This window comes from Larkinella knui, from assembly GCF_003858645.1.
Classification (GTDB): Bacteria; Bacteroidota; Bacteroidia; order Cytophagales; family Spirosomataceae; genus Larkinella; species Larkinella knui.
Genome location: NZ_RQJP01000001.1, coordinates 519,044 through 634,386, shown reverse-complemented (window position 1 = coordinate 634,386; position 115,343 = coordinate 519,044). Strand labels below are relative to the sequence as shown.

The following is a 115,343-nucleotide window of genomic DNA, read 5'->3' as shown; positions in this document are numbered from 1 at the left end:
ACCGCTTTGGCCGCTTCCTGATTCAGTCGGCGGGCCATTTCGGCGTCGTCGGAATTGATGGAAACCGTCACGCCCGCCCGCGCCATCAGGGCGGCATTGTACGGAATGGCGTCTTTTACTTCCATTTTATAGGCCCACCAATCGGAGAAAGTCGAACCGCCGACGCCATGTTTCGCCATTTTATCGGCCACCTTATAGCCTTCCAGAATGTGCGTAAACGTGTTGACTTTGAAGCCCAGCGAATCCGCCACTTTCATCAGCATGTTGATCTCCGACTGCACGTAACTGTGGCAGGTGATAAACCGCTTTTTGTTCAGGATTTCGGCGAGGGCATCGAGTTCAATATCCCGCCGGGGCGGTGCTGTTTTAGCTTTCTCCTTCGTACTCAGGCCATTATACGTTTTCCGGGCGTTGTCGTATTCCCGGGCGCGAATGAAGTGATCGAAATACAGTTGCTCCACGCCCATCCGGGTTTGCGGAAAACGAATCCGTACCGCATCGCCCCAGTTGGCTTGCTTCACGTTTTCGCCGAGGGCAAATTTGATAAAACCGTCGGCCCCTTTCACCAGCATTTCCTGCGGAGCTTCTCCCCATTTCAGTTTTACAATGGCCGACTGCCCACCGATGGAATTGGCCGAACCGTGGAGCAGCTGCGAGGTCGTGACGCCCCCGGCCAGTTGCCGGTAAATATTGATATCTTCGGAATTGATCACGTCACTCATCCGCACCTCCGCCGTGCTCGACTGCCCGGCTTCGTTGATCGAATACAGCGCAATGTGCGAATGCTCGTCGATGATGCCGTTGGTCAGGTGTTTCCCCGTTCCGTCGATCACCTGCGCCCCCGCCGGTACGGCCAGGTTTTTGCCCACCTGCGCCACTTTGCCGTTTTGCACCAGCACGTCCGCACCGGGCAGAACACCGTCTTTTTCATTGGTCCAAACCGTCGCATTGCGAATCAGCAGCGTTTGCGCTTTGGGCTTTTCGAGGTTGCCCATGCCAACAAACGGATACAGTATTTTCCCAAGCTGCGGAGCGGTTTTCTTCGCGGTATCGGCTTTTGCGGTTAACGAAAATGGCTGCGACGAAACCGCCGACCATTTAACGATTTTTCCATCCGGCAATTCACCTTCGCCTTTCCAAGTGGCTCCGTCGGTCCGATACCCGCTCAACCGCGTCGTTCCGGGCTGTTTTTTATCCAGTTGCACCTGCAACGAGATCAGATCGTTATTCAGGGAAACTTTCGGCGTAATTTTTACGGTATCGGCCTGAATCTGGTAGTCCGGTTTGCCCGGTTTTCCGGTAATGGTCAGCTTCAGATTGCTGCGATCACCGATGGTCAGGTTGTAGGTTCCGCGCCAGTCAGCGGCATTTTTATCGGCGTAGACGTACTGTTTTCCGCGAATCCAGTTTTCCAGAATCACATTATCGGCACTGAACAGATTGTCGGAGGTGATGATAAAATTCGCCAGCAAACCCGGTTTCAGGCTGCCGACTTCGTTGTCGATTTTCAGCAGTTGGGCGGGTGTCGTGGTCAAAGCCGTCAGCGCCTGTTGTTCGGTCAGCCCGTGTTCGATGGCTTTGCGGAGGTTCGCCCAGAAGTCGGTTTTGTTCCGCAGACTGGCGGTGGTGAGCGCAAACGGCACCCCGGCTTTTGCCAGCATCGCCGGATTGGCGGGCGCCATTTCCCAGTGCTTCATTTCCGCCAGCGTGACATTGTCGGCATCCCAGGCATCTTCCACATCAAAAGCCTGCGGAAAATTGAGCGGAACAATCAGCGACGCGCCCGTGGCTTTCACTTCCTCCAGCCGCTGGTATTCGTCCCCGGCACTTTTAATAATATACTGAATACCAAATTCTTCCCCAATTTTATCCGCCCGCAAAACGCCCAGTTTATCGGGTGCTTCAAATACCGCCGGGAGCGTCTGTAACTGGTTGAAGGCGTCGAGCGATGCGTTGGCTTCAACGGTTTTTCCGGCTTTTTTATACCAGTCGGCATCGTAATACGTCTGACGCAGCAGCGCCACCGCGCCCATCGGCGAGTTGGGATAGGTTTGGGTCGAAGTGCCTTTGCTAAATGAATAGTGCGCCGACACCCGATCGCGGATCAGGACGTTGTTTTCGCGGTCGTCGGCCAGCGTCACCAGCGCCGAGTTTCCCCGGGCGATGCCGTCGTGCTGGTGCGTCACCACCGCCCCGAAACCCAGTTTCCGGAGTTCGTTGGCCTGAGCGACATTGGCTTTGAAAACTGTTCCGGCGTCGGTTTCGGGCTGAATGGCCTGATTCCAGTTGAAGGCTCCTTTCTTGTTGGAATCATATTGCGGAGTGCCCCGCCCACCGCCCGGCGCATTCCGCTGGATGGCAGGCATGCCATAATCCGAGTCGATGTCGACCAGAGCCGGGTAGATGCGCTGGCCTTTTAAGTCGGCCACGACCGCCCCTGCCGGAATGCTGACGGTTTTGCCGACGGCTTCAATCCGGCCGTTGCGAATGAGTAACGTCGCTCCTTCAAGGGTGGTTTTTGGATCGACAACAATAGTGGCATTGGTGAAGGCATAGAGCCCCGGTCGTTCGTCGTAGACGCCATTCCGGGGAAAAGTGACCTGCGACCAGCCGATCTGGGCAAAACCCCAGGCCAGCATACCGGTCAGGAAAAGTTTCCGCATGAAGGAAATTAGTTAGGTGATGAGATTGAAGACCATTCTACAAAACTACGAAAGGAGTAACTTCATCAACCCGATAGCTAAATTCTATTTTGCAGATCTACCTGTTTTAGTCAAAAAATACTGTTTTGTTCAAAAACATCTTCAAATTCTTCCGGTAATTCATCCAAATTGCTACTGCCAACTCATAATGGCTTTTTTTCGAAACCGGCTCATCTTTACTCAGGTCGTAACGCGTGAGGTTACGCATCATCAGCAGCGCAGCACTTGTTTAGTACCGGTTTGAATGCCACCTTTCAATACCGCTCTTTCAGCAAATTCATCATGAACACATTGATCTCCCACTGGTTAGCGATGGGCATTTGGGTATACGCCAGCGTTGGCAGGTAGGGTGCCGGGCCAAATTCGGTTGTCACGGTCAGGGCTGTTTTATTTTCGCGGTGCGTTGCCACGACCTGATCCCACCAGTTCAGGTGCGCGTCGAGGGCATCGGCCCATTCCGGTGCGCGCGGATCGTTGACCTGCGGCCCTTCGGGATGCCCCACCCGGCTGTGAATGTGATCGGTATGCTGAATGGCGAGTTGAACGGCTTCGGACTGGTTTTCGAGCAGCGATTCGTGCACATTGCACCAGTGCGAAATGTCGAGCGCGAGCCGGATACCCGGTAGTTTTTGCAGGTAATTTTGGGTGATATGGGCCGCAAACAGCGCTTTCCCCCGGTGCGTTTCGTGCGTAATTCTGACGCCGGTTTCCGCCGTAATCCGGTCGGCCAGCTCGAAAAGCCGCTGGTTTTGTTCGAACGTAAAAAAATCTTTTCCAGTCTGGCAATTGATGAACAACGGCCTGGCTTCGATCAGATGCCGCAGGTATTTTTCGTAGTTAGCCGCGTGTTCGTCCAGATCGGTTTCGTGCGATTGCCAGTATTGTCCGATGAACTCCAGACCATGTTTGGCCAGACTGTCAAGAATGGTGTTTTTTTCATCGACCTCAAACGGCAGCGCCATTTCGACGCCGTCGTAACCGGCCGCTTTCACATTTTGACAGAACCGATCGAACGGCAGCGTATTTCCCCAGGCGGGGGCGTAAAATTTGATGGCCATTTTTTACAGACACGAGAAGTGAGATGAGAGACTCAAGATATTTTTTCTATCTCTTCACCAGAAAATCGGCGGTTTCCGAAATACCGGATTCGGATTCCGTCAGCAAATCACCCTCATAAGGCTCAATGGGCGTATAACTACTTTCGTGAACGTCCTTATACGGTTTGTTACTGGCCAGATTATAAGCGGTGATAATCGACCAGCGGGGCTTGTCAGACAGATTTGCCGCCGAAGCGTGCAGCGTGTTGCAGTGGAAAAAAGCCGTGTCGCCGGGTTCCATTTCGAGGTATTCCAGCGGCATGATTTTCAGGGCTTCGTTCACTTTTTCCAGGTCCGCTCCAACCTGTTCGCCCGAAAAACCGTGTTCGACCCGACCCATTTTGTGCGACCCTTTGATCATCTGCAAACACCCGTTTTCCTGCGTTGCGGGCGTCAGCGAGGTCAGCACCGAAAGCATGTCGGGAAACAGAAACCCGTTGTTTTTGTACCAGTAGCCATAATCCTGATGCCATTCCCAGGCTCCGCCGGTTCGCGGTTCTTTCTGCATCAGTTTGGAATGGTAATGGGCCGGCTGGCCACCCAGAATCTGCTCCACTCCGTTCAGAATGCGCGCCGACCGGGCAAATTTGCTGTAAAGACTGTCGTCCAGGGTATACCACAACGCCAGCCGGGTTTTCAGGCCCGATGCATCGACGCGGTCATAGGTTTTTGTACTCAAAACCGCATCGCCGACGGCAATGTCGTAGAGCCGTTTGACTTCGTCTCTGGAAAACAGATTTCGCACGATGACATAACCGTCGCGCTGGTATGTGTGGAGGTGTTCGCGGGAAAAAGCCATTGTAGTTTAGTCGGTTAAATAAGAAAGAAACGATCGAAAAATCACCCTTACCGTTTTGTCAGGCGGGTTTTATACTGTTGCCAGACGGCCATCGTATGACGCAGGTTCGTGGGTTTGTCGCCCTTCATCGCGTAACACTGCACCCCGATGGGACCCCGAAAGCCGAGATCCTGAATGGCGTAGCGAACCAGTTCATACGTATCGAAACTACCTGTTCCCAACGGCAAAATGTATTGATTCCAGATGCCCGTTGGCCCGTTGTCCATCCCCGCAGCATCCACGTCGTTTGCCCCGCTGATGGTGATCATTTTCAGATGCGGCTTCAGCGTCGTCAGCAGCCCCTTCCAGTCGCTTCGGCTGGCTTTGGGTGTCGTTGCCAGCCAATGGCACAGGTTGAACGTCAGCCCGACGTTGGGCCGGTCCGTTTGCTTCACCAGCCGGAGGGCGTGGTCGACGCGTTCGACGTAAAAACCGACGTGCGGATAAACCGCGACCTGCAAACCGGCCGCTGTGGCCCAGTCACTTAGCTGACGCAGGTGTCGGACAACGATGGAATCGGCCGGGGCCGACGGCGAGGTAAACCGCTTTCCGTCGCTGACGATATAGGGTGCCAGCACGGTTTTGGTGCCTTTCAACGCCCGGATATCGGGTTCGATGCGGGGGTCGGGCGTGGGCGAATCGAGATTAACTTTGATGTAGAAATACGAGCCCGTAAACTGGTGCTTGTCGAGCGCGGCTTTCATGCCATCGAACGAATCCAGCTGGTTGATTTCCACCCCGTCGTAACCGAGGCTTTTGATCAGTTCCACCTGCTGATCGAAGGTTTTATACGTCGAATCGCCCCGGATGGCATTGTGGAGCACGAAAAAATCATTCGAAACTCTGGACACCTGTTGCGCCAGACCAACGCCGGTCAGGAATACCGCCCAGAAAAAGAAAGCCAGTTTTTTCATGTTTCGTTGTTGGACAGGGTCACATCGCCCACTCTTTCCGCGCCAGTGGAGCTGCCAGCAACGCATTGGCGGCATTGTTTCCCACAAACAGTTCTTTTTCTGGATTCCAGTTCAGCTTCCCGCCCACCTGGCAGGCAATCAGACCAATCTGCGAAATCGAAATCGTACGGTGACCTACTTCAATCGGTTCCAGGGTTTTGCGACCGGTTTTGACGGCTTCCACAAAATCGACCTTGTCCCAGAGTGTTTTCGACAAATCCAGCGAGCTGCTTTCGGACGGTTTCGACGTTAACAACGCCGGATTGCTGCAACTGATGATTCCGGGGTAATTATCGACCAGAATCCAGCCTTCCGAACCGGTATATTTGATGCCCGGTTTGCTCGTCGGGCTTTGTTCACACGTCATCTCGACGCCGTTGGCGTACCGATAAGTCACTGTGAAGTTGATCATGGAATTCCACAGGCTTTTCGGAAATTCGCCTTTCCCTTCCACTTCGACCGGCCCCGAATATTCGCTGTTGTTGGCCCACTGCGCCACGTCGAAATAATGGGCACCCCAATTGGCAATCATGCCCTGGGCGTAGGTATCGACCCGCATCCAGTTCGGGCGTTTCTGGAGGTCGAAAGGCGTGTGAACCCGCATGTCGGTATACGGAACATAGGGCGCGGGGCCCAGCCACATGTCATAATCCAGCTCCTTCGGTATGGGCATATCGGCCTGCGACGGCACGGGCGCGGGGTCAGCCGGGAATGCGATCTCGATCTTTTGCAATTTCCCGATTGCGCCATTCCGAACCAGCTCAACGGCTTGATTTTGAGGACGTACCGAACGGAACTCACTATCCGTCCGATTCACAACGCCGTATTTTTTCAAGGCGTCGACCAACGAGCGGCCCTGTTGCACACTCATACTGAGCGGTTTTTCGCAACTGATGTGTTTTTTAGCCTTAGCCGCCAGAATTCCCATCGGAACGTGCCAGTAGTCGGGCGTCGAAATCATGACGGCGTCAATGTCTTTGCGGGCAATAATTTCCCGAAAATCACGGTGCGCCGAACAGCCTTTGTACGTGCCCGAATCGGCTTTTTTGGCGTAATGACTTTCAATGGTCGTTTTGGCCTTGTCCATTCGCCAGCTATCCACGTCGCAAACCGCCACCACCTGAGCGTCGGGCAAATCGAGCAGGCCGGGGATACGCGCTCCAATGGCTTTGAGATCGGAGCCCTGCAAATTCTGCCCGTAGCCCTGACGACCGGTCCCGATCAGCCCGATGGAAATGCGGTTCGAAGGGGCATTTTTGCCGAATACCGATGCCGGTACAATCGTCGGAATGCCAACGGACGATGCGACACTGGCCGCTACGACACTGTTTTTAAGAAAATGACGGCGGTTCATGGGTAGGGTTTAATTTTTATAGTTCGAAACGCAACACTATGGCCGTGATCCTGGAGCAAAATATGGCCTTCTGGAATGTCGGCAAAACCCGTATAGCTCTTGAACTTGCTGTCGGTCACGCCCTGGCGAAACGAATCGGAGGTTCGGTCGGCGGTAAGAACTTTCACCCCATCGAGCCAGTGCTCGATCTGATTCATATTGACAACAATGCGCGACCGATGCCAGACGCCCATTTTCACATCCGGTTTGGATGCGGCCACGACATCATAGATGGATGCGGTTTTGAGATCTTCGGGAAGGTGTTTCCCATTATAAATGTAATCGGCATCATCGATGAGCTGGTATTCATACCCCGCCTGCGAACCCAGAACCGGTTTGGGCAGTCGTTCTTCAATAAAATACTTCACCCCGCTGTTGCCCCCTTTGCCTAACTTCCACTCGAATACCAGCTCGAAATTGCGGTATTTTTTCAGGGTTACAATGTCGCCGGCATCACCCGATTCGGCACCATCCTGAAGTTCACCGCGCAATTCACCGTCTTTTACGACCCACCCTTTGGCGGGAAACCGGTCGGCGTAAGCCCCCCGCCAGCCGGTAGTGGTTTTACCGTCAAAAAGCAGTTGCCAGCCCGCTTTCTGTTCGGCCGGGCTAAGGGTGTTGGCGGGCTGGGCAATACCCATCGACGCCGTCAGGCCAACCCAAAGTGGAATAAGTTTTAGTGCAATCGCGTTCATAGCAGCAAAAATCGGATATTTTCTTTCATTATTTTAACAGACGGTTTGCCAGTTTTATCATTTAATTTGCATCCATTCCCTTTTCCGGGAAACTATGTGCAAATAAAACCGCGAATGCGTTATGCGCCCCGACCGTCTGCTTGTTCCTCAACAGCTCCATCGCTCTTTTGATCTGCGGCATGAGCAGTTGCCGCTCTTTACCAATCCGTGGCATTTTCACCCGGAAATTGAACTGAATTACGTCGTCAATAGTACCGGAATGCGCTTTGTCGGACATAACATGGAGCGGTTTTCGGGCGGAGAAATTGTCTTGCTGGGTTCGAACCTACCGCATTATTGGAAAAACGACCGGGTGCATCCCGAACCGGAGAATACCGCTCCGGCGGAAGCCATCATTGCCCGGTTTTCGCCCCAGTTTGCGGGGGAAGCATTCTGGGAACTGCCCGAAACGAAAGCGATTCAGCGGCTTCTCGCCCGGGCCAGCAGCGGCCTGAAGCTCCTCGATCCGCTGCGCGCCAGTATTGCCGACCAGCTCAGGGACTTACTGCTCAAAGAAGGGCTGGTTCAACTGACCTCCCTGCTGCACATCCTCGACCAGATTGCGGGGTCGGAAAACGTGCGGCCCATTTCGCCGGGGTACGTACCCAATCAGCAGTTGTCCCGGCAAAGCGAGCGGCTCAGCCGCGTGATCGGCCACCTCATGCAACGCGTCGGGGCCCCGGTTTCGCTGCCCGAAATGGCCGAATTAGCCAACATGAATTCCGCGGCCTTCTGCCGGTATTTCAAATCGCAAACGGGCCAAACCCTAACCCAGTTTGTCACCGACCTGCGCATCCGGTACGCCTGCGACCTGTTGACACGAACCGACGAAAGCATCACCGCCATTAGCGAACAGGCTGGTTTTGAGAACATTTCTTATTTTGTGCAGGCTTTTCGAAAAAAACAGGGCGTTACGCCCGCCCGGTATCGGCAACGCCTGCGCGGGGTGTAGATCAGGCTATAAGTAGAGAAACTGTTGGGGCATGAAGGGGGGCATTTTGCCAATTTGCAAGTTTTAGGCGATTCATTTAACATTGCAACTACCAACCTGACCGAGATTATTTCATGAAAACTACTTTCTACCGATCCCGTCCATTCCTCCTGCTGATCTTCCTGCTTGGTGGTTCGGTGGCTGGTGCCCAAACCACGATGCCCAACGTTACGCGTGACCTGCTCAATCAGAGCGGCAGCTTCAGAGTATCGAATTACGACATTACCCCCATTTATACGATGGCCGGGCCGGAAGGCCGCATTCTGGGGTATCCGTATCTGGACACGACCTTTGCAAAAACAAACGTTGTATTTTATCAGAATATCGCAAAACCGGGCGTTAAACCAATTCTGGAGCTTGCCGATGTGCCGGTTCGGTATAACATTACGGCCAATGACCTCGAGTTTCTGGTGGAAAACAAAACCGTAAAAGCCGTCAGCGGAGAGCGGGTGAAACAATTTAAAATGGACCGGAACGGCCAGACCACTACGTTTGTCAATGCCACGGAAGTGGGGGCTCCTGCCGATGTCCGGGGCTTTTTTGAGCAGGTCAACGACGGAAAGCTCAGGCTCCTGATCCGACACCAGATTTACGTTAAAAAGCCAAGCTATAACGTTGCCCTGAACGTTGGCTCGAAAGATACAGAATTGATCAAAGAAGCCATCTGGTATACCAGCGACGGCAAAACCCTCACCAGGTTTTCGCCCGGCCGGAAAGCCCTGCTGGCCGCCATGAAAGACAAAGAGGAGCCCGTCAACGCGTATTTAAAGGACAAAAAACCGGATCTTAAAAATCGCGCGGCCCTGCTGGACGTCTTTACCTTTTATAATTCGCTGTGACGAACTCCCGATCGTAGCTGTTAACTTGCGCTCCATTTCATCTTCATTGACCCATCTTTACTTTTATGAAAAGCCGGCGATCCTTTCTCCGTTTGGGAGCTTTTTTTCCATTGACGCATTTCAGCTTCAACCGCCTTTTGGTTGGTGAAGCAGCAGGCCAACCCCTGGTAGTTTCAACCTGGGACAGTGGCATCATTGCCAACAAAGGAGCCTGGCCGGTTCTCCAACGCGGGGGCAAAGCCATCGATGCCGTTGAACAGGCCGGTATTGCCATCGAAAACGACATCAATTGCTGCGTGGGTTTAGGCGGCAATCCCGACCGTGACGGACGGGTCACCCTCGACTCCTGCATCATGGACGACCGGTTCAACTGCGGTTCCGTTGCGTTTCTGGAACGGATCAAACACCCCGTTTCGGTGGCCCGAAAAATTATGGACACCACCCCCCACGTCATGCTGGTTGGTGAAGGAGCCCAGCAATTTGCGGTAGAAAACGGCTTTGTACTCGAATCCGGCAAGTTGTCTGCCGGGGCTCAAAAGACCTACCGAAAGTGGCTGGAAAAATCTGAGTACAAACCCATTATCAACGTAGAGAACCAAAAACGGCCGGATGCCGGGGGCAAAGGCGTTTTTGCACCCAACAAACTGGACGATGGAACCCCCAATCACGACACGATGGGGACGGTGGCCCTCGATGCCGCCGGCAACCTGTCCGGCATGTGTACGACCAGCGGTATGGGCTTCAAAATGCGGGGGCGCGTCGGTGATTCGCCCATCATTGGCGCCGGTTTATACGTCGATAACGAAGTGGGGGCTGTCACCTGCTCGGGGCAAGGCGAAGAAGTAATCCGGATGTGTGGCTCGCATCTGGTCGTTGAATTCATGCGCCAGGGACTGGCTCCCAAAGAAGCCTGTCGGCGGGCCATCGAGCGAATCGTGAAGCGTGACCCCCTACGGGCCAAAGAGTTTCAGGTGGGGTTCATTGCGCTGAACCGCCAGGGCGAGGTGGGCGCTTTTTCGGTCCAGCCCGGGTTTAGCTACACGATTACATCCGCAACGGTTTCGCACCAAGTGTACAAATCCGAAAGCTATTTTAGTTGATCCTGGCCCACCATCGGCGCACGGAACCAGGCCCCGCCCCTAGACAAACCCGCCGAACTGGTGGAACGGTCGCAATGCGGGTGCGTTTTTTTCGTACCTTTGCGCTTTCAAATTCTGACCCGATTCAAAGTGTCTTCTATACTTCGTATTGCTCTACAAAAGTCCGGGCGACTGAGCGAGGATTCGTACCAGTTGTTCAAAGAGTGTGGCATCCGTTTCGATTACGGCACCGGCAAGTTGAAATCCGTTTCGTCGAATTTCCCCGCCGAATTTCTTTTCCTGCGCGACGATGATATTCCGGGTTACGTCGAGGACGGCGTGGCCGATCTGGGCATCGTCGGTGAAAACGTGGCCGTCGAATCTACGCACCAGATCGAAACCGTTCATCGGCTGGGTTTCTCCAAATGCCGGTTGTCGCTGGCCATTCCGCGCGGTACCGACTGGAACGGTATTCAGGATTTGAACGGCAAAAGTATTGCCACTTCGTATCCGCGCATTCTGGGGAATTACCTCAGCGAGCAGCAGGTTTCGGCCGAGATCCACGAGATTAGTGGTTCGGTCGAAATTGCGCCCGGGATTGGCCTGGCCGAAGCCATTTGCGACATCGTGAGTTCGGGAAGTACGCTGTTGAGCAATGGGTTGAAGGAAGTGGAAACCATTTTCCGCTCCGAAGCCATTCTGATTGCCCGGCCAACGCTGGAGGATGAAAAACAAAGTTTGCTGAACAAACTGTTGTTCCGCATCAAAGCCGTCCAGGCGGCCAAAAACAATAAGTACATTGTGTTGAATGCGCCCAACAACGCCCTCGATCAGATTACGTCGCTGCTACCGGGCATGAAAAGCCCTACCGTTACGCCCCTGGCCACCGAAGGCTGGAGTTCGGTTCATTCGGTGATCAACGAAAACGATTTTTGGGAAAACATCGAAGCCATCCGGTCTGCCGGAGCGCAGGGAATTTTGGTTATTCCCATTGAAAAAATGATTTATTGATTGATCGACAAGAGAGCGTAGACAAGAGAAAAAAGACGTTCAAGCCTTTGTTTTTTGTCTTTCCTCGCTTGTCTATACTCTTTTGTCTTACGTATGAAAATCCTTTCTTTTCCGGACCGCACCGAGTGGCCCGAGCTGCTGGCCCGGCCCGTTCAATCTACGGCAGCGATTGAAAAAGCCGTCGCCCCCATTCTGGAACAGGTTCGCACGAAGGGAGATCAGGCACTGGCGGAACTGTCTCTAAAATTTGATAAAATTGCTTATACCGGTTTGCCTTTTCAGCCTGGCGATCTGGCAGCCGCCGAAAGTCAGCTTTCGGATGAGTTGAAAACCGCCATCCGGCAGGCCTATCAAAACATCCGGACCTTTCACGAAGCGCAGCGACAACCGGTCGAGAAGATTGAAACCATGCCGGGCGTGACCTGCTGGCGTCGCAGCGTGGGCATCGAGAAAGTCGGACTGTACATTCCGGGCGGAACGGCTCCGTTGTTCAGTACGGTTTTGATGCTGGGGATTCCGGCGCAACTCGCCGGTTGTAAGGAAGTCATTCTCTGCACACCGAGCGATCACCCGGCCATTTTGTATGCGGCCCAACTGGTGGGCGTTACCCAGCTTTTCCGGATTGGCGGGGCCCAGGCCATTGCGGCCATGGCTTACGGAACGAAGTCGATCCCGAAAGTATATAAAATATTTGGCCCTGGAAATCAGTACGTTACGGCGGCCAAAATGCTGGTTGCGAAAGAAGGTATGGCAATCGACATGCCCGCCGGACCGTCGGAAGTGGCTATTTATGCCGACGATTCCGCGATTCCGTCTTTCGTTGCTGCCGATTTGCTTTCGCAAGCCGAACACGGGTCTGATAGCCAAGTGTTGCTCGTATCGACCAGCAAGCACATCATCACCACCGTTCACGTAGCCCTGATAAGCCAGCTCGAACGGCTTTCCCGTCGCGACCTGGCCGCCCACGCCATCGAAAACAGCAAGGCGATTCTGGTTGAAACCCAGGACGACGCCATTGATTTACTAAACGATTATGCCGCTGAACACCTGATCCTGAGCGTTGAAAATGCCGAAGCCGTTGCCGAACGGATTGTCAATGCCGGGTCGATTTTCCTGGGTAATTACACCCCCGAATCCGCCGGCGACTACGCATCGGGGACTAATCACACGTTGCCGACCAACGGGTTTGCCCGCGCCTACAGTGGTGTTTCGCTGGACAGTTTCGTCAAAAAAATCACCGTTCAGCACATCACCCGGGAGGGCATTAAAACCCTGGGGCCCACCATTGAAGCCATGGCCGAAGCCGAATCGTTGACGGCGCATAAACACGCCGTGAGTCTGCGGCTGGCGAGTTTGGAATGAGGCTGGCAATGGATTTGTTACAAAGCCTGCTGATTTCAACGACATTCCCGGTCGGCAGGCCATTTCTTTACAGACGATTCCCTACGATTTGATTTATGTTTGATCTCAACACCATTCTCCGCCCCCACATCCTTACGCTGACGCCCTACTCTTCGGCCCGCGACGAATACACCGGAAAGGAAGGTATTTTTCTGGACGCCAACGAAAACGCATTCGGTTCGACGCTCGACGGATCGACGCTCGACGGTTCGACGTCGGAAGATCACTATAACCGGTATCCCGACCCGCACCAGCTGGCGATCAAAGCCCGACTGGCGCCCATAAAAGGCGTCCGGCCCACGCAGATTTTCATCGGCAACGGTTCTGATGAACCCATCGATTTGCTGGTTCGGGCCACCTGCACCCCCGGCTCCGATTCAATCCTTATTCTGCCCCCAACCTACGGAATGTACGAAGTCAGTGCGGCTGTTAACGATGTGCTGTTGATCAAAATCCCGCTGACTCCGGATTTTCAGGTGGATGTTCCGGCGGTTTTAGCGGCCATTCAGCCCCGTACAAAATTGCTTTTCGTCTGTTCGCCCAACAACCCGACCGGTAACCTGATCGACCAGAACGCTATTGTAACGCTGTTAACCAGCTTTTCCGGCTTGGTGGTTGTCGACGAAGCCTATATCGATTTTGCCAATACTCGTTCCTTTACCACTTTTCTGGATCAATATCCCAATCTGGTGGTGCTGCAAACCTTCTCGAAAGCCTGGGGGCTGGCGGCTTTGCGGTCGGGGATGTGTTTTGCTTCCGAAGCATTGATCGAGGTGCTCAACAAAATTAAACCGCCGTATAACGTGAGCGGCCCGACGCAGCACTTGTTGTTAAAGGCGCTGAGTCAGGCTCCGGCCAAAGACGCGATGGTGGCCCGGATTCTGGCCCAACGGGAAGAATTAATTGCGAATCTGCTCAATTTACCGCTGGTTCGTCACGTTTATCCGTCAGACGCCAATTTCATTCTGGTGAAATTTGACGATCCAAAAGCCGTTTTCGATTACCTGATCAACCAGCAAATCATTGTCCGCGACCGGCATCGGGTCAAACTGTGTGAAGGCTGTCTGCGCATCACGGTCGGAACCGAATCGGAAAACGAACAACTGCTGGCGATGCTCAACGCCTATGAAAACCGCTTAACTACAACCGTTTAAGTATTTATCAAGTCTATGAAAAAAACCTTTGCTCTGTTAATTTTATGGTTGGTTGGCTTGGCAACTGCCCGGGAAGCCAACGCCCAGACCAACAATTGGGCCGTCGGTTTTCGCATCGGCGAACCAGCGGGGGTCAACGTCCGGAAATATTTTGGTACTAATCACGCCTTCGATCTGAATGTTGGCACCTATGGCGGTATTTATGGCAACCGACGCAGTTACCGCAAAGGTCTGTACAAAAATGTCGGGTTGAGCGTTCAGGGCCATTACCTCTGGCACGGGTCCATCGGCAAGTCGCAAACGCTCCATTATTACTATGGTTTTGGCGGGCAGTTGAACAGCCGGCGGTATTATTCGGATCGGTTCAGTGTGGTCAACGCTTACGATAAAACCATCTCGGTAGGTGGGTCAGGCGTGGCGGGTCTCGAATATTTTTTACCCAATCGGCCGCTGTCCGTTTTTCTGGAAACCGGGGCTTACGTTGAAGTCATCCCCGCACCTTTTTTTATGGGCATCCAATCGGGCCTGGGCATTCGGCTGAATTTATGAAGTTTTGGATGGGAACACTGATCTAGCGGATTAAACTGATAAAAACGGATTTTAATTTTAATCTGTGAAAATCCGTTCCATCCGTTTCATCCGTGTTCCAATCCAATTATCTTTCCTGTATGTTCAAAATTTTCAGTTCATCGGCAGGATCAGGGAAAACCTATACGCTAACCAAAGAATACCTCAAGCTGGCACTGGGGGACCGCACCGAAACGGGCAAAGGATTTGAGGCCCACCAGTTTAAGACTATTCTGGCGGTGACGTTCACCAATGCGGCCGCCCGGGACATGAAGGATCGGATTTTGGACCAACTCGGCAAAATCACCTCCGGCGAACTGAATTCTCAACTGAGCGAACTGGCCAGCGAATTAAAAATTGACCCTTCCGAACTGCAAAACCGGGCCAGGTTAACGTTCCACGCCATTTTGCACGACTACTCATCTTTTTCAGTTCTGACCATCGACAGCTTTGTGCAGCGGGTGGTGACGGCTTTCACCGATGATCTGGAACTGCCCTACAGTTTCGAGGTGGAAATGGATACGGATGCCGTGCTGCAAACTGCCATCGACCGGCTTATGGAGAAAGTGGGCCAGGAAGACCATGCGTATTTATCGGAAGCCCTGGAAGAATTCTACCTGGACAATGCATCCGATGGCAAAAGCTGGTATGGACTGGCCGGCACGCTCGCCGAATTTTCCAAAGGCCAGTTGGGCGACCGGAATTATGAGTTTGTTCAAAAACTGAACGAACTGAATCCCGATCATTTTCGAACGATCCGGCGCAATCTGCGCGAAAAAAACCGGGAAGTTGAGCAAAGGATCGAACAGTTGGCTCAGGACGGCTACCAACTGATTCAGGATTCCGGTATTCCCGAAAAAGCATTCTATTACGGCGATAAAGGCGTTGGCGCGTATTTCAAAAAGCGGATTTCGCTGACCGCTTTTCCGGAAGATCCGAACTCGTATGTCCGGAAAGCCCTCGATGATGATGTCTGGCATTCCGGCAAGAAAAATCTGACGCCCGAACAGGTACAGATTGAAGCGATAAAAGAACCGTTGCGGGAGTACATTTTGCAGATCGAGCAAATCCGCAAGGATACGCTCCTGCGGTACCGGACTTTCGGCGCCATCGAGCAGCATTTGCAGAAAGTGGCGCTATTGAAACAGATCAAGCAGGAATGTGACGATCTGTTACGCGAACAAAACCGCATTCACATTTCGGAATTCAACCGGCTGATTGTGAAGGTGGTAACGAACGAGCCGGTGCCCTTTATCTACGAGCGACTGGGGGAGAAATACCACCATATCCTGATCGACGAATTTCAGGATACATCGAAACTTCAGTTTGTCAACCTTTTACCCCTACTAGACAACAACTTAGCCTATCAACGGTTTAACCTGGCCGTTGGGGATGCCAAGCAGGCTATATACCGGTTTCGCGGGGGCGATATGGATCAGATTGTGGCCCTCCACAGCGGCAATCTCGATCCGTTGCTTTCCGCCCACGAATCCAGCGAAACGACGCTGGAACGCCTGTCGGGATTGCAACATCATCTGCAACCGGACCGGCTGGCCACCAACTGGCGCAGTGCGGAATCCATCGTGGAGTTCAACAACGGTTTTTTCCGGTTTATGGCTGATTTCTACGCCGATACCGATTTTCAGAAAGTAACCGACGTGTTCGATGCGCAGTTTCGGCAGGCATCCGCCAAAGCCGGGGTGTTGGGTCACGTCCAGCTCGATTTTATCGAAAAACCCGACCGGTATGCGGCCAAAAATACTGATGAAGAGGAGCCGGATTTCAATGCCCAAATGGTGGAGCGGACGCTGAATCTGATTCAGAAAGCCGTGGCGGATGGGTACCGGTATGGTGATGTTGCGGTTTTATGCCGCTTCAAGAAAAATGCCCGGCGAATTGCTGACTACCTGGAAGCCAACGATATACCCCTCACCTCGGAAGATTCCCTGACGCTGCAGTCGTCGGAACGGGTACGGTTTCTGGTTTCGCTGCTGCAACTGCTGCACCAGCCCGAAAACCGGATGGTGCGCTACGACATGCTGTTTCTGTATACCCGCCTGATCAATCCGAACCTGCCCAGCGCGGCCTTGATGGAGTTTATGGACGACATGGCCAAGGCCGAAGATGTACAGCGGATTTTTGACCTCATTTCAAAAATTGATAAAACCCCGCTCGACCCGACGGTTTTGCAGCAACTCAGTATTTATGAAGTATCGGAAAAACTGGCGGATTATTTCGACCTCTACGAAAATGAACGGGATAGCGCGTATTTGTTCCGATTCATGGACGAGGTGCTCACCTACAGCAGTCGCTACAGCAGCCACCTCTCGGATTTTCTGACCTATTGGGAAACGGCTCAGGAAAAAGTGTCGGTCAGCACCCCCGCCGATCAGAATGCCGTAACGATCCAGACCATTCACAAATCAAAGGGTCTGGAGTATCCCGTCGTAATCATTCCGTATGCCGACTGGTCGTTTAAACCCCGAAACAACGAAACGATGTGGGCGGATCTATGGCCCCTGGGCGACGTGGAGGAGTTAAGCATTCCGGGGATAGGCCAGCAGGAAATCCGGCGATTGCAAACCGCGTCGATCACCATCCGGAAAGATCTGGACGAGACGCCCCTGGCCAATCAGTACCAGGATGAGTTGTACCGGACGTTTGTCGAATGCATGAACCTGGTGTATGTGGCCTTTACGCGACCCACCGACCGGCTTTACATCATTGCGGCCAAACAGGATTTTTCGCCCACGGCCAAAGCGGACGGTTTCAAAAATGCCAACGGAATCGACTTCTGGCTGTATACCTATCTGTCTGATCTTCGGGGGAATGCCTGTTGGGAAGACGGAAAATTAAGTTATTGTCTGCACGATTATGTAACCCAACCGACCAAACATTCGTTAACTTTAAGTGACTCCTTTCCGGTATCGGTCGGAAATCGGGAAGGGACACAGCCGCTTCGGCTCCGGCGCATCGAGCGGACCATTGATACGAGCGCCTTCGAAAAAAGCCGGGCGTGGTGGCAGAAAGTTTGTACCGCGCTTTCGATGCTTCAAACCCCGCAGGATTCCGAAAAGGCGATCCGGCGGATGGTGGCCGAGGGGCTTCTACGGGCTTCGGAACAGGAAACCATGTGGTCGGCTTTGCAATCGGTCCTGAACCACCCTGAAATCAGCCCGCTCTTTTCGTCTGCCCGGCGGGGCGACAACAATCGCCGGATTCTGGTCAATAACGGCCTGCATGGAAAACCGCAGCGAAACGGCCCCAACCGGGTCGTGAAATTTCCGGAAAAAGTGGTTCTGGTCAACTACCTGACCGAATTGCCCGACGAAACGGATCAGCGTAAAATGCGGTCTTTTATAAAATTGTATCACCAGATGGGCTATGCCGCGGTGGAAGGCTGGCTGGTAGCCATCAACGACTGTAGTATTTTGAAAATGAATTAATTCGCTCAACGTATGAAGTATTCCATTTGGGTTCTGTCGGTTTTCTTGTCGGTTCAACTTGCTTTTGGGCAGGATTATCCGATTGCGGCAGTACCGCTTGCCAACGTAAAAATTCAACCTGGTTTTTGGTATAACCGCCTGGAAGCCGCCCGGAATGTGACGATTCCACACGCTTTCCACAAAATTGAAGAAACCGGTAAGCTCGACAACTTCGCCGTGGCCGGCGGCTTGAAAAAAGGCACTTTCAACGGGATTCGTTTCGATGAGTCCGACGTGTATAAAGTGGTGGAAGGGGCCGCTTATACCCTCCAGAATCGGTATGATCCCAAATTGGACCATTACCTCGACAGCCTGATTACCCTTTTTGCTGCCGCTCAGGAACCCGACGGCTACCTGTACACCATCCGTACTATTTTCAAGGACAGCACGGGTTTGAAAGACTGGATTGCCGGGCCAAGCCGGTATGCGTTCGAGAATGGTAGCCATGAACTGTATAACGTCGGGCACCTCTACGAAGCGGCTATCGCCCATTTTCAGGCAACTGGCAAACGGTCGTTATTGGATATTGCCATTAAAAATGCCAACCACCTGGTTAAAACGATCGGCCCGAAACCGGGCCAGATGATCGTTGTGCCGGGCCACGAAGAGATCGAAATTGCCCTCGTTAAACTGTATCGCCTAACCAGTGACAAACGCTACCTTGACCTGGCGCGTTTCTTCGTCGACATGCGCGGACGGGCTGACAAACGACCCTTGTTTCAGGATGCTCACAATCTGGGCCCCACTTATTTTCAGGATCTTAAACCGGTTATTCAACAAACCGAAGCCGCCGGGCATGCCGTTCGGGCGCAATATCTGTATGCTGCGATGACCGATCTGGCGGCTATTCAGCAGGACAAACCCATTCTGGATGCCGTGATGAAAATCTGGACTGATGCCACGACCCGCAAACAATACATTACGGGCGGAGTGGGTGCGCGCGAAAACGGCGAAGCGTTCGATGAACCGTATGTGTTGCCCAACGATGCGGCTTATGCTGAAACCTGCGCAGCCACGGCCAACCTGCTCTGGAACCACCGGATGTTTTTGCTGACCGGCGAATCGAAGTATATGGATGTTTTCGAACGGGTGCTGTACAACGGTTTTCTGGGTGGCGTGTCGATAGAAGGGAATTCTTTTTTTTACGTTAATCCCATGTCTTCGAACGGAAAAAAAGACTTTGGCAACGGCGAACCGGCCCGACGCTCGCCCTGGTTCGGCATCAACTGCTGCCCGAGTAATGTGGCCCGGTTTCTGCCTTCTCTCCCCGGCTACATCTACGCACTCCGCAACAACGAGCTGTTTATCAACCTGTTTGCCGACAGCGAGACGAATGTAACCATGAACGGAACACCGGTCAAAATCCAGCAGCAAAGCAAGTATCCGTGGGATGGTGCCATTAACATGACTATATCACCTAAAAAATCCACGGCTTTCCCAATCCTGATTCGCGTTCCGGGGTGGGCAACCAACCAGCCCATGCCGGGGGATCTGTACCGGTATGTTACCCAACAGACTCCGTCGGTTAAATTAACGATCAATGGAAAAGTTACACCGGTTTCGGTTGAGAACGGCTACCTGAAATTGTATCGGACGTGGAAAACGGGCGACGTCGTGACCATGACACTCGACATGCCGGTTCGGGAAGTCGTTGCGAACGAAAAAGTGAAAGCGGATAAAGGCAAAGTCTCGATCGAGCGCGGTCCCATTGTCTACTGCGCCGAGGGAGTGGATAATGGCGGCCAGGCGCTCACCATCACCCAACCAGTCGGTCAGCCATTTACACCCGAGTACCGGCAAAATCTGCTGGGCGGAGTGATGGTTCTGAAATCGACCGGAGCAAAACCAACGACACTAATACCGTATTATGCCTGGAATAACCGGGGAGCTACCGAAATGGCAGTTTGGTTCGGTACAATAGGAAAATAACGTGAATTGAAAAATTACCGGGTTATTTTCCAAAATTTAGATAGCGGACTCCTTAGACGTAATGAAGTTTAAAAAGTAACGCACCATGCGTTACTTTTTTTACGATTTATTTTTTTGCCGAAATTGATCGGCAGAACTATTTCATTCCCAGTTGAATTACTCAGTCTCTATGAAGGTCATTGTTCGAAATCCACCGGATTCACTCCGCTTATTTATTCACAAATTCTGGTATATCTCCGCCGATCGTTTTGATCAGCAGGACATTTGCCTGCCCGTTTTGCAGTACGAATTTATGTTCAATTTTTCGGAACACTTTTCAGTCCGTGATCAGAAAGACGCTTTGATTATTCACGATGAGGAAAACTGGATCAGCGGGTTGTACACACGCCCGCAACGAACCGCAACTTCGGGTCGGCACGAAACCTTCGGCGTGTTTTTAAAACCCTGGGCGATGCAATCCCTCACGGGAATTCCAGCTTCGGAACTGACCAATCGAATCGTTTCGGGGAGTACCGTTTTTCGGCAGTCGATGGATGAAGTCAGCGGACGATTGCGGGAAACGCAGGATCCAAACGCCAAACTGGCACTACTTGAACGTTTTTTGGAAAAGCGGTTTTCGGGCAAGGACCTACCTGCGTATGTGATTTACGCGGCTGATTATTTGCAACACCGTCCCTGGCATCATGGAATCATCAAGGATTTATCCAACGAGCTTCGAATCAGTACGAAATCACTCACCCTGGCCTTTAAAAAACACATCGGTATTTCGCCGGGGCGGTTTTTGCATCTGCGGTTGTTCAACGATGTCGTCACCGATTTGGCCTTGAATCCGCATCAATCCCTGACCGAACTGGCCCATCGCCACCACTTTTTTGATCAGGCTCACCTGAATCACCTGTTCAAATCATTGGCGGATCTGACCCCGGGGGAATACCGCAAACACGTACGGGCAGGACACGTCCAACCCGCAACGCCCTGCTATCTGCAAACGGCGTCGGACTGAATCAGGGTAATTTTTATACAATTTTCCGCTTCTGCCGTCCCGTATTTTTGCCAAAAACACAACAGGATGAGAAAGGTAAAATTGTACATCGCCACCAGTTTAGACGCTTACATTGCCGGGCCGAACGGCGAAATCGACTGGCTATATACAGAAGGCGAATTCGGGTATAACGCGTTTATGGAAACCGTCGACACCACGCTGATGGGCAACGAGACGTACAGATTGATAGAAAGTTTCGGCGATTTTCCGTACAAAACGCTGACCAATTACGTCTTTACCCGCAACCCTGACGCCACCGAAGCGCCGTATGTAAAGTTTATTTCGGGAAACATCGTGGAGTTTGTCCATTCGCTGAAGCAACAGGCCGGAAAAGACATTTTTTTGGTGGGTGGCGGGCAAATTAACGCCGTTCTGCTCGAAGCCGGGTTGATCGATGAACTGCAGGTATTTATTCACCCAATCCTCCTCGGAAAAGGCATTCCGATGGTTCAGCCGACGGAAAAACCGCATGTCTGGCAATTTGTCGGCTGCAAAACGTACGAACGGGGATTGGTGGAACTACACTATACCAGGGTGTAATAACCAGCTGACCGTCAGCCTGCGGGCTGACGGTCAGCTGGTTACTTAAAAATCCGTTTAGCGATCGATGGCCTGTTTCGCTTTTTGCTCGACCACTTTTTCCTCCTTGGCCCCTTCCAGTTTCAGTTTGCGGTTTTGCTGCTCGAAAACTTTAAAGAGAACCATAAAATACGCCAGTAAAAGGGGGCCGATGACCAGGCCGAGAATGCCAAATATGGGAACGCCGAGCACAATACCGGTCAGGGTAACGAACGGATGAACGTCGCCCATGCGTTTGGCCAGCATCACCCGCAGCAGATTGTCGACGTTGATAATCACGATAGCGCCCACTACCAGAATGCCGATACCGTTCCCGGTTTGGCCTTGTGAGATCATCAGAATACCGGCTGGTCCCCAAACAATGGGCGTTCCGAGAATCGGTATGAAAGCAAAGAAGAACGCGACCGTGCCCCAGAAAGCCGCATCCGGCACGCCAAAAATCCAGAGGGTGAGCCCGGTCAGGATCGACTGAACGAATGAAACCAGGGCCTGACCCAGAATGTTGGCGTTCACCATATTTTTCAGATCTTCCCCCAACTCGTCAAGGGTATGGTCTTCAAAAGGCAAATATTTTCGCAGTCCCTTGATGAATTTTTCTTCTTCCATGAAGATAAAATACAGCCCGACATACAGCAAACCCAGCGAGATAACCACGTCCAGCGTGCCGCTCAGCAGCGAAGGAAATTGCTGACTGGCAAAACCGGCGCCCTGCTTCACCAGATTTTTGGTGTTTGCCTGATCCGTGAGCTTGATTCCCGTAGCCGTTTCCAGTTTGTCGATCAATTGCAGAATCTGATCCGTGTGTTGGCTGTAATACTGAATCCGGTTGATGAGCAGCAGACTGAGCGCCAGAAAGGGCATGATGATGACCAATACGGAGAAAAGAATTAGTAAAATGGTGACCAGCAGCCGATTCCAGCCGCGTTCGTGCACCAACTTGGTAAACCAGGGACGAAAAATAACGTAGATAATCCCCGATCCCAGCAAAGCGATGGTGTACTGTCGGAGACCGATCAGGATGAAGCCAGCAATGATGATCAGACTGACAATTAACAGAAAACGTTGTTGCTTGGGGGTGTAGATAGTTGCCATGCACGTAATAAAAATAAACCGTACCTTATAGAATCGGTTTGTTACGCCTTTTGTTTAATCGGCAACCTACATGTATTTCATCAGACGGCCCAATTAACCCTGGGCCGTCTGATTCGGTATTATTCGCTTCTCAGGCTCTTCACCGGATTTAACAAAGCGGCTTTAATGGCCTGGTAGCTAACCGTCAGCAAGGTGATGAGCAACGCCAGGGCCAACACGATTACAAACACACCAAGCTTAATATGGATGCGATACGTATAATCTTGCAGCCAGTGATTCATGGCATACCAGGCAATGGGCGAAGCAATCAAACAGGCAATGAAGACGAGCTGAACAAAGTCTCTGGATAGCAACCCCCAAACGTTTGCTACGCTGGCACCCAGCACTTTACGGATGCCAATTTCTTTGGTCCGCTGCTCCGCCATGAAAGAAGCCAAACCAAACAACCCCAGACAGGAAATGAAGATGGCCAGCAGGCAAACAACGGCCGAAAGATGGCCAATGAGTTCTTCGTAGTAGAATTTTTTGGCGTACTCCGTATCGGCGAACGTATATTCGAACGGATAGGCCGGATTGTATTTACTAAAAATCGGAGCCATTTTTTGAATCGCAACCGAAGAGGACACCGCCGGATTGATGCGCACGTTGATAAAATTAACCCAATCTTTTGCGAAAAGAACCGTCATCGGGGCAACGGCGCGGTAAGCAGACCATTCCACGACGATGTCGGGAATGACCCCAACGACGGTCCATTCTCTGCCCGCCCACCGGAGAATCTCCCCGACGGGGTGTTTCAGCCCCATGCGTTTGACAGCCGCTTCATTCAGCAGAACCCCGGAGGAATCGGTCGGGAAATTCCTCGAAAAATCCCGCCCTTCTTTCAGCCTGATGCCCATCGTTTTGGTGTAATCATAACTCGTAGCCAGGGTTGTAAAAATGACGGATTTATCCTCGGGGGTTGCCCCCTTCCATTCCCAACCGCCATTATTACTCCACCACTGCGTGGGGGGTGCGTTGGTCTTGCAAAGGGACGACACGACGCCCGTTGCCAGTAATTCGGCCTGAAGAGCTTCAAAATGGTCGAGTAAATCTTTCGAGGAATTGACCGAAATGAGTCCTTGCCTGGTAAACCCCAGCGGACGGTTTTTGCCATGCTGGATCTGTTGATAAATGATGATGGTACCAATCATCAGCGCAACGGAAAACGTGAATTGAACCACCACCAGGATCTTCCGGGGCAACGACGCTCCTTTTCCGACGTGAACGACGCCTTTGAGAATTTTCACGGGGTTGAACGACGAAAGATAAAGCGCAGGGTAACTACCGGCCAGTAAACCCGTCAATACGGTAAAAAGCAGCATAATGATCCAGAAAATGGGATTTCCGAAGTCGACGGTCATCTTTTTTTCGGTCAGTGTATTGAAATACGGCAGCGAGATCAGGACCATACCCAGGGCCAGCACCAGCGCCAGACCGGCAATCAGGGTCGATTCACTTAAAAACTGCCCGATGAGTTGCTCCCGCCCCGAGCCAACGGCTTTGCGAACCCCCACTTCTTTGGCCCGTTTTTCGGAACGTGCCGTGGAGAGGTTCATAAAATTGATACAGGCAATAACCAGAATAAACAGCCCGAAAACGCCAAATAACCGGACGTATTTAATAAAACCGCCCGTGTTTTTCCCCTCCACGAACTCCGAATAGAGCCGCCATTTTGCCATGGGGTGCAGGAAAATTTCGGGCTTGATGAGCTTTGTTATATTAGGATCATTGGCCTGATGATTCAACACCACATCTTTTATTTTCGCATTGGTTTGCGCAGGATCGATGCCGTCTTTGAGCTGGACGAACACACCAAAGTCGTTATTCCGCCAATCCGTTTTTGCATGTTTCTCAACCCAGTCAAACATCTTCGCGTGCAAGTGCCAGGGAAGCAAATAATCAAACTGAAGCGTGGCATTAGCCGGCTGTTTGGCAACCACGGCCGTTACTTTTAAATCGACCTTCTTATCCAGTCGGAGGGTCTGCCCGACCGGGTCCTGACGGCCGAAAATAGCCCGGGCGGTTTCATCCGTCAGGACAATCGAATAAGGTTCTTTTAGTGGGTTTTTATCGCCATTCAGGATGTTTAGTGAAAACATGTCGATGGCATCTTCACCAATGAAAATCCCGTTTTTGATGAATTTTTGATTACCGGTTATCAGCGAGCGACCTCCTGCTCCTCGCTCATACATGGCAACCGCCTTGAAATCGGGGTACTTGGACCTTAATTCGTCGCCTGTCGGATACGGCACCGCGTCCTGAGTACCCCGGTGTCCATCGAAGGTTTGGTGCATTTTTACCTGATACAGGGTTTCGTAGTTTCTATGGTGCTTGTTGGCCGATACTTCATCCTGTATCCAAATGCCGATGAGCATCGCTACGGCCATGCCCACGGCCAGCCCGGCTATGTTGATGAATGAATAGCCTTTGTGCCGGGCCAGGTTGCGAAAAGCGAGTTTAAAATAATTGCGGATCATGACAGGGTGAAAAGTTGAAGTGGTCCGGCAGTCCGGTTCAGGATAGCTGTAGTTTTTCGTATTCTTTGAGCTGAAAGCAGGCACGGTTTCGCGTCGCCAGAGCCTGGGATGCAGCAGCAGGAATAAATCCCATATGTACAGGCGCCGGGCTTTGGCATACCCGTAGCGCTGACTTCGTTTGTGGAACAATTCATCCAGGTCGCCCGTGAGTTCTTCCCGCAGATGAGGAGCCGCAATGCGCTCCAGCAGGCGTTGCGCCCATCGGGGTGGTCGGGATGTCGCGCCATCGTTGTGGGGCGGTTGCTTACGCTTCATGATCCACTTCCTCCAAATTTGGTTTGGGGAATACCGGCCCACAGACGGTTCCGGATTCGACGAACTGCCGGCAGTGGGAACGACCGGTGCGTTTGCTCAAATTCCCCTGGTTGAGAACCTTTCATTCGTAGACGAATTTTATCTTCCTCATTTGTATAGCAAATAAGTTGCCAGCTTTACAAATACCCCTTATCGCTGCCTAGAGCGCGTTTTTGGCCTTGATGGCTGTCCGTAAGCGGACAAGTGCTGTTCACCGGCGGACACCCGGCAAGCATGATGCCGACAACTTCGCTGGAGGTGGCGCATGAACGGAATGCTCAAAATCCAGGGACGGATTCGCTCCTTTTTTGATGAAGTTGTTGAAACAAAAAGGCGGTATTCCGAAAACCCGGAATACCGCCTTTTGCTAACCCGCAACGAAATAACCCGTTAACGTCGCCTATCGCCAGGATGATAATTAATTGCCTTTCTAAAACCGGTCCGGACTGCTGCTTAACTGCCTGTTTTCCAGAGTGAAAACGCGGCCATCAACTCAACGCATTCCGGCAGAAGGCCACACATTTCTTCACTTCGGCCACGGCATTTGACCCGGCGGGTATCTGGTATTCCAGTTCGACCACGGCCGGGAACGTATATTTCTGATCCCGCATCAACTTCAGTACCGGAAGCAAAGGCGTGTCGCCCTTGCCCCATTCCAGATTTCCCTTGCCGTGGTCGGCAGTCTGGCGGTCTTTGATGTGCATGCTGGCAATGCGGTCGTGCTTTTGTTTGATGAGCACCAGCGGATCGGGATTACCCGCGGCCACATAATGCCCCAAATCGAAGTTCAGGGCGTTGGCCGGCGACTGGGCCAGGGCCGTATCCCAGAACGTCGGGGTCTGTTGCTCGTGCCCGTGATACCCCACCCGCAGGCCGTGCTTCTCGGCCATTTTCCCCAGTTTGAGCGTATGGGCATCGTTGGCCGGGTGTTCGAGTGTGACCTGATTGGCACCGAGTGCTTTAGCCGCCCGCATGCCGTAGTCGATGTTGGCGTCGGAGCTTTGCATTCCGAACGCATCGGGTTTGAAAGCGTAAATTTTCACCCCCGCCTGGTTGTACATTTTGCGAACCTGCTCAAACTTCGCCATCGGTGCCGAAAGCCGCCATTTCGTCACCTCTTCGCGGTAGGCTTTCATCTGCGCATCAGCTTCTGCCAGCTTTTTCTGTTCCTCTTCGGTGAGGGTCTGATTATCGCGCCGTTTCCGCATCAGGGGAAAAATGGACCGCATATCGACCGAATTTTTGGGCGCTCCCGCAAACGATTCGGCGGGGCCACCCATCAATTCAATGGCACTGATCCCGCTGTCCAGCACATATTGCAGGGTTGCTTCGGCACTTTGGTCGGGCATATCCCGAAATGAATACGTAATGCAACCAATCTGCACCCCGTCGATCAACGAATTTGGTTTATCACCGAGACTGCGAATCAAAGCGGGGGCGCCAAACAGCTTTTGGCTACCCACAACGGCGGTCGAAACGAGAGCAGCCGTGGCTCCCAAAAACTGACGGCGTGTTGAATGATTTTTCATGAATACGACTGTAGATTTGACTGGGGTGTAGGAAAATAATGCTTAATAATACGAAAATAGCAGGAAAAAAGTTGATTTAGCGGCTTTACTATCTTGTTCCGTATGGCTATTTTCGACCATCGATCACATGAAACAATTCTGGCTTAAGAAAAAAAGAGGTCTGCTTCTTTTCTTTCTGATCATGAGTTTGGGAGCTTGCAAGAAAGATGAGGTCAAAGCAACAGGAAGCCTTCAGGTAACATTAGCTTACCCTTTCCAACCGGCAACGAGTATTTATTATGAGCTCTACAGCGAAACCGGTTACAAGAATACGCCACCGCTCCGGACCGGAACGTTTACAACCGCTAATTCGAATACGGTGACCATCGATAATCTTAACCCGGGAAATTATGTGATGGTGATAAACGCCAATCTATTTTCATTACAGGTTACTGCCGGTCGCCAGCGGGCCTACAAATTTCCTTGAAAGGCCCTAGTCAACATTCCGTAGCACTCAGGGCCAGCCCGGCTTCGGACGTTTCCTTGTATTTGGTGGACATGTCGCGCCCGGTGGCTTTCATGACCTTGATGACGGCATCCAGCGAGATTTTTTGGTTGGCGGGCGTTCCGGCGGTGGCCAGCAGAAAGGCGTTATAGGCTTTGACGGCGCCCATCGCATTCCGCTCGATGCACGGAATCTGGACGTATCCGCCAATGGGATCACAGGTCATGCCGAGGTGGTGTTCGATGCCAATTTCGGCAGCAGCTTCGACAGCCCCGATGGAATGCCCGGCGCACTGCGTTAAAAAAGCCGCGCCCATGGCCGACGCCGTGCCGATTTCTCCCATACAACCCATTTCGGCCCCGGAGATGCTGGCGTTGTGTTTCACCAGAAAACCGACAGCCGCAGCGGCCCACATCCCGGCGCGCAACGTGGTTTTGTCGTAATGAAAATGGTGCTTGGCCAGATACGTCAGCCCCGGAATAACGCCCGATGCACCCGAAGTCGGGGCCGTAACAACAATACCGCCAGCCGCGTTTTCTTCCGATGCCGCCAGACAATAGGCGTTCAGGAAGATCAGAAAACTATCCGACGACTGCGCCAGTCCCCGCGCCTGCTGAAACAAAACCGGGGCTTTCCGACGCAGTTTGATCGAGCCCGGCAAGGTGCCCGTATGCCGCAGGCCACGGCGGACGGCTTTGTGCATAAAATCCAGCAGCAGGTCGATGCGCTGGTCGATTTCTTTGGCCGAACGCCCCGTCACGGCAGTTTCATTCGCCAGCATCAATTGTTCCAGTGTCAGTTGATGGTCGTATAACCGGGTCTTCAGTTCCTTCATCGTCTGGTACGGATACGGCAACTGAATCGCTGACGGATCGGCAGCCTCCTCCCCTTTTCGGATAATAAATCCACCGCCGATGGAATAATATTCCTGCTCGAAAAGCGTCTCTCCGGCCGAAACCAGCTTGAAAACCACGGTATTTGCGTAAGGCGACTCGTATTTTTTTCGCTCAAAATGAATGTGCTCCACTCCCAGAGGAATCGTCCGGTTTCCAATCTGCACCGGATAGGTTTTCGCCGGCTCTTTCAGTAACGCCAGCAAAGCCGTCGGGTCGGTCGATTCGGGTTGCCAGCCCAGCAACCCGGCCACAATGGCGCGGTCGGTACCGTGACCTTTGCCGGTTGCACTCAACGAACCGTATAACTGAATATGAACGGAATCGGCAGTTTGCAGGGTGGCTTCGGGCCGTTTCTTCAACCGCTCCAGAAAGTCAAAAGCCGCCTTCATCGGGCCAATTGTGTGCGAACTTGACGGGCCGGGCCCGACCTTGAACAAATCAAAAATCGAGGTACTAATGGGTGAATTATTCATGAAAACTAGTCATGAGTGTTGATCAAGTTGTATATTTCTGAGCCGTTACCCGGTAACTCCCGGCTTTTGTCAGGTCACGAAATTCAAAAAAGGCAAGTACTTTCCTAAATCGAATGAAACGTTTTCTATTTCTTGCGGCTTTCGGGCTGGCGGCTTTGCTATCTGCGGCCCGATTAACCTCCGATACCCCCCAACAAACCCGTGCCGACCGCGAATGGACCGAATACCTCGGTGGCCCCGACCGGAACCACTACTCCCCACTCGATCAGATTAACGCATCTAACGTTAGTAAGTTACAAATTGCGTGGGAATATCATTCCCGGGATTCCGGTCAGGTGCAGTGCAACGCCATTATTGTAGACGGAACGTTGTACGGCATTACGGCTTCCTGTCAGGTTTTTGCGCTGGATGCGGCCACAGGACAGGAAAAATGGCGGTATTCCGAAGCCAGCCGGGGCGGAGTCAACACCACCCGGGGCGTCACCTACTGGCGTGACAACGACGACAAACGCATTCTTTTTGCATCCGGCTCCTCCCTCTGCGCCGTCGATGCCCGAACCGGCGTTTTGATTCCCGGCTTCGGCACCAACGGAAAAGCAAGTCTGAAAGCCGGATTGGGACCGACAGCCGTCGACAAATTTGTGATTTCGAATACGCCCGGTACTATTTTTGGCGACCTGATCATCATGCCACTGCGACTTTCCGAGGGTTCGGATGCGGCCCTGGGGTATGTTCAGGCGTTCAATGTTCGGACGGGAAAAATTGCCTGGGTTTTCCGAACGATTCCCAACCCCGGCGAATTCGGCTACGAAACCTGGCCGAAGGAAACCTATAAAAACACCAACGTCGGCGGAGCCAACAACTGGTCGGGGATGTCGATCGACCGCCAGCGCGGCATCGTCTACGTGCCGACCGGGTCGGCGGCTTTCGACTTCTACGGCGGAAACCGCAAAGGGCAGAACCTGTTCGCCAATTGCCTCCTCGCGCTGGATGCCAAAACCGGCAAACGGATCTGGCATTACCAGTTTGTCCACCACGACATCTGGGATCGTGACCTGCCCGCTCCGCCGAATTTAATCACCGTTCGGAGCCACGGAAAGCTCGTCGATGCGGTGGCGCAGGTGACCAAAACCGGCCATGTATTTGTCTTTGACCGGGTTACCGGAAAACCGCTGTTCCCGATTCGCGAAACGCCATATCCAAAATCATCCTTGCCCGACGAACCCACCTGGCCAACGCAGCCCGTTCCGACCCGGCCCGCGCCATTTGCCCGGCAAACCATCACCGAAGCCGACCTGAGTCCGCTGGCCGAAAACCGGGATTCGTTGCTGGCCACCTTCCGGCGTTCCAAAGTCGGCCCCTATCAACCCCTCGGAAAAACGCCAACGCTCGTGTATCCGGGACTGGACGGTGGGGCCGAATGGGGCGGTGCGGCCGTTGATCCCGACGGCATTATGTACGTAAATGCCAATGAAATGGCATGGGTGCTGAGTCTGCGCGACACGCCGAAAGACGAGGAGCTGGCCCACCTGAGTCCCGGCGAACGGCTGTATACGCTCAACTGCGCGGTTTGCCACCGGCCGGATCGCAAAGGCAACCCGACCAGTGGCTATCCGTCGCTGGTCAACATTGGCCAACGCCGGGAGCGTGAGTTTGTCCATAAACTCATCACCACGGGCAAAGGCATGATGCCCGGTTTCACCCGGTTTTCCGAAACCGAGAAACAGGCGTTGGTATCGTTTCTGTTCGGTGATGAAAAAGTGGAAGCGACCTCGGCGAAACCCGGCAAAAAAGAACCGTATGTTCCCTATAAATTCAATGGGTATACCAAATTCCTCGACAGCAAAGGCTACCCCGGCATTCGCCCGCCCTGGGGAACGCTAACCGCCATCGACCTCAACACCGGCGAACACCTCTGGCAAAAACCGTTCGGCGAACTGAAAGAACTGACCGCCAAAGGCATTCCGCCAACCGGGGCCGAAAGCTACGGTGGCCCGGTCGTCACGGCCAGCGGTTTGCTCTTTATTGCCGCCAGCAAAGACGGTATGTTCCGGGTGATCGATAAGAAAACCGGTGCGGTATTGTGGCAAACCGAACTGCCGGCTGCCGGATACGCCACGCCCAGTACGTACGAAGTCAACGGCAAACAATACATCGTCATCGCCTGCGGGGGCACCAAGCTGGGGACTAAAAAAGGCGACAGTTACGTCGCGTTTGCGCTGCCATGAGGTTCATTCAGAAAAAACGGCCGCATAATCCCGGACAAAATTCCTGAAATCGCGGGGCGTTTTTCCGGTTACATCCTGAATGGCGGAAGAAACCGCCGAAGCTTCACCGCGCGCATAATGGGCGTAGTCTTCGATCAATCCGTCGGCCTGCCATTCGGGAAAGCCGACCGAGCGCAACGCCTGCCGCAGGTCGGCATCCGATACGTTAATGTAGAAAACCGGTTTGCCGAGCCCTTCGGAAAGATAAGCCGCCATCTGCTGATGGGTGATTGCTTCAGGACCCGTCAGATCATAATTCTTGCCTTCATGACCGGGGGCGGTCAAGGCTTCGGCGGCTACGGCGGCAATGTCCCGACTGTCCACCAGGCTAATTTTAGCGTCACCCGCCGTGGCAAAGAATTTACCCTGCTTCACGATCGGATCGCGAAAACCGAACAAACCCTGCATGAATAAATTCGGGCGCAGGAAGGTATAGGCCAGACCGGATTCCCGGATTTTTTGCTCGACGGCGGCATGATACCGCAGAAACCGCACGGGCGAATCGAGGTCGGCGGCAAACTGAGAAAGTTTCACAAGGTGCTTTACGCCCGCACGCTGAGCCATTTCGACAAAAGTAGCCTGCAGATTTTCAGCCTGTTCCGACGAGTTGGTGAGCAGAAAAGCCCGGTCAATACCGTCAAGCGCCCGCCGTAGGCTGTCGGCATCGCTCAAGTCACCCACGACGAGTTCGGCACCGTCGAGTGCCGCCAGTGTTTGGGTGTTTTCTAACGAGCGAACCAGGGCGCGGAAGGAAACGCCCTGGGCCGCTAATTGCGTAGCGAGTTCAGAACCGATGGTGCCGGTAGCTCCGGTAATCAGAATCGAAGGTGTTTTTGAATTTGTCATGGTTGTGTTTTTTTGATACGACAAAGTTCACCCTGCTTACTGACCGGAAATTGTAAGAAAACGAAATGGGCGGTCCTTTGCTAAAGTCCGCCCATCGGGTACGTGCCTGCGGTTTGCTTTATTTTGCCAACCGCGCCCGGATTTCACCCAGAGTCTGCTCTTTCAACAAATAACCGTCTTTGAAAACCGTTTCCAGCAAACCCGTCCCTTCCTGTTCCCAGCTCACCTGATCTTCCATGCAGATCGCCCCCGTTTTGTCGTTTACCAGCCGGATGAGTCCTTTCGCGCTTTTTTTCGTTCCGTCATCGGTTTTGGGATCTTTGAAAATCGCGCGGCCCTCGCCGTTTACTTCGCCATACGTAGCTTTGACGGCAAAGCCGAAGGTGTCGCGGGTGACGTATTGATAGGTGTAACTTCCAATGCCCAGCACGACGTTGGTCGAGGCAAATCCTTTCCGATGCAACCCTTCACAAATGGCCTTGCAGCGGTCGAGGTTGATGCTGTCGCCGTAAATCAATCCAATGTGCGAATCCAGCACGTTGAACCCTTTGGCGGTTCTAGTGCCACCAAAAATCTCCCACAGACATTCAATGGCACCTTTAAATGCGGGCGATCCTTCGGGCGCATCCGGATCTCCGCAGATGATTTTGATCGGATCACCACTGTCGGGCCGGATCACGACTTTGCCCTCACGCGCCAGAATGAGCGGTTTTAGTTCGGGCAAATACCCGGTAATGACCTGCCAGAAATCCCAGGTATCCGACACAATACTGACGACGCCCTTCGGATACACATCCTGAATCAGCCGCCGGAAGGTTTCAATTTCGCCGTCCTGCATGCCCATACACATCACGGAATGTTCCGTCGCCGGCACGCTTCCGCCGATCAGTTCGGTATCGGAATTGGCGCCGTAATACTGTTCCAGAAAATCAAACGCGGGAATGGTGTCGGTACCCGTAAAGCTCAGTAAATGAGCGGCTCCACTCAACAGAGCGGCTTCCAGACCGCCCATGCCCCGGAAACTGAAATCGTGGCCCTGCCAGGGTACAAACGCCGGATCACCACCGGTTTTTTCGGCAAACTCGTCCAATATTTTCCGGTATTCAAAAGCCGTGGTGGCGCTCGTACAGGGCAGCCACAAAATGCAGGACAGGATGGTTTCCAGAAAGTTGGTTAGCCAGAATTCTTCCGGCCGGGTATTTTTAAACGTGAACATCGGCATCCGCATTGGCACCCGTGTTCCTTCCGGTACGGCTTTGATTTCGAGCGGCAAATACCCCAGATCATGTAACGTTTCGATGTGATCGTAGGTGATGGCACCGGGTCCGAGGTAGCTTTCAATCCGGCGTTTGTACTCGGCCACGACGGTTTCTTTCGGGCGACCGAAGAAGTTCTGGTTGTAATCTTCGATCAAATACTTTTTGATAAAGTACTGTAAGCCAAAGAAAACCACCCGATCCACCTGCTCCAGGCGGCTTTTGCGGGGTGTCCAGTTTGAATAGACGAGTTCCGTTCCGGTGGGGTATTGACGACGGTGATCTACTTTGTAACCGTCGGAAAGATTGAGGGTGGTCATGCGTTTATGAGGTGGGGTAAAAAGAGAGAAAAAGAGAGTTGCGTGAGGTTGGGATGCGTGATCGCACGAATGGAATCGGTGGTAAAAACCCGTTTGAACGGAACCGCCAGGGGTTCGATGCCGCGGCTGAAAATCCCGTGGCTGACAACCAGGTACAAGTCACCGGCACCGTGTTGCTTCAGTTCTTCGGCCAGGCCAACAAAGGTTGCTCCACCATCGCAGATATCGTCTACAATGACGCAGGTTGCCCCTTGTAAATCCGGCCCCGACACGAGAAAGCCCGATAGCGCACCGGTTTTTACGTCGCGCCGTTTGCGGCACTCGACCACGTCGATACCGCCCAAGACTTCGGACAATTGATAGATTTTTTTCAAGGCTCCCCCGTCCGGCGCAATCAGTTTACAATCGCCGATCTGGGCCAGGCACTGCGCAACAAACTGGTGATTATCAACGACCTGCACCTTGTTTAATAAAGCGGGCGTTACGTCCGAATGCGGATCAAAAATGGTGATCTGGTGGTAGTGTTGCGCGTTGAGCAACTCGGCGTAAACTTTCACCGTCAGTGGTTCACCCGGAATCATCACCCGATCCTGGCGGGCTCCGGGAAAATAAGGAACAAAGAGGCTGATGCGTTCAGCTCCGGCCCGGCGCAGGGCGTCAGTTGCCACCAGCAGCAGGCCAACATCCTGAAAACTGTTCAGGCGGCTGGTTATCAGAACATCGGTTTCGGGCAATGGCCCGCTCAATTTGAGGTGTGGTTCTCCCCCATTGAAAACGAACGCCTGAAACGGAACCGATGGGCCGTAAGGTTCGAAACCGGGAGAAAGATGGAGATAAATCATTTTGCGTATTTTTTACGCAAATTAAATACACAAACGACTTCTCAACCAAATTTCAGTCCCTTTTATTTGCCAACAATTGTGTGAACGGTAAAAGAGTGTTGCTCAAAGCTCGAAGTAAAAGCCCTGATTTTTCATCTTAAAATACTGATCCTCATTAAATTGAAATAAATTAGCCGGACGGCCTTTTCCATCCGAACGCTTTTCGTCGAGTTCAGTCAGGATTCCGAAACTCATCACTTTTTTCCGGAAATTGCGCCGGTCGATGGGCTTATTCAGTAGGGTTGAGTAGAGCTTTTCGAAGTCAGAGAACAGGAATTTTTCACTGAGTAAACCGAATCCAACCGGCTCATACGTCAGTTTATTCCGAAGACGCCGGAGGGCGTGCCGGATGATTTCGGCATGATCGAACGCCAGTTCCGGCAGGGCGTTGATATCGAACCAGCGCACATCGTCGGCATCGGTGGAAGCGGCAATCTCAAAAGCATCCGGTTTGACCAGCGCATAATACGCGACGGCGATGGCCCGAAAACGCGGATCACGCTCGGGTGCGCCGAAGGTATAGAGCTGCTCCAGGTAGTTGATCGTCACGTTGGTTTCTTCACGCAATTCGCGCTGAACGGCCGCTTCCAGACTTTCGTTGTCCAACACAAAACCGCCCGGCAATGCCCAGCCGCCCTCATAGGGTTGTAGTTTCCGCTGGATCAACAGAAGGTGTAACGCCTGGTTTCGATACCCGAAAACAACGGCATCGACGGCTACTTTTATGGTTTGGGAAATCGTCATAGCGTATTCAAGTTAAACCGCCAGTGCCCGCCGGTACATCCCCGGCGTTTGCCCCGTTCGCTGTTTGAAAACCTTGTTGAAATGCGAGAGGTTGTTAAAACCGCTTTCGTAACAGACATCGCCGATGCTTCGGTCGCCGGTCAACAGTTTCCGGGCCTGCGCAATCCGGAATTCGTTGACGAAATCGGTAAACGTCATCTGCGTCATTTTTTTAAAATACCGGCAAAAGGCCGGAACAGTCATGCTCGCCAACGAGGCTACCTGCTGAATATCAACTGGTTGTGCATAGTTCGTTTCAACAAAGCCGTAAATTCGGTTGATCCGCTCCTGCTCCCGGCCATTCAGATCCAGACTAATACTTTCGGCGTTCAGAATCTCGTAGTCGGACGAAACCGCCAGTTGCTGAAAGATGTTCAGCAGCGCCAGCAGGCGTTCAAACGGCGGCAGAGTCACCAGCGCGGCCACCTGCCGCCCCACCTGCCGCTTGGTTTCGCCATTGAAGGACATGCCCTGGTGCGCCCGGTCGAATAACCGCCGAATGGCCTCCATTTCCGGTCGTTGCAGGAAGTCTTTCCCCAGAAAATCCTCGCGCAGCTGAACCACGATCTCCTCAAAATCGCCCACCACGCCATGCCCGAAATTCAGGTGCGGCAGGTTGGGGCCCAAAAATACCAGTTCACCGTCCGAATAGGTGGATACATGGTGACCAATGTGCCGCTTTCCGTTCCCGCGCGGAATGTAGACAATCTCGTATTCGGGGTGATAATGCCAGTAAACCCAGCAGCTATCCGGTTCGGTATGGTGAATCAGCCGGAATGAACTGCCAAATCCCGGTTCTATTTTTTCAAATTGCGGCTTCATTCCTCCCTGTATAGATGCCTAATTAACATTAATTTACTACAATAGCTTAACACAAAATCAATAGAGCATCAAAATTAGATAATTGAACCAAACATTTACCCAACAAACTGCCTTACTTTTGCATCAGATTGATCTAAAATCCAATGGACATCACAGTTGACCAAAAGCCATCGGCCACACCCTCCCTTCTCCGAAGTCTGAAAACGTTCTTTACGAATCCGCAGGCGCGGGCCGTCGGACTCGTTTTCTCCACCGAAAGCCTTTCCCTGGGTGGCTGGGTGGCTCATATTCCCTACGTCAAAAACAAGCTGCATTTGACCGACGCCGGTTTGGGCATGGTGCTTTTTGCCATGCCGCTGGGCTTGCTGATCATGAACCCCCTGTCCGGATGGATCATTGCCCGATTGGGTGCGGCCCGTACCTGCTTCATCAGTGCGTTAATCCTGTGTTTCAGCACTTTATTGCCCATCAATGCACCCAATGTCGCCATTATGGCAATGGGTTTGTTTCTGGTTGGTCTGAGTGCCGCCCTGCTGAATGTGGCCATGAATACCTGCGCAGCCGATGTGGAACGGGAACACAACATTCTGATCATGTCTTCCTGCCACGGAATGTGGAGCCTGGGGGGGATGATCGGTTCGCTGCTGGCCGGCATTCTGATTGCAGTTCACGTTTCGCCGTCGATCCACATGTTCGCCGTGACCCTCGCACTGCTGGTGCTGACGCTTGCCGTGCGTCCCATTCTGGCGACCATACCGGCGCAGCCGCCGACGGAATCCTCGGCGGCTTTTGTGAAACCGAATCTGCTGCTGTTGCTGATGATTTTCATTGGCCTGGCCGTTGCCATGGGCGAAGGGGCCGCCCTCGACTGGAGTGCCGTGTATCTCCATGAAGCAACGGGGGCATCCGGCCAGATTGCCGCGTTAGGCTTCGGCTGTTTCTCGCTGGCCATGACGCTCGGCCGGTTTATGGGCGATGCCATTATTCCGCGGTTCGGAGCCAAACGCATTCTGAGCGCAGGGAGTCTGGTGGCTGCGATGGGGCTGTTGCTGGCCATTGCGGTTCCGGTTCCGCTGGTGGCCTTAGCGGGGTTTGCGCTGCTGGGTGCGGGATGTTCGTTGATTGCACCCATCCTTTACGCGGCATCGATGCGCGTTCCGGGCATTCCGGCAGCCACCGGTCTGGCGACTTTTGCCACCTTCAGTTTTGTCGGTTTTCTGGCAGGACCGCCCGTCATCGGTTTTGTGGCCGAAGCCTACGGACTGGCCTACGGGTTGGGTCTTGTGGTGGTCGTGCTGCTGCTTTCTGCCTACATATCCCGAAAAGTCAACATCTAATGGCGCACTCAATCCAAAACCATCGGCGCGATACGCTGATTTCACCCAATCGCTACTTCACTCATTCACTCAATATCTTTTCATGAAAGCTGCTATTTTTGACATGGACGGCGTAATCGTCGATACCAATCCCCACCACCGCACGGCCTGGCGTAAGTATTTCGAACGGTACGGAAAACCGCTGACGGATGATGATTTTGTCCGCTATGTTTCGGGCAAACACAACACCGACATCCTGACGCATCTGTTTCCCGACCGGCCCCTTTCGGGGGCGGAATCCCGGCAACTGGCCGCCGAAAAGGAGGCCTTGTTTCGGGAATTATACCTTCCGGACATCACGCCCGTTCCGGGTTTGCCCGCGTTTCTTCAGTTGCTGCGAAATGCCGGTATGCTGACCGCCGTTGGAACATCAGCACCGGTAGAAAACCTCGATTTTATCATCGATGCCCTGAATCTGCGCTCCTACTTTGACGTCCTGCTCGACGAAAGTAAGGTAACGCGGCCCAAGCCCGACCCGGCTATTTATCAGAAAGCCATGAAAATGCTCGGCGTCGAACCCCACGAAAGCATCATTTTTGAAGATTCTACGACGGGTATTCGGGCAGCCAAAGCAGCCGGGGCTTACGTGATCGGACTGGCAACGACCGAATCAGCGGAAGAACTGCTCCGCATCGGTGCCGACGAAGTAATCCGCGATTTTACGGAACTGACGCCCGAGCGGTTTCAGGAACTGCGAAGCCGCTCGGTATCGGTCTGACCGGCTGGCAAAACCATTACCGCATCACCCTGTTGAATCGTTCCACCCCTCACCACCCGCGCGGTGAGTCCGCCGTGGCCGCGCATGGCGTTATAACCACCCGGTCCCAGGTTGGTTTCCATGCGCGAACACGGATGACAGTAGCCGGTAATTTCCAGAATCACCCCGTCGCCCAGCTGAATCCGGTGGTCTTTCAGCGCCAGTAGATTCAGGCCGGATACGACAATATTTCGGCGGAGCAAAGCCGGGTCGACAGACTCGTGCCCGGTCAAAGCCGCTACCACCGGCAGGTGTTCGGCCTGAATCAGCGTTACGTGCCGGTTGCCGTTCCGCCCGCTGTAGTGATCGCCCACCAATCCCTGTTGCTCCGAAACCGCTACGCTTTCGACAACCGCAACCGCCCCGTGCTTCACCGGCCGGATGCCTACCCATTCCACCCGACCAGCTCGGGGAAACGTTTCCAGTAAAATCTTCATTTGGTTTTCCACAGATCCTGCTTTTTGCCAGAAGTGAAGGTATCGACTTTTCGGGTAAATAGGTACGACCGACATCGAATACTTCTATTTTACTAAGAATAGGTTTGAATTCACCCCGAAGGAGTTTGCTGTTACCAGATACCAAGGCATCCAGGAGCTACCCGGCGTTTAAGGGGCTTTTTTCTATCAACAGACCGCCCTTCCAGGACTTGTTAGTTAATTCAACCAGCTTGTAAAAAACACCCTGCTTGCTAATTTGTACAATTCGTATACAGTCGATCAACAAAAGACAATTTCTTAATATCGTTATTTCCAAAAAACTAGTTTAAATATTCACTGATAATTTTCTAACTATTAAAGAATCTTAAAAATTAAGTTTTAATCTTAATTTAATATTGCCATAAAATTATTTATTTCGAAATAATCAGTTGAATTTGTTACCTAACCTATTTTTCACCCTCTCTATTAAATTATATGACTAAATGTGTACAACTCACATTTCTCTTACTCCTGTTTTCCTTCCTGAGCCATGCTCAGCAGAAAGCAATTCGCGGTAAGGTGATTACAGCCGAAGAACGGACGGTTTTACCGGGCGTGACGGTGGCCGTCAAAGGGAACCAGCAAGTCGGAACCGTGACCGGTGCCCAGGGAGAATATCAGATCAACGTCCCCGCCGGTGCAACAACCCTCGTTTTTTCTTCCATTGGCTTCCAGACGCAGGAAGTCACCCTTGGTTCCCAAACCACCCTCGATGTTTCTCTCGTTACCGACACCAAGCAGTTGACGGAGGTTGTTGTCACGGCCGTTGGAATTACGCGGGAAAAGAAAGCGTTGGGCTACTCGGTCAGCACCATCAACAGCAGCAAAATTGCCCAGATTTCGGAGCCGGATCCACTGCGGTCATTGTCTGGGAAAGTTGCGGGGGTGAATGTGCAGGGCTCAGGTGGCGCGGCCGGTGGATCCACCAACATCACGATTCGCGGAAACTCCTCGCTCTCCAACAACAACCAGCCCTTGTTTGTCGTCGATGGTGTTCCGTTTGACAACTCCTCTTTCCTGACCGACGGCGGGCAGCAGGGCGGGGCCAGTTTTACCAACCGGGCTTTCGACCTCGATCCCAACAACATCGAATCGATGACGGTCCTGAAAGGTGCCGCTGCGGCTGCTCTCTACGGATCGCGGGCGGCCAATGGCGCAATCATCGTGACGACCAAAAACAACCGGAAGAAGTCAAAAAAGGGGCTGGAAATCGCGTATAACACCTCTTATTCGTACGAAAAACTCGCCAAAGCCCCTGAATATCAAACGACCTATGGTCAGGGAACCGAGTGGGATACGCGCTACGGCGTGTTCGGTACCTGGGGCGCACCCTATTCCCAAATCGACTCCATTTTTCATCCGATTGGCGTTCGGTTGCCCACGGTTTTTCCGGAACTGGCCAACAAAAAGGTAAAATACGAGCCGTTTGGCCAGCAGAATTACGAGAATTTCTACGAGTCGGGTTTCGTGTATGAAAATGCCCTGAGTGTTTCGGGCGGCAACGAAAAAGCCAGCCTGACCGCCGGTTTTTCGAGAACGGCCAACAAAGGAATCGTGCCGTTTAACAAGATCAACCGGACCAGTTTCAACGTGGGGGGCAATGCCCAGCTCGACAACGGATTTTACCTCAACGGGTCGCTGACGTACGTGAACCTCGATCAGACGTCACCCCAGCTCACGTCGAGTATCGGAAACGGACCCTCGGCCATTGAAATCCTGCCCTGGACCCCGAATAGTTACGATCTGACCAATTATCCGAATACAAATCCGCTGACGGGTGGCAGTGTATACGACCGCGTGGGCATCGACAACCCGTACTGGTCGGTAAAAAACAGCCCGGTTACGAGCAAAGTAGACCGGTATTACGGAAAATTCACCCTCGGTTTCGACGCCTTTCCGTGGCTCAACATCCAGTATACGGCGGGTTTCAATGCGTATACAGACCGACGCCGGAGCGTGAACGGGAAGAACGGCGAAGTATACCCGAACGGCAACGTTACGGACGACAACATCTACCGCCAGGAACTAGACGGTAACCTGCTCATTACGGCAACGCGCGATTTTGGCCCCGATTTTAGCCTGCGGGCCATTATTGGCAATAACCTCAATCAGCGGCTGACAGACCGGCAGCTGGTGTTTGGCGACGGCATTATCGTGCCGGGCATCAACGACCTGGACAACACCCGGATTCAGCAAACTTTCGGTGGCAACCTGATTAAACAGCGGTTTATGGCGTTTTTCGGCGACTTCCAGTTGTCATACCGCAACTTTGCCTTCCTGAACGTGGTGGCCCGCAACGACATATCCTCCACGCTTCCCAAAGGCAACCGCAGCTACTTCTATCCCGGCGTCAACGGCTCGTTTGTTTTTTCGGAACTCTTCAAGACGAATACGGCCATTCTGTCATTTGGAAAAATCCGGCTGGGTTACGCGGTGGTCGGAAACGAAGCCAGCCCCTACCAGACCCAGACGGTGTACAACATCAACCCGTCCTTTACGCATCCGGGGCCGGTCGACATTCTGGCCCCTTTCAACGGCATCAACCTGATGACGTACAGCAACCGCTTGGGAAGTGCCGCCTTGAAACCGGAATTTATCCGCGAATTTGAAGCCGGTACGGAACTGCGTTTCCTGAAAGACCGGATCGGAATCGACCTGACGTATTACCGCAAAATCAGTACATCGCAAATCTTTACGGTCGATGTCGCCCCGTCGTCCGGGTACCTGACGCGGGTCGTCAATCTGGGAAAAGTAAAAAACGAAGGAATCGAACTGGGCCTGGACATTACACCCATCAAACTGGCCAACGGTTTCAAATGGAATATTTACACGGCTTTTACCCGCAACCGGAATCTGGTTCTGGATCTGGGCGGAGCAACCGAACTGTTTTATAGTCAGGCCAATGCGACCAACACCATCGGCAGTATGCACATCGTTGGCCGTCCCTACGGTTTGATTCGGGGCAGCTATTACCTGCGCGACGAGGAGGGAAATCTGCTGATCAACCCGGCCACCGGCAAAGCCATTCTGGCCGATCGCCAGGGACCGGTTGGCAATCCGAACCCGAAATTCACGATGGGCGTCACCAATACTTTTACCTACAAAGGCATTACCCTCGGCGCGTTGTTCGACTGGAAACAGGGCGGGGATCTGCTGTCGGTTTCGGTAGCCGAGATGCTCAGCCGCGGGATCACGCGCGATAACGAAGACCGCAACAAGGTGCTCGTACCGGTCGGCGTGTTGGGCGACCCCAATACCAAACTGCCCATTCTGACCGCCGACGGCAAAAAGCAACCCAACAACATTCCGATTTCGGTCAACGAATACTACTTCGGAACGGGAGCGTTCAGCGGTAGCCAGGGCACCGCCGACGAGTTCCGGGTTTTCGATGCCACGGTTTTCCGGCTGCGCGAAGTCTCCCTCGCCTACCAGATTCCGGCGGTATGGCTGGCTAAAACGCCTTTTGGATCGGCATCGATTTCGCTCAGTGGCCGGAATCTGTGGTACAAAGCGCCCAACTTTCCCAAATACATGAACTTCGATCCGGAAGTCAATTCGCTGGGGGCGGGCAATGCGCAGGGCTTCGAACTCGTCGCAATTCCTACGACGAAGCGGTATGGCGTCAACCTGCGCTTTACGTTCTGAGGCTGGTGCCGATTTGCAAATCGGCAGTCGTTCTGTTCGGGATCGCCGGGCGACCCCGTTGTAATCTCAAACCTGCCTACGAAATCATTTACCATTTACCGAAACTTATTCATGAAAAATAGCCTTAAACTGGTCCTCGGAGCTTTTATCGCACTCACATTCAGCAGTTGCAACGATTTTCTGGACATCAACGTCGATCCAAACACCCCGGCGCAGCCGGTGCTGGATCTGCTGCTTCCGGCCACGCAAGTCTCCATCGGCGTTCACATCGGCGGTGGCGCTACCAACCGGATTGCCACAGTGATCATGCAACACGCGACGCAAAATGGCCCCAGCCGCTTCGAGTTGACGGGGTCTACCTTCCAGACGCCCTGGAACGGTATTTATTCGGAAGCCCTCAACGATCTGGAAATCATCATTCGGGAGGGAACGGCCAAAAGCCAGTGGAGCTACGTGGGAATTGCCAAACTGGAAAAAGCGTACACGTATAGCGTGCTGGTCGATCTGTGGGGCGATGTCCCGTTTTCGGAAGCCTCCAAAGGCGACGGCAACCTGAGTCCGAAATTCGATAAAGGGGCGGATATCTACAAGGCGGTTTTCACGCTGATCGACGAAGCCGTTGCCGATCTGAACAAAACGCCGTATGTCTCGCCGGGCAATGCGGACCTCTTTTACAAGGGCGACCGTCTGAGCTGGATTCGCGCGGCCAACAGCCTGAAACTGAAGCTCCTGAATCAGATTCGGCTGGTTCCGGCCGAACAGGCGCGGGTGAAACAGGAAATTAACGCCCTGATTGCGGGCGGCCAGTTGATTCTGACCAACGCCCAGGATTTTACCTTCAAATTTGGGGCTACCGAAACCCCGCAAAACCGCCATCCGATTCACATCAGCGACTACCGCGCCACGAAAGATTTCTGGATGGATCAGGGGTTTATGGAACGGCTCTACAATGCCGACGATCCACGGTTGCGGTATTACGTGTATCGCCAGACCAGCAATGCCGGGGTCAATTTTACCCGAACCAGCAACGGGTACGGGGGCCGTTTTACCGGTGACCCGACCGGAGCACCGGCCGACAACGCCGTGCGGGCGACATTTGGCATTTATCCGTACGGGGGGCTCTACGACAACAATCCCATCAGCAATTTACCGGCTACCAACGTCTTTCTGACCAATACCGGCACCAACACCCCGGCCAATTTTCGGGTGGTTACGACGGCGGACGGTACCGGTGCCGGTATTTTCCCGATCGTTACGGCTTCGATGGTTCAGTTTATTCTGGCCGAAGCCGCGCTGACCCTCGGAACGACGGGTGACGCCAAAGAGTATTTCAGGAACGCCATCACGCTGAATCTCAACAGCATCAACAGCTTTGTACAGGCTCCGGGCAACTCGGGCACGCAGCTATCGGCCACAACCATCACCAATTTTGTGAACGACCGGCTGAAGAAGTATGACGACGCCAATGCCGCCGGAAAGCTTTCGGCGGTGATGACCGAGAAATACATTTCGCTCTACGGCAATGGCATCGAGTCGTATAATGACTACCGCCGGACGGGAATTCCGACGCTGATGGCCCCGATTTCGCCCCTGAATCCGTTTCCGTTGCGGTTTACGTATTCCCAACGCGAATTGAACACCAACACGGCCGCTCCGGCTCAGAACAATTTTGTAACCCCGGTTTTCTGGGATTTATAGACGGTATTTGGTATTCAGTATTCGGTTTACGGTGGCTGACGCGTGCTGCTACGAATGCGTCAGCCACCGTAAACCATAAACCGAATACCGTAAACCATAAAACTATTTAAGAACAAAAACACGGTTTCAAAACCGTCCTGACCATATGAAATCAATCGCTTATTTAGCCTTGTTTATGACCGCTCTGGTCATTTCGGACGCTTGCCAAACCAAAGATCCCATTCCGCTGGCCCCCGCCGGAGCCGTGGCCGTGGCGAAGGTCAATCCCGCTAAAGCCTATTTCGATGTAACGAATCTGGCCACCACCGACTTTGAGTTTCAGTTGAGTGGTGAAGATTTCGGGCAGGGTGTCGGGGTAAAAGCCATCGAAGTCTGGATCGGACTGAACAGCCCTAAGATCGCACTGGCCGCTTCGATGACTTCCTGTGGCAACGGCGTCGGCTGTCTGTATCCAAGCGGTGCGCTGGGACCGCTTCCCAGTCGTCTGGCCGCTACCGATAAATTATGGAAGACTTTCTCGACCCTGCCAGCAACCGTTTCCATCAAAGCCAGCGAAGCGGCTACGACGGTGGGCGTTTTGCCAACGAGCCTGCTCCTGAACGATACCTTTCAGTTAAAATTTGTCGTACAAACCAACGACGGTCGGCGTTTCGATGCCTTCCACGACGGAATTTGCGATGAAACACGGGGGCAGGTCGGCGATTGCCGTCTGGTGATTCGGGTCGACAATAAGAAAGCGTTGTACCAACCTTTGAAATAATCAAGTACCTTCATCAGCGAAAATGAAGCGCCGTGCTGGTTCATTCCGGCACGGCGTCTTCTCATGCATTTTACCCCATTCATCATGCGAAACAAAACACTTTCCCGACTGCTTGTGCTTGGACTGGGTTTGTTCCCCACGGTTCTGCACGCCCAGGCGACATTGACGAAAGAACAACAGGACGTTTTGAAAGGACTGGACAGTAAATCGGCGCATTACGGCGAGCTTTCCAGACAAATCTGGGACTGGGCCGAAGTGGGGTATCAGGAACAGAAAAGCTCGGCCTTGTTGCAGGACGAACTGACCAAAGAAGGTTTTTCGGTGAAAGTCGGGATTGCGGGCATTCCGACGGCTTTCGTGGCCACGTTCGGCAGCGGAAAACCGGTGATCGGCATTCTGGCGGAATACGACGCTCTGCCGGGAATCACACAGGATGCCACGCCGGAACGGAAACCGATTGACACGAAAAAAGCCGGACATGCCTGCGGACACAATTTATTCGGGCCCGGTTCGGTGGCCTCGGCAATTGCAGTGAAAAACTGGTTGCAGAAATCCGGCAAAAGCGGCACCATCCGGCTCTACGGAACACCGGCGGAAGAAGGCGGTTCGGGGAAAGTATACATGGTTCGGGAAGGGTTGTTCAACGACACCGACGTGGTCTTGCACTGGCATCCCGCCGACCGCAACGGTGCCGATCCCTCCACTTCCCTGGCCAACATCACCGCCAAATTTCGCTTTCGGGGCATCGCGGCCCACGCAGCCGCATCGCCCGAGCGCGGACGGTCTGCTCTGGATGGCGTGGAGTCGATGAACTATATGATCAACATGATGCGCGAGCATATACCGTCGGATACGCGGATTCATTACGTGATCACCAAAGGCGGTGAAGCTCCGAACGTCGTCCCGGATTTTGCGGAAGTCTATTATTACGTTCGGCACAAAAACCGCCAGATATTAGTGGACATCTGGAAGCGGATGGTGAAAGCCGCCGAAGGGGCCGGGCTGGGAACGGAAACAAAAATGGAATACGAAATCATCGGTGGCGTTTACAACCTGTTGCCGGTGGAATCGTTGTCCCAGCTCATGCACAAAAACCTCAGTCTGGTGGGTGGCGTGTCCTATACAGCGGAGGAAACCAGGTTTGCCGAGAAACTGGGCGAATCGTTTGGTACCAATTTCGGCGCGATCCGAAAACCGGGTGAAGCCGCAACGGTTTCGCCGTTTGCCAACAAAAACGACCTGCTGAGCAGTGCATCAACGGACGTGGGCGATGTGAGCTGGGTGGTTCCGACCGTCGGTTTGTCGGCCGCCACCTGGGTTCCGGGAACGGCGGCCCATAGCTGGCAGGCCGTCGCGTCGAGCGGTACAAGCATCGGCGTCAAAGGCATGATGGTGGCGGCTAAATCCTTGTCGCTGACCGCCATCGACTTATTCAAAGATCCGGCCCTGATTCAGAAAGCGAGGGCCGACTGGCAGCAGGCCCGCGGTGCCGACTTCAACTACGAAGCGTTGCTGGGAAACCGCAAACCGGCGCTGGATTACCGAAAATGAGATTTAGTTGTTTCGAGGGTTGTTTCGCGGAGTTGAGCGGAGAAAAAGGGAGTTAAACAGAGGTCTTTTAAATAATTCTCCGCTTAACTCTTTTAACTTCGCTTACCTCCGCGAAACAACCCTCGAAACAACCAAAGTTTACTTCAAATACCGCCTGGCCGGGCGCAAAACCGCCCGTTTTGGATAGGCGACGCCCCGAAAGCTACCCGGCAAATTCGGGTCACCACGCTTGTAGGCTGGCAGTTTGGGATATGGATAGATCGGGCGCTGAAACCGGACGCCATTGCTGGCCAAACCGCCCGTATACGCTGTGGCAATGAATTGATCCGGCGCTTTGCCTTCCTCCACCCACTTCATCAGAGCCGTCATCACATCATGTTCGCTGTCCTGCGGAACCGTGAGCGCCAGGTTCTGGCCGCAGTCGTTCAGACCCGGTCCGCCCCCACAATGCGCCATACCGGGAATCAGAAAGAACCGAAAAAAATCCGCCGTCCGCTTGGTGCTGCCCTGGGCTTCCACTACGCGCTCGTAGTAGCTGACGGCATCCTGATACGGCACGAGCGGATCAGCCGTTCCGGCATACATTAGAATTTTCCCTCCCCGTTTTTTCAGCGCCGATAAATCCGGGTTGTTCGCGTTTAAAATCGGAGCCAGCACTGAATCCATCCGGTCCTGATCGCGGTCAAAGTCAAAAGCTGTGTAATCGAAGTTTGCTCCGAACACCCATTTATATTGATAAAAAAGCGAGGGCGGCCCCTGCTTGGGGTTCTGCTGGTAGTCGAGACCCGCCGACGAATTTTCACTCCCGAGCGGTATGGGCGTATAGATTCGTTCGCCCGTTCGGGGATTGATCGGCCCGGCATAAATCTTTTTCAGGGCCGTGAGCTGGGCACGGGTCAGGCAGGTCCCGTCGTCGGTACCGTCCGGGCATTTGGGCAAGGTTTCGGGATCGAACGAACAGGCGCGGGGGTCGGTCAGGAAATCATCGCCGGGGGCTCCGCCGTCTTTCCCACCACAAGCCTTGACCACCGCGCTGGTGATGAGGGCAATTTTTTCTTTCGGCAGAAAGGCGCTGCCGGGGATCTGGTTGGTCACTTTATAAATCCAGACAAAACCGGTGTGCAGATGCGTCCGGTTGTTGGCGGGCGCTCCGGCCAGAATACCGTCATAATCGTCCGGATACCGTTGTGCTTCCATCAGCGCCTGCTGGCCACCCGTCGAGCAACCCGCGAAATACGCTTTTTGAAACGGTTTCTGGTAGTACGCCTGCGTGATGGCTTTGGCGGTTCTGGTCATCTCGTGCGTTGCCCGGTGACCAAAATCCACCCACCGTTCGGGGTGTCCCACGGCTTCATTGGCCCCCGGCGAGGTTCCCATGTCGGTATTGGTCGTAGCAAATCCGCGTTTTAATCCATTGGCCAGAGCCGAATAACTGATGCTTCCGGCACCACCACCCGTTCCGGTTCCCAAAAACCGCCCGTTCCAGTTGGTTTGCGGCAGCCAGACCTCAATTCGGATGGTTGATTCAGGAGTGGGTTTTAGGGTAGCGGCAACCCGGCAAAAGGCGGGTAGTCCGGTGATGGGCTGACTGCTTCCCGGTGGCGTGAATGTTCCGGCCGTTACACATTCGGCGGTTGTGATGGTTGCGCCGGGAAAGGTCTGTCTGGCAAGTTGCTGGCAGGAACAGGCAGCACTGTCGGTTTGGGCGTTTAGCGGTAGGTAACCACTGAGGGCCAAAAGGAATACGGTAATTTTAAAGGTCATGATGATCGGGCCAAGGTCGTTTTCAAAGGTAAACAGGATACGGTTGTTTCGCGAAGCTGAGCGGAGATAAAGGGAGTTAAGCGGAGTTTTTTTACTTCTATTTTTCTCTGTTTGACTCTAAACAACTCCGCTCAACTCCGCGGAACAACTTTTAAGAAAATAAATCGTATTTTGCGGACTGGATTCTACCTCGGTTTACCGTCCCGGATTCAGTCTATTTATTCTTGAGCAAATCTATTTTTCCCTATTGACTATGAGCGAAGTAGCCACCCGATTTAAGCCCGGCGTTATCACCGGCGAAGGCGTCACCGAAATTTTCCGTCACGCCAACGAAAATGATTATGCGCTTCCGGCGGTCAATGTTGTCGGTACCAACTCCATCAATGCCGTGCTGGAAACGGCCAAGGCCGTTAACTCGCCGGTTATCATCCAGTTTTCGAACGGGGGTGGTATCTTTTTCGCGGGCAAGACCTTGCCAAATACCAATCAGCAGGCGGCAATCGCCGGCTCGATCTCCGGTGCTCTGCACATTCATAACGTCGCCGAATTATACGGTCTACCGGTTATTCTGCATACCGACCACTGCGCCAAGAAACTGCTGCCCTGGATCGATGGGTTGCTGGAAGCGGGTGAAAAGCATTTCGACAAAACCGGCAAACCGTTGTACAGCTCGCACATGCTCGACCTGTCGGAAGAACCGATTGAAGAAAACATTGAAATCTGCGCCAAGTATTTCGAGCGGATGGCCAAAATCGGCATGACGCTGGAGATCGAACTGGGGGTGACGGGTGGCGAAGAAGATGGCGTCGATAATTCGGACGTCGATGATTCGAAGCTCTATACCCAGCCTTCCGAAGTGGCTTTTGCGTACGAAGAGCTGTCGAAAATATCACCGAATTTCACCATTGCTGCGGCTTTTGGAAACGTTCACGGCGTTTACAAACCCGGTAATGTGAAATTGTCGCCCATCATTCTGAAAAACTCCCAGGATTACATTCAGGAGAAATTCCAAACCGGTCCGTTGCCCGTCAACTTCGTTTTCCACGGCGGTTCGGGCTCAAGCCGGGAAGAAATCCGGGAAGCCATTCGCTACGGTGCCATCAAGATGAACATCGATACCGATATTCAGTGGGCCACGTGGGAAGGAATCAAAAATTACTACGAAGCGAATAAAGCCTATTTGCAGGGCCAGCTTGGCAACCCCGCCGGGGCCGATTCGCCGAACAAAAAATACTACGATCCACGCGTCTGGTTGCGCAAGGGTGAAGAAAGTCTGGTAAGCCGTCTGAAAGTGGCGTTCGAAGACTTGAACTGCATCAACCGGCTGGCGTAAGGGAGTAAAGAGTTCCGAGTGAAGAGTTATGGGCCGCCAGGCTTGTAACTCTTTTTTTGTGCCAACTGGTTGCGAAAACGCGTCCCTCCTACCGGGTATACACTCCATTCTACCCGCTGTTCATTTAGGCTGGCGAATTGGCAGCTTTCAATTTACCTTTCATCACCAATCAACGAGGCCGCCGAAAATCGCTGACCCGGATTGGCACTATTCACATCACGTACTCTTACCACGCTCCATAGCGTATCATCATGAAAAAGCAACAAAATAAACTCGGTTTGAAGACGGTTCACCTCATCAAATTGACGAAAAACGAGGCTACCGCTATCGCCGGCGGAGTGGTTCCGGCGTCGAGAAGATGCCTTTTGCCCGCGGTTTAGGAAAGCAGCTGGCCGATTTAAAGCTACCGCTGCGACACCTTATCAGTAAGCACGGGAGCCGCCCAATGAAGGCAACTTACCAAACCGGTACGAATGAAACTTGTCATTCGTACCGGTTTTTCTTTGTCTGTTATATAGCTTAAAAAAGGCATCTTACATTTTAGGCTACTTAGTTGAGTCTTTAAAACTAAGTATTTTTACATTATTGAACAGAAGCAGGATTCTGTTAAAATTAATCAAGAACTTACTGTTTATACGTATTTTTGAATAGCCTCAATACCGGCCTATTATGTATCTTAAGCGTTACAAATAGAAACGTGTTATGAAAGCTATATCTTTATTATCGATGACATTAAATGTCATGTCCATCTCCCGGAAGTTCACCACAACGAAAGAATGCCCGTATTGTGGCCGGGATCAATCGGCTGCCGAGCGAAAACCGCGATCCCTGTTGACCAAAACATTACTTTTTTTTGTACCAAACCGCACCTACCGCTGTCTGGGCTGCCGCAAAACCTTTATCAAAATTGGTAATTCGTAAGGACCAGCAAGCCAACCGGATTTTGCCAGCCCTTACGCTGTATTATTTCTTTGAAAAGAAAGACAGATTTCAAGGTAGTTAAATTGAATGTCGATTATGTCTTCTTTTCACTTATGTGCTAATTAGTACACAACTATATACCAAGTTCACAGCGCATTGATTCAAAAAATTGAAATTACTTTATAATACACATGAATTATTTTCAAGTATCTATCCAGTAAATTTAATAGTCTGGTAAAAGACCACTTCCTGATCCGGAAAATACTTAAAAACCGGCCAGGTTATTTATAAAACGGCTACTCACTTTTAACGTATTCCAGCTCCTTATTTCACATACGGTAACTTCCTTGGAATGGTAAAGATCTCGGTTTGCCGCCCGTCGATGTACCGAAAGCTTGTTCCGTCGAAAAAGCCATCTTCTTCAAGCATGATGCGGACGGTTTTCTTCCACTCCGGAACCTCAATAGCGGCATTGAGCTCGATCGAATAGGCGGTATTGGCAAAAAGCGGGTAATCGCCGGGGCCGGGAACACCATTTTGCTGATCCCACATGCCAATGGTCGGGCCAGCCGCGTGGCCATGAACACCAATCGGGTGCGTGTAGATCGTCCCCCGGATGCCTTCCTTTTTCGCCTGTTCCAGCGCTTCCAGTAACAACTGGTTGCCGGTTTTTCCGGCTTTATACCGCTCCGTGAGAATATCCTGCAACCGGTTTCCCTGTTGAAAAGCTTTGCGGAGCACGTCCGGCACCTCGGTTTCGCCAGGGCGCAGGATATAAGCGTGTTGTTGCTGGTCGGTATTGAGTCGCAGATACGTAATCCCGAAATCGACATGCAGCAAATCGCCGGCCCTGATCACCTGGCCCGAAGCCTTTTTAGAAAACGTTTTGAGGTGATCGAAATCCTGGGGCGAACCGCTGCCCTGAACATCGACGGTCGGATGAAACCAGGTTTCCAGCCCCAGGTCGGTTATCCGCTGGCGAAACCACCACACCACATCGTCGGTCGTTGTCACCCCGGGCTGGATGACCTGCTCCGAAAAACCCTCCTGAATAATCTGGTGCGACAACCGGCAAATGAGCGGATAGATCGCCATTTCCTTTTCCGTCCGCGTTTCCAGCCAGCCGACCGACAGACGCTCCGCCGAAACCAGCCGTTTTTGATAATCGACCGGCAATTTTTCCAGAAATTCGCCGTGTTCCGTAAAAGTCAACCCGTCGGCATGGGCGTAATTTTTGGAGAAGTTCAGACCAATTTTCTTTGGTTTTCGATCCTGAATAATTTTGACCAGCGCTTCCCACTGGTTGGGCCGAACGTCGATGTCCCAGGCGCCTTTGAGCAAATTTCCGACATCATACCGGGCAATCGCCAGTTTTTCCACGCCTTTCTCGGCACCCTGATCGAAAAAAACCATCACGGTTCGGCGTCGCGCCGAGAGCCACGTACTGGGCAGCATGGTTTTCAGAACCGGATCTTCGTTGTATTCCCGCGAAATAATGACCCACATATCGATTCCTTCCCGGCGCATCAATTGGGGCAACAGGTTGTTGAAGCGGTCTTCCAGGATGTCATCGACCACGCGGGAACGCTCGCGTTCGCTCAGAATGGTGGATGGTGACAGCGGTTGGGCCTGTAAACCGCAGGCCGAAAAAAGAAGCAGAAGCAGCAAAAGGAAACGGTATTGCATAGGCGACGAAATTGTTATAATTTGTTAAAAATACGGCTTTTCCAATCGGAGGGGCAACTTTACCGTCGAATTCCGCATCTTGCTACAAAATTGCGGCATTCAACACCGGGACAACTCCTTCATCCGTTACTCTTTCGTTGTACCTGAGTAGCAAAATGGTTAGTTTTCCCGGCGAATTTACAACCTGCACCTTATGAGATACTGGATTACTTGCTTCATCACGTTCTATTTTATGCACTCGGTATCGGCTCAGGGAATCCGCGGGACGATCAAAACCAACAAAGGAGAAGTTTTACCCTACGCGGCCATCGTAGTCAAAGGAACGTCGAGCGGGGCTATCACCAACTCGGAAGGCCGGTATGAAGTGCCGCTGAAACCGGGCAAATACAGCGTGGTTTTTCAATATTTAGGGTTTCAGGCGCAGGAAAAAGCCGTCGAAATTGGCAGCGACTGGCAAACCATCGACGTGACGATGGAGGAGCAGGCATTCCGACTGGAGGAAGTCACCGCGCGCGAGGGAAAAGAAGATCCGGCCTACAGCATCATGCGCCGGGCCATTGCGAAGGCCAAATACCACGAGCTTCAGGTGATGAGCTACACGGCCCGCGCCTATACCAAAACCTCGTTTACGATCACCGACCTGCCGATGCAGTTCATGTACCGGAAGCAGTTGAAAGAAGCCGAAAAAGATGGTTTTAAAATCGGGGTGCCGATGCTTTACGAATCAGTTTCGGAGGTCACTTTCAAACAGCCCAACACATACCGGTACCGGCTGATGGCGACGCGCAATTCGATGGGCGACAACATTTCCGTAAGTGATTACTTTCTGACCAGTTTCTACCGCCCGGAGGTCAACAACGCCGTTTCGCCCCTGTCACCGAAGGCGTTTGCTTATTACAAATTCGAATACCAGGGCACGTTCAGCGAGCGCGGCATCGATGTCAGTAAAATTAAAGTCAACCCGCGAGCCTATGGCGAAGGCGTTTTCCGGGGCTATATTTTCATCATCGAAAACTCGTGGGCGATCCATAGTTTGCAGTTGGAAACCCGCAATCCGCTGGGGTTCGACATCAAGATCCGGCAGGTGTACAGTCCGGTGCAAAACGTGTGGCTGCCGATCAATCAGCGGTATAATCTGGAAGGCAAAATCATGGGAGCCGCCGGGAACGCCCAATTTATTATCAATCAGACCTTTAATAGTCTGCAAGTCAACCCGGCTTTTGTGGAAGATGTAAAAATCGTTGACGAAAAAATAGAAAAGCCGGCGGTTTCCCTGTCCAACAAGGATATTAAAGGGCAAAAATTGCAGGACAAAATTGCCAAACAGAAAGAATACTCGGCCAGGGATTTCAAAAAACTGCTGAAAGAGTATGAAAAACAGGAATACCAGGCCAAAAAAGAGCGCAAGGAAGAAGTGGAAGTTTCGCGCAACGACTCCACCATTGTCGATTCTCTGGCCAACAAACGCAGCAATGCCTTCTGGGATTCGCTGCGAACGGTTCCGCTGACCACGGCCGAAATCAAAAGTTACGTGAAACGCGACAGCCTGAAAATCGTGCGCAAAATTGAGGTGCAGAAAGACAGCACCAAAGCGGAGCGCGATTCTACGAAGAAAATCCGGGCCCGCAAGCGATTCATGCCCGGCCAGCTGGTTTCGGGAAACACCTGGAATTTCAGCAAACGCACGGCGCTGACCTGGGACAGTCCGCTCCAAAAGATCTATTACAATACCGTGGAAGGATACACCTTCGATCTGGGTTTGCGAATGCGGTATTTTCTCCGGCCACAACAACGGGATTCGACGCGCCGTCGGGAAACCTACAAACCAACGCCAACCCTAACCGTTGGCGGAGCGGGCCGGTATGAGTTCGGCATGAAACGGTTTATTGGAACGGGCGGCATCGATTATACGTACAAAGGCACCTCCATTGGCTTGTCGGGCGGACGCTGGGTGAATCAATTTAATCCCAACGAGCCCATCAGTCCGTTCCTCAACTCGCTGACTTCGCTGCTGTTCGAGAAGAATTTCGCCAAGTTCTACCAACGCGATTTCCTGCGTCTGGGCGTGGCGGCCCGGCCTTTCAACAACCGCATTACCGTGAACGGCAGTCTGGAATACGCCGAACGGACGGAACTGATGAATTACAAAGAGAATCTGAAACCGTGGATCGACTGGAATCAATTCAGTTACACCTCCAACCGACCGACCAACGCCGAACTGGGTACGGCGGCTTTCCCGGTCAACCAGGCCCTCATTTTTAACGTGGCGGTTTCGGGAAAACTGGCGGCCACCCGCTACCGGATTCGAAACGGCCGGCGCGTTGCCAGCCGCAACAACAGCCCCGAACTGATGCTGAATTACCGGAAAGGAATTCCCTTACATTCGGGAGCAACGGAAGCCAGCGATGTGGATTATGATTTCGTGCAAGCCGGTTTGAGCCATTCGTTTGAAACGGGAATCCGGAGCCGGTTGAGTTACAACGTGTCAGCGGGCGGTTTTTTGAACGACAAAGCGCTGTTTTTCCCGGATTTCAAGCATTTTCAGGGCAATGAGTTTTTCCTGCAACAGGGCGATCCGACGTCAATTTTCCGGATGCTGCCGTATTACCAATACAGCACCGGAAAGCGGTTTGTCGAAGGCCACGTCCTGATGGAATACCGCAAGTTTCTGATTACGCAATTGACGGTGGTTCGGCTGACGGGCCTGAAAGAAAATCTGTTCGTCCATTACCTGGGCACGCCCAACTCCAAAAATTATACGGAAGTCGGTTATGCCCTCGATGGGCTCATTCCCGGTATTTTTCCCTTTTTCCGGATTGAAGTGATTTCGCAGTGGCAGGATTGGCAATACCAGAAGCTGGGTTTCCGGATTGGAACGACCCTGAAATTCCGCTAACCGGGCGTACAGCTGGTACCAATACGAATCCCGATTTTAATCCGGGGTCACGATGTGTAACCGTATGAACAGGAATCGTTTTAGCGGCCAATGACCTCAAAACCGTTAAAACGGTTCCTGCCCGTACGGCCATCTCCAGAACCCCACGGTTATAACCGTGGGCGGGTTCTGCTACTTTTAACCCTCTTTTAACAATAATTTCATTTGCTTTAAATCTTTCAGGGCGTTGTTTGTGGCAAGAAAAGACAAACAATGGGTCTCCTCCACAACATAACTATAACGGTCAGCCTGATTTGGGCGGTACTTTTCCGGGTCTACCCATCGGTAACCGGAGCTGTATTGCCCTCACATCAAGCCATTCAGACGACCGTTATTCAGGATACCCACCAAACCAATCCGTCGACGGATTCAGCGGTCTACCTGGTTCAGGATGAAGATGAACAACCCTCGCCAACGATCGATCAGGATTTTCTGCCTTCCCTTCCCGTAGCCTGGTTGAGCCTGTTGATGGCCGTGTTGATGCTTCAACCCATCCTGCGGATTGCCATTGCCAAACGGGCGGTTCCATCCCGACCGTATTACCTCTTATTCTGTGCCTTACGAATTCCTTCGGTTTAATTCCCCGGACTGACCAGTCCAACGATTCCTTCCAGGTTTTATAACGCCATTCGGCGAAGTACGCTCTTAAAACACACATCAAAATTCATCATGAAAAGGATTCTTCTTTTCGTGTTTGGGTGGCTTGTCAGTATGCCTACGGTTTCGCTTGCCCAGAGCGATACCCTGCGGCTGACCCTCGCCCAGGCCGAAGCTCAGTTCCGTCAGAACAACCTGCAACTGATGGCTAATAAACTGGGCATCACTGAAAATCAGGCCTACGAATTCCAGGCCAAACTCTGGAATAATCCGAGCATCTACGTCGAGCAGATGCCCTACAATACCCAAACGAAGGAGGTGATGCCGCTGCGCCAGCGGAATTCCGAACAGGTCGTTCAGTTGCAGCAATTGTTGCTGCTGGCCGGCAAACGGAACAAACAGCTGGCCATTGCCCGCACCAATACCGAACTGGCCAGCGACCGGTTTTACGACCTGCTGCGGACCTTGAATTACCAGCTTCGGACAACGTTTTACGACCTCTATTACACGCAGCAGGCGCTTACCGTCTACGAACAGGAAACCGGCACCCTCCGGCAGACCGTCACGTTATTTCAGCAGCAGTACGATAAAGGCAACGTGCCGCTGAAAGACCTGACCCGGCTGAAGGCCTACCTGTTCAACCTGACGTCAGAGCGTCAGCAACTGCTCCGGAAATTGACCGACGACCAGGCCGATCTGGCTGTCTTACTGAATGCCAGCCCTTCTGTCACCCTACAACCCGTGCTGGAAAATACGGAGGCCATTCAGCCTGCCGTCGGTCAACTCAATCTGAATGAGCTTCTAAAGCTGGCGGACGAAAACCGCTACGATCTGAAAGCGTTCCGGGATCAGGCCATTCAGGAGAAACAAAATCTGGCGTTGCAGAAAGCCATGGCCGTGCCGGATCTGTCGGTGCAGGCTACTTACGACCGCAACGCCGGGTATATTCCGAATTACGTGGGCGTCGGCGTGGGAATCAATCTGCCGGTTTTCAACAAAAACCAGGGCAACATCAAAGCCGCCACGATTCGGACCCAAAGCAGCCAGCAAGCCACCGATGCGTATCAGATTCAGGTGGAGAGCGACGTGCAGCGGGCGTATAAAAAGGTGCAGCAAACCGATCAGATTTACCGCACGTTCGACCAGAAATTCAACGGCGACTTTAGCCGGCTGATCGAAGGCGTCACCACCAATTACCGGAAACAGAACATCGACGTGGTCGAATTTCTCGACTTCTTCGACTCCTTCAAATCCAGTCAGATTCAGTATAACCAATTGCAAAACGACCGGATGCAGAGTCTGGAAGAACTCAATTTTGCCGTTGGCACCAACCTATTCACCAAATAAGATCCGGTTGAAAACCGCACAATCATGAAAACGACTCATCTCTTAAAAACATTGAATCTGGTGCTGGTCGGGAACCCCAACTGTCGCGACTTTTTGATTCGCAGCATCCGTACTGATTTTAAATACAAGTTGGCATTCCCCCTTTTTTCAGCTCTCCTGCTTGCTGCCACCCTCTCCGGTTGCCAGTCTTCCGCAACGCCCGAAGACAACGGCGACGAAGCAACGAAACAAAAAGTCAACCTGTTGGCAACTGCCAAACTCGATACGGCGAAATTGCTGCCCGTCAACAACGAATTGAATCTGACGGGTAAAATCACCTTCAATCAGGACAAGGTGGTGAAGGTATTTCCGCTGGTGGGCGGTCATATTGAAGAAGTAAAAACCGATTTGGGCGATTACGTAAAACGCGGACAGGTTCTGGCGGTCATCCGTTCGGGCGACATGGCGGATCTGGCCCAGCAGGCAATTTCGGCCAAAGGTCAGCTGGCGGTGGCCCAGAAAAACCTCCAGGTGACGGAAGACATGTCGAAAGCCGGTTTAAGCGCCCAGAAAGATCTGATTGCGGCTCGCGAACAGATGCAAGCCGCTCAGGGTGAGGTCAATCGGGTAGCAGAGCGGAAAAGCATCCTTGGCGGTTCGGGTTCGATTTACGTCGTAAAAGCGCCGGTAGACGGTTTTGTGGTCGAAAAAAACGCGGCTCAGGGCATGGAACTCCGGTCGGACGATCCCGAAAACCTGTTCACGATCTCGAACCTCGACCAGGTTTGGGTGCTCGCCAACGTCTATGAATCGGATCTGGCGAATGTCAAAGAAGGCTTCGATGCCACGATTACCACGCTTTCGTACCCCGACCGGGTTTTCAAAGGAAAGATCGATAAAATTTTCAACGTACTCGATCCCGAAAGCAAAACCATGAAAGTGCGGGTGACGCTGCTCAATGCGGATTTCACCCTGAAGCCGGAAATGTTCGCCAATGTGCGGGTTGAGTACGCCGGTCATGAGCAACGTATAGGCATACCGGCAAAAGCCATTGTCTTTGATAAAAGCCGCAATTTCGTTGTGGCCGTCAACACCCGGAACCAGCCGGTGGTGCGCGAGGTCGACATTTTCAAAACCATCGGCGACATCACCTACCTCAACAGCGGTTTGAAAGCCGGCGACCGGGTGGTAAAACAGAATCAGTTGCTGATTTACAATGCGTTGGGAAATTAATTGAGTGATTTGTGATTGGGCGATTGAGCGAGCCGCTAGTGTGTGGTTCGTACTCATGACCTTATCACAACGAAGCTTATTCACTCAATCACTCATTCGCTCTTTCACTCATTGAACACATGAACAAGTTCATCAAAAATATAATCTCGTTCTCGCTGAAGAACCGGTTTTTTATCTTCTTCCTGACGGCTCTGGCGGTGGTTGCGGGTTTTGTTAGTTACCAGAACACGCCCATTGAAGCCTTCCCGGACGTCACCAACACCCAGATCACGATTATCACGCAGTGGCCGGGCCGTAGTGCGGAAGAAATCGAGAAGTTTGTGACGATTCCAATTGAAATTGGACTGAATTCCGTTCAGAAAAAAACCGACATCCGCTCCACCACCCTGTTTGGCCTGTCGGTGGTCAAAATTATGTTCGAAGACGGCGTCGATGATGCCTTTGCCCGTCAGCAGGTGAACAATTTGCTGGGGAGCATCGACATTCCGGAGGGCGTCAAACCGGATGTACAGCCCCCCTACGGCCCGACCGGTGAGATTTTCCGCTACACGCTCAAAAGCAGCACCCGCACCAGCCGCGAATTGAAAACCATGCAGGACTGGTTGATCGACCGCCAACTGAAAAGCGTGCCGGGCGTGGCCGATGTGGTTAGTTTCGGGGGCGAAGCGAAGACGTACGAAATTTCGGTCGATCCGCGCCGGCTGCTCGATTACGGCATTACGCCCTTGCAACTCTATCAGGCCGTGGCCAATTCCAACGTCAACGTCGGGGGCGATGTGATCGAGAAAAACTCGGAAGCCTACGTGGTGCGCGGCATCGGTTTGCTCAAAAACAGCCAGGACATTGGCAATGTCATCATCAAAAACGCCAATGGAACGCCGATTATGGTTCGGAACGTGGCCCAGGTTTCGGAGTCGGCCTTGCCGCGACTGGGTCAGGCGGGTCGCGACAATCAGAACGATGTGGTGGAATGCATCGTCGTCATGCGCAAGGGAGAAAATCCAAGCGAGGTGATTGAAAACGTTAAGGCAAAAATCAACGAACTGAATACCAGTATTTTGCCGTCGGACGTACAAATCGATACGTTCTACAACCGCGAAACGCTGATCCATTTTGCCACGCACACGGTGACGCACAACCTGATCGAAGGACTCGTGTTCGTGACGGTGATTGTGTTCCTGTTCATGGCCGACTGGCGCACCACCGTCATCGTGTCGATCGTCATTCCGCTGGCGCTGCTCTTCGCGTTCATCTGTCTGCGGCTGAAAGGAATGTCGGCCAATTTGCTGTCGATGGGCGCGATTGATTTCGGGATCATTGTGGACGGCGCGGTGGTGATGGTGGAAGGAATTTTTGTCACGCTCGACGAAATGGCGCTGCACAACGGGATGCCGAAATTCAATAAGCTCGCCAAACTGAGCGTGTTACGCAAAACCGGCACGGAGATGGGAAAGGCGATTTTCTTCTCCAAACTCATCATCATCACCTGCCTGATTCCGATCTTTTCGTTTCAGAAAGTGGAAGGCAAGATGTTCTCTCCGCTGGCCTGGACACTGGGTTTTGCCTTGTTGGGGGCCCTGATATTCACGCTGACGCTGGTGCCGGTACTGGCCAGTTTTCTGCTGAATAAGAACGTTCGGGAAAAACACAATCCGGTCGTCAACGTCATCACGAAATACGCCACCAAAACGTTCGGGTTCACGTTTGCGCACAAAAAACTGAGCTTACTGGTTGCTCTATTTCTGGTGGTGGTGGGACTTTCCGGTTTTAAATTGCTCGGAACGGAGTTTCTTCCCGAGCTCGATGAAGGTTCGATTTACGTGCGGGCCAGCATGCCGATGAGCATTTCGCTGCCGGAATCGGTGAAATTGACAACCCAGATGCGGCATGTTTTCGAGCAGTTTCCGGAAGTAAAGGGCGTGATTTCGCAAACCGGCCGGCCCAACGACGGCACCGACCCCACCGGTTTTTACAACATCGAATTTCTGGTCAGTATTTTTCCGAAAGAAGAATGGAAATCCGGAATAACGAAAGCGCAACTGATCAATCAAATGCAGAAAAAGCTGGCGGTATTTCCGGGGGTCGATTTCGGATTTTCGCAACCCATCATGGATAATGTGGCCGAAGCGGTTTCGGGGGTCAAAGGCTCGATTGCCGTTAAAGTGTACGGCCCGGACCTCTATACGCTGGAACGCAAATCCACCGAAATTCAGAAACAACTGGCCACCGTCAACGGAATCACCGACCTCGGCGTGATCCGCAACATTGGACAGCCCGAACTGCGTATTGAGCTGGACGAACAGAAGTTAGCCCTCTACGGCGTCGATAAAGCCAATGCCCAAACCGTGGTGGAAATGGCCATCGGTGGAAAAGCCGCTACCCAGATTTACGAGGGTGAACGGAAGTTCGATTTGCGGATTCGGTACGACCAGCCGTTCCGTTCCAACGAAGCCGAAATTGGCAATCTGATGGTTCCGACTAACAACGGCTCGCAGATTCCGATCAAGGAAATTGCGAAAATTTATACGCAAACCGGCCCGATCCTGATCTACCGCGAAGGCAATCAACGGTACGGCGCGGTCAAATTCTCAGTTCGCGGACGCGATATGGGGGGCGCCGTGGCCGAAGCCCAGCAGAAAGTGACGGCCAACGTCAAACTGCCACAGGGGTACACGATCAAATGGGCGGGCGACTTCGAAAATCAGCAACGGGCCACCGCCCGGCTGACCCAGGTCGTTCCGCTCAGCCTGCTCGGTATTTTCTTCATCCTGTTTGTGTTGTTTGGTAACGTCAAAGATGCCGGACTGGTGTTGTTCAACGTGCCGTTCGCCATCATCGGCGGTATTGCGGCTTTGCTCATTACCCACGTCAATTTTAGCATTTCGGCGGGAATCGGGTTCATTGCCTTGTTCGGGATCTGTATCCAGAATGGGGTGATTCTGATCTCGGTTTTCAAGAAAAACCTGCATAACCGGCTCAGTCTCAACGATTCTATCCGACAGGGTGTAATTTCGCGGGTGCGTCCGGTGGTGATGACAGCCATGATGGCCGCCATCGGGTTGATACCGGCCGCGATTTCAACCGGTATTGGCTCGGAAACATCAAAACCGCTCGCAATCGTGGTCATTGGCGGTCTCATAACGGCCACATTTCTAACTCTTTTCATCTTTCCTTTGGTGTTTTATGTCTTCTATCGTCCGAAAACACTCGCGCCCGTTTAAAAAAATAATGACAATGTTTTAAGAGAATCGGTACAGACCCGCCAACTTTGGCGGGTTTTGTCTTGACAGTATGAAAACAGTACTGATATATAGCGGGCTGATTTGGCTGGGATTAACGGCAGGTGTTGCGCAAACGGTTGCGGAAAAACCACCTGTGGATTCTCTGGCGAAATCACAGACAGCTACGACTCAGCATTATCCGGTGCGCTGGACGGTCAACCTCGATTTTCGGGATTCGTTTGTCAACCGCCATCACGTCAATGTCTGGGGCGTCAACACCGGTTTGGTCTTCGGGCCCAAGCGGCATCAGATTACCATTGGGTATTACTGGCTGACGTACAACTCATATCTTCACCTGATCGATTTGCACCGGAATGCGGCCAAACGCCTGAATCTGGCCTATTATACCAAAACCGACATGGCGTTTGGAAGTGTCATGCTGTGGCATAATTTCATCAATAACCGGCGGTGGATGTTCAGCATTCCGGTGGAACTCGGGGCAGGAAGAGCAACGGCGGTTTCTACGGACACCAAAACGGATTCCGCTACCGGGCGTTCACGCTGGGATTTTTTCATGCCGGTTCAGGTTGGCGTCTACGGCCAATGGAAAGCCTCCCGCTGGATTGGTCTGAGCAGCCAGATCGGTTACCGGATTTCGATCTTTCAAACCAATGTCAATCAGCACTATAACGGATCGTACTACAGCGTCGGCACGGTCATTTACCCGGAATTTTTTAAAGATATCTGGGCTTTTATCCGACGGAAACCAAAAGCGGGTTCGAAAGAATCAGGTTGACGACCATGGGCATTCATGCGGAACGATCGCTGGAAGAGTGTGAGGAGAAAGACAAATCCCCGATGAATACCGGGGACTGTTCAAAATAAAACCAATTATTACAAAACAATAAAGCGCATACCGCTTTAAACCATCCAAGGTAAGGCGTTTTGGAAATTCTCCCCTGCATAATCGCCGAATGACCGTTTCATCTAGACGAATAGCCTTTTTAGCACGGTGAGCTCTTTCGGTATTTCTTAAATATTCTTAAATCCATTTGACATTGTAAAAGGAATTTCCCTCTTTTGTGGTGTATTAGTTTATTAGTACACTATAACCATGATCGAGCTAACAAACCTGACTTTTGGGTACACTCCGAAGAAAACGATGTTTCGGAATTTGAATCTTTCGATTCAACCGGGTAGTATTTATGGTTTATTGGGCAAAAACGGCGCGGGCAAATCGAGCCTTCTGCGGCTGATGGGCGGAATGCTGTTTCCAACGGCGGGAGCGGTACAGGTTGCGGGCTTTACGCCCCGCAAGCGGGAACCGGCTTTTTTTCAGGAACTGTATTTCATTCCGGAAGAAATCTACCTGCCGTCGGTATCGCTCAATCGCTACATCGATACGATGGGGCCATTTTATCCAAAATTCAACGAGTCGCAGTTCCGGAAATACCTGTCGGAGTTTGACGTTCCGCCCGACCAGAAACTCACGGCGATGTCGTATGGCCAGAAAAAGAAAATTATCATCAGTTTTGGTCTGGCAACCAACACGCGGGTTCTGATTATGGACGAGCCCACCAACGGGCTGGATATTCCGTCGAAAAGCCAGTTCCGCAAAATCGTCTCTTCGTCTCTGACATCCGACCGGCTGATGCTCATTTCAACCCACCAGGTCCGGGATCTGGACAACCTGATCGACGGCATTGTGATCATCGACGAAAACGAAATTCTGATGAACCATTCCCTAACCGACATTGAAGAGCGACTGATGTTCAGCACGTTGAGTGCCGTAACGGAAACCGACCGGGTTTTGTACGCCGAACCATCCCTGCGGGGCTATTCGGTGGTGATGGAAAACGTCGGGCAGGAAGACACCAAAGTCGATCTGGAGCGGCTTTTCAACGCCGTCGTCACCAACCGTTCAGGCATCAAAACCCTTTTTCGCTAACGTACCCGCGGACTTCAGTCCGTGTTTAAACCAAGCACCCGATCATGAGCCTCTTCCCGATTATCCAGATTTTGCTGACCGCCCTCTTATCTGATCTTCCGGCCCCGCTGTTGTCTGTTGTCTCAACTCTCACTTCTGTTGTCTAACCCCATGAACCAAACGTTCAGTTTACACCGTTTTGGCCTGGTGCTGAAACTCCACTTATCCGAACACCTCAAATCGTATTTATTGGGAACCGGCGTACTGGCTGGCGTCCTGTTGCTCCTGCTTTCTCCGGATGCCGCCCGGCTTTCGGTTTTCCACGAATCCATTTACCGGAAACACGGCATCTTTTTTGGCTTCATTTTCTGCGGTGCCGGGGCCTGGTTCGCCAGCGAAGCTTTCCGGGTGGTGAGTACGCCCGTTCGGGGCATTCCGCACCTGGCTTTACCGGCTTCCCAACTGGAAAAGTTTTTAGCGGTATTCCTGATGGTGCTGCTATTTGTGCCGGTTTATCTGGGCGTTTTTTATACCATCGAAGGCATTACTTTTTCAATCATTAATGCCCGTCTGCCAGCTGGAAGTCCGCGGTATGAACTGCTCGATATAACCGGCGAATACCTGGATTCGGAAATGCGTTATCTGACCTTTCTTACGCCTTCTTTCTTTTTGGTCGGCTCCATTTACTTCTCAAAAGTACCCTTTGTTAAAACGGCGGTTATTGCCTTTGTTTTGTTTTTTATAACCTCCTTATTTCTGAATGAATTTATTATCCGTCAGCTGTTTCCGCACCGGGAACATTACGGCAATACCTTGTTCCAGGAAGTTAGTTTTATCGAAAACCGGCGGTGGTACCGACTCGAACTAAGCGGCCAATCCCGGATAATCGTCAATTCCATTCTGGTCTTGATCATTCCTTTCCTCTGGTTCATTGCCTACATACGTTTCAAAGAGAAAGAACTCTAATATGGATTTTCAGGATAAAAAAGCCATTTATCTTCAGATCGCCGACTACGTCTGCGAGAAGATTCTCCTCGGTCAATGGCCACCGGGGGAGCGAATTCCGTCGGTGCGGGATCTGGGCGTCGAGTTGGAAGTCAACCCGAATACCGTGATGCGGACCTACGATTTTTTGCAGCAGAAGGACATTATTTATAACAAACGGGGCATCGGTTTTTTTGCGGCTGATGCCGCAACGGATCGTATAAAATCATACCGCAAGGAGCAGTTTCTGGAAACGGAACTGCCCCAGTTTTTCCGAACGATCTACCTGCTGGATCTCAGCCTGGAAGAAATTGAAAAACGGTATAAAGCCTTCGTCGAAATCGAATTTAACGCGAATAAAGTGGAGTAGAAAATAAGCCATAAAGCCGTATGAAAACCAGCAATAAACTCCTCATCGCCTTTTTTACCATCGGTTTACTGACGCTGATCGGTGCCAACGTGGCGTTGCGAAAAGAATACGATAAAATCAATTTCAGTGACCCATTTTACGGGCTTACCTCCGTCAGTATAAAGCCGTTCCGGGTCTTGAAACTGGAAGGAAATTCGGCGGGGCTGGTCAGTGTGCAGACCGGAAAAGTTTCTGAAATCCGACTTCCGGATAAAGACCGCGATTTGTTTAGTTACCGGCTAAATGGCGACACCCTGGTGTTCAGTTACAAGCCAAAATCGGTTCCCTGGCAATCCAAGGCGAATCAATATTTTGATGCGGCTCCCGCAGCGGTTATTCTGACTCCCAAACTTGAAACACTCCTGACGACCAGGGTAAGCTGCAATCTGAACCAGCTAACTGCCGATCAGCTCCAGATTGTTCAGGACAATTCGGGCATCCTGCTGACGAACAGCTCGATTGGTAAACTGACCGTACTTGATCAAAAAGGCAGTGAGCTTCACACCAAACCAACCAACCGCGTGGGCAACGCCACCGTTGTGTCCCGGGACAGTTCAGTTTTCATGGTTGAACGTGACATTTTCGGATCTTTGACGTTGGAAACGGACAGCCTCGGAAAAGTGACTATACCGGGTGGGCTGCTGAAAAAGTTGAAACCGTAGCGAACCCGTTGACTCAGCTAACCAATTCATTAGCAATGTTTTAAGTCGTACTGATCGAACTAGCAAACAGCCCTGGAAGGGCGGTCTGTCAATAGAAAAATCGGCCAGTCAGTGCCTGGTAGCTCCGGAGGAGCGGTCTTGGAAAAATCCTCAGGCCGCTCCTCCGGAGCTATTGAGCAGGAACCACTTTTGACCTATAAACAGAATAGGCCTCCGGCCTAAACGCTGTCGGTTTTCAAGAAAGGCACCACGAAACCGTCTACGGTTCCAAAACCGTCCGCTTTTCCGTTACTGATTTCACTTTTTCTTTGGAGAAATAAACCGGAAAATAGTCGTTCTTCTCCCAAATCGGAAACAGATCCCGGTAATGCGGACTGGCCGGGTCGCCGGACTGGCCGGGGTTGTTGATCCCCAGCGTTTTATCCCAGTCGCCGGTATCGACCAGGATTCTGAACGAGGCTCCCTGTTCCTGATTCAAGGCATTGCCGGTACTGTTGACGGTCTCGCCGTATCCACCGCGCGCAGCCGGGCCAATGGCATAGTCGGACGCCTGCTGTGGGCTCATGAGGTTGCCGAGGGGGTGAGTCATGAAAATGTGTTTGTTAGCGGGTTGACCATACCACCAGTGCGTCCGGTCGTAACCCAGGCGTTTGGTCAAATCGGCAATGGCATTTTCAAGGCAGGTGAGCACCAAATCATCGCGGTCTATCGTTTTTAAAGGCCCCCGCAAATCGGATGTCAGCCAGCTTACAAACCGCTCCGTCGGGATTCCGCTCACATAGTTCCAGGCTTTTTCCGGCACGGCCAATTGATAGACAGCCTGTTGCAACTGCGTTTCCCAGGCCACATATACCGCGGCCGTTATGGAACCCGGTTCCAGTTTGAAATCCCAATCCAACAGTTGTTGACGCGCCCATTCCACCGGCTCATCTCCGGTTTGCAAACCGTTCAGCAACGGGACCAGTTTCCGGGCCGTTATCGATAGGTAATCGGCTTGCAGGGTTTTGAAATCAGGTAATGAATGCTTCGGTTTACTTTTCAAAACTTCCGCAATCCGGTGCGCCCGCGCGGGTGACGCCCACTCCCAGGCGACGGCGTTCCGGTGCGGGAAGTGGGTCGGAATCAGGTTGTTGTTGGCCGTGGCGAGGAAACCTTCCGGCGGGTTGGCTTTGTTGGGAAGCTGTTGAATCGGAAGAAAACCGCCCCATTCAAACCGCCCGTCGCCCGGAACCGGGACCAGCCCCGACCAGTTTTTTCCAGAGCGGGACGGCCGGATGGGTGAAATACCGGTTGCCTGCCAGCCAATCGATCCTGTTGGGTTGGAGGCTGGCCGACCCCCGGAATGCCGGCCCCCGGATGGCCGGCCCCCGGAATGCCGCCCAGCCCAAACCATGTTTTCACCCGGGACCCGGCTGTAGGTGCAGGCCTGACGAAATTCGGTCCAGTTTTTCGACTGGTTCATCCGCAAACTGGCCAGATAAGGCGCACAACCCGGCTCAAGCCAGGCCGCCCGAACGGCATACAGGGTATGTTTTTTTGCATCTTCAAAAACCACCGGCCCATGCCGCGTATACTTCAGCTGGACCGGAACCGGTTGTTGGTCTTTTACCCGAATGGTATCGAAAATCGTTTTTACCGATTCCCATTTTCCCCGGTATTTGTACTGACTGGCGTTTTCGGGATTGGCTTCGTAAACGTACAAATCTTCGACATCGGTTTCAAAAATCGTCAATCCCCAGGCCCCAAACTCGTTATGGCCAATGGATACGCCCGGCAATGTGGGTTCCCCCGCTCCCACCACATTCCAGTTTGGCGCGTGTAGATGAACCCAATACCGCAGCGAAGGTATGGCCTGCGTCCGGTGCGGATCGTTTGCCAGCATCGGAAAACCGCTCGCTGACCGCTGGCCGCTCACCACCCAATTATTGGAGCCGACCAGCTGTTTTTCCTGCCTGAACCAGACCGCAGCCTCCTCTTCCGTTGCCCCCAAGCCGCGGTCTTTATCCGTAAACCGGATGGGCAACCGAAAGGCTTCGTAGAGCTGCAGGATCGGCTGAAACAGGTCTTCACCGTTCACATGCAGGGTCAGATCAGGCTCCCCGGTTTTGGAAGTGGGCTGAAACCACGCCAATTCACGCACTTTTTCGGGGCCGAGCAAATGCACCAACCGGCCATAATCCAGCTCGGAGCGGACGTTTTCCAGCAAACCCTGATGCCGGCTTATGACAACTTCGGGCGTCCACAAACCGGGTTGGGTTTTCAGTATCTTAAATTCGACCGGAAGTTTGTCGGGCGTCTGATTAATCTGACGGATGTAGGCGTTGATTCCCTCCACAAAAGCTCCCACAATCTGGGGGCCGTTCGGATGGTAGTGTTTGAGTTCCTGTTCCAGATTTCCCCGAAACCGGAACAGACGCGTACCCTGGTCGCGTTTAATTTCGTTGGCACCCAGCAGTTCGGCCACGGTTCCGGTGGCCTGCCGACGCCAGATTTCGAGCTGAAAAAGCCGGTCGGAAGCCGCGTTATAGCCCTGAGCGAAAAACAGATCGTGCTCATTCTGAGCGTAAATATGGGCGATCCCCCATTGATCGCGGAGAACTTCGACCGGCTGCCGTAGCCCCGGAAGTTTCAGTTTTTCGGCGGATTGGGTGCAGGCAAACGGGCTAGTGAAGAGCAGCCAAAGCAGAGCCAACGCTGTCGTTAATCGCATAGGATTCCTGAAAGGCAATACCTCATTTTTTCAAAAACGCCAGCACCTCCCGCGCAAATCCTTCCGATCCCGACGTATTGCCGTGATTGCCCGGTACGGTTTTCAGCGTGGAATTGGGTATCAGTCGGGCCAGATCACCCGCCCGGCCGTTGTCCTCGTCCTGATCGCCGGAAATAATCAAAACTGGTATTTTCACCCGGCTCAATTCCGCCGGACTTGTCGAAGGTTGGGTCTGTTGCTGAAAACCGAGCGCCAGCGTATCCAATCCCCGGGTTTTGGCAGCATTCAACGCGCCCTGAAACTCCGGATGCAGGTGGGCCTTTGCGCTGAAGAGTTCGGCAAAAGCCATTCGGCGTGCCCAGTTTGGATCGGTAAAATCAGCGCCCATACCGCCTAAAACCGCTGCGCGCAGGTTTTTATCCAGTATCAGCAACCGAGCGGTAATGATCGAGCCGCGCGAATAGCCGACGGCATCGTAATTTTTCAGTTTCAGGTGGTTCATCAAGGCCATGATGTCGCGGGCTTCGGCATCGTTGCGGTAGGCTTCAACGGTATGCGGTTTATCGGACAAGCCGTTGCCCCGCAAATCCAGCTGGACCACTTTATAACCAGCATCGAGCAGCGACTGCCGCAACACGGCTTTTTGCCAGGAAGTCCCGTTGCCCATAAATCCATGAACGAGCACCACCGGTTTCCCTTCGCCGGCCACTTCATAGTGGATTTTTGTTCCGTCAAATGAGGTGAACAGCGGTTCGCGGGACGTTTGGGCCGCAGCGCCCATCGGCAGCGTCAGAAGTAGCAGGGCGAGAAGTTTTTTCACGGGAAAGGAAGTTAAGGCCGGTAAGATAACGTGAATACCCCTGTGGGGCAAATCCGTAATTCGTGTTAAGTTAGTAAAAAAACGTTCCCCGCTGGCGTATGTACCCGCTTCCCCAACAGCCGTGAGGCATTCAGGAGCTGGTTTCAACCGGGTTCCGTCGATTCAGGCGGGTAAGTAGACGACAAACGAAGCGCCCTGGCCGGGTTGACTGTAGGCCGTGATGGCTCCACCATGATTGGCGACTACTTTCTCACAAATGGCTAATCCGATGCCCGTACCGGCATATTGACTGGTGCCGTGCAAACGCTGAAAGATCTGAAAAATTCGATTGACATATTTCTCATCGAATCCAATACCGTTGTCCGACACATCGATCCGGTTGTAAACGCCGGTTTTCCGTACCGGTTTCACCGAAAGGGGCAGGTCTGAAGCCGCCACCGTTTGAGCCCTCATCCGAACGACAGGCTTGACGTTCGGGCGTTGAAATTTGATGGCGTTGCTCACTAAATTTTGAAAAAGCTGGGCCAACTGCGAAGGATCACCCTGAACGGTCGGCAATGGATCAACCTCGATGACGGCTTCTGTTTCCTGGATCAATAAACCAATATCATCGAGAACATCCCGGACAACCGCCGTCAGGGAGACAGACGGCAGGAACTTTTGCAGCGTCGAGATGCGGGAAATGGTGAGCAGATCTTTAATCAAAATGGACATTCGGCGGGCCGCCGTTTGCATGCGTTCCAGATAAGAGGCCGCTTCGCCCAGGTCTGCGCCGATCTGAGTTTTCAATAAATCCCCAAACGACTGAATTTTCCGGAGTGGCTCCTGCAAGTCATGCGACGCAATGAAAGCAAACTCAACCAGGTTCTGGTTGGACTTTTTCAGTTGCTCATTCGCTTCGTGCAGGGCCTGGGTTCGTTCGGTAACCCGTTGTTCCAGCACTTCGGCCGCTTGCCGCTGGGCTTCCTGAGCCCGGATTAACTCCGTAACATCAAATACAATTCCGTTAAAGCGAACAATCTGACCCTCTTGATTCAGGATGGTTTTCCCCTTTGCCTGCACCCACCGGTAGTGGCCCTCACCGGTTCTGGTTCGGAAAATAATATTATGTTCCCCATCACTCTGCGGGCTTAAAATCCGGGCGTTGGCCTCCCGAACACGTTCGCGATCGTCCGGATGAACCTGCTCCAGCAACGTAGCTGGCGTCACATTACCATCGGGAGGCAATCCGAAAAGTTGCTTACACAGGGCGGACCACTCGGCGTATCCTGTCACCAGATTGAAATCCCAGGTTCCCACACCGGCCGCTTGTAAAGCCAGTTGCAAACGCTCCACTTCCAGCACATTATCAACATCCGTAGACGAATTCTTACCAGTCATGCCCTCCTTTAATAAACAATCTATCAGTCGTAGCGAAGTTACTGCAAAATGAGCATTCTTTGCCTGATTAGCGGCTTGATTTTGGCTTGGCCGCCACAATGCCTTGATCAGAAAGACAAAGTTCACCAAACCAATTTCTCTGCGGCTGGTTTATAAGACATCTTCCTAACCAAGCACTTACGGCTATGAAACAAAGTATGTTGGCTGAAGACCCCGAACTGATTGGATCGCGGATTCTGCGTATGGACCCCAACCTGTTTGCTAACCAAAGCGGTGCGGCAATCGAGGACGGCGATGAGGACGAGACGGATGAGGATGAACTGGATGATGAGCCTGTTGACGAAGATGGTGATCCAACGGGCGAACACGATCACCATCAGGACGATAATTATGCGCTGGGCGGGAATGTAGCCCGATCGAGCGGTTTATAAAAACAACCTATGGAAAATTACAATCCAGCCGAAGACGAAAACCAGGGCGTTGCCTCGACGATGGCCCGCAATGATGAGGACACCGGCGACGAACTCGAACCCGATCTAAGTCCGTCAGGAAACCTGCCCAGCCCCGACCCGGACCTGGCACAAACGACCTTGTATGAGGAAGAAGATGACGACGGACTAAGCAGTGAAGAATGAAGAATTAAAAGTTAAGAGTTGGCTGACGCACTTAATTCTTCACTTTTAATTCTTCACTCCCTTCTATTCCCACTCGATGGTGGCGGGGGGCTTGGATGAGATATCGTAGACGACGCGGTTGACGCCTTTGACGCGGTTGATGATTTCGTTGGAAATATCGGCCAGAAACTCATAGGGAAGGTGTGCCCAGTCGGCCGTCATGCCATCGACGCTCGTCACGGCGCGTAGAGCCACCACCCGTTCGTAGGTTCGTTCGTCGCCCATCACGCCAACGGATTGGATGGGCAGCAGAATGGCTCCGGCCTGCCAAACCTGGTCGTACAGACCGTATTTTTTCAATCCGTTGATGTATAACGCATCGACTTCCTGCAGAATCTGTACTTTTTCGGGCGTGATATCCCCCAGAATCCGAATCGCCAAACCGGGGCCGGGGAAAGGATGGCGTTTCAGAATGGCATCGGGCAGCCCCAGGGCTTTTCCAACCGTCCGAACTTCATCCTTAAACAGCGTATTCAACGGCTCCACCACTTTAAGTTTCATATAAGCGGGTAAACCGCCGACATTGTGGTGGGATTTGATCGTAGCCGACGGCCCTTTCACCGAAACGGACTCGATCACATCGGGATAAATCGTTCCCTGTCCCAGCCAGTCGACATCTTCGATCAGGTGCGATTCCTGGTCGAACACCTCGATGAATGTTCGGCCAATGGCTTTACGCTTGGCTTCGGGGTCGGTCAGTCCGGCGAGGGCAGAATAGAACTGATCTTTGGAATCGACGCCTTTGATGTTCAGGCCCAAATGCCGGTAGGACTCCAGCACCTGCTCAAATTCGTCTTTCCGCAACAGACCGTTGTCCACAAAAATACAGTACAGATTCTGGCCAATCGCCCGGTGGACGAGTGTTGCCGCCACCGACGAATCGACGCCACCCGAAAGCGCCATGACCACTTTATCATCGCCTATTTTTTCTTTTAAGCCGGCGATCGTCGATTCCACGAACGACTCGGCGGTCCAGTCCTGCGAGCAGCCACAAATATCAACGACAAAGTTTTTCAGTACGGTTTTTCCCTGCGTCGAGTGCGTCACTTCCGGGTGAAACTGAATACCGTACGTTGGTTCGTCCGCAATCTGGAAAGCGGCCACCCGAACGGTTTCTGTCGAGGCAATGAGCTGAAAGTTTTCCGGTACGCTGGTGATCGTATCCGCGTGCGACATCCACACCTGGGTGTTGACTTCCAGCCCTTTCAGCAACGGATTTTCGGTATTGAGCGTACTTAATTTTGCCCGGCCATATTCCCGGATCGAGGAAGGTTTCACTTCGCCCCCGCTGGTGTGGGCCAGGAGCTGGGCCCCGTAGCAAACGCCCAGAATCGGTAATTTATGCCGAAAAGCCGCCAGATGGACCATGGGCGCATCGGCATCGCGAACAGAACACGGGCTACCGGAAAGGATAACGCCCTTTACATCAGGGGTTATCGTTGGAATGTGATTGTAGGGATGAATCTCGCAGTAAACGTTGAGTTCGCGCACCCGGCGGGCAATGAGTTGGGTATATTGCGAACCGAAATCGAGAATCAGGATTTGTTCGGTTGTCATGATACGTTTCTAAAAATCAAAATTAGGGTGTTTTTAGGAAACTGCCAACTTTAACGTTTGAATCCCTCCGGTCGAAATCGTATTTCGGGTCCGCAATCGCAGCAAAACCACCGCGAACCGGTTAAATTTGTTACAGATCCAGGCTCCGGCATACGGTTTTCGGTCCAGCTTGTCGGAAAACAAGCCGGATAAACGAGCCAGGTACGCAACTGACAGCCCTACTACTGTTCTTTTTCGGACTGACATTTTAAGGGTATAGCAGGTATTTTTTACGCATTTCCTTGTACTGGCTCAAGCCCGGTTCCCAGGTTTTCCGGATGGCTTCTTCGGTCAGTCCAAGTTTAAGTTGCAGCGGTAACTGATCGGTTCCGTATAGTTTGTGGATGTAATTGGTAGCCAGAAAAAAATGGTCTTTATCGACGGCCTTTTTGTAAAATTCGATCAGGTATTTGAGGGTCAAACCCTGATGGGTGGCATCGATTCCCGACAAATCCAGGCCGTAACACAGTTTTCCTTCCTGCGGGGGATTGACGGCACCCGGTTTATCGACGGGCGTAAACTGATAGGATCCGAACTTCGGATTACCGGGTCCACCAATTACCTGAAACTGCTTGTCGGTGCCCCGCCCGACACTCACCACGGTTCCTTCAAACAGGCAGAGGGTTGGATAGAGCAGAATGGATTGCTGATTGGGCAAATTCGGCGACGGCGCTACGGGCAACGTATAAGCAAGCTGATGAGTATAATTTTTTACGGGCACCACCGTCAGCGGGCAGAGCAGATCGGTGGAAGCGGTGTCCGGTTTTTTGAGCCATTTTTCACCGTTGATCATCCTCGCCAGTTCACCCACCGTCAGACCGTGAAGTATGGGAACGGGGTGCATACCGACAAACGACCGGAACCGGGCATCTAAAATGGGGCCATCGACGTAGCGCCCGTTTGGATTCGGCCGGTCCAGCACAATGAACGATTTTTTGTTTTCAGCACAGGCTTCCATGGCGTAATGCATGGTGCTGATGTACGTATAAAACCGCGTCCCAACGTCCTGGATGTCGAAAATGACGATATCGAGCGAATCGAGCTGGGCCGCCGTCGGCTTGCGGTTTGCGCCATACAAAGAGATTATCGAAACGCCACTTCGCGGATCGCGGCCGTTACTAACCGTCTCGCCGTCGGTCGCTTGTCCCCGAAAACCGTGTTCGGGCGCAAAAATGGTTTTAATCGTCACACCCCTGGCTAGCAAGCTATCGACCAGGTGGGTTTTACCAATTACGGACGTATGGTTGACGATCATGCCGACCCGTTTTCCGAGTAAAGCGGGCAAGTAGAGGTTCATTTGTTCGGCTCCGGTGCGGATGGCTTCCGACTCTGCCGCAGCGGTCGGTTTCCGGCTGGTTTGTGCCGAACAGCTTCCGGCCATCCCGAATATACCGACCAAGCAGGCGATGAAGAGCAATTTTACGAATGAAGTCATTAGGCGTCTGATCATTTATACTGCAAATCTGTTACATTTATGTGGTATTTTATAGAAAACGTCTCCAGGTTATCCGTTTTTCAGTTAACATTTTACTTGATGAACTGAATCGATTCCCGGATCGCTAACCTTTTTTCGCTTGAACGTTCCGTTTTTTATTGCCCGGCGTATCCGTCACACGCCCACAACGAGTTTTTCGGCCACCGTTACCAAGGTCGGTATTGCCAGTATTGCTATTGGCCTGGCCAGCATCATTATCGCCTTTGCGGTTTTGTTTGGCTATAAACGGGGTATTCAGCAGAAAATCTTTGTTTTTGGTTCACACATAACGGTATCGAAGTTTTCACTCAATAATTCGTACGAAGAAAGCCCGCTCCCACTCCGGACACCGCTCTATAAGCAGGCCAAATCAATCGCGGGCATCCGGCACATTCAGGCCGTTGCCACAAAAGCCGGGATGCTCAAAACCGCCGATGAATTGTCGGGAGCGGTTTTAAAGGGTGTTGGACCGGAATACGACTGGAGTCTGTTTCAAAGTTCGCTGGTGGCCGGTCGCCTGCCGCGGTTTTTTAAAGACAGTGCGCAGTGCAACCCCAATTATTCCTGCCAGATTTTAATTAGCAAGCGGATTTCCGACCGGCTTCAACTCGGTGTTGGCAAAGACGTCATCATGTACTTCATTGGAAACACGCTGCGCCCCCGAAAACTACAGGTCACGGGGATCTATGATACAGGACTCGAAGAAGGAGACAACGTAATGATTATCGGCGACTTACGCCTGATTCAGCAACTCAACAACTGGGGTCCGGATTCGGTGGGCGGGTATGAAATTTTTGTCAACGATTTCAGTCAGTTGAACGATGCCTACCGGGACGTTCGGGAAGCGGCTGCGCCCGACATGAGGCCCGTGCGCGTAACGGATACCTATAAACCGCTGTTCGACTGGATGACGCTGCTTGATCAGAACACCGGTATTTTTCTAGTCCTGATTCTCTTCGTTGCCGGTTTCAACATGGTGGCCATTCTGCTCGTGCTCATGATGGAACGCACGCCCATGATCGGCCTTTTTAAAGCGTTTGGCAGTCAGAATTCGCTGATTCGGCGGGTGTTTTTTTACGTCGGACTGAATATGGTGCTGAAAGGGTTGCTGATTGGAAATCTGATTGGCATCGGCTTGTGTGCCATTCAGTATTATTTTAAACTGATTCCGCTCGATCCTAAAAACTACTACATGGATACGGTTCCGATTGCCTGGGATTTTCCAAGTATCATCCTGGTGAACCTCGCCATCGTCACCCTCATTGCCCTGGTGATGTGGCTTCCTACGCTGGTTGCCACGAAGATCCAGCCGATCAAAGCGTTGGTATTCAAGAAATAGAAGAAAAACCGCATCCCTCTGTTTCCTGAATACCACAGCCTTCTTTGTGCGTCTGTCGATCCACGCTGACGTCTGGAAAGGAAACGCTTAATACCGTTCCACTTCAAAGCGGGACACACCGCCTTCGTAGTGAATGTCTATCTTTTTGGCGCTGCCGGCATAACCCGGCGTTTGGTACACTCCTCCGCCTATTTCTACGAAACCATCGAGTTTTTTGACCGTTAAAGCGCCTTTTGCTTCAACCTGACATCCCGTCGTTTTCGGAATTTTTAAAGTGACCGAAGTCACCCCCGACTCAATCTTTACATCGGACTGGGGCGCCCGATCGCCCAGTTTTAATTCGATATCGGCGGCTCCGGCCCCCAGTTTGACCGACTTGACAGCGTAAGCACTCAAGTCAAAATTGGCTTGCCCGGCGCCAATTCCAAAGTCGAATGACCAGGTTGGTTTCGGATTCAGCCGCAAATCCACCAAATTGACCAGCTCGCCGGATTTCAGTTCAATTTCATCGTCGTCCAGTTTCAGTTCAATATCGGCCGAACGTGCGCCGTCACCGCGATTGACCGACATGCTGTATTTGCTGACACTCATGCGGGTATCGGCCTCGATCAAACTATCCGAGGGTGCGCCAACGTAAAACCGCCCCGCTCCGCTTTCAAATTTCAGCGTAGCCTGCTCGATGATGGGATCCATCGGTTCGGCAATGTGGCTGGTTTGAACTTTGGGCCGGTTTTCGTTCTGATTGTCGTTATCGTCATCCTTGTCATCATCCTCATTGCGATTATGATCCGAATCCTCATTGTCATCATCATCGTTGTTATAATGGTATTCGTACCGGTCATTATCCCAGCGATTCCCGTGAAAGGCACCAACGACGGCCAGCGGCACCGAAACCGCCAGCAGAACGGTAGTGACCAGAGCGGCCGCCGAATTAGACCGCGAAAAGATCAGATTCAAACCCGCCAGAATAATCAGCACCGGCCAGAACCGGGAGAAGAAACTCCAGTCGATGTAAAACCAGCCATAATTATGGGCCATAAACACCACGCCCAGCGTGATCAGGGCAATGCCCCAGAATAATCCTGTTCGCTTCATGGCTGATCAGAGTGGTTGTTGCGGTGGGTTGTTGGAGGCATACGGATCAGTCGTTCCGCTGCTGTAGGGGTCCGAACCGCTCGTATACCGGTCGCTGGAGGGAGGGCCGTCGTTATGACCATTGTTACGGTTCCGGTCTTTAACAATCAACCAGGCACCGATACCAATCAGAATAAGCGGCCACATATCCCCAAAGTCAATATTGAACCACCGGTCGAGCAAAAACAGGAAGCCGATTCCGACCAGAATTGCCCCGCCGACGAGGTTGCCATTGCGTTCATTCGTATTCATGGTTGTGTACAGATTAGTTGAAGGTTCAGTTTTATACGAAGCATAATACCCGGAAACCCGTTCCGGTAATACAATCCACAAGATAACATAAATTATCAGGGACGGGACATGCGGCAGGAAAAAGCCGGCTACGAACAGAACCCGGATCAAAGTCCGGTCGGTATTGAAATAATGGGCCAGTCCGGCGGCTACCCCGCCTAACATGGCTTCGTCACGAAGACGTTCCAATCGTTTAGTCATGAGCGTATTAGTTAAAATACGCTGTAAACCTAGGTTGGTTTCCGGTAGCTTGAAAGGAAGAAAGGAAGAAAGGGCGCGAATTCGGATGAAAGTACGGATTACCTGATAATAGGTAATACATACTACCGGGTAAAACCTAATAACTGATCAGTCATCTGTTTCCAGAGCTTCCAGAAGATCCATCAGTTCGCCAAAATCGCGCGAACCGGGCCGGTCTTCGTCTCCTCCGGTGAGCGCAATACCCCGGATCGGCAGTTCGGTCAAATACGTCTGGATCGATTCCGGAGTAAAGCCCGTGCCAAGTAAGATCGGGTAGCGGGTTGCCAGCCGTTGCAATACCGCTTTCAGATCGTCATCCAGCTTGATGGCTCCGTTGCTTTCGAGCAAATAATAAGCAATCTGATCGGATTGGATGGAGGAAAAGAACGTCTCCAGCTGATCGAGCGTCATCGACGAGAGGTCGGCTTTCAGAATGATGCGGCAATCGAAGGTGGACAAATAAGGCAATAAAGCCGACTCTTCAACTTGCAACACATCGGGTTGATACAACGCCAGCAACCGCTCGATTTCCATCACATCGATCGACGACGTTTCACCGACGATGTGCAGACCAGCTACCCACGACCGGATTTCCTTGAATTTTTCGGGGGCTACGTATTGCTCCGAGTTTTCGTCCATGGAAAAACCCAACAGATCGACGCCCATTCCGGCGCAGTAGCGGGCATCGCTCAGGTTGGTAACATTACTGATTTTAACGAAAGTACGGAGAGCCATTCTACCTGATGTTTACAATTGAATTTTGATTGTGGGCTGAAAAAGGGTTCGGCAAAGGTAAAGCCAGTTTGTGAATAGGAATCAGCCCGGCTCAACTATTATTGACAAGTCCGTCCGGAAAAGAAAGGACAACTTCGCTTATAAACCGTCTTTTGTTAGCAATCCCGGTCGGATGGTAGCCTACCGGTATCCATAATTTTTATGGTAAACGATCATTACAGGCTGGCGTCTTTCACCACAAGATGGGGCTTTTTCAGACCGACTGCAGTAGGCAATCTTCTTGAATCGGTAAAAATGGTTGAAACTTCTGTAATCTGTATACCATTCCTACCAAACGTAAATAAGACCTTTGCCAATGCCCATCCGGTTTGGAAAGGGGTCAGGGTGGTTCGGCAGCGTCTGGTTTTCCGAAAGCCGTCAGGTACTTCTCCTTTAAATTCTTATCTTAACGAAGTAATTCCTACCGCTGTGGCGACATACAATTTAAAAATCAACGGAAAAATCAGGCGGGTGGATACCGATCCAGCCACGCCGATGCTTTGGGTGCTGCGCGACCATCTGGACTTGCAAGGCACCAAATACGGCTGCGGCATCGCGCAGTGCGGGGCCTGTACCGTGCATTTGAATGGAACGGCGGTTCGTTCCTGCCAGTTGCCCGTTTCGGCGGTGGGCAGCCAGCCCGTCACCACGATTGAAGGCTTGTCGGCCAAAGGCGACCATCCCGTCCAGAAGGCGTGGCTGGAACACGACGTGGCGCAGTGTGGCTACTGCCAGGCCGGACAGATCATGAGTGCGGCTTCGCTCCTGAAAACCAACCCGAATCCGAGCGATGCCGACATCGACGCGTCCATGAGTGGCAACATCTGCCGCTGCGGAACGTACCTGCGCATCAAAGAAGCCATCAAATCGGTCGCCAGGAAGTAACCGTAATCCGAACCTTGACCATGAACAACTCAAAAACCACCCAGAACCGGCGTTCGTTCTTAAAAGCCTCGCTGCTTTCGGGCGGAGGGATGATGCTCAGTGTAAGCTGGTTATCAAGCTTCAAGCCAGCCGATAAAATGCAGGCCCTGAACCTGCCCGAGCAGTGGACCCAACTCAATGGCTACATTCAGATTACGGCCGACAATGGGGTGAAACTTCTGTGCCCCAATCCCGAGTTTGGTCAGAATGTGATGACATCGTTGCCCATGATCGTCGCTGAGGAATTGGACGTCGACTGGAAAAACGTGGTGGTTGAAATGGGGCCGTACGACAACACCAAATTAGGTCCCCAGTTTACGGGCGGTAGTAATTCGATTCGCATGTACTGGAAACCACTCCGGGAAGCCGGGGCAGCCGCCCGACACCTGCTGCGGGAAGCAGCCGCCCAAACGTGGAAGGTACCGGTCGGGGAAGTGACGACCCAAGCCGGCGTCTTGCTGCATTCGAGCGGCAAATCGGCGAAATATGGCGAAATGGCCGGTAAAGCGGCTACGCTGGCAGTACCCAAAGACCTGAAACTAAAAGCCCCCAGGGATTTTGCGATTGTCAGAAAATCGAAGAAAAATGTGGAAGGGCAAAAAATAGTCACCGGCAAACCGCTCTTTGGGTTGGACTACCGGGCTGACGGGATGCTCATCGCCATGATTCAGCATCCGCCCGCCTTCGGCCTGAAACTCAAATCGTTCGATGCTGCGCAAGCCCTTAAAATGCCGGGCATCAAGGCTATTTTCAGCCTGAAATTGTACGAAGACGGTTTCGAGCAGGGCGGTTTCGATACCCGGACGTTCAACGATTTGCTGGTTGTGGTGGGCAAAACCACCTGGGAAGTCATGAATGCCCGCAAAAAGCTCCTGGCCCAGTGGGAGCCGATCGGCGATACCAAGGATACCATGGCCGGTCGGGGCGGCAAACGAGAGGTGGTGGTTCCGGGCGGGCTGGAAAGTACGAGCGCCCAGTTGGAAAAAATGCAGGCGTATGCCCAAAAACCGGCGCAGCAACTACGGAAAGACGGCGATCCCGAAACGGCGTTCAAAAATGCGGCTCAGGTGATCGAACGCACCTACAACGCCCCGTTTCTGGCCCATAACTGCATGGAGCCGATGAATTTCTTCGCCCATGTAACGGACGAAAAAGCCCTGCTGGTGGGGCCGTTGCAGGCACCGGGCTGGATTGAGCCGACGCTGTCAAAAATCCTGAACCTTCCGGCCGACAAGATCGACATTCAAATGACGCGGATGGGTGGCGGTTTTGGCCGTCGGGCGTATGGCCATTACCTCACCGAAGCGGCTCTGATCTCCAGACATGCCAAAGCGCCGATCAAACTGATCTACACCCGCGAGGATGACATGACCTACGGCATCTATCGGCCGATGTATACGGCTACGTATCGCGCGGCTTTGGATGCCAACAAAAACCTGATCGGTTTCCACGTGATTGGGGGCGGTATACCGGAACACGCGATTCATGCCAACCGGTTTCCGGCCGGAGCCGTGGAAAACTACCTGGCCGAAGGCTGGCAGATTCCGTCCAATATCACCATTGGGGCCTTTCGGGCTCCGCGCTCCAACTTCAACGCAGCTGCCGAGCAATCCTTTCTGGATGAAGTGGCCGAGGCCATGGGGAAAGATCCCATCGCGTTTAGACTGGAACTCCTGAAACGGGCGAAGGAAAATCCGGTCGGCAAAAACAATGAGTATGACCCCGACCGGTATGCGGGTGTCCTGACGCTGGTGCGCGACAAATCGGGTTGGAACAAACCGGGGAACGAGAAGTACCACCGGGGCGTGGCGGCCTATTTCTGCCACAACTCGTACGCGGCCCACGTGGTCGATATGGTGACGCGGGATGGCCAGCCGTATGTAGATCGGGTTTTCAGTGCGATGGACTGCGGCATTGTCGTGAACCCCGATGCGGCCACGAATATGGTGCAGGGCGCGGTGGTCGACGGGATCGGGAATGCGTTGTATGGTGCCTTGACGCATAAAAACGGCGCGGCCGAGCAAAGCAACTTCCATACTTACCGGATCATTCGTCACAACGAAGCGCCTAAACAGATCGAGGTCCACTTTGTCGAAAATGACCTCGACCCGACCGGTTTGGGAGAACCGCCCTTCCCGCCGGTTTTTGGCGCGGTAGCCAATGCGCTGTATAAAAACAAAGGGAAACGGTTTTACAATCAACCCTTCCAGCCGGAGATGGATAAGCGGATTTGAGGCAAACCTGCTTAGGCCGGTGAAAAATGATCATTACATTCCGGCAAAAACATTCCCAGCCACTTTCTCCGCAGAACATCTTTCCGCGCAGAAGCCCTAATTTGAAGCGGTATTGGTGAATGGATTTTACTAAACTGGTGTTAAACCGTATCTTTGCGTTGGTATACGCTAAATCAATAATACGTAAACAGGTCCAGCAAAAGGCGGTTTTGCCAGATTTGGATAGGCTTAAGCCAATAAGTAACCTGTTGATTTACAGCATATACCATCCAAATAACACCATATAAAACCAGTTATCGCAAGGCTTTGAACCTTGTCAGATACGTCATGAGCAAACACGGACGCATTTTGGTCGCCATGAGTGGCGGCATCGATTCTTCACTGGCAGCGGTATTGCTGCACGAAGAAGGCTACGAAGTCATCGGCATGACCATGAAAACATGGGATTATGCCTCCTCCGGCGGCAGTAAAAAAGAAACCGGCTGTTGCAGCCTCGACTCCATCAACGACGCCCGCAACATTGCGGTCAACCTCGGTTTTCCGCATTATATCCTGGACATTCGGGCCGAATTCGGTGACTCGGTCATCGACCATTTTACGGGCGAATACCTGGAAGGCCGCACGCCCAACCCCTGCGTTCTCTGCAATACCCACATCAAATGGGATGCGCTGCTGCGCCGGGCCGACCGCCTGGATTGCGAGTCGATTGCCACGGGCCATTACGCCAATATTCGGGAAGTGACCGACGGAGGTCCGGCTAACGGGCGGTTTGTCATCTCGCGCGGCATCGACAACCTGAAAGATCAATCCTACGTGCTGTGGGGGGTTTCGCAGGAAAGTCTGAGCCGCACCAAATTACCCTTGGGCCACCTGCGCAAGTCGGAAATCTACGCGATGGCGACGGAGCGCGGTTTTACCGAATTGGTCACCAAATCGGAGTCGTATGAAATCTGCTTCGTGCCCGACAATGATTACCGGGGCTTTCTGAAACGGCGCGTTCCGGGCCTGGAACAGGAAGTGGCGGGCGGGAATTTTATTCTCGAAGATTCATCGACCGGCACCCGAAAAGTGGTAGGCAAACACGAAGGCTATCCGTTTTATACGATCGGACAACGAAAAGGGCTCGGCATTGCTTTCGGCTACCCGGTATTTGTAACCGATATTCGCAAGGATTCCAACGAAGTTATTCTGGGCATCGACAAAGATTTATACCGCGACGGCATGATGGTCAGCCGGTTAAATCTCCAAAAATATACCTCGATCGAAAAGCCGCTCGAAACCGTAACGAAAGTACGGTATAAGGACCCCGGGACACCCGCGGTTATTTCCCAGGATGGCGACAAAATCAAGGTACTGTTTGAACAGGGCGTTTCGGCAATTGCGCCCGGTCAGGCGGCCGTTTTTTACGAAGGCGACGACGTGATTGGGGGCGGTTGGATCATGAAAAGCTTCCGCCAATCCGAAGGCGAACACGTAATGACCGGGCTTGAAATGCCGGCAATCCACTGATTGTCAACCAAATTCCGTGTTGACACAAATTAAAAAACCGTCCTTCATGAAGGACGGTTTTTTAATTTGAATTTTTACCAGTTCAACCGGATATACGCTTCCGCCCGGGTAGCTCCGGGCATCTGCGACTTGGAAAATTTCGTTTTGGTTACATCATTTTCCAAAATCAGTTCTCCTACCTTCGTAACAAGCCCGGTGTTAGGCGATGACTTTTTGACCTGAAACGGGATCGTAAATTCCTTCCCAATTGTCCCGTCCAGTTGCAAATCGGATGCCAGCGGGGCGTGCGTGTCAACTTCAGCATTAAAGTCACTCCCCGACTGCCCCCAGCTAATGAGGTAACCCTTGTTGACCGGAAAATTGGGTTTGTGTATCCGTTTGATGGTCCATTTGGCGTCGATATACCGAAAGGCTCCGTCAGTCTTTACCCACTCTTCATCAGGTATTTTAATGGCAGGGCCATTCTCTACTGCACTGGTTTCGTAAAGCACTTTTCCGCTTTTGCCAATGATCTGAAACTTAACCATCTGAAATTCGCAGGGAATGGGTCGCGTCACCACATCTTTCACCTGGCAGATGTTGGAGAAAATGGTCGCCATTGGAAGGGCAATCCGAACCGCATCGTGCGGAAATACTTCGATGGTGGTTGTTTTGAGTATTTTACCGGGTCCTGGTTTCCCAATGATTTTCTCCGTCCGCCCAATCCGGTATTCAACATGCGTGGCCTTGGCCGACAGGCTTTGGTCGGCCTTGTCGGTAGCTTCGGCATTTTTATTAATCGATAAACGCGTGGTTTGCAGCACCTCGGTTTTGCCGTCTTTTACGCTCAGGACCTGTCGGCGCACGAACCAGTTGCCCACGATGGGTGGTTTCGTCACCGGATTAGCCGGCTTGAAAGTCGAATTAACCAGGACGATTTCCTGGTAGTAAACATTTTTCTGAATATCCACTTTCTTGGGATAGGCAAACGGCGTTGGTGCCGTCATAGTAACAACGCCAACCGGAATGGGTGAACTGACGGTTTGATTCCCAAAACCAATCCAGGTAATGGTAGTCATTCCGGTAAAAGGGGCTTTTGGGGCGGTATCCGGTTTTTTTGCAAACGCAAGCGGACTGATCATCAAAAGCCAGCCATAGAACAATAGTTTCATACGAGACGAACGGGTTTTAGGTAGATTTCTGGCAATAAAGTCCGCCGGTCCTATATACGTTGGCGTTCCACTTATTAAGCGGTCGGTTTATTGAGGATTCGGAAGCAGCCTCTACTTGGCTGAACGAATGGCTTGTTTACAATCCGTTTGCGCATCCTACAGAGCCTGGTTGTGCGCTGCCTGAACCAGCGGCCAAATCGATTGACGTTTCTCAACAAAACAGAGCCCCGGTGGTTAATCAGAGGATACGGTTGAAAGGCCAATCAAAACGCTGGTGGTGAATAGAAATAAAAAACATGCACCTTTGTCAGCGAAACCCCACGGATAGCTGGAACGGGGCCTGTCGTAACTTTTTTATCCCATGCTGTATCTTTTTTGGACGGTACTAAACCTGGTAGTAGCCGTTTACTTTATCGGGCTGTGTTTTCAGGCCACAAGGTTCATTAAAGAACGGATCAGCCTGTATGCTGCCCTTATTTTCGCTTTCGGACTTTTATCTTTTGTCGCTAATTCAGGCCCAAAAAGAGCGGGTTTTAAAGGAAATTCTAATGTAGAAAAGTGGACGTTCATCTCCCGGGACAGCCTTGCGCCGGGTGGATTAAAATTCGCCCGCATCAAAATTGATGAAACCTGGATTTCCGAAATTGACTTGAACGTTTTCTATGGAGTTAAAAAATCGTCCAGCCAGACCATACCGGCAGAAGCCTATTCGGTTTGGTCGGGTTTTATTACGGGGTACGACTGGGAACCGACTTCCATTTCGGTTCGTGCAACAAATGGCCCGAATTATGCGTATTCAGTAGCAGGGCTATTGCGGTGGAAATTGTTGGGCCTACCCCTGTATTCGCAGCCCAAATCGTATGCGGGTTCGATTGAATTAAACTAAGTTTCTGCTTCTCCTTCCGAAGAAAGGGAAGAATGAACCTATAGCCTGAATGAACGTATGAAAAAATCCGTACTGTTTCTGCTTGTTCTGGTCATTAGCGGAGTAGCGGCCCAAGCCCAAAACCGCAAATACCTGATCCTCCTGAAAGATAAAGCCAATACGCCGTATTCCGTGAGCCGGCCGGAGCAATTTCTGTCCCAGCGGGCCATTCAGCGACGTGGTAAACAGGGTATTTCGGTGCTGGAAAAAGATTTACCGGTCAATCCGACCTATGTTGCCGCGATCCGCCAGACCGGCGCCAAAATATGGTTTACGTCGCGCTGGGCTAATGCGGTTTTGGTTGAAACAAGCGAATCGAACCTGGCCACCATTCGGGCGCTGCCGTTCGTGCAGGGCGTTGAAAGCAATCGCTCCATCGGCAACGCCCGGATCGGGTACGCCCAGTTGACGGCCAATCCGCAAAAAAATAAACGGGAACAGATTGATGATCCAACTCTCTACGGCAATTCCAGCGACCAACTGATTCAGATTGGCGTCGATAAAATGCATGCACAGGGTTTTCACGGCGAAGGTATGCTGGTGGCTATTCTGGATGCCGGTTTTCGCAATGCCAATCAGGTTCCGTTCCTGGCCCCGCTTTTCCAGGAAAACCGGGTAGTCGGCACGTATGATTTTGTCCAGAAAGAAACCAGTGTCTACGAGGACGATTCTCACGGGTTAGGTGTCCTGTCGATCATGGCCGGTTATCAGGAAAGACAACTGATCGGCCCCGCCTATAAAGCCTCCTATCTGTTGCTCCGAACCGAAGATGCAGCCAGCGAAACACCCGTTGAAGAAGCCAACTGGCTGCTGGGCGCCGAGTATGCCGACAGTACCGGCGTGGACGTAATCAACTCATCATTAGGCTATACCACCTTTGACGACCCTTCCCAAAATCATACGTACCAGGATCTGAACGGCCAGACTACGCTCATTAGCCGGGCCGCCCGCTGGGCTGCCGAAGCCGGCATGCTGGTGGTGGTTTCTGCCGGAAATGAAGGCAATGATCCCTGGCATTACATCGGGGCTCCGGCGGATGTGCCGACGGTCTTGTCCATTGGCGCCGTCGACCGAAATGGCATCCGGTCGCCGTTCAGTTCGTTTGGCCCCACCGCTGACGGCCGAATCAAACCGGATTTGGTAGCCCTGGGGTCCGGCACAACGTTGGGGTCGCCGGGCGGCACCGTGTCGGCAGGCAACGGCACTTCCTATTCTTCCCCGTTGGTGGCCGCGCTGGCCGCCGGTTTTTGGCAGGCCAACCCGCGTTTGACGGCGCAACAGGTTATTGAGTGTTTACGGCAATCAGGCAGCCAGTTTACCAGGCCCGATGCGGAATTAGGATACGGTATTCCGAACTTCGAGCGGGCATCGGCCATTGCGGCTGAGGCCTATTCCCTGCTGATTTATCCGAATCCGTTTACCAATGCGGACCGGCTGACGGTTCAGTGGAATGAAATACCGCTGAACCAGACCATCGACATGATGGTGACCAATTCGGCGGGACAAGTGGTGTGGCGGCAAAACTATACGTCCGACCGGGTGGCTAATTTTTCACTACAGACGCTGAGTTTGTCGCCCGGCCTTTACTTTCTGACGCTATCGAGCGAAAGTGCCAAACGGACGGTGAAACTGATGAAATACTAACGACTCTACGGATGATTCAGGTTATTCAGGGTGATATTACCAAATGCTCCGTCGATGCCATTGTCAATGCCGCGAATTCGAGTCTGCTGGGCGGTGGCGGTGTCGATGGAGCCATTCATCGGGCTGCCGGACCCGAATTACTGGCCGAATGCCGTACGTTGAATGGCTGTAAAACCGGCGATGCGAAAATAACCAAGGGGTACCGGTTACCCGCTAACTACGTCATTCACACCGTCGGGCCCGTCTGGCAAGGCGGCCAAAACCAGGAGCCGGAATTATTGGCGAGCTGTTACCGCCGGGTGCTGGAAATTGCTACGGAACGCGGCCTCACTTCGATTGCCTTTCCCAATATCAGCACCGGTATTTATGGATTTCCAAAAGACAAAGCCTGCACGATTGCCATCGAAACCGTACAGAACTTTCTGGAACAGCATAAAACCGCTCGCCTGGAAATCCAGTTCGTTTGCTTCGATGAAGTGAACTACCGGCTTTACCAGCAAAAACTAGCAGCCTGACCAACTCGCCTGCACGCGCCTGACAGCGTCGGAAAGTTCACCCTAATTACCCACACTTTCATCGGTTTCGACGCGGGTTGCCATTTCCGGTTTATTCGCAGGCTGGGGTGTAACCATCCGGTTCTGTTGCTTATAATTCCGGTTTGCCAAGGTTGGTTTGGCCGGAATCGAAATGGCCGCATCCCCAAATCCGCCCCGGCGCTGCTGCTCGCGATAAGCGGCAATCGTTTGGGGCTGGCGTCTCCGGATCCGAAATTCAATGCCTGATTCGGGCTCCCACTGCCGGGCTGACGTGGCTTTATTGGGGTGTTTGTAATTGGCAGTCGAATACGTAGGGTCATTCTTTACTTTATCCTGCGCAATTCCCGGCATAGTCAATGCTACCGCCAGCAGACCCAGGCAGGTCTTCATTATCGTCTTCATACTAGCTGTGGTTTTGTTATACTCAGAAAACAGCAATTGTGTTTCCGACGCTAATGTAACACAATAAATAGTACCTGGTTTTATAGTTATTCTATTTTTTCTTTAAATTCATTCGTATTATCGATCCTTCCGCAGTAAATTTTTGAATTTCATTAACAGCTACCCACCGAACCTCTTTCGTCTCCTGTGTTTGAATGAAAGGTTGACGGGGGTCGGCTTCGAGTAAAAACCGGATGTCATAATGCCGGTGTTCAGGTTCGGAACCTCGCGCGGGAATAGCGTGAACATCCACGTCAAAAATCGAAGAGGAGACAACTTTTAAATTTTCCAGACCGGTTTCTTCTTCCGCTTCCCGCAGCGCCACCCCAAGAATATCCGGATCACCGTCGGCGTGTCCGCCGGGCTGAAGCCAGCGGTCAAGTTTGCGATGATGCAGGAGCACCACCTGCTGCCGGTCGGGGCTAACAATCCAGGCAGAACCGGTAACATGGCCGATCGTCAAGTGTCTTTCAAAGCAATCGGGTTGATTCGCCACAAACGCAATGGTTTGCTCCAGCATCAGCCGCTCCTCATCCGTGGCAGGTTGGTGATTTTTCAACAGACTTAACAAAGGTTGACGGTGCATATTCGAAAATGACTCTTGGGTTTAACTGGAAAAAACTGCAATTTCGTCCCGTAATTACTACGACATACAATAATTAAACCATGAAAAAGATTTTTCTCTTAACCACACTGACTCTCGCTGCTCAGGTAGCCATCGCCCAGATTAAATTGCCGCAAGCCAGCCCGGGGGCAACGGTAATGCAAACGGTTGGCACCACCGACTTGACCGTAACCTACTCCCGTCCCAGTTTAAAAGGCCGTACCGCTTTGGGCAACCAGACGCCCCTTGCTCCGCTTGGCCAGCTATGGCGCACGGGTGCCAATGGCGCTACGAATTTCAAAACGACAACCGACGTGATGGTACAGGGACAAAAACTGCCCGCCGGAAGCTACTCGGTTTTTACTATTCCGAATCAGAACGAATGGACGCTGATTTTCAATAAAAACCTGACGGCCACCGCCGAAGAAGGCGCTCCCAATGGATACAAAAAAGAAGAAGATGCCCTCCGGGTTCAGATGAAGTCCGAGAAAACGGCCCGCCCCTACGAAACGTTCACCATTGGCTTCGGCGACCTGACCGACAGTACGGCAAATTTAAACTTTTCCTGGGCGGATACACGGGCTACCGCCAGTTTGAAAGTTGATGTGATCGCAAATGCCCAGGCGAATGTGGAAAAAGCCGTGGCCGACAAACCCGAAGATGCTGGTGTTCTGCAAGCCGCAGCAAACTGGAATCTATCCAAAAACCGCAATCTGGATCAGGCACTGGCGTGGGCCGACAAGTCGATTGGCCTGAAAGAAACCTATATGAATGTCTGGATAAAGGCCCAGATTCTAGCAAAAATGGGCAAAGCTGCTGAAGCGCTACCGCTGGCGCAGAAAGCACTGGCTTTGGGTGACGCATCCAATGATCCGATTTTCAAGTTCTACAAAGAAGGCATCCAGAAAGGGGTTTCTGATTATCAGGCCCTGATACCGGTGGCTTCCAAAGTACTAAAAGGGAAAAAGAAGAAAGCGTAAGTGTTTATGCATCTCAGAAAACCGCCTTCAATTGTTCGTAATTGAAGGCGGTTTTTTATTTATTGGCTAGCCGAAGCTTCATGTTTCGATGGTATAACCTGTTCCAGCAGCCACGCAATTCCAATCAAAAGTACGCAGCCAATTACATTCAACCACAGAAATGCGGTTAATTCGACCTGCCAGCACCAAATCACCAGGCCTTCGGTGATCACAGCCGCCCAAAACGTGGCCTTCCCTCCTATCGATTTAAAATAAAAAGCAACCAGAAAAATCCCCAGAATAACCCCATAAAATAAAGAGCCTAAGATGTTTACGGCTTCGATCATGCTCCCTAATTTGCTGGCGAATTGCGCTACAATAATGCAGAATACGCCCCAAATGATAGTCGAAATTTTGGAAGCCATCAAATAATGTCCATCGGAATAGTTTTTGCAAAATAACCGTTTGTAAATATCCACAACCGTTGTGGAGGCCAGCGAACTATAGGCAGCGGCAATCGATCCCATGGATGCACTAAAAATAACGGCGATCAGCAAACCGATCAGACCGTGGGGAAGAAAATCAAGGACAAAACGGAGAAAAACATAATTTACGTCACTCGTATCACCCACCGGGTTATTCTTTTTAATCAGCTCAACAACCTGACTTTTAACCAATTTAGCTTCTTCATCGGTTTGGACAATTACGGCTTTCGTCGCTTCGACTGAAGCCGTATTTTGTTCGGTAAGCGCCTTATTCAAGGTCAAAACCGCTTTCTGACGCCGGGCCGCAATCGTCTGGTGTTCGGTTTCCAACTGGCGGTATTGATCGGCGTATTTGCTTTTCAAGAGCTGATCGGTTTCGACTTTGTTGAAAAATACCGGTGAAGGATTAAACTGGTAAAATACAAATACCAGCACCCCCACCAGGAGGATTAAAAACTGCATCGGCACTTTCAACATGCCATTGGCTAATAGCCCCAGCCGACTCTGGCCAATCGACTGACCGGTTAAATACCGCCCTACCTGTGACTGGTCGGTTCCGAAGTACGATAATTGCAGAAAAAAACCGCCAATAAGCCCCGACCAGAGATTATAGCGGCTGTTGGGGTCAAATTTAAGATCGATGGTATTGAGTCGTCCGGCCTTCCCGGCCACTTGCAACGCATCCATAAATCCGACATTGGCGGGCAATAAATGAACCGTCATCCAGCCGGCAATAAACATGGCTACCGTCACAATCAGCATCTGCTGCAGATGGGTATACGAAATTGCTTTGGCTCCCCCCGTAACGGTGTATACCAGCACAATACCGCCCATAATGATATTGGTCCAGAAAATGTTCCACCCTAAAATAGTCGATAGAATGATGGAAGGAGCATAAATGGAAAGCCCCGTCGATAAGCCGCGTTGCAGAAGAAACAACAGGGCCGTAAAGACCCGAACGCGGGCGTCGAACCGGGATTCAAGGTATTCGTAGGCCGTAAAGACTTTTAATTTATGAAATATGGGAACGAAGGTAATGGCGAGTACGACCATGGCCAGCGGCAGCCCAAAATAAAACTGTACAAACCGCATTCCATCTGTAAAAGCCTGACCCGGTGTGGAAAGAAACGTAATGGCACTGGCCTGGGTTGCCATAACCGACAGACAAACATGGTACCAGGGCAAGGACTGATCCGCCAGCAGATAATCGTCCATATTGCGACTACCCCGGCTCCGAACCACCCCATAAATAATGATAATGGCCAGCGTCCCGGCCAGGATGAGCCAATCGAGACTGCTCATGAAAAATAACGCATAAACCCGTAAAACAAGACGATTTCAAGCAGTAAGCTACCAATTACAATCAGGTAAAGCTGACGCCAGGAACGGATAAAAGGTGGAAGATCGGTAGGTTTTGGGGTCATAAGTGAACGGTGGCTGGCTCTTTACCTTATTGTATGCAACGAAATTTAAGCACCTCTCGTATGCCGACGATCCGTGCCGGTATCAAAACGATCCAATCTTATTTTTGAAATATTCAATAATAACGATAGTTTGCGATCAGGCTTTCCCCGAAACGTGAAAAAGTCACTGGCAAATATGGCAAATCTACCCGGAAAAGAAGTAGAGAAATCAATTTTTGGTTTGGACGGCAAGGTGGCATTAATCACTGGAGCAAGCAAAGGAATCGGTGAAGATATCGCCCGCATTTTTGCCCGTTTCGGAGCCAGCGTGGTGATCAGTAGCCGCCGGCAGAGTAGCCTCGACGGCGTTGTGGCCGAAATACGGAACGAAGGTGGCGAAGCCAGCGGTATTGCCGCCCATGCCGGCGACCACGACCAACTGCGCCACCTTGTGGATAAGACGGTAGATTTATACGGTGGAATTGACATCCTGGTGAATAACGCGGCTACGAATCCGGTTTTCGGGCCAGCCATTGACTGCGATCTGGCGGCATTCGATAAAATCATGCAAGTGAATGTCAAGGCTCCTTTTGAACTCAGTAAAATGGTGTACCCGCTTATGAAAGCACGGGGCGGTGGCAGCATTATCATGATGAGCAGCATTGCAGGTGAAACGCCCGATCCCGGTTTGGGCATCTACAGCGTCAGTAAAGCGGGATTGAATATGCTCACCAAAGTGCTGGCAAAAGAATGGGGGGCTGACCACATCCGCGTCAATGCCATTTGTCCCGGTCTGATCAAAACCAAGTTTAGTCAGGCCCTGTGGCAGGACGAAACGATTCTGGCCCACTTCACCGACCGTTTGCCCATCGCCCGCATGGGAACCACGGACGAAATCAGCCCTCTGGCGCTGTTTCTGGCCTCCGATGCGTCGGCTTACTGCACCGGCAGTCTATTCCACGCCGATGGCGGAACCCTGATCTGAAAACCGACACGGGTCAAGAACGGGTTTCCTGTACGGATACCGTCATTTTCCGGCCGACTCGGGGGTATTTCGCTGCACCGAAACGATTCTGAATTCCGTTCTCCGGTTTTTCTGGTGTTTACTCTCAGGACAGGCGATGTCGTCGGTACAGCCATTCAGGATTTCGCTTTCGCCCAGTCCCAGAGAATTCAACCGAGCAGGTTCAATCCCCCGGTTGACGAGGTAATCGACAGCGGCCCTGGCCCGGTTTTCGGATAATTGCATATTATACGCATCGCTGGCCCGGCTGTCGGTGTGTGATCGCAGTTCAATTTTCATTTCGGGATATTTCCGCAATAGCGTCGCCAGATGGTCAAGTTCGTGAGCAGCATCCGGCCGGATAAAGAACTTGTTGAGATCGTAATAAATATTTTTCAACTCAAACACATCGCCTTCGCCGTAAATGCCCTGCTGCTTTTCAATCAATTTCGGATTCTTACCGGCTTTCATTTTCGGGATCTGTTCCTGATTGGCCGTGTAGCGGTTTTTCTGAGTCGTAAGCGTGTAGGGAGCACCCGGTTTCATTTCAAATTCATACTTACCATCCTTTCCGGTTACCACCTGCTGCTCCGATTTATCCTTTTCATTCCGCAGCGTTACAGTAACGCCCGGCGCCGGTTCCTGGTTGACCTCGGTTTTTACGGTACCTTTTACCAGTGTATTTTCGCTTTTCTCCAGATAAATTGACACCGTCATGACGGGCCTTTCCGATTGGGTCATGGTCGAAAACCGGATGCTGTTGGGCGAATATCCTTCCTTGATGGCTTTGAACTCATAGTCAATATTGGCATCGACACAGAAACCGGTTTTTCCATCTATTCCCGTAAACCGCAGATCCTGATTGATGCCCGCTTTGATGACCCGAACGTCGGCAACGGCAATGGGTTCATTCGTTTTGGCATCATAGACGAAGATGTTCAACTGTTTACAGGTGCGTCGGAAACTATAAATATTATCGTCACTGACGCCCCTTTTCCGATTGCTGCTGAAGTAGCCGGAAGTGCGGTTTTTCGTGGTGATCAGGCCGAAATCATCTTTTTCAGAATTAATGGGATACCCCATATTTTGTACGCCTTTAAACGCTACGCCTTCGCGCAACTCGGCATAAAACAAGTCCAAACCGCCCAGCCCTTCGTGTCCGTCTGACGAAAAATAAAGGTTGTTATTTTCATCAATGAACGGAAACATTTCGTTGCCTTCCGTATTGATCTCTTTGCCCATATTTACCGGCGACGACCACTGTCCGTCCTTGTATTCTACGACGTAAATATCGGTTCCGCCAAAACCGCCCGGCATATCCGACACAAAATAGAGCTTGGTATCATCGGGCGACAAAGCCGGGTGTCCAACCGAATAATCATTGCTGCAAAACGGAAGTTCTTCAACTTTCTGCCAGCTTCCTTTGGTATTTTCTGCGATGTATAACTTTAGTTTACGAATTCCATCGGTGCTTTTGCCATTTTTCCCTCTGGCCGTGTTATTTCGGGTAAAAATAATCCGGGTTTGGTCTTTGAAAAAAGTCATGGGCCCTTCGTGGTATTTCGTATTCAGTGTCCGGCTGAAGAGTTCGGTTTTTGAAAGGGGCTTGTCTTCCAGGGGCGTAGCCTCTGCAACCTCAGCCGTGGTAGTACTCCCTCCCAACGAAGCCGCCCGGGCCGCGAGTCCGGCATTATTCTGAAGTTCCGCCGTATCGGGATAGAAATACAAATCCAGAAAGGGCGTTTGATTCCAGCCAAAAACCCGCTTCACGGGACCGGTTTCATCCCGGGCTGATACAAAAGCCAGCCCATTCTGGTAATACATCGGACTAAAATCCGCCTGACGCGAGTTGACCGGCAAAAACTCCACCCGATACGAGGATGAGTCCTGATAAAACTTATTCATATCCATGTAGGATACGGTAAATTTCCCACCCCGCAAATCCTCTTCTTGCTTTTCTCCGTACTTGCTGTATATTTTTTGAGAATCCCGGTATTTGCCATTGGCGGCCAGCGCCTGGGCGTAATACAGGTAATTTTTCGAGTCGGTTTCGGGAAACTCTTTCAGCAAATCGGCATAAATCCGTTCCGCATTTTTGGTGTCCTGCAAGGCGCGGTAACTATAGCCCAGTTTGGTATAAGCCTCCTGAACTTCGGCGGGGTCTTTCTTTTTGTCCAACCGCAAAAAATCCTCGTAGGCCCGGACCGCGTTCACATACGCCAGGTTTTCAAACTGTTTGTTAGCCGATTTCAGACGCGCACTTTGCGCCTGAACGGCCAGCGTCATTCCACTCAGAATGGCACTCAGAAATAACAGTCGTACATAGTTCATAGTGAATTGAAAGGGTTGCTCCCTAAAATCATCAAAAGGGATGCCAAAAATTGCTTGTACATCACATTTTAAACAGGAATCCTTGCACACGCGGCAAGCGAGTCGGGCAAATGCAAAATCTTACAGGTCCAGCCGCTCGATTTTTACCATCTTTCTGGTCTGTTCAGTAATCCGAAACCGGTCGTCGGTTCGATAACCGATCAGCCAGGCTATCTTTTCGCCGGATACCACCACCCAGGCAGAACGGCGGTCGGCCAGAGACACTTTCCGGTTGGTCAGAAAATTACCAACGGTCTGATTCCCAGTCATCCCAAGTGGCCGGAAGCGGTCGCCCGTTTGCCAGAGCCGGATGGTCAGAGGCCACTCAAGCCGATCCGCATCCAGGCAGGCGATGTGAGAACTGGTCGGAATCCGGAAATCGTCCGACGGATCGATGACCTTGAATCGCAGCGAGAACTGATCGCAAACAAAAACGTCATCCAGCGGTACTGCATCCAGGACAATCGGCTGAAAACTAGCGGATTGCCGGGTTTCGATTCGTAAAAATTCCCGATCGCGAATTACCTGATGGGAGGCCGAATAAAATTTTTGTCCAAAACCGTCAGCCCGGACGGCTTCGGCCAGCGGACTGATCTGAACATACTGAAACCCAAACGGTTTGAGCCATTCCGACAAGCGGTATTCCCATTCATTCTGGGCGAGTAACTGTTCAATGGAAAGAAGAAAACCGCCCGGACTCGGTATGGCCAGGGTATCCCACGACCGCCGAATTTCCTGGTCGACCAACACGCCGGCTGATTGTATGCGCGCGACCGTGGTTTGCAGGGTTTGCAGCAAATTGGGGTTCATTTCCTTGAGAACCGGAATGAGCTGATGGCGAAGCTGGTTGCGCCGGTAGTGATTCGATGCATTGGAGCTGTCTTCCCGCCATGCCAACCCGTTCTGTGAGATGTATTCGGCAATGGAGTCCCGGTTGGCAAACCACAAGGGCCTGATGATCAACCCATTTTTGATCGGAATTCCCCGCAAACCCGTCAAGCCGGTTCCCCTTACCAGATTCAGCAGAATAGTTTCCAGCACATCATCCTGATGATGGGCCGTCGCAATACCGCTGTAACCGAACTCCCGGGCTACCTGCTCAAACCAGGCATAGCGTAGTTGCCGGGCCGCCATTTGGGTTGAAATGCCCCGCTGGTCGGCTTCTTGTTTTGCCGGTAAGCGGACGGTATGAAACCGGACGCCATGCCGCTCCGCCAACGCTTTCACAAAAGCCTCATCCTGGTCGGAGTCAGTTCCGCGCAATTGAAAATTTACGTGGGCAATCCCGTATCGGAATCCCGCCAATCGAAACAACTCTGCCATGCCGACCGAATCGAGCCCTCCACTAATGGCCAGCAGAATGCAATCAGTTTGGGCAAAAAGTTGTTCTTTGTTAATAAAGCTTAAAAACTGGCGTTCAAGCGCCTGGTTCTGGGCTAAAGCCATAATTTTGTACCCTGGAATGATCTGAAACGCAGTTCCCTGATTAATCGGTCTTGTGGATCGAAATTAAAATCATAATTAATCAAATAATCAGCATAATCCGAGTTCAGGTCGTTTAGAAGATTTTTTTCCATGCATCGCAACCCTTTGAATAAAATTAGCGTCTATACCAACAGAATGATACACAGGCTTCTGGTTGTGCTACTGGTTTTGCTGGCAGGTACAGCAATGGGCCAGATTGGCAATCCATCGGCGGGGGCAGCGAGTGATATTGTGATCCTGAAACGGGCCGACCAACTGGAAGGTCTGCAGTCAGGAACGGAAGAAATTCGAAAACTGACCGGCAATGTCGAGCTACTGCACAAAAATACCCTGATGTATTGCGATCGTGCCGTTCAAAATCTGACTACCAATGTCATCGAAGCCTACGGGAATGTACGATTGGTTCAGGGCGATACGCTGAGCGTCAGGGGGGATACGTTGTTTTATTTCGGCGCCAACCGGCAGGCCAATGTGACAGGCCGTACGGTGGTTTTAAAAGACCGGAAGATGACACTGACTACCCGGCGCCTGGAATACGATCTGGCCAACGGTATTGCACATTATCCAGTCAAAGGTCGAATCGTCGACCGGGAAAACATTCTGACCAGCCGTGAAGGCTATTACAACACCCAGACCAAACTGTTCACATTCCACGAGAACGTCAAACTGGTCAATCCGCAGTATACCCTAACCGCGGATTCGTTGCTTTACAATTCGTTAAGCAAGATAGCAACGTTTCAGGGGCCGACCCGGATCGTGAGCAAGGAAGGTGTTTTGATTGCAAAAGATGGGGATTACAATACCGTATCGCGGTTGTCGAATTTTCAGCGCAGGGCCACCATCGAAACGGAAAAATACACCCTGACCGGGGATACGTTAGTGGGGAACAATGCCAATGATTTTTACACCGCGCGCGGGAATGTAGTGCTCTTGGCCAAAGGGGATAAAACTATTCTGACGGGCGATTTTGGGCGATATAACCGAAAAGCCGGGGTAGCCCGAATGATTGGGCACGCCTTGGTGAAAAGTATTTCAAGTTCGGACACCTTGTTTATGCGGGCGGATACCCTCTGGTCTTTCGAACTACCCAATCCAAAACGACGGAAAGGGAATACCAGTGCGGATTCAACGTATCGCAGGCTGATAGGTCAGAAAAATGTGCTGGTTTTCAAGAATGATTTGCAGAGTAAATGCGACTCGATTGTCTATGAAACGGCCGATTCGACCATCTTCTTTTTTAAGGATCCGATTGTCTGGAGTACGAATTATCAGATGGAAGGCGACTCGATTACCGCTTTAATGAAAAATAACCGCATTCATAAAATGTTACTTCGGGGGCATTCTTTCGTCATATCACAAGATACGCTGCTCAACTTTAACCAGGTGAAAGGCCGGACGCTGACATCGTATTTTACGTATGACAAGAAAAAAGACCGCTCCGACATTGATCATGTCATTGTGGAAGGCAATGGAGAGAGTCTTTATTTTGCCGTTGATGAGAACAATAAAATGGTGGGAATGAACCGGGTCTTATGTAGTAAAATGACCATCCGGTTTGCCGATCGTAAAGTCAACCGGATTAGCTTTTATGGTCAGCCTGATTCTAAACTGGTTCCGCCAAAGGAACTGAAAGAAGCCGATAAACAGCTGGATGGTTTCAATTGGCGCATCGCTGAAAAGCCCACAAAAGCCCGAATTCTGGGGTTGCCCGAGCCGATGCAGACCACCATTTCAAGTGTAAACCCAGGTAAAAATCCCGGAGCTACCCTGCCGGTTGAAGCTTCGGCGACAACGAAACGGGAAGTTCCGGTCAATGAACCCAAGCTCAAGAGTCTGATTCGGAAAAATACAGGTAGTACCGCCGAAAAGACATTCGTTAAAGATGGCGGCCCGGTCAGTAAACCGGCCCCTGTTCCGGCCGTTGAACCTAAAAAACAGGCTGAAATCGGGGGTACTATTCGTACGAAGATAATGGATAGTACAGAAACCGATGCGCTAAGAAGTACAACACCAGACGAAGTAAAGAATGGCCGGAAAGTGACCGAAAAGCCAGTTAACCCGTCTAAAATACCGGTTACAACCGGGAGTGAAAACCGTTTAAAGCCGGTAGACAGCACGGCGGGCGGAGTACTGAAAAGTGTCGGGTCGGTTAGCAAACCCGCCCGTCAGAACACGGCTTCTCCTACGGAGGAGAGCGATCTGGAGAAAGAGCTAAATAAAAAACCGGTTCGAAAACCCGGCAATTAAGCCGCAGTCAAAAAATAGTTAATAAAAAAATGACTCTGTTTTAAACCTTTAGGATACCACAAAGTTCTAAGTGAGAAAAAAGAGTTGATATAGCAATTTTTTGAGGAGCCGGTCGTTGACTTTCTCGTTTTTTTAAATATGTTTGTGATGGGGTATTGTATCCACCCAGTTTATTGCATGAAAGTATATGAAACAACCTGTACGTTTATATGCCTGGTTAACCGGACTGGCGCTGTTGGTATCACAGAGTCTACTGGCTCAAACCGATAGCAGCAAGCCCAAAAGCCGGTTGGAGTTAGGGCAAAAACCCGCGCCGACAAGCCGGGTTATCCATTCCCGAAACTTCCCTTTCCTGAAACATCCGAGTGTTTCCAGCTTAGATCGCGGGGTGACCGTTCATAAAAATACGGCGATCAACCAGTTTTACCGCAATCAGCTTTTGAATACGACCGCAAACAAAACGCAGGTTCGTCCGGTCAGCTCGGATTCCGGCAATCTGGTGGTGCCCGAAGCGCGTCAATCTGCGGAAGAAGCCCGGAAAGTCGATGACCGGATGTATGCCAGTGAACGGATTACGGTTTCGAACATTTATCCTAATCCAGCCAATGAAAGTGCGGAGATCGATTACCAGATTACCGGTGGAGTAAAAGATGCCAAGCTCGTCTTTTACAATGTGCTGGGTGCCCAGGTCGGCGAATATGTTCTGGATCGGAACGAACGAAAAATTCGAATCGCAACCAGTGAAATGAATTCCGGCATGTATTTTTATCAATTATCACTGGAAGGGAAAAAGATCGCTACCAAAAAATTAATGGTAAGCCATCAATGACTATAGACAATTTTACGATAGGCAGTAGGCAGATTCCCTGTTTACTGCTTATTTTTTTGCCTACTACGGACCTCAACCCCAGCACTATTTAACTTGAGTATTCGTTAATCTTACGTAGATTTTTATTAATTTTGCAACTTATGCAGCATTATTTGAAAACAGGTATAGTAGCGGTTGTGTTGTTGGTGTTTTTTACGTCATGCAGCCCATTTCAAAAATTACAGAAAACGGGTACGGACGATCAAAAGTACCAGGCCGCTGTAACGTATTTCAAAAAAGGGGAGTTTTACCGGGCGGGGCTTCTGTTTGAGGAATTGATTCCAATTCTGAAAGGAAGCACAGAATCGGAAATGGCCCAGTTTTACCGGGCGCACTGCGAATACCAGCAACAAAATTACCAGCTGTCGTCATTCCATTTCAAGCAATTTTATGAAACGTTCGCGCGAAGCGATTATGCTCATGAAGCCATGTATTTTTATGCGCTTTCTCTGTATAAGGATTCGCCGAACTACAACCTGGATCAGTCCAATACCCTGACGGCCATGGCTGCCCTTCAGGACTTTATCAATGCCCATCCGCAGAGTCCTTTTCGTCAGGAATGTACGCAGTACATTGCCGTTTTGCGGGATAAGCTGGAATTGAAAGCGTATGATAAGGCCAAGCAGTACTATAAAACCAGTGCGGCCAATATCGCCAATTATCGTTCGTCCGTTGTGTCGATTACCAATTTTCTCCGCGAATATCCGGATTCTAAGTACAATGAAGAACTGGCTTATCTGCGGGTCGATGCCCAATACCATCTGGCAAAAAATAGTTTCGCCGACAAATGGAAAGAACGGCATCAGGAAGTTGTTAACTACTACCTGGCCCTGGTAGACAAGTTTCCCAAAAGCCCGGATATTAAAAAGGCGGAGCGTATGTATGAAGACAGCCGCAAGGAACTGGAAACTATTGCGAATCAGGAAAAAGAAAAATTGAACCAGCAACAGAAACCCGCCAAAGTCACCGCGACTACGGCCTCTAATTAAATAACCCGGAAACGTTTACAGCCGATGCTGTGACTGAATCCAGCTACGTGAAAACAAAAAAGCTATGGCAAATAATCCTTCTATCATCACCCGCGATACTGATAAGATTGCGGCAGCGACTGGTAATCTGTATGAATCAGTATCGATCATCTCAAAACGGGCGCGGCAGATTTCAAGCAAAATGAAAGAAGAACTCAGTAACAAACTTTCGGAATTTGCGTCGGCGGTCGACAACCTGGAAGAAGTGTTCGAAAACCGTGAGCAGATCGAAATTTCTAAATATTACGAGCGTCTGCCAAAACCGACAACCGTGGCAACGGACGAGTTTCTGGAGGGCAAACTGCAATGGCGTACCGTTGAAGAAGATACGACGAACTCGTTGTAATTTTTGATTTAAGTACAAAACGAAGCGGGGCATTACAGAGATCACGGAGAAAATCGCACTGGCGACCTGTCTCTATGCTCTCCGTAATGCCCCGCTTCGTTTTGCGGTTTTAAAAGCAACACGATGGCCAATCTGACCGGAAAAAAAATTCTTTTAGGGGTAACGGGGAGCATCGCGGCTTACAAATCAGCCCTGCTCATCCGGCTTTTGGTTAAGTTGGGGGCTGACGTGCAAGTTGTGATGACTTCGGCGGCAAAGGACTTTATTACCCCGCTGACGCTGGCGACCTTATCAAAACGCCCGGTTTTATCGGAATTTATAAACCAATCTTCCGGTGGTCAGGGTGATGGCCAATGGAACAACCATGTCGAGCTGGCCCTTTGGGCTGATCTGTTGGTTATTGCGCCGGTTTCGGCCCATACGCTCGCGAAGTTGGCACACGGTTTTTGTGACGATTTGTTATCGGCGGTTTACCTGTCGGCCAAATGTCCGGTTTTTCTGGCTCCGGCCATGGACCTGGATATGTACCGTCATCCGACAACGCTGGAAAATCTACGTCGGCTCCAATCGTTTGGCAATCGGCTCATTCAGGCGGAACATGGCGAGCTGGCGAGCGGCTTAGTGGGCGAAGGACGGCTCGCCGAGCCGGAACATATTGTGACGGAACTGGAACGGCATTTTGCGCATCGCCCGATTTTCAGACACAAGCAGGTTTTGATAACGGCAGGTCCAACCCAGGAAGCCATCGACCCGGTTCGGTTCATCAGCAACCATTCGAGCGGAAAAATGGGATACGCCATTGCCCGCGCTTTTGCCCGCGCCGGAGCCGATGTTACCCTGATTAGTGGCCCAACCGTGCAGCCCCTCCCCGACCCCACCATCCGGCGATTATCCGTTCGATCAGCGCAGGAAATGTTTGAAGCCGCCCGGGACGAATTTCCCAAAGCTCACATTATTATTCTGGCAGCTGCCGTTGCCGACTATACTCCACTGAGGCCCGCGGAGCAAAAAATAAAGAAAAAAGAAACGGTTTTTGACTTGGAGTTAACCAGGACCGTCGATATTGCCGCCACTTTGGGCCAACAGAAACGACCGGATCAAATTACGGTTGGGTTTGCGCTGGAAACCAATGATGAACTTGCCAACGCACGGAATAAACTGCGGGCAAAAAACTTCGATTTCATTGTCCTCAATTCTTTGCGTGATCAGGGCGCGGGGTTTGGGCACGATACCAACAAAATTACCGTTATTGACAAAGAAGAACGGATGTATACTTTTGATCTTAAATCGAAGGACAAAGTGGCCGAAGATTTGCTCAATCTCGTTCAGGAACAGGTATCGATGCTATGAAATTTCAATCAATACGTTTAGTTATGGCGGTTTTGATCGGCCTGGCGACCGGAATCGCTCAGGCACAGGAACTCAACTGCCAGGTGACGGTGAATTTTAACCAGGCGCAATCTACGCAGGTCACCGATCGTCAGATTTTCCCGCAACTTCAGGGATTTATTACCGATTTTATGAATAACCGGCGTTGGACCACCGATGCCTTTAATCCGGAAGAACGCATCAACTGTAAATTGATCATCGATATTCTGAAAGTTCCCGCCCAGAATTACTACGAAGGACGTGCTCAGGTCATTGTTACCCGACCGGTTTACGGCAGTAATTACGAGACGGTTACGCTCCGGTATATCGATAATTCCTTCAATTTTCCGTATCGCTTGAATGATGCGATGTATTTTAATGAAAATGCCTATTCGAGCGAACTGACGTCATTACTTGCCTTTCATGCGTTGATCATGCTGGGGGTTGATTATGATTCTTTTGGCAAACAGGGAGGAAAACTGTTCTTTCAACGTGCTTATAACGTTATGACGCAGGCTAGCCAGAGTGTTGGCGGGGGTGCCTGGGGCGCGCAGGGTGATACGCGAAACCGGTATTGGCTGATTGAAAATCTGCAAAGTCAGCAGTTTATTCCGTACCACGAAGCCATTTATACGTACCATCGCCAGGCCCTGGATAACTTTACAGCCAATCCGGTGGGTTCAAGACTCCAGGTGTTGGAGGTGTTATCGATCATCCGGCAGGTCAGCCAGCAACGACCCAATTCCATCGTGATCAACACATTTTTCGACGCCAAGGGCGAAGAACTGTTTAACATCATGAATGAGGGTAGCCGAGACGAGCGGCAAAAGGCATTTACCTTGCTGTCGACACTCGATCCGGCCAAAACAGAAGTTTACCGAAAGTTACTCAGATAATTCATGGGTAAACGTTTAATTCGCATTCGGGCTACGGAGCTTCTCAACAACTGGACATCCGAAACCGCCAACCGACTGATCAATGCAGAAGTAAATGTGGTTTTCCTTGACGGACGCACATTACACGGTCGGCTGCTAAACGTTCAGAACTTTGAACTGTCGGTCCGTGACAATGTGGGTCACGGTCATCTTGTTCCTATTCAAACCGTTGACGAAGTCATCCTGGACGAAAAAGCGCCTTTTTAGAATATTGCCATGCTTTCGCATTTATTGATAAAAAACTACGCCCTGATTGAACATCTGGAAATGGATCCCGACAAGTCGCTGAACACGATTACGGGAGAAACCGGGGCGGGAAAATCCATCATGCTCGGTGCCATCGGCCTGTTGATGGGAAATCGTGCGGATTCCAAAGCACTTTTTAACCCGGACGAAAAATGTGTAATCGAAGGGTTTTTCGATGTTTCAGGGTATGTTATTGAGCATTTATTTGAGGAAGAAGACCTCGACTACGATGTCACGTGTGTCGTTCGGCGAGAAATCAGCCCCAGCGGAAAATCCCGGGCTTTCGTAAACGATACGCCTGTAAACCTCGAAATTCTCCGCCGGGTAACCAGCCAGTTAATGGATATTCACTCGCAACACGATTCGATTCTGCTCGGGTCGAATGAATACCAGTTGCAGATTGTGGATACTTATGCTCAAAATGAGCCCCTGTTGCGTCAATACCGCACTGACTACCGCACGTATCGACTTAAACAGGAAGCTTACGAACATTTGCTGAACGAGACGGCAATGATGAAGAAGGAGTTCGATTACAATAACTTTTTGTATGAAGAACTTCAAAAACTGGAGCTACAAGCCGATGAGCAGGAATTGCTGGAGCAGGAACTGACCATTCTGGAAAATGCGGAAGATATTAAAGAACGGTTGCAACTGTCGGCCGATTACCTCGACAATGCCGAGCAATCGGTGGTAGTTTACCTGAAAAATGTAGTCAATAATCTCAATTATGTCTCCCGATTGACCGATCGGTTTAGCCAGATTCGGGATCGTGCGCAAAGTTCACTGATCGAATTACGCGATTTGGCGAATGAAATCAGTACCGAAGAAGACCATATTGAGACCAATGATTCGCGCGTGGAAACCATTCGGGAGCGGTTGAATTTGGTCTATCAGCTGCAAACCAAACATGCCGTGAAGACGGTTTCGGAATTGCTGTCGATTCAGGCAGACCTCGGAAAAAAGGTCAGCAAAATTCTGAATTCGGACGAGGAACTGGCGGTAGCCAAATCGGAGAATGAAGCCGCTTTGCAACAACTCATGACGAGTGCCAACGCCTTGTCGGTTTCGCGCCGGGAAGTGAATCCGCAGATTGAAAAACACGTTGGCAGTTTGCTGGCCGATCTGGGTATGCCCAATGCTTCCTTGAAAATTAACATGGAAACCGGCAAGCCAACCAATAATGGCATCGATACGATTTCGTTCCTGTTCAGTGCCAACAAAGGGGTAAAGCCGCAGCAGTTGAAGAATGTCGCGTCGGGGGGTGAGTTTTCGCGGTTGATGATGACCATCAAGTATATTCTGGCCAGTAAACGTTCGCTGCCGACCATTATATTTGATGAAATCGATACGGGTGTTTCCGGCGAAATTGCAATCAAAATGGGAAATATGATGCGTGACATGGCCCATAGTCACCAGATTATTGCCATCACGCACCTGCACCAGATTGCGGCCCAGGGAAAAGCCCACTATTTTGTATATAAAGATAATTCGGGAAACCGGACTGTAAGTCGGGTAAAAAAGCTCAATTTCAACGAGCGGGTTCAGGAAATTGCCCAAATGATCGGCGGTAATAACCCATCGCCCAGTGTCCTTAAAAACGCGAAAGAACTCTTGTCCCCCAAAGCGTCGTCGTAACGGATCAAAATGAATTAATCGATAACTTGTACATGAAAAAATTACTAGTCTGCCTTGTTACTCTGGTGGGTTGTCAGCAATCCGGCGATAAAAAAAACGTTGAACAGGTTCATACTCAGGTCATGGCGATCCACGATGAAGTGATGCCGCGTAGTGAGGAGTTGGAAGATTTGAAAGAAGCAATCAGCCACCACATCGACAGTTTATCCAAAATCAAGCCCGTTCCTGGCAATTTTCAAGCCCGGCAACAAGAAGGCATTCTGATCAACAAAGCCTTGACTGAAGCCGATAGTCTGATGTATGACTGGATGAACAACTACAAAGCTGATAGCATCAAAGCCATGGACGAAGCGCAGGCCAAAGCCTATCTGGAACTTGAATTGAAGAAAATAACCACCGTAAAAGAAAAAATAAATGGTGGAATCAGGCAGGCCGAGAAATTCTTGGGTAACTAAAATCAGCCGCTGGATGTTGAATCAGTATACGCATTTTTCAAGCCAGCTTCTTTATTAATTTTTAGTTCAGGATGTATTCAGTCTTAAAAAGTACGCTATTTTTCGCCATACCGGTTCTTTTGTCAGCCTGTTCTTCAACCGACAATCGCTTACCCATTCTTGGCGAACGTGATGTTATTACCAAAGAGGTCAACGGTAAAACGGTTACAGACACCTCCTATTACCAGATCCCGGCCTTTCAGTTTACAAACCAGGATAGCCTGCCGGTAACGGATAAAACGTTTGAGGGAAAAATTTACGTGGCCGACTTTTTTTTCATCACGTGCCCGACAATTTGCCCAAAAATGAAAACCCAGATGAAGCGGGTTTATGATCAGTTTAAAAGCAATCCGGACGTTATGCTCCTCTCCTATACCATTGACCCTCGCCACGATACGCCTGCGGTATTGAAAGAGTTTGCCAAAAATCTGGGTGTAACCGGCCCGCAATGGCAATTTGCTACCGGCCGAAAAGAAGATATTTTTAAAACCGGCAAAAGCTATATGGTGGTGGCTCAGGAAGATGCGGGTGCACCGGGCGGTCTTTTACACAGCGGGCATTTTGTGTTGGTCGACAAGGAGAAGCACGTTCGGGGCATGTATGACGGCACCACCGAAGAAGGTGCGGATAAACTCATGGCCGACATCGACCGGCTCCTCGCAGAATATAAAAAACAATGAGAAGGGTATCGATTTGTTTACTGGCGTTTCCCTTGTTTTTTCAAACCGGCTGCCAAAGCCAGGACGAGCTAAAACAGGAGAAATACTTTGTTGAGGGATATCAGTTGTATACGGAACACTGCGCCAATTGCCACCAGACCGACGGCAAAGGTCTGGAAGCCCTCTACCCGCCCATTAACGGTTCGGATTATTTAAAAAATAAAGAGAAGATTATCTGCCTGATCCGGTACGGACAAAATGAACCCATTCTGGTCAACGGCCGGCGCTTTAATCGGCCAATGCCCGCCAACGCCCAGTTAACCGACATTGATGTCGCCGAGATAACGACCTACATTTACAATAAATGGGGTGACGAAAAAGTGATTACGGATGTCAAGGAAGCCAGCAAGGCGTTGGACTTGTGCCGTACCCAGCTGCAAAAATGAAGCCCTACGGCTCAATTTCCTCCGCCCGCCAACTGAAAAATACCGGAAGGTTTCCGAATGAAATAGTGTGAGAACGTCTGATCGGTATCCAAACCGACCCCTTCCAACCGTTCATTCGATCGTTTACTGAGAATTTTAACTTTTTTTTCAGTATAAACCTTTTTAGTCGTTGGGTTCCAGTTGAGTTCCGGCGTGTATAACTCCTCATTCTTTTTCAGGTTGATCACCACAACGTTACCCATCACCCGGTAATAATTCTGGGCCTGAACATACCGTCCTGAATCGGCCCGCAAGGTAGTTTCGATCTGCTGGTCGGGGCCGTAGAATTCAATATTGACCGTTTTGGGATACACCCGGTCGTTTGACTGGTATTTGTACTGCAACGGCGTTTTCATTTTTACCTTCAACAGGCCCGCTTCACTATACAAAATCTGCACGTCATTAATTTCTTCCAGCGGACCGGTATAGGGTTTTGATTTCTTGGCCGCCGGTTCTTCGTTGCAACTGGTTAATCCAAACCCTAACAGGCTTACGAATAAGGTAGTAAGGATATGCTTACGGATCATTTTGTCTTGTTGTGAGTCATGCTTACCTACAGAACGCAAGCGGGGTCGGCATGGTTCGAAGGGTTGATTCAACGGTAAATTGCAGCTAAAACCAGTAACGTTTAATCCACTTTGTAGCGCTGAAACCATTGCTGATTGAGCGACAGACCAAGACCGATTTTAAAGTAGCGTTCCTGAATCTGCCCACTTGAAATCGTACCCCGCTGACCACCAATCAGCGATATGGTTACCGAATTGACAAATTGGCCAACTGGTAATGAAAGTCCCAGACTAACATTCATATCATTGGGTTGTTTACCACCAACAGAGTAAGGTAACTTGGCGTAATTGAAACCCACCCGGTAGGGAATCAGTTCAAGATAACGGGAGGAGCGTGTTTTCGGCGTAAACTCCAGACCGGCACCTATCGAATAGCTATCCTTCAAATTTCCCGATGAACCGTCCATTTGTCTGAATTTTGACCAGGGTTGGTAACCAAACTCGACGCCAAACGCCAGTTTTTGGGATTTTTCCAGCACAATACCGCCCCGAAGCTGCGAAGGTAACCGGATGGAACCACCCGAGCGGCTTGCAACGGTATCGGGAATTGAGATTTGCGTACCACTGGCATCGATTTGCTGATAGGTATCGACCGAATTACCGCCGAGCCGTGTCATGGGATCGATGGTGCCCCCAATGTTCAGAAACCAGTCTTTGTTCAATTTAGGTCGCCAGGCCGCCCCCAGTCGCCAGATAACATCGCTGTAACTGGTTAAGGTAGACCGCTTTACCGTAATATCATCGCCACCAATTAGCAATCGCGAGTCCGAATCATTGGTGATATTACCAAAAAGAAATGAGGCTTCTACGCCCACATACAGGTTTTTGGTCAGACTAAAACCGTTGGTAAACGTGGCTTTGTTCAATCCGCCCCGTCCCCGGTAAATATATTCGGATTCATAAATTGTACCCGGCACTTTCTGGTATTGTGTAGTCTGGTAATCGACATAGCTATAAGGCCGCAGTCCAATACCGGCCGACCAATACTTCGTTACCGGAAACGTTAACGTCAGGTAACTGAGGTTGGCCCCAAAGTCCTGCTGGTTTTGGCCCCGATTATCCGATAAGCGTTTGGATTGGCCCAGCAAGCCTACTTCAAAAATGGTAAAGCGATTACGGACCAGCAACGCCGGGTTGACGCTATTGAGAAAAAAACCGTTGGCATAAGCGGTTCCCAGGCCCCCCATTCCCAAATTAGTAATATTGTTGGTGCCATAAATTTCACCAATACCCAGCGCAGAATAAGGAGAATTGCCTAAACCTTGTGCCTGAGCGGTTAAATTAGCCAGTCCAATCAGGAAAAAGCCGGTAAATAAGACGGAATAAAATCCGTTACGAGAGGTCGACATTATGTTGTAAAATACGATTCAATCCGATCAGTACCAGTTCCGGAACTGCAAAGATGGGTGGTTTCAGGCTACTTTCAAAAAATGGAGCGTCTCCCCCGCAGATTAGCACCTTGATATTCGGGTGTTCCCGGCGGTGCGCTTCGATAATCCCGTTTAGTTCGGCCAGCAATCCATTAACAACACCGGCCTGCATGGCCTGGCGGGTATTCTTTCCGAGTAACGACGGACGAAGCTCATCCGGTTCGACCAGAGGTAGCCTTTCTGTAAACGAATGCATGGCCCGGAATCGCATACGGAAGCCGGGAGAAATCATTCCGCCATGAAAGACCGATTCCGCATCGACGTAGTCATACGTAACGCAGGTGCCCATGTCGATCACCAGACAGTCATCCTGCGGAAAACGCACTTTGGCTCCAACAGCTGACGCAATCCGGTCGGTGCCGAGGGTATGCGGGGTATCATACCGTTTCTCCATCGGCACCGGTGTGTATCCGTCAACGTTCAGCCAGCGGGTAGCCGGTTTCAACCGAAGTTGTTGCCGCATTTGGTCAGCCGGACGATTCGTTGAAGAAACCACCACGGCCTCGGGCAAATGCGTCTCAATCAGGCCTTGCAGGCTTTCAACGGACAATGTAGGATAAGCTTCCATCAGCTTTCCCCTGTCAAAAAAACCGGCTTTGATGGTACTGTTACCCCAGTCGATGGCGATGTTCATTCCTGCAAAAATTGCAAATAGAGACCAGAATCCTCAATTTTGATTGTTAAAATTGCTTAAAATGCGGCATGGAATTCTTAAAAACATGGTTTGAGCAACGGCTACTGGGTAACTCGGTAGGTAATCTGATCGTTTTTGCCGTCATTATTCTGCTGGGTTTAGGGCTGAAACGTATTTTATCGATGGTACTGAGCCGTTTTTTTTACCGGCTCGTAAAACCGGAAGTCGGGGCCATTCCGATCAGTGATTTTATCCGGTTGATGCGCAAACCGATCGAGTTTCTGATTTTGCTGATCATGCTTTTTCTGGCCTTCGACCGCCTGGCCATTCCCGAACAATGGGGGCTGGTTTCCCGCACCGAGTTTGGGTACCGCCTGGTTATGATTCGGTTGTATCAAACGACCTTGATGATCACCCTGGCCTGGATCGCCATCCGGTTTGTCAAATTTGTTGGTCTGATTTTTCAGAAGCGGGCCGAACAGACCGAAACCAAACTCGACGATCAGCTCGTACCGTTTGTCCGCGACCTGATGATCATCACCGTATTAGCGATCGCGTTTTTTGCCACGCTAAGTATTGTTTTCGATGTCAACGTCATCGCGTTGGTAACGAGTCTTGGCATTGGCGGGCTGGCCATTGCGCTGGCTGCCCGCGAAACCCTCGAGAATTTATTTGCCTCCTTTGCCATTTTACTCGACCGGCCTTTTATTACCGGCGATACCGTGACAGCCGGAACCGGTCCAAACCAGGTTACGGGAACCGTTGAAAAAATTGGCTTTCGAAGTACGCGCCTTCGGACAGACGATGGCAGTCAGATTGCCGTACCGAACCGGTTGATGATTTCACAGTCACTCGATAACCTGACTCAGCGCAGCCAGCGTCGGGCTAAATTTTACCTTCGTTTGGCGCTCGACACACCGGCTGACACGCTTCGAACCATTGTTGACGACATCCGGCAATGGATTGATAATCAACCCAAAATAAACCAGAATCCGGCTCTAATTCAGTTCGACACCTTTGGCGAGAGTTCACTGGATATTCTAATTCAATATTATGCTGCCACCGCCGATTACCGGGAATTTAACAAGATCAAGGAAGAGGTGAACTATCAATTAATTTCGATTGTTGAAAAACATAGCGGGCGGTTTGCATTTCCAACAAGAATGGTGTATCTTCGATCACAAACTGAATCTCCGCTCGACAATCAAAACTAAATTCTGGCTGCTTTTGATTAATTTTTAAAACATTTGCGGGTTTTACTCGTTCTTGTTGACAAAGCGGGATTAAAATCTTAACATTGTGGTCATATAGGCCCTGACCCGATTCACTGGTGTTCTGCCTTTTATCCATGTAATCTGAGGCTGCAAGCCAAATCCACCTGAACAAACTGTCCTTATTGAACCCTGCCACGCACAGCGTTGCTGAGTTTATATACCGAAACAGTTGCTGCAAGTGCATAGGTCAAGCAATTATCTGACTTGTAATTAATCAAAAAATTAAAGCACTACTTTTCCTCATTTGGATTCATTCATCCACGGCTCGCCGTAGCACAATTATCTCACAATTATCAAGTGAAGCCCTCTTTGCTTACTTTGGCTTTTTATGTACAATAAGGAAGAACTCGATCTGAAACTATTATCAGAATTGAAAGCGATTGCTGAATCATTCAGCATTCGTGACATTAGCAAATTCAATAAAAAGGAGCTGGTTTATAAGATATTAGACCAACAATCCTTGTTACCTGACCCTGTTCCGGCAGTTTCTGAAAACGGTAAAAGTACAACCGCAGAACCTGTACAGACCGTGACGGCTGAGGCACCACGCCGTGGCCGCCGTCCTCGCCCTGAAGCTGCGCCAGTGGCCGAAGTCGCTCCCGTAGCTGAACTGGCCCCGGTGGCCGAACCGGCTCCGGTTTCTACTCCTGAACCCGAACCCGTTCAGCCGGAAATTCAAACGCCCCCGCAGGCCAGAACCGAGGAACCCCGCGTTCCTGCCGCCCGTCCAAATCGCGATAATGCACTGCGAAATGGCCGGCCTGCCGATGCGACGGCCGCCCGACCCCAAAACCGACGTGGTCCGGAACAATCCGGCCCGATCCGTCCGGCCCGAAACGAGCAGTCCGATTCTCATGATCCACGCCGGGTCCGGCAACGTATTCGCAAGGACGACGAGGGTGTTGGTGAAGATATTATCCCTGTAGTTTCTGAAAAACCTGTTGAAAATAAAGGGATTCAGAATAAAGGACAGCGTCCTGAGTTACTCCGCAACCGGAAAGGCGAACTGGAGCAACCGGCTCTGGATCTGTCAATTGAAACCGATGCCGACGATTTTTACACGACTCCGGGCGACGGTGAAGCCGGACAAACGGACGTAGCCGTTGTCAATCCGCCCACACCGGAAGCACCTGTTCAAGCCGATCAACCCGAACCAACGGCCAGCCAAACTCCGGCCCAACAGCCCGAACGTCAACAGCGAGAAGTGGTTCGGCCGGATGAATATACAAACCGCATCCGTCGGCAGTATAACCAGCATGTTCGGGAGTTCGACGGGATCATTGAAAATGAAGGCGTTCTGGAAATTATGTCCGATGGTGGCTACGGTTTTCTTCGGTCGGCAGATTATAATTACCTCGCCAGTCCGGATGACATATATGTATCACCGTCACAAATCAAACTCTTTGGGCTGAAAACCGGCGATACGGTTCGCGGACAGATTCGGCCGCCGAAAGAAGGTGAAAAATATTTCGCCCTGTTGCGTGTTTCGTCGGTCAATGGCAAAACAACGGAAGAAATTCGCGACCGGATTCCATTTGAATACTTAACTCCGCTTTTCCCCGAAGAAAAACTGAATCTGAGCTATCGTTCCGACCAGTATTCGACCCGGATTGTCGACATGTTTGCCCCTATTGGCAAAGGCCAGCGGGGCATGATCGTGGCCCAGCCCAAAACGGGTAAAACGGTGCTATTGAAAGACATAGCGAACGCCATTACCAAAAATCACCCGGAAGTTTACCTCATCATCCTGCTCATCGATGAACGCCCGGAAGAAGTAACCGATATGGCGCGCAGTGTAAACGCCGAAGTTATTTCATCCACCTTCGACGAACAGGCTGAGCGGCACGTGAAAGTGGCCTCGATGGTTTTGGAAAAAGCAAAACGCATGGTCGAATGCGGTCATGATGTCGTCATTCTGCTCGACTCGATAACGCGTCTGGCACGGGCTTACAATACGGTTGTACCGTCATCAGGCAAGATTCTTTCGGGTGGTGTCGATGCCAATGCCCTTCACAAACCCAAACGGTTCTTCGGGGCTGCCCGGAACGTTGAGTTTGGTGGTTCATTGACGATCATCGCCACGGCTTTGATCGATACCGGATCAAAAATGGACGAAGTTATTTTTGAAGAGTTCAAAGGAACCGGTAACATGGAACTCCAGCTCGACCGCAAACTGTCCAACAAACGGGTTTATCCGGCGGTTGACGTACTCGCATCCGGTACACGTCGGGAGGATCTGCTGCTTGACAAGGAAACGCTGCAACGCATCTGGATTCTTCGTAAACACATGGCGGACATGAATGCCATGGAATCGATGGACTTCCTGCTCGACCGCATGCGCGGAACCCGTAATAACGACGAGTTTCTCGTTTCCATGAATCGGTAAGATTCGCCTACCGGTTTTTCAAACCGCGTTGCAGTCCTAAAAGGCTGTGACGCGGTTTTTCTTTTGAGTCTGGTGGTGATCATGACGGCATTAAGTAAAAAATAATTTGGGTTTTGCATGACTTTTCCGGCCTCTTTGAGTCTCAAAGGAAGATTGCAAACTTCAAATCCACCGTTATTTCATGCTTATTCATAAAACGCTCTGGGTTGTTCTGCTCCTTATCTGGATGGGTGGTTCAACTTATTGGCACGTCTGCCGCATTAAACAATTATGTTCAGACAGTGCCGCATCCGTTCCAGGCGGGGCTCCTGGTTCAGCGCCAGTTTCTTCCTTATCCGTTCCCGGCCTACAGTTTGCCGATGGTACCACTGCCGCCTTCAATTCACCGGGTCATCTGGCTTTTGCCAAGTCGGGCGCGCAGGTCAATCCGGCGGGGGTTCAGTCGCTTCTGGATACTTTAGCGATTTACTTGAAATCGAATCCTGGTAAACGGCTGCAACTGACGGGCTTCTATGATTCGACCGAACAAAATCCATCAACTGAAGCCAATCTGGGATTAGCCCGGGCCAATAGCGTCCGCGCGTATTTGTCAACCCTTGAATTACCGGATACGCTCTTCACGCTTGAGGGAGCCATGCGATCCGATCTGTCGTTCACACCCGCAGGAGATTCGCTCTATGGCGGTGTTCAATTTGCTTTTTTAGATGAAGTACTTGTCAAAGGAAAAAAGCCCGTAGCGGAAGAAGAACTGGCTAAGGCGGAGAAGTTTGCATCCATTTTTGAACCCATGGCTCTGTATTTCAATACCGGAAAAACCGCCTACATAAAAACGGCAGAAACCGATGAGTTCCTCCAGAAAACAAAGGCTTACCTGAAAGAACATCCTGATCAGAAACTGGTGGTAACCGGCCATTCGGACAATGTCGGCTCGGATGCGCTCAACCTACTTCTGTCGAAGAAACGAGCTGCCGCCGTGAAAATGCAATTTGTGAACGAAGGAATAGCGGCTAATCAGGTGGTCGTTGAAGGAAAAGGGGAAACCCAGCCCATCGCATCCAACGAAAGTGAAGCAGGCCGTCGGACAAACCGCCGGGCCGCTATCGTTGTGAAAAAATAACCTTTCCCAGCACCTACTAACTTGCTATCATTATGTTTGAAATGAATCCCCACCAGTTGCCTGACGCCGTTATGCAACACTGGATTATGTTAATTGGAAGTGGAATCCTAGGATTCATCATCGGCTACATGGCCCGGCAGGCCACCATCCGCCAGCTTGAAGGCCAGATCGAGGCAACCAAAAGCCAGGTTGAAGACTGTAGAAGCTTTAGCCAGGCGCAGCAGGAAGATGTTGTTCTGCAACGGATTTCTTCGCGGGCCAATGAATTGAATTTTACCCGAATTGGACTCGCCACCCGCGAAAAAGCCGATGATCTCAAAGAAATCAACGGCATAGGTCCCTTTTTTGAAAAAAAACTGCACAGTCTGCGCATCTATACCTTTCGTCAGTTAGCCAATTGTACGACGGAAGATGCCGAACAAATTGCGAACATCATTGAGTTCTTCCCCGACCGCATCGAACGCGAAGACTGGATTGGTCAGGCAAAAAAGCTATACCACCAAAAATATGGAGTTTAGAAACCACTATTTGACTTAAAACAGCCACAATACCATGTTTAATTTAGATCCGTTTAGCCGGGGAGTTGCTATTACTGAAATTTTAATTTTGTTGGCCATTGCGGCCCTGGTGGGTTATTTCCTCGCCCGCTTGATAACCAACAGCCGCATCAGCGGGCTGCGGGTGGCCCTGGCCGAACAGGAGAATGCATTAGCCGAATGTCATCGCAAGCGAAAAGCAACGGCTGCCGTTGCGGCTGCGCCCCCGGCTACCAAAAAGACCGAATATACAAATGCAAAAACCGTTGCTTCGACAAACACCATCGTCTCAACGGCTGAAACCGATGAAGAAAATGTGTTTCGTAAAATCGCTTCACGCGCTTCCGAATTGAACTTTAACCGAATTGGCTATGCAACCCTGAGTAATGCTGACGACCTGAAGGAAATTGTGGGGGTCGGGCCCTTCTTTGAGCGGAAATTACATACACTCGGTATTTTCACTTTTCGGCAATTAGCCAATTTTACCACCGAAGATGTAGAAAAGGTCAGCGATATTATCGAATTTTTTCCGGATCGAATTGAGCGTGAAGATTGGGTTGGGCAGGCCACACAGCTCTATAAAGCCAAATATGGCCGACCGAGTCAAGTATAGTTTACGGTTTTTAGTTTATAGGGGTTACGTGTCTTCACACACGTAACCCCTATAAACTAAAAACCGTACTCCCAAAAACCGCTGTTACAGGGTGTCGACCGTACGGCGGATGAACGCGGTCAGATCAGCGCCGGAAAGCATTCCCTGCGCCAATTTGGCCAGATCAAGGCTTTGTTTCACCAATACCTTTTGTTCGTCCGTATCGCTTAACTTCAAAATCCGGTCGGCCAGCGGGTGGTTGGCATTCACCGCAATGTTGTAGCTGTCCGGCATCGGACCAAACATGCTGCGCTCGCCACTCAGAGCCGACATGTCTTTCATCCGACGGAAAAACTCAGGCAAGGTAATGATGACCGGCAGTTCGTCGGTTGGCATGGCTTCTACCGAAACCGTTCCGGTTTTATTCTCCAGTGCCTCTTCAAACAACGTCTTTAATTTTGCCCTGTCATCTTCCGACAGAACGCTTTCGTTGTTCAATCCTTTGTCGATCAGCTTGTCGAATGTATCAGCATCGACGCGTTTCAGACTGGTTTTTTCGAGCTTGTATTCCAACTGATTGATGAAGTGGCTGTCGATAACCGTATCGAACAACAGCACTTCATAGCCACGCTTCCGGGCCGATTGAATAAAGCCGTCCTGTTTCTGGAGATCGTTCGTATACAACCAGACAACCGTACCATTTTTGTCGGTTTGATTTTCTTTAACGGCCGCGCTAAACTCGTCGAAAGTAAAGTATTTGCCGTCGACGTTTTTTACCAGACAAAAATCTTTGGCTTTTTCATAGAACTTCTCATCGC

At 51.4% G+C, this 115,343-nt stretch carries 94 protein-coding genes (2 of these 94 running past the window's edge); 58 read left to right on the top strand and 36 right to left on the bottom strand.

The window, feature by feature from the left end; translation table 11 throughout:
• The 6 genes from EHT87_RS02515 to EHT87_RS02490 all read right to left on the bottom strand — a co-directional run.
• Positions 1 to 2,663, bottom strand: partial view of an amidohydrolase family protein gene (locus EHT87_RS02515; RefSeq protein ID WP_124903510.1) — the 5' portion only. It extends 388 nt beyond the left edge of the window; 2,663 of the gene's 3,051 nt are visible here — the first part of the coding sequence; the start codon lies at positions 2,661 to 2,663; its stop codon lies beyond the left edge, outside the window.
• Between the two features lie 293 nt (positions 2,664 to 2,956).
• A complete protein-coding gene (locus EHT87_RS02510) occupies positions 2,957 to 3,760 on the bottom strand; it encodes a sugar phosphate isomerase/epimerase family protein (protein ID WP_124903508.1) in 804 nt (267 codons plus the stop codon).
• Between the two features lie 46 nt (positions 3,761 to 3,806).
• The gene (locus EHT87_RS02505) at positions 3,807 to 4,598 is read right to left on the bottom strand and encodes a phytanoyl-CoA dioxygenase family protein (RefSeq protein ID WP_124903506.1); all 792 of its coding nucleotides are present in this window, start codon (positions 4,596 to 4,598) and stop codon (positions 3,807 to 3,809) included.
• A 47-nt stretch (positions 4,599 to 4,645) separates the two neighbouring features.
• The gene (locus tag EHT87_RS02500; protein WP_185716120.1) at positions 4,646 to 5,551 is read right to left on the bottom strand and encodes a sugar phosphate isomerase/epimerase family protein; all 906 of its coding nucleotides are present in this window, start codon (positions 5,549 to 5,551) and stop codon (positions 4,646 to 4,648) included.
• Positions 5,552 to 5,570: 19 nt separating this feature from the next.
• Positions 5,571 to 6,944, bottom strand: a complete 1,374-nt coding sequence (locus EHT87_RS02495; RefSeq protein ID WP_124903502.1) for a Gfo/Idh/MocA family protein — start codon at positions 6,942 to 6,944, stop codon at positions 5,571 to 5,573.
• Positions 6,941 to 7,678 carry a 3-keto-disaccharide hydrolase gene (locus EHT87_RS02490; protein WP_124903500.1) on the bottom strand — a complete coding sequence of 246 codons (738 nt, stop codon included), beginning with the start codon at positions 7,676 to 7,678 and terminating at the stop codon, positions 6,941 to 6,943. The genes EHT87_RS02495 and EHT87_RS02490 overlap by 4 nt, the downstream gene beginning before the upstream one ends.
• A 121-nt stretch (positions 7,679 to 7,799) precedes the next feature.
• Here EHT87_RS02490 and EHT87_RS02485 point away from each other — a divergent pair, with 121 nt between their 5' ends.
• The 11 genes from EHT87_RS02485 to EHT87_RS02435 all read left to right on the top strand — a co-directional run bounded on the left by EHT87_RS02485 (position 7,800) and on the right by EHT87_RS02435 (position 21,755).
• The gene (locus tag EHT87_RS02485; RefSeq protein ID WP_124903498.1) at positions 7,800 to 8,669 is read left to right on the top strand and encodes a helix-turn-helix domain-containing protein; all 870 of its coding nucleotides are present in this window, start codon (positions 7,800 to 7,802) and stop codon (positions 8,667 to 8,669) included.
• Positions 8,670 to 8,782: 113 nt separating this feature from the next.
• Positions 8,783 to 9,547, top strand: a complete 765-nt coding sequence (locus tag EHT87_RS02480; RefSeq protein WP_124903496.1) for a hypothetical protein — start codon at positions 8,783 to 8,785, stop codon at positions 9,545 to 9,547.
• Between the two features lie 65 nt (positions 9,548 to 9,612).
• On the top strand, positions 9,613 to 10,647 hold the full coding sequence (locus EHT87_RS02475; RefSeq protein WP_124903494.1) for an isoaspartyl peptidase/L-asparaginase family protein: 1,035 nt from the start codon (positions 9,613 to 9,615) through the stop codon (positions 10,645 to 10,647).
• Between the two features lie 129 nt (positions 10,648 to 10,776).
• Positions 10,777 to 11,637 (top strand): ATP phosphoribosyltransferase, encoded by an 861-nt coding sequence (gene hisG, locus EHT87_RS02470; RefSeq protein WP_124903492.1) that lies wholly within the window; start codon positions 10,777 to 10,779, stop codon positions 11,635 to 11,637.
• Between the two features lie 93 nt (positions 11,638 to 11,730).
• Positions 11,731 to 12,999, top strand: coding sequence for a histidinol dehydrogenase (hisD, locus tag EHT87_RS02465; RefSeq protein ID WP_124903490.1), 1,269 nt, complete (start codon positions 11,731 to 11,733; stop codon positions 12,997 to 12,999).
• Between the two features lie 95 nt (positions 13,000 to 13,094).
• Complete coding sequence (hisC, locus tag EHT87_RS02460) at positions 13,095 to 14,192, top strand: histidinol-phosphate transaminase (RefSeq protein ID WP_124903488.1); 1,098 nt, start codon at positions 13,095 to 13,097, stop codon at positions 14,190 to 14,192.
• Between the two features lie 15 nt (positions 14,193 to 14,207).
• Positions 14,208 to 14,741: a hypothetical protein gene (locus EHT87_RS02455; protein WP_124903486.1), complete on the top strand. Its 534-nt coding sequence runs from the start codon at positions 14,208 to 14,210 to the stop codon at positions 14,739 to 14,741.
• A gap of 119 nt (positions 14,742 to 14,860) precedes the next feature.
• The gene (locus EHT87_RS02450) at positions 14,861 to 18,205 is read left to right on the top strand and encodes a UvrD-helicase domain-containing protein (RefSeq protein WP_124903484.1); all 3,345 of its coding nucleotides are present in this window, start codon (positions 14,861 to 14,863) and stop codon (positions 18,203 to 18,205) included.
• A 12-nt stretch (positions 18,206 to 18,217) separates the two neighbouring features.
• On the top strand, positions 18,218 to 20,173 hold the full coding sequence (locus EHT87_RS02445) for a glycoside hydrolase family 127 protein (protein WP_124903482.1): 1,956 nt from the start codon (positions 18,218 to 18,220) through the stop codon (positions 20,171 to 20,173).
• A gap of 169 nt (positions 20,174 to 20,342) precedes the next feature.
• On the top strand, positions 20,343 to 21,176 hold the full coding sequence (locus tag EHT87_RS02440; protein ID WP_124903480.1) for a helix-turn-helix domain-containing protein: 834 nt from the start codon (positions 20,343 to 20,345) through the stop codon (positions 21,174 to 21,176).
• Between the two features lie 66 nt (positions 21,177 to 21,242).
• Positions 21,243 to 21,755, top strand: a complete 513-nt coding sequence (locus EHT87_RS02435) for a dihydrofolate reductase family protein (protein WP_124903478.1) — start codon at positions 21,243 to 21,245, stop codon at positions 21,753 to 21,755.
• 57 nt (positions 21,756 to 21,812) lie between these two features.
• Here EHT87_RS02435 and EHT87_RS02430 read toward each other — a convergent pair whose 3' ends face one another.
• The 3 genes from EHT87_RS02430 to EHT87_RS02420 all read right to left on the bottom strand — a co-directional run bounded on the left by EHT87_RS02430 (position 21,813) and on the right by EHT87_RS02420 (position 27,285).
• A complete protein-coding gene (locus EHT87_RS02430) occupies positions 21,813 to 22,886 on the bottom strand; it encodes an AI-2E family transporter (RefSeq protein WP_124903476.1) in 1,074 nt (357 codons plus the stop codon).
• A gap of 119 nt (positions 22,887 to 23,005) precedes the next feature.
• The gene (locus EHT87_RS02425) at positions 23,006 to 25,717 is read right to left on the bottom strand and encodes an ABC transporter permease (RefSeq protein ID WP_221621974.1); all 2,712 of its coding nucleotides are present in this window, start codon (positions 25,715 to 25,717) and stop codon (positions 23,006 to 23,008) included.
• A 527-nt stretch (positions 25,718 to 26,244) separates the two neighbouring features.
• Positions 26,245 to 27,285: a sugar phosphate isomerase/epimerase family protein gene (locus tag EHT87_RS02420; protein WP_124903474.1), complete on the bottom strand. Its 1,041-nt coding sequence runs from the start codon at positions 27,283 to 27,285 to the stop codon at positions 26,245 to 26,247.
• Between the two features lie 127 nt (positions 27,286 to 27,412).
• Here EHT87_RS02420 and EHT87_RS02415 point away from each other — a divergent pair, with 127 nt between their 5' ends.
• Positions 27,413 to 27,751 carry a hypothetical protein gene (locus EHT87_RS02415; RefSeq protein ID WP_124903472.1) on the top strand — a complete coding sequence of 113 codons (339 nt, stop codon included), beginning with the start codon at positions 27,413 to 27,415 and terminating at the stop codon, positions 27,749 to 27,751.
• A gap of 10 nt (positions 27,752 to 27,761) precedes the next feature.
• Here the strand turns inward: EHT87_RS02415 and EHT87_RS02410 are convergent, their stop codons facing one another.
• Positions 27,762 to 29,138, bottom strand: a complete 1,377-nt coding sequence (locus EHT87_RS02410; RefSeq protein ID WP_124903470.1) for an L-serine ammonia-lyase — start codon at positions 29,136 to 29,138, stop codon at positions 27,762 to 27,764.
• A gap of 113 nt (positions 29,139 to 29,251) precedes the next feature.
• On the opposite strand from EHT87_RS02410, the gene EHT87_RS02405 reads away from it, so the two are divergent.
• Positions 29,252 to 31,366, top strand: a complete 2,115-nt coding sequence (locus EHT87_RS02405; RefSeq protein WP_124903468.1) for an outer membrane protein assembly factor BamB family protein — start codon at positions 29,252 to 29,254, stop codon at positions 31,364 to 31,366.
• Between the two features lie 3 nt (positions 31,367 to 31,369).
• On the opposite strand, the gene EHT87_RS02400 is transcribed toward EHT87_RS02405, so the two are convergent.
• The 5 genes from EHT87_RS02400 to EHT87_RS02380 all read right to left on the bottom strand — a co-directional run bounded on the left by EHT87_RS02400 (position 31,370) and on the right by EHT87_RS02380 (position 36,313).
• Positions 31,370 to 32,251 carry an SDR family oxidoreductase gene (locus EHT87_RS02400; protein WP_124903466.1) on the bottom strand — a complete coding sequence of 294 codons (882 nt, stop codon included), beginning with the start codon at positions 32,249 to 32,251 and terminating at the stop codon, positions 31,370 to 31,372.
• A gap of 118 nt (positions 32,252 to 32,369) precedes the next feature.
• A complete protein-coding gene (locus tag EHT87_RS02395) occupies positions 32,370 to 33,827 on the bottom strand; it encodes a nicotinate phosphoribosyltransferase (protein ID WP_124903464.1) in 1,458 nt (485 codons plus the stop codon).
• Entirely contained in the window at positions 33,824 to 34,669 is an 846-nt protein-coding gene (prs, locus tag EHT87_RS02390; protein WP_124903462.1) for a ribose-phosphate diphosphokinase, read from the bottom strand. The genes EHT87_RS02395 and prs overlap by 4 nt, the downstream gene beginning before the upstream one ends.
• 102 nt (positions 34,670 to 34,771) lie before the next feature.
• Entirely contained in the window at positions 34,772 to 35,452 is a 681-nt protein-coding gene (locus EHT87_RS02385) for an NUDIX hydrolase (protein WP_124903460.1), read from the bottom strand.
• 12 nt (positions 35,453 to 35,464) lie between these two features.
• Positions 35,465 to 36,313, bottom strand: coding sequence for an AraC family transcriptional regulator (locus tag EHT87_RS02380; protein ID WP_124903458.1), 849 nt, complete (start codon positions 36,311 to 36,313; stop codon positions 35,465 to 35,467).
• Positions 36,314 to 36,456: 143 nt separating this feature from the next.
• Here EHT87_RS02380 and EHT87_RS02375 point away from each other — a divergent pair, with 143 nt between their 5' ends.
• Both EHT87_RS02375 and EHT87_RS02370 read left to right on the top strand, forming a co-directional pair.
• Complete coding sequence (locus tag EHT87_RS02375; RefSeq protein ID WP_124903456.1) at positions 36,457 to 37,650, top strand: MFS transporter; 1,194 nt, start codon at positions 36,457 to 36,459, stop codon at positions 37,648 to 37,650.
• Positions 37,651 to 37,732: 82 nt separating this feature from the next.
• Positions 37,733 to 38,407 (top strand): HAD family hydrolase, encoded by a 675-nt coding sequence (locus EHT87_RS02370; protein WP_124903454.1) that lies wholly within the window; start codon positions 37,733 to 37,735, stop codon positions 38,405 to 38,407.
• Here the strand turns inward: EHT87_RS02370 and EHT87_RS02365 are convergent.
• Complete coding sequence (locus EHT87_RS02365) at positions 38,374 to 38,883, bottom strand: MOSC domain-containing protein (RefSeq protein WP_124903452.1); 510 nt, start codon at positions 38,881 to 38,883, stop codon at positions 38,374 to 38,376. The genes EHT87_RS02370 and EHT87_RS02365 overlap by 34 nt on opposite strands.
• 474 nt (positions 38,884 to 39,357) lie before the next feature.
• On the opposite strand from EHT87_RS02365, the gene EHT87_RS02360 reads away from it, so the two are divergent.
• From EHT87_RS02360 to EHT87_RS02345, 4 genes are all read left to right on the top strand, one after another.
• Positions 39,358 to 42,567: a SusC/RagA family TonB-linked outer membrane protein gene (locus EHT87_RS02360; RefSeq protein ID WP_124903450.1), complete on the top strand. Its 3,210-nt coding sequence runs from the start codon at positions 39,358 to 39,360 to the stop codon at positions 42,565 to 42,567.
• Positions 42,568 to 42,678: 111 nt separating this feature from the next.
• The gene (locus EHT87_RS02355) at positions 42,679 to 44,265 is read left to right on the top strand and encodes a SusD/RagB family nutrient-binding outer membrane lipoprotein (protein ID WP_124903448.1); all 1,587 of its coding nucleotides are present in this window, start codon (positions 42,679 to 42,681) and stop codon (positions 44,263 to 44,265) included.
• Positions 44,266 to 44,410: 145 nt separating this feature from the next.
• Positions 44,411 to 45,025 (top strand): hypothetical protein, encoded by a 615-nt coding sequence (locus tag EHT87_RS02350; RefSeq protein WP_124903446.1) that lies wholly within the window; start codon positions 44,411 to 44,413, stop codon positions 45,023 to 45,025.
• A gap of 84 nt (positions 45,026 to 45,109) precedes the next feature.
• The gene (locus EHT87_RS02345) at positions 45,110 to 46,576 is read left to right on the top strand and encodes an amidohydrolase (protein ID WP_124903444.1); all 1,467 of its coding nucleotides are present in this window, start codon (positions 45,110 to 45,112) and stop codon (positions 46,574 to 46,576) included.
• Positions 46,577 to 46,714: 138 nt separating this feature from the next.
• On the opposite strand, the gene EHT87_RS02340 is transcribed toward EHT87_RS02345, so the two are convergent.
• On the bottom strand, positions 46,715 to 48,340 hold the full coding sequence (locus EHT87_RS02340; protein ID WP_124903442.1) for a tannase/feruloyl esterase family alpha/beta hydrolase: 1,626 nt from the start codon (positions 48,338 to 48,340) through the stop codon (positions 46,715 to 46,717).
• Between the two features lie 253 nt (positions 48,341 to 48,593).
• On the opposite strand from EHT87_RS02340, the gene fbaA reads away from it, so the two are divergent.
• Together fbaA and EHT87_RS02330 are read left to right on the top strand one after the other, a co-directional pair.
• Complete coding sequence (gene fbaA, locus EHT87_RS02335) at positions 48,594 to 49,673, top strand: class II fructose-bisphosphate aldolase (RefSeq protein ID WP_124903440.1); 1,080 nt, start codon at positions 48,594 to 48,596, stop codon at positions 49,671 to 49,673.
• A gap of 702 nt (positions 49,674 to 50,375) precedes the next feature.
• A complete protein-coding gene (locus EHT87_RS02330) occupies positions 50,376 to 50,594 on the top strand; it encodes a hypothetical protein (RefSeq protein ID WP_124903438.1) in 219 nt (72 codons plus the stop codon).
• Positions 50,595 to 50,918: 324 nt separating this feature from the next.
• On the opposite strand, the gene EHT87_RS02325 is transcribed toward EHT87_RS02330, so the two are convergent.
• Entirely contained in the window at positions 50,919 to 52,280 is a 1,362-nt protein-coding gene (locus EHT87_RS02325; protein WP_124903436.1) for a M24 family metallopeptidase, read from the bottom strand.
• Positions 52,281 to 52,473: 193 nt separating this feature from the next.
• Between EHT87_RS02325 and EHT87_RS02320 the strand changes: the two genes are divergently transcribed.
• The 10 genes from EHT87_RS02320 to EHT87_RS02275 all read left to right on the top strand — a co-directional run bounded on the left by EHT87_RS02320 (position 52,474) and on the right by EHT87_RS02275 (position 65,574).
• Entirely contained in the window at positions 52,474 to 55,176 is a 2,703-nt protein-coding gene (locus EHT87_RS02320) for a DUF5686 and carboxypeptidase regulatory-like domain-containing protein (RefSeq protein ID WP_124903434.1), read from the top strand.
• Between the two features lie 339 nt (positions 55,177 to 55,515).
• Complete coding sequence (locus EHT87_RS02315) at positions 55,516 to 55,794, top strand: hypothetical protein (protein WP_124903432.1); 279 nt, start codon at positions 55,516 to 55,518, stop codon at positions 55,792 to 55,794.
• A 90-nt stretch (positions 55,795 to 55,884) separates the two neighbouring features.
• Complete coding sequence (locus EHT87_RS02310) at positions 55,885 to 57,159, top strand: TolC family protein (RefSeq protein ID WP_124903430.1); 1,275 nt, start codon at positions 55,885 to 55,887, stop codon at positions 57,157 to 57,159.
• A gap of 24 nt (positions 57,160 to 57,183) precedes the next feature.
• A complete protein-coding gene (locus EHT87_RS02305) occupies positions 57,184 to 58,371 on the top strand; it encodes an efflux RND transporter periplasmic adaptor subunit (RefSeq protein WP_124903428.1) in 1,188 nt (395 codons plus the stop codon).
• Positions 58,372 to 58,490: 119 nt separating this feature from the next.
• Positions 58,491 to 61,592 (top strand): efflux RND transporter permease subunit, encoded by a 3,102-nt coding sequence (locus EHT87_RS02300; RefSeq protein ID WP_124903426.1) that lies wholly within the window; start codon positions 58,491 to 58,493, stop codon positions 61,590 to 61,592.
• A gap of 70 nt (positions 61,593 to 61,662) precedes the next feature.
• Positions 61,663 to 62,388 carry a hypothetical protein gene (locus EHT87_RS02295; protein WP_124903424.1) on the top strand — a complete coding sequence of 242 codons (726 nt, stop codon included), beginning with the start codon at positions 61,663 to 61,665 and terminating at the stop codon, positions 62,386 to 62,388.
• A gap of 318 nt (positions 62,389 to 62,706) precedes the next feature.
• Positions 62,707 to 63,540: an ABC transporter ATP-binding protein gene (locus tag EHT87_RS02290; protein WP_124903422.1), complete on the top strand. Its 834-nt coding sequence runs from the start codon at positions 62,707 to 62,709 to the stop codon at positions 63,538 to 63,540.
• 150 nt (positions 63,541 to 63,690) lie between these two features.
• Positions 63,691 to 64,485: a hypothetical protein gene (locus EHT87_RS02285; protein ID WP_124903420.1), complete on the top strand. Its 795-nt coding sequence runs from the start codon at positions 63,691 to 63,693 to the stop codon at positions 64,483 to 64,485.
• A gap of 1 nt (position 64,486) precedes the next feature.
• Complete coding sequence (locus tag EHT87_RS02280; RefSeq protein WP_124903418.1) at positions 64,487 to 64,873, top strand: GntR family transcriptional regulator; 387 nt, start codon at positions 64,487 to 64,489, stop codon at positions 64,871 to 64,873.
• A gap of 20 nt (positions 64,874 to 64,893) precedes the next feature.
• A complete protein-coding gene (locus EHT87_RS02275; RefSeq protein ID WP_124903416.1) occupies positions 64,894 to 65,574 on the top strand; it encodes a hypothetical protein in 681 nt (226 codons plus the stop codon).
• Between the two features lie 259 nt (positions 65,575 to 65,833).
• On the opposite strand, the gene EHT87_RS02270 is transcribed toward EHT87_RS02275, so the two are convergent.
• From EHT87_RS02270 to EHT87_RS02260, 3 genes are all read right to left on the bottom strand, one after another.
• Positions 65,834 to 68,284, bottom strand: coding sequence for a penicillin acylase family protein (locus EHT87_RS02270; protein ID WP_124903414.1), 2,451 nt, complete (start codon positions 68,282 to 68,284; stop codon positions 65,834 to 65,836).
• 22 nt (positions 68,285 to 68,306) lie between these two features.
• Positions 68,307 to 69,104: an alpha/beta fold hydrolase gene (locus tag EHT87_RS02265; RefSeq protein ID WP_229320804.1), complete on the bottom strand. Its 798-nt coding sequence runs from the start codon at positions 69,102 to 69,104 to the stop codon at positions 68,307 to 68,309.
• Between the two features lie 162 nt (positions 69,105 to 69,266).
• Complete coding sequence (locus EHT87_RS02260; RefSeq protein ID WP_124903412.1) at positions 69,267 to 70,484, bottom strand: sensor histidine kinase; 1,218 nt, start codon at positions 70,482 to 70,484, stop codon at positions 69,267 to 69,269.
• Between the two features lie 185 nt (positions 70,485 to 70,669).
• Between EHT87_RS02260 and EHT87_RS02255 the strand changes: the two genes are divergently transcribed.
• Together EHT87_RS02255 and EHT87_RS02250 are read left to right on the top strand one after the other, a co-directional pair.
• Positions 70,670 to 70,915: a hypothetical protein gene (locus EHT87_RS02255; RefSeq protein WP_124903410.1), complete on the top strand. Its 246-nt coding sequence runs from the start codon at positions 70,670 to 70,672 to the stop codon at positions 70,913 to 70,915.
• Between the two features lie 9 nt (positions 70,916 to 70,924).
• The gene (locus EHT87_RS02250; RefSeq protein WP_124903408.1) at positions 70,925 to 71,119 is read left to right on the top strand and encodes a hypothetical protein; all 195 of its coding nucleotides are present in this window, start codon (positions 70,925 to 70,927) and stop codon (positions 71,117 to 71,119) included.
• Positions 71,120 to 71,182: 63 nt separating this feature from the next.
• Here EHT87_RS02250 and guaA read toward each other — a convergent pair whose 3' ends face one another.
• Together guaA and EHT87_RS02240 are read right to left on the bottom strand one after the other, a co-directional pair.
• Positions 71,183 to 72,715: a glutamine-hydrolyzing GMP synthase gene (guaA, locus tag EHT87_RS02245; protein ID WP_124903406.1), complete on the bottom strand. Its 1,533-nt coding sequence runs from the start codon at positions 72,713 to 72,715 to the stop codon at positions 71,183 to 71,185.
• A gap of 247 nt (positions 72,716 to 72,962) precedes the next feature.
• Positions 72,963 to 74,189: an exo-beta-N-acetylmuramidase NamZ family protein gene (locus EHT87_RS02240; protein WP_124903404.1), complete on the bottom strand. Its 1,227-nt coding sequence runs from the start codon at positions 74,187 to 74,189 to the stop codon at positions 72,963 to 72,965.
• A 139-nt stretch (positions 74,190 to 74,328) separates the two neighbouring features.
• Between EHT87_RS02240 and EHT87_RS02235 the strand changes: the two genes are divergently transcribed.
• On the top strand, positions 74,329 to 75,567 hold the full coding sequence (locus tag EHT87_RS02235) for an ABC transporter permease (RefSeq protein WP_124903402.1): 1,239 nt from the start codon (positions 74,329 to 74,331) through the stop codon (positions 75,565 to 75,567).
• Between the two features lie 87 nt (positions 75,568 to 75,654).
• Here the strand turns inward: EHT87_RS02235 and EHT87_RS02230 are convergent, their stop codons facing one another.
• The 3 genes from EHT87_RS02230 to trpF form a co-directional block, all read right to left on the bottom strand.
• Positions 75,655 to 76,662, bottom strand: a complete 1,008-nt coding sequence (locus EHT87_RS02230) for a toast rack family protein (protein ID WP_124903400.1) — start codon at positions 76,660 to 76,662, stop codon at positions 75,655 to 75,657.
• 6 nt (positions 76,663 to 76,668) lie between these two features.
• Positions 76,669 to 77,193, bottom strand: a complete 525-nt coding sequence (locus tag EHT87_RS02225; RefSeq protein WP_124903398.1) for a PspC domain-containing protein — start codon at positions 77,191 to 77,193, stop codon at positions 76,669 to 76,671.
• A gap of 147 nt (positions 77,194 to 77,340) precedes the next feature.
• Entirely contained in the window at positions 77,341 to 77,967 is a 627-nt protein-coding gene (trpF, locus tag EHT87_RS02220) for a phosphoribosylanthranilate isomerase (protein WP_124903396.1), read from the bottom strand.
• Positions 77,968 to 78,435: 468 nt separating this feature from the next.
• Between trpF and EHT87_RS02215 the strand changes: the two genes are divergently transcribed.
• From EHT87_RS02215 to mnmA, 3 genes are all read left to right on the top strand, one after another.
• Positions 78,436 to 78,891: a (2Fe-2S)-binding protein gene (locus tag EHT87_RS02215; RefSeq protein ID WP_124903394.1), complete on the top strand. Its 456-nt coding sequence runs from the start codon at positions 78,436 to 78,438 to the stop codon at positions 78,889 to 78,891.
• A 20-nt stretch (positions 78,892 to 78,911) separates the two neighbouring features.
• Positions 78,912 to 81,164: a xanthine dehydrogenase family protein molybdopterin-binding subunit gene (locus EHT87_RS02210; RefSeq protein WP_124903392.1), complete on the top strand. Its 2,253-nt coding sequence runs from the start codon at positions 78,912 to 78,914 to the stop codon at positions 81,162 to 81,164.
• A 327-nt stretch (positions 81,165 to 81,491) separates the two neighbouring features.
• Positions 81,492 to 82,673, top strand: coding sequence for a tRNA 2-thiouridine(34) synthase MnmA (gene mnmA / locus EHT87_RS02205; protein ID WP_124903390.1), 1,182 nt, complete (start codon positions 81,492 to 81,494; stop codon positions 82,671 to 82,673).
• A gap of 74 nt (positions 82,674 to 82,747) precedes the next feature.
• Here the strand turns inward: mnmA and EHT87_RS02200 are convergent, their stop codons facing one another.
• Entirely contained in the window at positions 82,748 to 83,824 is a 1,077-nt protein-coding gene (locus tag EHT87_RS02200; RefSeq protein ID WP_124903388.1) for a hypothetical protein, read from the bottom strand.
• 361 nt (positions 83,825 to 84,185) lie between these two features.
• Here EHT87_RS02200 and EHT87_RS02195 point away from each other — a divergent pair, with 361 nt between their 5' ends.
• Genes EHT87_RS02195 through EHT87_RS02185 form a run of 3 tightly spaced genes read left to right on the top strand, consistent with a single transcriptional unit; the run spans position 84,186 to position 86,908 of the window.
• Positions 84,186 to 84,710, top strand: coding sequence for a hypothetical protein (locus EHT87_RS02195; RefSeq protein ID WP_124903386.1), 525 nt, complete (start codon positions 84,186 to 84,188; stop codon positions 84,708 to 84,710).
• Between the two features lie 57 nt (positions 84,711 to 84,767).
• Positions 84,768 to 86,393, top strand: coding sequence for a S8 family serine peptidase (locus EHT87_RS02190; RefSeq protein WP_124903384.1), 1,626 nt, complete (start codon positions 84,768 to 84,770; stop codon positions 86,391 to 86,393).
• Between the two features lie 11 nt (positions 86,394 to 86,404).
• On the top strand, positions 86,405 to 86,908 hold the full coding sequence (locus EHT87_RS02185; RefSeq protein ID WP_124903382.1) for an O-acetyl-ADP-ribose deacetylase: 504 nt from the start codon (positions 86,405 to 86,407) through the stop codon (positions 86,906 to 86,908).
• A 42-nt stretch (positions 86,909 to 86,950) separates the two neighbouring features.
• On the opposite strand, the gene EHT87_RS02180 is transcribed toward EHT87_RS02185, so the two are convergent.
• Positions 86,951 to 87,331, bottom strand: a complete 381-nt coding sequence (locus EHT87_RS02180; RefSeq protein WP_124903380.1) for a hypothetical protein — start codon at positions 87,329 to 87,331, stop codon at positions 86,951 to 86,953.
• A gap of 91 nt (positions 87,332 to 87,422) precedes the next feature.
• Entirely contained in the window at positions 87,423 to 87,929 is a 507-nt protein-coding gene (locus EHT87_RS02175; protein ID WP_310587504.1) for an NUDIX hydrolase, read from the bottom strand.
• A 107-nt stretch (positions 87,930 to 88,036) separates the two neighbouring features.
• Between EHT87_RS02175 and EHT87_RS02170 the strand changes: the two genes are divergently transcribed.
• Positions 88,037 to 88,954, top strand: a complete 918-nt coding sequence (locus EHT87_RS02170) for a DUF2911 domain-containing protein (protein WP_124903376.1) — start codon at positions 88,037 to 88,039, stop codon at positions 88,952 to 88,954.
• Between the two features lie 59 nt (positions 88,955 to 89,013).
• Here the strand turns inward: EHT87_RS02170 and EHT87_RS02165 are convergent, their stop codons facing one another.
• Positions 89,014 to 90,720, bottom strand: a complete 1,707-nt coding sequence (locus EHT87_RS02165) for a sodium:solute symporter family protein (protein WP_124903374.1) — start codon at positions 90,718 to 90,720, stop codon at positions 89,014 to 89,016.
• A gap of 297 nt (positions 90,721 to 91,017) precedes the next feature.
• On the opposite strand from EHT87_RS02165, the gene EHT87_RS02160 reads away from it, so the two are divergent.
• Entirely contained in the window at positions 91,018 to 91,806 is a 789-nt protein-coding gene (locus tag EHT87_RS02160) for an SDR family NAD(P)-dependent oxidoreductase (protein WP_124903372.1), read from the top strand.
• A gap of 42 nt (positions 91,807 to 91,848) precedes the next feature.
• On the opposite strand, the gene EHT87_RS02155 is transcribed toward EHT87_RS02160, so the two are convergent.
• Entirely contained in the window at positions 91,849 to 94,155 is a 2,307-nt protein-coding gene (locus tag EHT87_RS02155) for an OmpA family protein (protein WP_124903370.1), read from the bottom strand.
• Between the two features lie 120 nt (positions 94,156 to 94,275).
• Positions 94,276 to 95,640 carry a tRNA lysidine(34) synthetase TilS gene (gene tilS / locus EHT87_RS02150; RefSeq protein WP_124903368.1) on the bottom strand — a complete coding sequence of 455 codons (1,365 nt, stop codon included), beginning with the start codon at positions 95,638 to 95,640 and terminating at the stop codon, positions 94,276 to 94,278.
• A 174-nt stretch (positions 95,641 to 95,814) separates the two neighbouring features.
• Here tilS and EHT87_RS02145 point away from each other — a divergent pair, with 174 nt between their 5' ends.
• From EHT87_RS02145 to EHT87_RS02095, 11 genes are all read left to right on the top strand, one after another.
• Positions 95,815 to 97,926, top strand: a complete 2,112-nt coding sequence (locus tag EHT87_RS02145; protein WP_229320802.1) for an OstA-like protein — start codon at positions 95,815 to 95,817, stop codon at positions 97,924 to 97,926.
• 187 nt (positions 97,927 to 98,113) lie between these two features.
• Entirely contained in the window at positions 98,114 to 98,755 is a 642-nt protein-coding gene (locus EHT87_RS02140; RefSeq protein WP_124903366.1) for a T9SS type A sorting domain-containing protein, read from the top strand.
• A gap of 140 nt (positions 98,756 to 98,895) precedes the next feature.
• Positions 98,896 to 99,783 (top strand): outer membrane protein assembly factor BamD, encoded by an 888-nt coding sequence (locus EHT87_RS02135; RefSeq protein ID WP_124903364.1) that lies wholly within the window; start codon positions 98,896 to 98,898, stop codon positions 99,781 to 99,783.
• A 64-nt stretch (positions 99,784 to 99,847) separates the two neighbouring features.
• Positions 99,848 to 100,168, top strand: coding sequence for a DNA-directed RNA polymerase subunit omega (locus tag EHT87_RS02130; protein ID WP_124903362.1), 321 nt, complete (start codon positions 99,848 to 99,850; stop codon positions 100,166 to 100,168).
• A 123-nt stretch (positions 100,169 to 100,291) separates the two neighbouring features.
• Positions 100,292 to 101,518, top strand: a complete 1,227-nt coding sequence (gene coaBC / locus EHT87_RS02125; protein ID WP_124903360.1) for a bifunctional phosphopantothenoylcysteine decarboxylase/phosphopantothenate--cysteine ligase CoaBC — start codon at positions 100,292 to 100,294, stop codon at positions 101,516 to 101,518.
• The gene (porD, locus tag EHT87_RS02120; RefSeq protein ID WP_124903358.1) at positions 101,515 to 102,432 is read left to right on the top strand and encodes a type IX secretion system protein PorD; all 918 of its coding nucleotides are present in this window, start codon (positions 101,515 to 101,517) and stop codon (positions 102,430 to 102,432) included. Before coaBC ends, porD begins: the two co-directional genes overlap by 4 nt.
• 3 nt (positions 102,433 to 102,435) lie before the next feature.
• Positions 102,436 to 102,678, top strand: coding sequence for a hypothetical protein (locus EHT87_RS02115; RefSeq protein ID WP_124903356.1), 243 nt, complete (start codon positions 102,436 to 102,438; stop codon positions 102,676 to 102,678).
• 9 nt (positions 102,679 to 102,687) lie between these two features.
• Entirely contained in the window at positions 102,688 to 104,352 is a 1,665-nt protein-coding gene (gene recN, locus EHT87_RS02110) for a DNA repair protein RecN (RefSeq protein ID WP_124903354.1), read from the top strand.
• Positions 104,353 to 104,384: 32 nt separating this feature from the next.
• Positions 104,385 to 104,807, top strand: coding sequence for a hypothetical protein (locus EHT87_RS02105; protein ID WP_124903352.1), 423 nt, complete (start codon positions 104,385 to 104,387; stop codon positions 104,805 to 104,807).
• Positions 104,808 to 104,878: 71 nt separating this feature from the next.
• On the top strand, positions 104,879 to 105,526 hold the full coding sequence (locus EHT87_RS02100) for an SCO family protein (RefSeq protein WP_124903350.1): 648 nt from the start codon (positions 104,879 to 104,881) through the stop codon (positions 105,524 to 105,526).
• Positions 105,523 to 105,951, top strand: a complete 429-nt coding sequence (locus EHT87_RS02095) for a c-type cytochrome (protein WP_124903348.1) — start codon at positions 105,523 to 105,525, stop codon at positions 105,949 to 105,951. The genes EHT87_RS02100 and EHT87_RS02095 overlap by 4 nt, the downstream gene beginning before the upstream one ends.
• 11 nt (positions 105,952 to 105,962) lie before the next feature.
• Here the strand turns inward: EHT87_RS02095 and lptC are convergent, their stop codons facing one another.
• From lptC to EHT87_RS02080, 3 genes are all read right to left on the bottom strand, one after another.
• Positions 105,963 to 106,517 (bottom strand): LPS export ABC transporter periplasmic protein LptC, encoded by a 555-nt coding sequence (gene lptC / locus EHT87_RS02090; RefSeq protein ID WP_124903346.1) that lies wholly within the window; start codon positions 106,515 to 106,517, stop codon positions 105,963 to 105,965.
• Positions 106,518 to 106,618: 101 nt separating this feature from the next.
• Positions 106,619 to 107,905 carry a BamG family beta-barrel-assembly machinery protein gene (bamG, locus tag EHT87_RS02085; RefSeq protein ID WP_229320800.1) on the bottom strand — a complete coding sequence of 429 codons (1,287 nt, stop codon included), beginning with the start codon at positions 107,903 to 107,905 and terminating at the stop codon, positions 106,619 to 106,621.
• A complete protein-coding gene (locus EHT87_RS02080) occupies positions 107,889 to 108,620 on the bottom strand; it encodes a type III pantothenate kinase (protein WP_124903344.1) in 732 nt (243 codons plus the stop codon). Before EHT87_RS02080 ends, bamG begins: the two co-directional genes overlap by 17 nt.
• A 68-nt stretch (positions 108,621 to 108,688) precedes the next feature.
• Between EHT87_RS02080 and EHT87_RS02075 the strand changes: the two genes are divergently transcribed.
• The 5 genes from EHT87_RS02075 (at position 108,689) to EHT87_RS02055 (ending at position 114,546) form a co-directional block, all read left to right on the top strand.
• Positions 108,689 to 109,834, top strand: coding sequence for a mechanosensitive ion channel family protein (locus EHT87_RS02075; RefSeq protein WP_124903342.1), 1,146 nt, complete (start codon positions 108,689 to 108,691; stop codon positions 109,832 to 109,834).
• A gap of 388 nt (positions 109,835 to 110,222) precedes the next feature.
• Positions 110,223 to 112,280, top strand: a complete 2,058-nt coding sequence (rho, locus tag EHT87_RS02070) for a transcription termination factor Rho (protein ID WP_124903340.1) — start codon at positions 110,223 to 110,225, stop codon at positions 112,278 to 112,280.
• A gap of 181 nt (positions 112,281 to 112,461) precedes the next feature.
• Positions 112,462 to 113,397, top strand: coding sequence for an OmpA family protein (locus tag EHT87_RS02065; protein WP_124903338.1), 936 nt, complete (start codon positions 112,462 to 112,464; stop codon positions 113,395 to 113,397).
• Positions 113,398 to 113,483: 86 nt separating this feature from the next.
• Entirely contained in the window at positions 113,484 to 113,915 is a 432-nt protein-coding gene (locus EHT87_RS02060; RefSeq protein ID WP_229320798.1) for a helix-hairpin-helix domain-containing protein, read from the top strand.
• A 34-nt stretch (positions 113,916 to 113,949) separates the two neighbouring features.
• The gene (locus EHT87_RS02055; protein WP_124903334.1) at positions 113,950 to 114,546 is read left to right on the top strand and encodes a helix-hairpin-helix domain-containing protein; all 597 of its coding nucleotides are present in this window, start codon (positions 113,950 to 113,952) and stop codon (positions 114,544 to 114,546) included.
• Positions 114,547 to 114,630: 84 nt separating this feature from the next.
• Here the strand turns inward: EHT87_RS02055 and htpG are convergent, their stop codons facing one another.
• Positions 114,631 to 115,343: the end of a molecular chaperone HtpG gene (htpG, locus tag EHT87_RS02050; protein WP_124903332.1), read on the bottom strand. Its footprint extends 1,117 nt past the window's final position; the window shows 713 of its 1,830 coding nt (coding positions 1,118-1,830); its start codon lies off the right edge, out of view; its stop codon occupies positions 114,631 to 114,633.

Coding starts and splice junctions, on each gene's coding strand:
- EHT87_RS02510 (WP_124903508.1), bottom strand. CDS start 3,760: ATGGCCATCAAATTTTACGCCCCCGCCTGGGGAAATACGCTGCCGTTC.
- EHT87_RS02505 (WP_124903506.1), bottom strand. CDS start 4,598: ATGGCTTTTTCCCGCGAACACCTCCACACATACCAGCGCGACGGTTAT.
- EHT87_RS02500 (WP_185716120.1), bottom strand. CDS start 5,551: ATGAAAAAACTGGCTTTCTTTTTCTGGGCGGTATTCCTGACCGGCGTT.
- EHT87_RS02495 (WP_124903502.1), bottom strand. CDS start 6,944: ATGAACCGCCGTCATTTTCTTAAAAACAGTGTCGTAGCGGCCAGTGTC.
- EHT87_RS02490 (WP_124903500.1), bottom strand. CDS start 7,678: ATGAACGCGATTGCACTAAAACTTATTCCACTTTGGGTTGGCCTGACG.
- EHT87_RS02485 (WP_124903498.1), top strand. CDS start 7,800: ATGCGCCCCGACCGTCTGCTTGTTCCTCAACAGCTCCATCGCTCTTTT.
- EHT87_RS02480 (WP_124903496.1), top strand. CDS start 8,783: ATGAAAACTACTTTCTACCGATCCCGTCCATTCCTCCTGCTGATCTTC.
- EHT87_RS02475 (WP_124903494.1), top strand. CDS start 9,613: ATGAAAAGCCGGCGATCCTTTCTCCGTTTGGGAGCTTTTTTTCCATTG.
- hisD (WP_124903490.1), top strand. CDS start 11,731: ATGAAAATCCTTTCTTTTCCGGACCGCACCGAGTGGCCCGAGCTGCTG.
- hisC (WP_124903488.1), top strand. CDS start 13,095: ATGTTTGATCTCAACACCATTCTCCGCCCCCACATCCTTACGCTGACG.
- EHT87_RS02455 (WP_124903486.1), top strand. CDS start 14,208: ATGAAAAAAACCTTTGCTCTGTTAATTTTATGGTTGGTTGGCTTGGCA.
- EHT87_RS02450 (WP_124903484.1), top strand. CDS start 14,861: ATGTTCAAAATTTTCAGTTCATCGGCAGGATCAGGGAAAACCTATACG.
- EHT87_RS02445 (WP_124903482.1), top strand. CDS start 18,218: ATGAAGTATTCCATTTGGGTTCTGTCGGTTTTCTTGTCGGTTCAACTT.
- EHT87_RS02440 (WP_124903480.1), top strand. CDS start 20,343: ATGAAGGTCATTGTTCGAAATCCACCGGATTCACTCCGCTTATTTATT.
- EHT87_RS02435 (WP_124903478.1), top strand. CDS start 21,243: ATGAGAAAGGTAAAATTGTACATCGCCACCAGTTTAGACGCTTACATT.
- EHT87_RS02430 (WP_124903476.1), bottom strand. CDS start 22,886: ATGGCAACTATCTACACCCCCAAGCAACAACGTTTTCTGTTAATTGTC.
- EHT87_RS02425 (WP_221621974.1), bottom strand. CDS start 25,717: ATGAAGCGTAAGCAACCGCCCCACAACGATGGCGCGACATCCCGACCA.
- EHT87_RS02420 (WP_124903474.1), bottom strand. CDS start 27,285: ATGAAAAATCATTCAACACGCCGTCAGTTTTTGGGAGCCACGGCTGCT.
- EHT87_RS02415 (WP_124903472.1), top strand. CDS start 27,413: ATGAAACAATTCTGGCTTAAGAAAAAAAGAGGTCTGCTTCTTTTCTTT.
- EHT87_RS02410 (WP_124903470.1), bottom strand. CDS start 29,138: ATGAATAATTCACCCATTAGTACCTCGATTTTTGATTTGTTCAAGGTC.
- EHT87_RS02405 (WP_124903468.1), top strand. CDS start 29,252: ATGAAACGTTTTCTATTTCTTGCGGCTTTCGGGCTGGCGGCTTTGCTA.
- EHT87_RS02400 (WP_124903466.1), bottom strand. CDS start 32,251: ATGACAAATTCAAAAACACCTTCGATTCTGATTACCGGAGCTACCGGC.
- EHT87_RS02395 (WP_124903464.1), bottom strand. CDS start 33,827: ATGACCACCCTCAATCTTTCCGACGGTTACAAAGTAGATCACCGTCGT.
- prs (WP_124903462.1), bottom strand. CDS start 34,669: ATGATTTATCTCCATCTTTCTCCCGGTTTCGAACCTTACGGCCCATCG.
- EHT87_RS02385 (WP_124903460.1), bottom strand. CDS start 35,452: ATGACGATTTCCCAAACCATAAAAGTAGCCGTCGATGCCGTTGTTTTC.
- EHT87_RS02380 (WP_124903458.1), bottom strand. CDS start 36,313: ATGAAGCCGCAATTTGAAAAAATAGAACCGGGATTTGGCAGTTCATTC.
- EHT87_RS02375 (WP_124903456.1), top strand. CDS start 36,457: ATGGACATCACAGTTGACCAAAAGCCATCGGCCACACCCTCCCTTCTC.
- EHT87_RS02370 (WP_124903454.1), top strand. CDS start 37,733: ATGAAAGCTGCTATTTTTGACATGGACGGCGTAATCGTCGATACCAAT.
- EHT87_RS02365 (WP_124903452.1), bottom strand. CDS start 38,883: ATGAAGATTTTACTGGAAACGTTTCCCCGAGCTGGTCGGGTGGAATGG.
- EHT87_RS02360 (WP_124903450.1), top strand. CDS start 39,358: ATGACTAAATGTGTACAACTCACATTTCTCTTACTCCTGTTTTCCTTC.
- EHT87_RS02355 (WP_124903448.1), top strand. CDS start 42,679: ATGAAAAATAGCCTTAAACTGGTCCTCGGAGCTTTTATCGCACTCACA.
- EHT87_RS02350 (WP_124903446.1), top strand. CDS start 44,411: ATGAAATCAATCGCTTATTTAGCCTTGTTTATGACCGCTCTGGTCATT.
- EHT87_RS02345 (WP_124903444.1), top strand. CDS start 45,110: ATGCGAAACAAAACACTTTCCCGACTGCTTGTGCTTGGACTGGGTTTG.
- EHT87_RS02340 (WP_124903442.1), bottom strand. CDS start 48,340: ATGACCTTTAAAATTACCGTATTCCTTTTGGCCCTCAGTGGTTACCTA.
- fbaA (WP_124903440.1), top strand. CDS start 48,594: ATGAGCGAAGTAGCCACCCGATTTAAGCCCGGCGTTATCACCGGCGAA.
- EHT87_RS02330 (WP_124903438.1), top strand. CDS start 50,376: ATGAAAGCTATATCTTTATTATCGATGACATTAAATGTCATGTCCATC.
- EHT87_RS02325 (WP_124903436.1), bottom strand. CDS start 52,280: ATGCAATACCGTTTCCTTTTGCTGCTTCTGCTTCTTTTTTCGGCCTGC.
- EHT87_RS02320 (WP_124903434.1), top strand. CDS start 52,474: ATGAGATACTGGATTACTTGCTTCATCACGTTCTATTTTATGCACTCG.
- EHT87_RS02310 (WP_124903430.1), top strand. CDS start 55,885: ATGAAAAGGATTCTTCTTTTCGTGTTTGGGTGGCTTGTCAGTATGCCT.
- EHT87_RS02305 (WP_124903428.1), top strand. CDS start 57,184: ATGAAAACGACTCATCTCTTAAAAACATTGAATCTGGTGCTGGTCGGG.
- EHT87_RS02300 (WP_124903426.1), top strand. CDS start 58,491: ATGAACAAGTTCATCAAAAATATAATCTCGTTCTCGCTGAAGAACCGG.
- EHT87_RS02295 (WP_124903424.1), top strand. CDS start 61,663: ATGAAAACAGTACTGATATATAGCGGGCTGATTTGGCTGGGATTAACG.
- EHT87_RS02290 (WP_124903422.1), top strand. CDS start 62,707: ATGATCGAGCTAACAAACCTGACTTTTGGGTACACTCCGAAGAAAACG.
- EHT87_RS02285 (WP_124903420.1), top strand. CDS start 63,691: ATGAACCAAACGTTCAGTTTACACCGTTTTGGCCTGGTGCTGAAACTC.
- EHT87_RS02280 (WP_124903418.1), top strand. CDS start 64,487: ATGGATTTTCAGGATAAAAAAGCCATTTATCTTCAGATCGCCGACTAC.
- EHT87_RS02275 (WP_124903416.1), top strand. CDS start 64,894: ATGAAAACCAGCAATAAACTCCTCATCGCCTTTTTTACCATCGGTTTA.
- EHT87_RS02270 (WP_124903414.1), bottom strand. CDS start 68,284: ATGCGATTAACGACAGCGTTGGCTCTGCTTTGGCTGCTCTTCACTAGC.
- EHT87_RS02260 (WP_124903412.1), bottom strand. CDS start 70,484: ATGACTGGTAAGAATTCGTCTACGGATGTTGATAATGTGCTGGAAGTG.
- EHT87_RS02255 (WP_124903410.1), top strand. CDS start 70,670: ATGAAACAAAGTATGTTGGCTGAAGACCCCGAACTGATTGGATCGCGG.
- EHT87_RS02250 (WP_124903408.1), top strand. CDS start 70,925: ATGGAAAATTACAATCCAGCCGAAGACGAAAACCAGGGCGTTGCCTCG.
- guaA (WP_124903406.1), bottom strand. CDS start 72,715: ATGACAACCGAACAAATCCTGATTCTCGATTTCGGTTCGCAATATACC.
- EHT87_RS02240 (WP_124903404.1), bottom strand. CDS start 74,189: ATGACTTCATTCGTAAAATTGCTCTTCATCGCCTGCTTGGTCGGTATA.
- EHT87_RS02230 (WP_124903400.1), bottom strand. CDS start 76,662: ATGAAGCGAACAGGATTATTCTGGGGCATTGCCCTGATCACGCTGGGC.
- EHT87_RS02225 (WP_124903398.1), bottom strand. CDS start 77,193: ATGACTAAACGATTGGAACGTCTTCGTGACGAAGCCATGTTAGGCGGG.
- trpF (WP_124903396.1), bottom strand. CDS start 77,967: ATGGCTCTCCGTACTTTCGTTAAAATCAGTAATGTTACCAACCTGAGC.
- EHT87_RS02210 (WP_124903392.1), top strand. CDS start 78,912: ATGAACAACTCAAAAACCACCCAGAACCGGCGTTCGTTCTTAAAAGCC.
- mnmA (WP_124903390.1), top strand. CDS start 81,492: ATGAGCAAACACGGACGCATTTTGGTCGCCATGAGTGGCGGCATCGAT.
- EHT87_RS02200 (WP_124903388.1), bottom strand. CDS start 83,824: ATGAAACTATTGTTCTATGGCTGGCTTTTGATGATCAGTCCGCTTGCG.
- EHT87_RS02195 (WP_124903386.1), top strand. CDS start 84,186: ATGCTGTATCTTTTTTGGACGGTACTAAACCTGGTAGTAGCCGTTTAC.
- EHT87_RS02190 (WP_124903384.1), top strand. CDS start 84,768: ATGAAAAAATCCGTACTGTTTCTGCTTGTTCTGGTCATTAGCGGAGTA.
- EHT87_RS02185 (WP_124903382.1), top strand. CDS start 86,405: ATGATTCAGGTTATTCAGGGTGATATTACCAAATGCTCCGTCGATGCC.
- EHT87_RS02180 (WP_124903380.1), bottom strand. CDS start 87,331: ATGAAGACGATAATGAAGACCTGCCTGGGTCTGCTGGCGGTAGCATTG.
- EHT87_RS02170 (WP_124903376.1), top strand. CDS start 88,037: ATGAAAAAGATTTTTCTCTTAACCACACTGACTCTCGCTGCTCAGGTA.
- EHT87_RS02165 (WP_124903374.1), bottom strand. CDS start 90,720: ATGAGCAGTCTCGATTGGCTCATCCTGGCCGGGACGCTGGCCATTATC.
- EHT87_RS02160 (WP_124903372.1), top strand. CDS start 91,018: ATGGCAAATCTACCCGGAAAAGAAGTAGAGAAATCAATTTTTGGTTTG.
- EHT87_RS02155 (WP_124903370.1), bottom strand. CDS start 94,155: ATGAACTATGTACGACTGTTATTTCTGAGTGCCATTCTGAGTGGAATG.
- tilS (WP_124903368.1), bottom strand. CDS start 95,640: ATGGCTTTAGCCCAGAACCAGGCGCTTGAACGCCAGTTTTTAAGCTTT.
- EHT87_RS02145 (WP_229320802.1), top strand. CDS start 95,815: ATGATACACAGGCTTCTGGTTGTGCTACTGGTTTTGCTGGCAGGTACA.
- EHT87_RS02140 (WP_124903366.1), top strand. CDS start 98,114: ATGAAACAACCTGTACGTTTATATGCCTGGTTAACCGGACTGGCGCTG.
- EHT87_RS02135 (WP_124903364.1), top strand. CDS start 98,896: ATGCAGCATTATTTGAAAACAGGTATAGTAGCGGTTGTGTTGTTGGTG.
- EHT87_RS02130 (WP_124903362.1), top strand. CDS start 99,848: ATGGCAAATAATCCTTCTATCATCACCCGCGATACTGATAAGATTGCG.
- coaBC (WP_124903360.1), top strand. CDS start 100,292: ATGGCCAATCTGACCGGAAAAAAAATTCTTTTAGGGGTAACGGGGAGC.
- porD (WP_124903358.1), top strand. CDS start 101,515: ATGAAATTTCAATCAATACGTTTAGTTATGGCGGTTTTGATCGGCCTG.
- EHT87_RS02115 (WP_124903356.1), top strand. CDS start 102,436: ATGGGTAAACGTTTAATTCGCATTCGGGCTACGGAGCTTCTCAACAAC.
- recN (WP_124903354.1), top strand. CDS start 102,688: ATGCTTTCGCATTTATTGATAAAAAACTACGCCCTGATTGAACATCTG.
- EHT87_RS02105 (WP_124903352.1), top strand. CDS start 104,385: ATGAAAAAATTACTAGTCTGCCTTGTTACTCTGGTGGGTTGTCAGCAA.
- EHT87_RS02100 (WP_124903350.1), top strand. CDS start 104,879: ATGTATTCAGTCTTAAAAAGTACGCTATTTTTCGCCATACCGGTTCTT.
- EHT87_RS02095 (WP_124903348.1), top strand. CDS start 105,523: ATGAGAAGGGTATCGATTTGTTTACTGGCGTTTCCCTTGTTTTTTCAA.
- lptC (WP_124903346.1), bottom strand. CDS start 106,517: ATGATCCGTAAGCATATCCTTACTACCTTATTCGTAAGCCTGTTAGGG.
- bamG (WP_229320800.1), bottom strand. CDS start 107,905: ATGTCGACCTCTCGTAACGGATTTTATTCCGTCTTATTTACCGGCTTT.
- EHT87_RS02080 (WP_124903344.1), bottom strand. CDS start 108,620: ATGAACATCGCCATCGACTGGGGTAACAGTACCATCAAAGCCGGTTTT.
- EHT87_RS02075 (WP_124903342.1), top strand. CDS start 108,689: ATGGAATTCTTAAAAACATGGTTTGAGCAACGGCTACTGGGTAACTCG.
- rho (WP_124903340.1), top strand. CDS start 110,223: ATGTACAATAAGGAAGAACTCGATCTGAAACTATTATCAGAATTGAAA.
- EHT87_RS02065 (WP_124903338.1), top strand. CDS start 112,462: ATGCTTATTCATAAAACGCTCTGGGTTGTTCTGCTCCTTATCTGGATG.
- EHT87_RS02060 (WP_229320798.1), top strand. CDS start 113,484: ATGTTAATTGGAAGTGGAATCCTAGGATTCATCATCGGCTACATGGCC.
- EHT87_RS02055 (WP_124903334.1), top strand. CDS start 113,950: ATGTTTAATTTAGATCCGTTTAGCCGGGGAGTTGCTATTACTGAAATT.